At 38.8% G+C, this 115,343-nt stretch carries 108 protein-coding genes, 1 tRNA gene, 1 riboswitch and 4 other annotated features (2 of these 114 cut by a window edge); of the genes, 11 read left to right on the top strand and 98 right to left on the bottom strand.

What is annotated here, in order from left to right; genetic code table 11:
* The 8 genes from ysxE to hemA form a co-directional block, all read right to left on the bottom strand.
* Nucleotides 1-791: the 5' portion of a spore coat protein YsxE gene (gene ysxE / locus ACH6EI_RS01120; RefSeq protein ID WP_013085128.1), read on the bottom strand. It extends 259 nt beyond the left edge of the window; the window shows 791 of its 1,050 coding nt (coding positions 1-791); its start codon is at nucleotides 789-791; its stop codon lies off the left edge, out of view.
* 77 nt (nucleotides 792-868) lie between these two features.
* Nucleotides 869-2,008 (bottom strand): stage VI sporulation protein D, encoded by a 1,140-nt coding sequence (gene spoVID / locus ACH6EI_RS01115; RefSeq protein WP_028411727.1) that lies wholly within the window; start codon nucleotides 2,006-2,008, stop codon nucleotides 869-871.
* Nucleotides 2,009-2,155: 147 nt separating this feature from the next.
* Nucleotides 2,156-3,445, bottom strand: a complete 1,290-nt coding sequence (gene hemL, locus ACH6EI_RS01110) for a glutamate-1-semialdehyde 2,1-aminomutase (RefSeq protein WP_013059357.1) — start codon at nucleotides 3,443-3,445, stop codon at nucleotides 2,156-2,158.
* Between the two features lie 16 nt (nucleotides 3,446-3,461).
* Nucleotides 3,462-4,442 (bottom strand): porphobilinogen synthase, encoded by a 981-nt coding sequence (hemB, locus tag ACH6EI_RS01105; RefSeq protein ID WP_108674320.1) that lies wholly within the window; start codon nucleotides 4,440-4,442, stop codon nucleotides 3,462-3,464.
* 17 nt (nucleotides 4,443-4,459) lie between these two features.
* The gene (locus ACH6EI_RS01100) at nucleotides 4,460-5,233 is read right to left on the bottom strand and encodes a uroporphyrinogen-III synthase (protein WP_049166235.1); all 774 of its coding nucleotides are present in this window, start codon (nucleotides 5,231-5,233) and stop codon (nucleotides 4,460-4,462) included.
* Nucleotides 5,233-6,165, bottom strand: a complete 933-nt coding sequence (hemC, locus tag ACH6EI_RS01095) for a hydroxymethylbilane synthase (RefSeq protein ID WP_028411729.1) — start codon at nucleotides 6,163-6,165, stop codon at nucleotides 5,233-5,235. Before hemC ends, ACH6EI_RS01100 begins: the two co-directional genes overlap by 1 nt.
* A 13-nt stretch (nucleotides 6,166-6,178) precedes the next feature.
* Nucleotides 6,179-7,012: a cytochrome C assembly family protein gene (locus ACH6EI_RS01090; RefSeq protein WP_013059361.1), complete on the bottom strand. Its 834-nt coding sequence runs from the start codon at nucleotides 7,010-7,012 to the stop codon at nucleotides 6,179-6,181.
* Nucleotides 7,013-7,026: 14 nt separating this feature from the next.
* Complete coding sequence (gene hemA, locus ACH6EI_RS01085; RefSeq protein ID WP_033579644.1) at nucleotides 7,027-8,367, bottom strand: glutamyl-tRNA reductase; 1,341 nt, start codon at nucleotides 8,365-8,367, stop codon at nucleotides 7,027-7,029.
* Nucleotides 8,368-8,696: 329 nt separating this feature from the next.
* Here hemA and ACH6EI_RS01080 point away from each other — a divergent pair, with 329 nt between their 5' ends.
* The gene (locus tag ACH6EI_RS01080) at nucleotides 8,697-9,182 is read left to right on the top strand and encodes a LiaF transmembrane domain-containing protein (protein ID WP_013059363.1); all 486 of its coding nucleotides are present in this window, start codon (nucleotides 8,697-8,699) and stop codon (nucleotides 9,180-9,182) included.
* 93 nt (nucleotides 9,183-9,275) lie between these two features.
* On the opposite strand, the gene yihA is transcribed toward ACH6EI_RS01080, so the two are convergent.
* The 24 genes from yihA to ACH6EI_RS00960 all read right to left on the bottom strand — a co-directional run bounded on the left by yihA (nucleotide 9,276) and on the right by ACH6EI_RS00960 (nucleotide 36,914).
* On the bottom strand, nucleotides 9,276-9,863 hold the full coding sequence (gene yihA, locus ACH6EI_RS01075; RefSeq protein WP_013059364.1) for a ribosome biogenesis GTP-binding protein YihA/YsxC: 588 nt from the start codon (nucleotides 9,861-9,863) through the stop codon (nucleotides 9,276-9,278).
* Complete coding sequence (gene lon / locus ACH6EI_RS01070) at nucleotides 9,860-12,184, bottom strand: endopeptidase La (RefSeq protein WP_014458105.1); 2,325 nt, start codon at nucleotides 12,182-12,184, stop codon at nucleotides 9,860-9,862. Before lon ends, yihA begins: the two co-directional genes overlap by 4 nt.
* Before the next feature lie 260 nt (nucleotides 12,185-12,444).
* A complete protein-coding gene (lonB, locus tag ACH6EI_RS01065; RefSeq protein WP_028411731.1) occupies nucleotides 12,445-14,112 on the bottom strand; it encodes an ATP-dependent protease LonB in 1,668 nt (555 codons plus the stop codon).
* Between the two features lie 152 nt (nucleotides 14,113-14,264).
* On the bottom strand, nucleotides 14,265-15,530 hold the full coding sequence (clpX, locus tag ACH6EI_RS01060) for an ATP-dependent protease ATP-binding subunit ClpX (protein ID WP_013059367.1): 1,266 nt from the start codon (nucleotides 15,528-15,530) through the stop codon (nucleotides 14,265-14,267).
* A 384-nt stretch (nucleotides 15,531-15,914) separates the two neighbouring features.
* Nucleotides 15,915-17,201, bottom strand: a complete 1,287-nt coding sequence (tig, locus tag ACH6EI_RS01055) for a trigger factor (RefSeq protein WP_016765666.1) — start codon at nucleotides 17,199-17,201, stop codon at nucleotides 15,915-15,917.
* A 221-nt stretch (nucleotides 17,202-17,422) separates the two neighbouring features.
* Nucleotides 17,423-18,424: a tetratricopeptide repeat protein gene (locus tag ACH6EI_RS01050; RefSeq protein ID WP_099331312.1), complete on the bottom strand. Its 1,002-nt coding sequence runs from the start codon at nucleotides 18,422-18,424 to the stop codon at nucleotides 17,423-17,425.
* 101 nt (nucleotides 18,425-18,525) lie between these two features.
* Entirely contained in the window at nucleotides 18,526-19,116 is a 591-nt protein-coding gene (leuD, locus tag ACH6EI_RS01045; RefSeq protein WP_028411734.1) for a 3-isopropylmalate dehydratase small subunit, read from the bottom strand.
* Between the two features lie 14 nt (nucleotides 19,117-19,130).
* Nucleotides 19,131-20,546, bottom strand: a complete 1,416-nt coding sequence (gene leuC / locus ACH6EI_RS01040; protein WP_028411735.1) for a 3-isopropylmalate dehydratase large subunit — start codon at nucleotides 20,544-20,546, stop codon at nucleotides 19,131-19,133.
* A gap of 58 nt (nucleotides 20,547-20,604) precedes the next feature.
* Nucleotides 20,605-21,714, bottom strand: a complete 1,110-nt coding sequence (gene leuB / locus ACH6EI_RS01035; protein ID WP_028411736.1) for a 3-isopropylmalate dehydrogenase — start codon at nucleotides 21,712-21,714, stop codon at nucleotides 20,605-20,607.
* 19 nt (nucleotides 21,715-21,733) lie between these two features.
* On the bottom strand, nucleotides 21,734-23,269 hold the full coding sequence (locus ACH6EI_RS01030) for a 2-isopropylmalate synthase (RefSeq protein WP_013085140.1): 1,536 nt from the start codon (nucleotides 23,267-23,269) through the stop codon (nucleotides 21,734-21,736).
* On the bottom strand, nucleotides 23,256-24,281 hold the full coding sequence (ilvC, locus tag ACH6EI_RS01025) for a ketol-acid reductoisomerase (RefSeq protein WP_028411737.1): 1,026 nt from the start codon (nucleotides 24,279-24,281) through the stop codon (nucleotides 23,256-23,258). Before ilvC ends, ACH6EI_RS01030 begins: the two co-directional genes overlap by 14 nt.
* A 64-nt stretch (nucleotides 24,282-24,345) precedes the next feature.
* Nucleotides 24,346-24,858, bottom strand: coding sequence for an acetolactate synthase small subunit (gene ilvN / locus ACH6EI_RS01020; protein ID WP_013059375.1), 513 nt, complete (start codon nucleotides 24,856-24,858; stop codon nucleotides 24,346-24,348).
* Nucleotides 24,855-26,582, bottom strand: a complete 1,728-nt coding sequence (gene ilvB, locus ACH6EI_RS01015; RefSeq protein WP_205689536.1) for an acetolactate synthase large subunit — start codon at nucleotides 26,580-26,582, stop codon at nucleotides 24,855-24,857. Before ilvB ends, ilvN begins: the two co-directional genes overlap by 4 nt.
* A gap of 68 nt (nucleotides 26,583-26,650) precedes the next feature.
* Nucleotides 26,651-26,904 (bottom strand) — a binding site (T-box leader).
* Nucleotides 26,905-27,233: 329 nt separating this feature from the next.
* Nucleotides 27,234-27,307: transfer RNA gene (locus ACH6EI_RS01010), tRNA-Arg, on the bottom strand.
* Between the two features lie 125 nt (nucleotides 27,308-27,432).
* Complete coding sequence (locus ACH6EI_RS01005) at nucleotides 27,433-27,945, bottom strand: metallophosphoesterase (protein WP_028411739.1); 513 nt, start codon at nucleotides 27,943-27,945, stop codon at nucleotides 27,433-27,435.
* A gap of 15 nt (nucleotides 27,946-27,960) precedes the next feature.
* Complete coding sequence (locus tag ACH6EI_RS01000) at nucleotides 27,961-28,554, bottom strand: XTP/dITP diphosphatase (RefSeq protein ID WP_028411740.1); 594 nt, start codon at nucleotides 28,552-28,554, stop codon at nucleotides 27,961-27,963.
* Nucleotides 28,555-28,563: 9 nt separating this feature from the next.
* Complete coding sequence (gene rph / locus ACH6EI_RS00995; RefSeq protein ID WP_028411741.1) at nucleotides 28,564-29,310, bottom strand: ribonuclease PH; 747 nt, start codon at nucleotides 29,308-29,310, stop codon at nucleotides 28,564-28,566.
* A 134-nt stretch (nucleotides 29,311-29,444) separates the two neighbouring features.
* Nucleotides 29,445-30,530: a GerMN domain-containing protein gene (locus tag ACH6EI_RS00990; RefSeq protein ID WP_033579640.1), complete on the bottom strand. Its 1,086-nt coding sequence runs from the start codon at nucleotides 30,528-30,530 to the stop codon at nucleotides 29,445-29,447.
* 113 nt (nucleotides 30,531-30,643) lie between these two features.
* Entirely contained in the window at nucleotides 30,644-31,438 is a 795-nt protein-coding gene (racE, locus tag ACH6EI_RS00985) for a glutamate racemase (RefSeq protein WP_099331313.1), read from the bottom strand.
* 10 nt (nucleotides 31,439-31,448) lie between these two features.
* Entirely contained in the window at nucleotides 31,449-31,892 is a 444-nt protein-coding gene (locus tag ACH6EI_RS00980; protein WP_013059382.1) for a MarR family winged helix-turn-helix transcriptional regulator, read from the bottom strand.
* A gap of 186 nt (nucleotides 31,893-32,078) precedes the next feature.
* Nucleotides 32,079-32,693, bottom strand: a complete 615-nt coding sequence (locus ACH6EI_RS00975) for a PH domain-containing protein (protein WP_013059383.1) — start codon at nucleotides 32,691-32,693, stop codon at nucleotides 32,079-32,081.
* 113 nt (nucleotides 32,694-32,806) lie between these two features.
* A complete protein-coding gene (locus ACH6EI_RS00970; RefSeq protein WP_028411744.1) occupies nucleotides 32,807-33,805 on the bottom strand; it encodes an inorganic phosphate transporter in 999 nt (332 codons plus the stop codon).
* A gap of 15 nt (nucleotides 33,806-33,820) precedes the next feature.
* Entirely contained in the window at nucleotides 33,821-34,453 is a 633-nt protein-coding gene (locus ACH6EI_RS00965; RefSeq protein WP_029711160.1) for a DUF47 domain-containing protein, read from the bottom strand.
* Between the two features lie 442 nt (nucleotides 34,454-34,895).
* Complete coding sequence (locus ACH6EI_RS00960) at nucleotides 34,896-36,914, bottom strand: penicillin-binding transpeptidase domain-containing protein (RefSeq protein ID WP_108674322.1); 2,019 nt, start codon at nucleotides 36,912-36,914, stop codon at nucleotides 34,896-34,898.
* A gap of 238 nt (nucleotides 36,915-37,152) precedes the next feature.
* Here ACH6EI_RS00960 and ACH6EI_RS00955 point away from each other — a divergent pair, with 238 nt between their 5' ends.
* Nucleotides 37,153-37,359, top strand: a complete 207-nt coding sequence (locus ACH6EI_RS00955) for a hypothetical protein (RefSeq protein ID WP_013059387.1) — start codon at nucleotides 37,153-37,155, stop codon at nucleotides 37,357-37,359.
* 66 nt (nucleotides 37,360-37,425) lie between these two features.
* Here ACH6EI_RS00955 and ssuD read toward each other — a convergent pair whose 3' ends face one another.
* The 13 genes from ssuD to ACH6EI_RS00890 form a co-directional block, all read right to left on the bottom strand.
* Nucleotides 37,426-38,550: an FMNH2-dependent alkanesulfonate monooxygenase gene (gene ssuD, locus ACH6EI_RS00950; RefSeq protein WP_033579638.1), complete on the bottom strand. Its 1,125-nt coding sequence runs from the start codon at nucleotides 38,548-38,550 to the stop codon at nucleotides 37,426-37,428.
* Nucleotides 38,547-39,101 (bottom strand): NADPH-dependent FMN reductase, encoded by a 555-nt coding sequence (gene ssuE, locus ACH6EI_RS00945; RefSeq protein ID WP_028411747.1) that lies wholly within the window; start codon nucleotides 39,099-39,101, stop codon nucleotides 38,547-38,549. The genes ssuD and ssuE overlap by 4 nt, the downstream gene beginning before the upstream one ends.
* Nucleotides 39,102-39,170: 69 nt before the next feature.
* On the bottom strand, nucleotides 39,171-40,025 hold the full coding sequence (locus ACH6EI_RS00940) for an ABC transporter permease (protein ID WP_028411748.1): 855 nt from the start codon (nucleotides 40,023-40,025) through the stop codon (nucleotides 39,171-39,173).
* Nucleotides 40,026-40,035: 10 nt separating this feature from the next.
* On the bottom strand, nucleotides 40,036-41,022 hold the full coding sequence (locus tag ACH6EI_RS00935) for an aliphatic sulfonate ABC transporter substrate-binding protein (RefSeq protein WP_028411749.1): 987 nt from the start codon (nucleotides 41,020-41,022) through the stop codon (nucleotides 40,036-40,038).
* Nucleotides 41,023-41,055: 33 nt separating this feature from the next.
* Entirely contained in the window at nucleotides 41,056-41,853 is a 798-nt protein-coding gene (locus ACH6EI_RS00930; RefSeq protein ID WP_098626993.1) for an ABC transporter ATP-binding protein, read from the bottom strand.
* A 133-nt stretch (nucleotides 41,854-41,986) separates the two neighbouring features.
* Entirely contained in the window at nucleotides 41,987-43,201 is a 1,215-nt protein-coding gene (locus ACH6EI_RS00925) for a cation:proton antiporter (protein ID WP_028411751.1), read from the bottom strand.
* The gene (locus tag ACH6EI_RS00920; RefSeq protein ID WP_013085158.1) at nucleotides 43,202-43,702 is read right to left on the bottom strand and encodes a cation:proton antiporter regulatory subunit; all 501 of its coding nucleotides are present in this window, start codon (nucleotides 43,700-43,702) and stop codon (nucleotides 43,202-43,204) included.
* Nucleotides 43,703-43,850: 148 nt separating this feature from the next.
* The gene (locus ACH6EI_RS00915) at nucleotides 43,851-44,177 is read right to left on the bottom strand and encodes a hypothetical protein (protein ID WP_028411752.1); all 327 of its coding nucleotides are present in this window, start codon (nucleotides 44,175-44,177) and stop codon (nucleotides 43,851-43,853) included.
* A 203-nt stretch (nucleotides 44,178-44,380) separates the two neighbouring features.
* On the bottom strand, nucleotides 44,381-44,605 hold the full coding sequence (gerE, locus tag ACH6EI_RS00910; RefSeq protein ID WP_013059396.1) for a spore germination transcription factor GerE: 225 nt from the start codon (nucleotides 44,603-44,605) through the stop codon (nucleotides 44,381-44,383).
* A 174-nt stretch (nucleotides 44,606-44,779) separates the two neighbouring features.
* Entirely contained in the window at nucleotides 44,780-45,229 is a 450-nt protein-coding gene (locus tag ACH6EI_RS00905; RefSeq protein WP_028411753.1) for an acyl-CoA thioesterase, read from the bottom strand.
* Between the two features lie 63 nt (nucleotides 45,230-45,292).
* Nucleotides 45,293-46,066, bottom strand: coding sequence for a succinate dehydrogenase iron-sulfur subunit (gene sdhB, locus ACH6EI_RS00900; protein WP_013059398.1), 774 nt, complete (start codon nucleotides 46,064-46,066; stop codon nucleotides 45,293-45,295).
* 3 nt (nucleotides 46,067-46,069) lie between these two features.
* Complete coding sequence (sdhA, locus tag ACH6EI_RS00895; protein ID WP_013059399.1) at nucleotides 46,070-47,857, bottom strand: succinate dehydrogenase flavoprotein subunit; 1,788 nt, start codon at nucleotides 47,855-47,857, stop codon at nucleotides 46,070-46,072.
* Nucleotides 47,858-47,886: 29 nt separating this feature from the next.
* On the bottom strand, nucleotides 47,887-48,495 hold the full coding sequence (locus ACH6EI_RS00890) for a succinate dehydrogenase cytochrome b558 subunit (protein ID WP_028411754.1): 609 nt from the start codon (nucleotides 48,493-48,495) through the stop codon (nucleotides 47,887-47,889).
* Nucleotides 48,496-48,984: 489 nt separating this feature from the next.
* Here ACH6EI_RS00890 and ACH6EI_RS00885 point away from each other — a divergent pair, with 489 nt between their 5' ends.
* On the top strand, nucleotides 48,985-49,512 hold the full coding sequence (locus ACH6EI_RS00885) for a YslB family protein (protein WP_028411755.1): 528 nt from the start codon (nucleotides 48,985-48,987) through the stop codon (nucleotides 49,510-49,512).
* Between the two features lie 51 nt (nucleotides 49,513-49,563).
* Here the strand turns inward: ACH6EI_RS00885 and ACH6EI_RS00880 are convergent, their stop codons facing one another.
* The 8 genes from ACH6EI_RS00880 to ACH6EI_RS00845 form a co-directional block, all read right to left on the bottom strand.
* Nucleotides 49,564-50,796, bottom strand: a complete 1,233-nt coding sequence (locus tag ACH6EI_RS00880; protein ID WP_028411756.1) for an aspartate kinase — start codon at nucleotides 50,794-50,796, stop codon at nucleotides 49,564-49,566.
* Nucleotides 50,797-50,937: 141 nt separating this feature from the next.
* Nucleotides 50,938-51,115, bottom strand: a riboswitch (Lysine riboswitch).
* Between the two features lie 65 nt (nucleotides 51,116-51,180).
* Nucleotides 51,181-52,947: an excinuclease ABC subunit UvrC gene (uvrC, locus tag ACH6EI_RS00875; protein ID WP_028411757.1), complete on the bottom strand. Its 1,767-nt coding sequence runs from the start codon at nucleotides 52,945-52,947 to the stop codon at nucleotides 51,181-51,183.
* Between the two features lie 223 nt (nucleotides 52,948-53,170).
* On the bottom strand, nucleotides 53,171-53,485 hold the full coding sequence (trxA, locus tag ACH6EI_RS00870; protein WP_013059404.1) for a thioredoxin: 315 nt from the start codon (nucleotides 53,483-53,485) through the stop codon (nucleotides 53,171-53,173).
* A 408-nt stretch (nucleotides 53,486-53,893) separates the two neighbouring features.
* Entirely contained in the window at nucleotides 53,894-54,874 is a 981-nt protein-coding gene (locus ACH6EI_RS00865; RefSeq protein WP_033579632.1) for an electron transfer flavoprotein subunit alpha/FixB family protein, read from the bottom strand.
* Nucleotides 54,875-54,907: 33 nt separating this feature from the next.
* Nucleotides 54,908-55,681 carry an electron transfer flavoprotein subunit beta/FixA family protein gene (locus tag ACH6EI_RS00860; protein ID WP_016765685.1) on the bottom strand — a complete coding sequence of 258 codons (774 nt, stop codon included), beginning with the start codon at nucleotides 55,679-55,681 and terminating at the stop codon, nucleotides 54,908-54,910.
* Nucleotides 55,682-55,699: 18 nt separating this feature from the next.
* A complete protein-coding gene (locus ACH6EI_RS00855) occupies nucleotides 55,700-56,473 on the bottom strand; it encodes an enoyl-CoA hydratase (protein WP_028411759.1) in 774 nt (257 codons plus the stop codon).
* 79 nt (nucleotides 56,474-56,552) lie between these two features.
* Entirely contained in the window at nucleotides 56,553-57,137 is a 585-nt protein-coding gene (locus ACH6EI_RS00850) for a fatty acid metabolism transcriptional regulator FadR (RefSeq protein ID WP_013059408.1), read from the bottom strand.
* A 112-nt stretch (nucleotides 57,138-57,249) separates the two neighbouring features.
* Complete coding sequence (locus ACH6EI_RS00845; protein ID WP_098626995.1) at nucleotides 57,250-58,941, bottom strand: AMP-binding protein; 1,692 nt, start codon at nucleotides 58,939-58,941, stop codon at nucleotides 57,250-57,252.
* A 218-nt stretch (nucleotides 58,942-59,159) separates the two neighbouring features.
* On the opposite strand from ACH6EI_RS00845, the gene ACH6EI_RS00840 reads away from it, so the two are divergent.
* On the top strand, nucleotides 59,160-60,266 hold the full coding sequence (locus tag ACH6EI_RS00840) for a 5-methyltetrahydropteroyltriglutamate--homocysteine S-methyltransferase (protein ID WP_099000514.1): 1,107 nt from the start codon (nucleotides 59,160-59,162) through the stop codon (nucleotides 60,264-60,266).
* Between the two features lie 151 nt (nucleotides 60,267-60,417).
* On the opposite strand, the gene ACH6EI_RS00835 is transcribed toward ACH6EI_RS00840, so the two are convergent.
* The 5 genes from ACH6EI_RS00835 to zapA all read right to left on the bottom strand — a co-directional run bounded on the left by ACH6EI_RS00835 (nucleotide 60,418) and on the right by zapA (nucleotide 66,114).
* Nucleotides 60,418-60,825 carry a DUF350 domain-containing protein gene (locus ACH6EI_RS00835; protein ID WP_013059411.1) on the bottom strand — a complete coding sequence of 136 codons (408 nt, stop codon included), beginning with the start codon at nucleotides 60,823-60,825 and terminating at the stop codon, nucleotides 60,418-60,420.
* A gap of 181 nt (nucleotides 60,826-61,006) precedes the next feature.
* Entirely contained in the window at nucleotides 61,007-63,370 is a 2,364-nt protein-coding gene (locus tag ACH6EI_RS00830; protein ID WP_108674324.1) for an endonuclease MutS2, read from the bottom strand.
* Nucleotides 63,371-63,389: 19 nt separating this feature from the next.
* Entirely contained in the window at nucleotides 63,390-65,102 is a 1,713-nt protein-coding gene (gene polX / locus ACH6EI_RS00825) for a DNA polymerase/3'-5' exonuclease PolX (RefSeq protein ID WP_108674325.1), read from the bottom strand.
* 197 nt (nucleotides 65,103-65,299) lie between these two features.
* Nucleotides 65,300-65,857 carry a CvpA family protein gene (locus ACH6EI_RS00820; protein WP_014458067.1) on the bottom strand — a complete coding sequence of 186 codons (558 nt, stop codon included), beginning with the start codon at nucleotides 65,855-65,857 and terminating at the stop codon, nucleotides 65,300-65,302.
* Nucleotides 65,854-66,114 carry a cell division protein ZapA gene (gene zapA / locus ACH6EI_RS00815; RefSeq protein WP_013059415.1) on the bottom strand — a complete coding sequence of 87 codons (261 nt, stop codon included), beginning with the start codon at nucleotides 66,112-66,114 and terminating at the stop codon, nucleotides 65,854-65,856. Before zapA ends, ACH6EI_RS00820 begins: the two co-directional genes overlap by 4 nt.
* A gap of 143 nt (nucleotides 66,115-66,257) precedes the next feature.
* Here zapA and rnhC point away from each other — a divergent pair, with 143 nt between their 5' ends.
* Nucleotides 66,258-67,172 (top strand): ribonuclease HIII, encoded by a 915-nt coding sequence (gene rnhC, locus ACH6EI_RS00810; RefSeq protein ID WP_099331321.1) that lies wholly within the window; start codon nucleotides 66,258-66,260, stop codon nucleotides 67,170-67,172.
* A gap of 33 nt (nucleotides 67,173-67,205) precedes the next feature.
* Here rnhC and pheT read toward each other — a convergent pair whose 3' ends face one another.
* The 3 genes from pheT to ACH6EI_RS00795 form a co-directional block, all read right to left on the bottom strand.
* Nucleotides 67,206-69,620: a phenylalanine--tRNA ligase subunit beta gene (gene pheT, locus ACH6EI_RS00805; RefSeq protein ID WP_028411765.1), complete on the bottom strand. Its 2,415-nt coding sequence runs from the start codon at nucleotides 69,618-69,620 to the stop codon at nucleotides 67,206-67,208.
* A gap of 13 nt (nucleotides 69,621-69,633) precedes the next feature.
* The gene (gene pheS / locus ACH6EI_RS00800) at nucleotides 69,634-70,668 is read right to left on the bottom strand and encodes a phenylalanine--tRNA ligase subunit alpha (RefSeq protein ID WP_014458064.1); all 1,035 of its coding nucleotides are present in this window, start codon (nucleotides 70,666-70,668) and stop codon (nucleotides 69,634-69,636) included.
* A gap of 54 nt (nucleotides 70,669-70,722) precedes the next feature.
* Nucleotides 70,723-70,958, bottom strand: a binding site (T-box leader).
* Nucleotides 70,959-71,006: 48 nt separating this feature from the next.
* Nucleotides 71,007-71,771, bottom strand: coding sequence for a TrmH family RNA methyltransferase (locus ACH6EI_RS00795; protein ID WP_176551792.1), 765 nt, complete (start codon nucleotides 71,769-71,771; stop codon nucleotides 71,007-71,009).
* 140 nt (nucleotides 71,772-71,911) lie between these two features.
* Here ACH6EI_RS00795 and sspI point away from each other — a divergent pair, with 140 nt between their 5' ends.
* Nucleotides 71,912-72,118, top strand: coding sequence for a small acid-soluble spore protein SspI (sspI, locus tag ACH6EI_RS00790; protein ID WP_013059420.1), 207 nt, complete (start codon nucleotides 71,912-71,914; stop codon nucleotides 72,116-72,118).
* A gap of 56 nt (nucleotides 72,119-72,174) precedes the next feature.
* On the opposite strand, the gene ACH6EI_RS00785 is transcribed toward sspI, so the two are convergent.
* Together ACH6EI_RS00785 and ACH6EI_RS00780 are read right to left on the bottom strand one after the other, a co-directional pair.
* Nucleotides 72,175-73,260, bottom strand: coding sequence for a M42 family metallopeptidase (locus ACH6EI_RS00785; RefSeq protein WP_028411767.1), 1,086 nt, complete (start codon nucleotides 73,258-73,260; stop codon nucleotides 72,175-72,177).
* A 77-nt stretch (nucleotides 73,261-73,337) separates the two neighbouring features.
* Nucleotides 73,338-73,826 carry a dUTP diphosphatase gene (locus ACH6EI_RS00780; RefSeq protein WP_108674326.1) on the bottom strand — a complete coding sequence of 163 codons (489 nt, stop codon included), beginning with the start codon at nucleotides 73,824-73,826 and terminating at the stop codon, nucleotides 73,338-73,340.
* Between the two features lie 132 nt (nucleotides 73,827-73,958).
* Between ACH6EI_RS00780 and ACH6EI_RS00775 the strand changes: the two genes are divergently transcribed.
* Complete coding sequence (locus ACH6EI_RS00775) at nucleotides 73,959-74,336, top strand: hypothetical protein (protein WP_028411769.1); 378 nt, start codon at nucleotides 73,959-73,961, stop codon at nucleotides 74,334-74,336.
* Nucleotides 74,337-74,354: 18 nt separating this feature from the next.
* Here ACH6EI_RS00775 and ACH6EI_RS00770 read toward each other — a convergent pair whose 3' ends face one another.
* The 23 genes from ACH6EI_RS00770 to ACH6EI_RS00660 all read right to left on the bottom strand — a co-directional run bounded on the left by ACH6EI_RS00770 (nucleotide 74,355) and on the right by ACH6EI_RS00660 (nucleotide 97,859).
* Nucleotides 74,355-74,615: a DUF1294 domain-containing protein gene (locus ACH6EI_RS00770; protein ID WP_028411770.1), complete on the bottom strand. Its 261-nt coding sequence runs from the start codon at nucleotides 74,613-74,615 to the stop codon at nucleotides 74,355-74,357.
* Between the two features lie 60 nt (nucleotides 74,616-74,675).
* Nucleotides 74,676-75,035: a 50S ribosomal protein L20 gene (gene rplT / locus ACH6EI_RS00765; protein ID WP_013059425.1), complete on the bottom strand. Its 360-nt coding sequence runs from the start codon at nucleotides 75,033-75,035 to the stop codon at nucleotides 74,676-74,678.
* 39 nt (nucleotides 75,036-75,074) lie between these two features.
* Nucleotides 75,075-75,275 (bottom strand): 50S ribosomal protein L35, encoded by a 201-nt coding sequence (rpmI, locus tag ACH6EI_RS00760; protein WP_013059426.1) that lies wholly within the window; start codon nucleotides 75,273-75,275, stop codon nucleotides 75,075-75,077.
* 21 nt (nucleotides 75,276-75,296) lie between these two features.
* Nucleotides 75,297-75,800 carry a translation initiation factor IF-3 gene (gene infC, locus ACH6EI_RS00755; RefSeq protein WP_013059427.1) on the bottom strand — a complete coding sequence of 168 codons (504 nt, stop codon included), beginning with the start codon at nucleotides 75,798-75,800 and terminating at the stop codon, nucleotides 75,297-75,299.
* 69 nt (nucleotides 75,801-75,869) lie between these two features.
* Nucleotides 75,870-75,992 (bottom strand) — a sequence feature (ribosomal protein L20 leader region).
* A gap of 171 nt (nucleotides 75,993-76,163) precedes the next feature.
* Nucleotides 76,164-78,122: a threonine--tRNA ligase gene (gene thrS, locus ACH6EI_RS00750; protein WP_217915987.1), complete on the bottom strand. Its 1,959-nt coding sequence runs from the start codon at nucleotides 78,120-78,122 to the stop codon at nucleotides 76,164-76,166.
* A gap of 43 nt (nucleotides 78,123-78,165) precedes the next feature.
* Nucleotides 78,166-78,414 (bottom strand) — a binding site (T-box leader).
* Between the two features lie 60 nt (nucleotides 78,415-78,474).
* Nucleotides 78,475-79,335 (bottom strand): sporulation protein YtxC, encoded by an 861-nt coding sequence (gene ytxC / locus ACH6EI_RS00745; RefSeq protein ID WP_014458056.1) that lies wholly within the window; start codon nucleotides 79,333-79,335, stop codon nucleotides 78,475-78,477.
* Nucleotides 79,336-79,431: 96 nt separating this feature from the next.
* The gene (gene dnaI / locus ACH6EI_RS00740; RefSeq protein ID WP_014458055.1) at nucleotides 79,432-80,364 is read right to left on the bottom strand and encodes a primosomal protein DnaI; all 933 of its coding nucleotides are present in this window, start codon (nucleotides 80,362-80,364) and stop codon (nucleotides 79,432-79,434) included.
* Between the two features lie 32 nt (nucleotides 80,365-80,396).
* Nucleotides 80,397-81,824: a replication initiation and membrane attachment family protein gene (locus ACH6EI_RS00735; RefSeq protein WP_108674327.1), complete on the bottom strand. Its 1,428-nt coding sequence runs from the start codon at nucleotides 81,822-81,824 to the stop codon at nucleotides 80,397-80,399.
* A gap of 72 nt (nucleotides 81,825-81,896) precedes the next feature.
* Complete coding sequence (nrdR, locus tag ACH6EI_RS00730) at nucleotides 81,897-82,358, bottom strand: transcriptional regulator NrdR (protein ID WP_013059432.1); 462 nt, start codon at nucleotides 82,356-82,358, stop codon at nucleotides 81,897-81,899.
* A 243-nt stretch (nucleotides 82,359-82,601) separates the two neighbouring features.
* Nucleotides 82,602-82,988 carry a hypothetical protein gene (locus ACH6EI_RS00725; protein ID WP_028411774.1) on the bottom strand — a complete coding sequence of 129 codons (387 nt, stop codon included), beginning with the start codon at nucleotides 82,986-82,988 and terminating at the stop codon, nucleotides 82,602-82,604.
* Between the two features lie 93 nt (nucleotides 82,989-83,081).
* Nucleotides 83,082-83,462 carry an adenosylmethionine decarboxylase gene (speD, locus tag ACH6EI_RS00720; protein WP_013059434.1) on the bottom strand — a complete coding sequence of 127 codons (381 nt, stop codon included), beginning with the start codon at nucleotides 83,460-83,462 and terminating at the stop codon, nucleotides 83,082-83,084.
* Between the two features lie 423 nt (nucleotides 83,463-83,885).
* The gene (locus ACH6EI_RS00715) at nucleotides 83,886-84,917 is read right to left on the bottom strand and encodes a glyceraldehyde-3-phosphate dehydrogenase (RefSeq protein ID WP_013059435.1); all 1,032 of its coding nucleotides are present in this window, start codon (nucleotides 84,915-84,917) and stop codon (nucleotides 83,886-83,888) included.
* A 275-nt stretch (nucleotides 84,918-85,192) separates the two neighbouring features.
* The gene (coaE, locus tag ACH6EI_RS00710) at nucleotides 85,193-85,789 is read right to left on the bottom strand and encodes a dephospho-CoA kinase (RefSeq protein WP_098999237.1); all 597 of its coding nucleotides are present in this window, start codon (nucleotides 85,787-85,789) and stop codon (nucleotides 85,193-85,195) included.
* 23 nt (nucleotides 85,790-85,812) lie between these two features.
* Nucleotides 85,813-86,442, bottom strand: coding sequence for a sporulation membrane protein YtaF (gene ytaF / locus ACH6EI_RS00705; protein ID WP_033579623.1), 630 nt, complete (start codon nucleotides 86,440-86,442; stop codon nucleotides 85,813-85,815).
* Nucleotides 86,443-86,502: 60 nt separating this feature from the next.
* Nucleotides 86,503-87,336 (bottom strand): DNA-formamidopyrimidine glycosylase, encoded by an 834-nt coding sequence (gene mutM / locus ACH6EI_RS00700; RefSeq protein ID WP_098999238.1) that lies wholly within the window; start codon nucleotides 87,334-87,336, stop codon nucleotides 86,503-86,505.
* Between the two features lie 21 nt (nucleotides 87,337-87,357).
* Entirely contained in the window at nucleotides 87,358-89,985 is a 2,628-nt protein-coding gene (gene polA / locus ACH6EI_RS00695; RefSeq protein ID WP_108674328.1) for a DNA polymerase I, read from the bottom strand.
* A gap of 329 nt (nucleotides 89,986-90,314) precedes the next feature.
* Entirely contained in the window at nucleotides 90,315-92,087 is a 1,773-nt protein-coding gene (pnpS, locus tag ACH6EI_RS00690; protein WP_397376789.1) for a two-component system histidine kinase PnpS, read from the bottom strand.
* The gene (locus ACH6EI_RS00685; protein ID WP_013085192.1) at nucleotides 92,080-92,796 is read right to left on the bottom strand and encodes a response regulator transcription factor; all 717 of its coding nucleotides are present in this window, start codon (nucleotides 92,794-92,796) and stop codon (nucleotides 92,080-92,082) included. The genes pnpS and ACH6EI_RS00685 overlap by 8 nt, the downstream gene beginning before the upstream one ends.
* A gap of 178 nt (nucleotides 92,797-92,974) precedes the next feature.
* Entirely contained in the window at nucleotides 92,975-93,451 is a 477-nt protein-coding gene (locus ACH6EI_RS00680; protein WP_028411778.1) for a MaoC family dehydratase, read from the bottom strand.
* A gap of 133 nt (nucleotides 93,452-93,584) precedes the next feature.
* Nucleotides 93,585-94,523, bottom strand: a complete 939-nt coding sequence (gene mdh, locus ACH6EI_RS00675; RefSeq protein WP_013059443.1) for a malate dehydrogenase — start codon at nucleotides 94,521-94,523, stop codon at nucleotides 93,585-93,587.
* Nucleotides 94,524-94,551: 28 nt separating this feature from the next.
* On the bottom strand, nucleotides 94,552-95,844 hold the full coding sequence (gene icd, locus ACH6EI_RS00670) for an NADP-dependent isocitrate dehydrogenase (RefSeq protein WP_255255780.1): 1,293 nt from the start codon (nucleotides 95,842-95,844) through the stop codon (nucleotides 94,552-94,554).
* A 74-nt stretch (nucleotides 95,845-95,918) separates the two neighbouring features.
* Nucleotides 95,919-97,037: a citrate synthase gene (citZ, locus tag ACH6EI_RS00665; protein ID WP_028411779.1), complete on the bottom strand. Its 1,119-nt coding sequence runs from the start codon at nucleotides 97,035-97,037 to the stop codon at nucleotides 95,919-95,921.
* A gap of 360 nt (nucleotides 97,038-97,397) precedes the next feature.
* Nucleotides 97,398-97,859: a DUF441 domain-containing protein gene (locus ACH6EI_RS00660; protein WP_108674329.1), complete on the bottom strand. Its 462-nt coding sequence runs from the start codon at nucleotides 97,857-97,859 to the stop codon at nucleotides 97,398-97,400.
* A gap of 113 nt (nucleotides 97,860-97,972) precedes the next feature.
* Between ACH6EI_RS00660 and ytvI the strand changes: the two genes are divergently transcribed.
* The gene (ytvI, locus tag ACH6EI_RS00655; protein WP_098999239.1) at nucleotides 97,973-99,082 is read left to right on the top strand and encodes a sporulation integral membrane protein YtvI; all 1,110 of its coding nucleotides are present in this window, start codon (nucleotides 97,973-97,975) and stop codon (nucleotides 99,080-99,082) included.
* 92 nt (nucleotides 99,083-99,174) lie between these two features.
* On the opposite strand, the gene ACH6EI_RS00650 is transcribed toward ytvI, so the two are convergent.
* The 7 genes from ACH6EI_RS00650 to dnaE all read right to left on the bottom strand — a co-directional run bounded on the left by ACH6EI_RS00650 (nucleotide 99,175) and on the right by dnaE (nucleotide 109,432).
* A complete protein-coding gene (locus ACH6EI_RS00650; RefSeq protein ID WP_189643481.1) occupies nucleotides 99,175-99,567 on the bottom strand; it encodes an FxsA family protein in 393 nt (130 codons plus the stop codon).
* Between the two features lie 82 nt (nucleotides 99,568-99,649).
* Nucleotides 99,650-101,410 (bottom strand): pyruvate kinase, encoded by a 1,761-nt coding sequence (gene pyk, locus ACH6EI_RS00645; RefSeq protein ID WP_045291184.1) that lies wholly within the window; start codon nucleotides 101,408-101,410, stop codon nucleotides 99,650-99,652.
* A gap of 479 nt (nucleotides 101,411-101,889) precedes the next feature.
* Complete coding sequence (gene accA, locus ACH6EI_RS00640; RefSeq protein WP_098999240.1) at nucleotides 101,890-102,867, bottom strand: acetyl-CoA carboxylase carboxyl transferase subunit alpha; 978 nt, start codon at nucleotides 102,865-102,867, stop codon at nucleotides 101,890-101,892.
* Entirely contained in the window at nucleotides 102,861-103,742 is an 882-nt protein-coding gene (gene accD / locus ACH6EI_RS00635; protein ID WP_028411784.1) for an acetyl-CoA carboxylase, carboxyltransferase subunit beta, read from the bottom strand. The genes accA and accD overlap by 7 nt, the downstream gene beginning before the upstream one ends.
* 226 nt (nucleotides 103,743-103,968) lie before the next feature.
* Nucleotides 103,969-104,571 (bottom strand): FadR/GntR family transcriptional regulator, encoded by a 603-nt coding sequence (locus ACH6EI_RS00630; RefSeq protein ID WP_028411785.1) that lies wholly within the window; start codon nucleotides 104,569-104,571, stop codon nucleotides 103,969-103,971.
* 79 nt (nucleotides 104,572-104,650) lie between these two features.
* Nucleotides 104,651-105,880 (bottom strand): NADP-dependent malic enzyme, encoded by a 1,230-nt coding sequence (ystJ, locus tag ACH6EI_RS00625; protein ID WP_397376788.1) that lies wholly within the window; start codon nucleotides 105,878-105,880, stop codon nucleotides 104,651-104,653.
* Nucleotides 105,881-106,081: 201 nt separating this feature from the next.
* Nucleotides 106,082-109,432 (bottom strand): DNA polymerase III subunit alpha, encoded by a 3,351-nt coding sequence (gene dnaE / locus ACH6EI_RS00620; protein ID WP_108674331.1) that lies wholly within the window; start codon nucleotides 109,430-109,432, stop codon nucleotides 106,082-106,084.
* Between the two features lie 141 nt (nucleotides 109,433-109,573).
* Here dnaE and ytrH point away from each other — a divergent pair, with 141 nt between their 5' ends.
* Together ytrH and ytrI are read left to right on the top strand one after the other, a co-directional pair.
* A complete protein-coding gene (ytrH, locus tag ACH6EI_RS00615) occupies nucleotides 109,574-109,909 on the top strand; it encodes a sporulation membrane protein YtrH (protein WP_013059455.1) in 336 nt (111 codons plus the stop codon).
* On the top strand, nucleotides 109,906-110,424 hold the full coding sequence (gene ytrI / locus ACH6EI_RS00610) for a sporulation membrane protein YtrI (protein WP_014458035.1): 519 nt from the start codon (nucleotides 109,906-109,908) through the stop codon (nucleotides 110,422-110,424). The genes ytrH and ytrI overlap by 4 nt, the downstream gene beginning before the upstream one ends.
* 38 nt (nucleotides 110,425-110,462) lie before the next feature.
* Here ytrI and ACH6EI_RS00605 read toward each other — a convergent pair whose 3' ends face one another.
* Entirely contained in the window at nucleotides 110,463-111,401 is a 939-nt protein-coding gene (locus tag ACH6EI_RS00605) for a DHH family phosphoesterase (RefSeq protein WP_108674332.1), read from the bottom strand.
* Between the two features lie 251 nt (nucleotides 111,402-111,652).
* Here ACH6EI_RS00605 and ACH6EI_RS00600 point away from each other — a divergent pair, with 251 nt between their 5' ends.
* Nucleotides 111,653-111,949 carry a YtpI family protein gene (locus ACH6EI_RS00600; protein ID WP_028411789.1) on the top strand — a complete coding sequence of 99 codons (297 nt, stop codon included), beginning with the start codon at nucleotides 111,653-111,655 and terminating at the stop codon, nucleotides 111,947-111,949.
* 270 nt (nucleotides 111,950-112,219) lie between these two features.
* On the opposite strand, the gene ACH6EI_RS00595 is transcribed toward ACH6EI_RS00600, so the two are convergent.
* From ACH6EI_RS00595 to ald, 4 genes are all read right to left on the bottom strand, one after another.
* Complete coding sequence (locus ACH6EI_RS00595; RefSeq protein ID WP_028411790.1) at nucleotides 112,220-113,536, bottom strand: CBS domain-containing protein; 1,317 nt, start codon at nucleotides 113,534-113,536, stop codon at nucleotides 112,220-112,222.
* Between the two features lie 81 nt (nucleotides 113,537-113,617).
* A complete protein-coding gene (locus ACH6EI_RS00590) occupies nucleotides 113,618-113,854 on the bottom strand; it encodes a hypothetical protein (protein WP_028411791.1) in 237 nt (78 codons plus the stop codon).
* 232 nt (nucleotides 113,855-114,086) lie between these two features.
* A complete protein-coding gene (locus ACH6EI_RS00585) occupies nucleotides 114,087-114,764 on the bottom strand; it encodes a metal-dependent hydrolase (RefSeq protein ID WP_028411792.1) in 678 nt (225 codons plus the stop codon).
* Between the two features lie 113 nt (nucleotides 114,765-114,877).
* A protein-coding gene (ald, locus tag ACH6EI_RS00580; protein ID WP_014458028.1) for an alanine dehydrogenase crosses the window boundary here: on the bottom strand, nucleotides 114,878-115,343 show its 3' portion. It continues 656 nt past the right edge of the window; the window shows 466 of its 1,122 coding nt (coding positions 657-1,122); its start codon lies off the right edge, out of view; its stop codon occupies nucleotides 114,878-114,880.

The following is a 115,343-nucleotide window of genomic DNA, read 5'->3' as shown; positions in this document are numbered from 1 at the left end:
TACGTACTAAACCACTCATAGCTGTCATAGGTAGTTACTGGGTACGTGCGAAGAGTACGGAAATAAAATGAGACCAAATCATAAATCGGTGAAGCATCTTTTGCATGTTCAAAGTTAATAAAAAAACCATTTCCCCGTTCGTCATAGATAAAATGTTTAGCCGATAGCTTTCCATGAGACGTAACCAGCCGGATCTTTTCCTTTTCTTCCATTTCATCGTTCCACTGATCGAGCTTTCCAAAACCAAACTCAAGCGCTCTTGTCATTTCATAATAAAATGTACAGTAATGCAACTCAAACGGGGACATATACACTTTCTTCTCGCATTCTACTACGTACTGCTTCAGCTCTTCCTGACGTTTTTCCCACGTTTCTTTCATCGATGTATAATGATTTTCTATATCTTCTTTTTTTACTTCTACTTCCTGCGCCGAAGCACCGTGAAGCTTAGCAAGCTCTTGAAATAATTTATGATATCGAATATCACGCTCTTCGGTTGGGTTATTTGGGAGCCACGGCATTAAGTAATACGAGCCGCTTTCATCTGAAACAATGGGCTGAGAACGCTTCGTTTGATAAATAGGGACAAAGCCCATCCACCCTTTTTGATACACGTTCTGCAACTTTTGAATGAAGTTCTGATTTCGCTCTTGATGATTCGCCATTTCTTTAAGCGCAAATACGCCAGTTTTTGTATAGACTTTTTTTACTTTTCCGTAGTCTTCGATAAAGTCAACATCTAAGTCATATTCTTTTAACAATACTTTGTAGTCTGCTACTGTCCGCTGCATCTATATTCTCCTTCCTCGTAAAAAATAAAGAAAACAGTTAAGACATTATATGCGTCAAAACTGTTTTCTTTCCGACTTTAACGAACGGGAATATTTAAGATGCTTCCTTCTTCCAGCTCATATTCATCTCCTAAATTATTCACTCGTAAAATGTTTTGTACATTCGTATTATAGCGGTTTGCTATCGTATCAAGCGAATCTCCGTCTTGAACAATACAAAGCTTCCACGTTGAAAAAGCTTCTTCTTCCCGCGAAAAGAGCTTTGTTAAATAAAGGGCGTTTTCATTTCGGCCGCTTTCATTTTCTTCTTTCCGAAATTCAACAATAATCTTTTCCTTTTCTTGCTCAGCCTCTTGTTGAACGTCAGCATACGTATTTAATTCACTAGCTTGCGATTCTTCGAAGCTTTCTTGCTCTTGACGAAGCTGAAAGAGCTCAATCACGTTGTCTTCTCTTTCTTCCTCGATTGGTGCCTCTTTTTTCACTTCGACTTCAAATGGTTCATATGCTTCCTCTTCATATTCCACGACCGGCTCAGCACGAGATTCTTTTTTAAATACAGATGAAAAATAACTAGGAGGCTTTTCTGAATGATCTTCTTCAATAGCCTCTGCCTCTAAAAGTGCGGGAGCTTCACGATAGCTTACGTCAAACTCTTGCTCCTCTTGTTTCTCTTCTTCTTGAGCAAAGTTTTCAGTATATACCTCTTCAGCATCGTCTGCTTCTTCATAGGAGACGATGTGCTGTTCTTCCGCAAACTCTTCCTCTTCTTCTCGTTCTTGTTCTTCATGCTGTTCCCCGTACAATCCTGTGATGGACAAGTCAGCCATTAGCTGCAGCTGATTTGTGCCTGGTAATTCATAATCAAATAAATCAATAGATACATATACATCTTCAATACTTTGAATACGATTTTTAGGAATGGTAATATCAACAGGAAATTGATGTGATAATTCAGCCGTTCCGTCTTCACGGACAGAGATAGATTGCACTTGATTCTCATTTGTATATTCGCGTAACGAGTGCTCTCCCTCGTACGTTTCGTATTCACCTGTTAATTGTAATGCTCCTCGAATAGACACATATTGGTCATATTCTTGAATAGATACTTGAGGCTCTAAGGAGATAGACAAAAGTTGTGAGACTTCCTGTCCTTTTTGAAACCATACTGATTCTTCTACGGAAAAACGCAGACATGATAAATTATCCTGCGACAAATTGTTCTCCCCCTTCCAACACCCGCCAGGTAATAGCGCGGTCATTAAAGATGTATGAACAAATAAATTAAAATATGTCTTGAAAACTAAAAAAGCTTACGGAATCCTCCGTAAGCTTCTTTATAAAAGTTATTTCTATTTAGCTGTTTATCCACGCAACTTTGAAAAAGCTTTTTCAGCTGCTGCAATTGTATGTTCAATGTCTGCATCTGTATGAGAAGTTGATAAAAACATTCCTTCGAATTGAGAAGGAGGTAAAAACACGCCTTCATTAGCCATTTCACGATAGTAAGCTGCAAAATAATCTAAATTCGATGTTTTCGCTGTTTCGTAATTTATGACCTGTTCGTTTGTGAAGAAGAAACCGATCATTGAACCAGCTCGGTTTACGGTAAACGGCACATCATATTTTTCAGCTGCTGCCATCAATCCTTCTTCTAAGCGATCTGCTTTACGAATGAACTCATCGTAGGATTGAGGTGTCAGCTGTGTTAATGTCTCGTATCCAGCTGTCATCGCAAGCGGATTACCTGATAATGTACCTGCTTGATAAATCGGGCCGCTTGGTGCAACTCGCTCCATAATTTCAGCTTTACCACCGTAAGCACCTACTGGTAAACCACCACCGATTACTTTTCCTAAGCAAGTTAAGTCAGGCGTAATGTTGTAGTAGCCCTGTGCACAGTTGTACGCTACGCGGAACCCTGTCATTACTTCATCAAAAATGAGCAGTGAGCCATATTCTGATGTGATATCACGAAGCCCTTGTAAGAAACCGGGCTGAGGTGGTACCACACCCATATTTCCTGCTACCGGTTCAACGATTACTCCGGCAATGTCATCTCCGAATTCTTTAAAAGCATATTGTACGCTTTCTAAATCATTGTACGGCACTGTAATCGTGTTTTTAGCGATTCCTTCAGGCACTCCCGGGCTATCTGGTAGGCCTAACGTTGCAACGCCTGAGCCAGCTTTAATGAGAAGAGAGTCACCGTGTCCATGGTAACAGCCTTCAAATTTTAAAATTTTGTTGCGGCCCGTATAGCCACGCGCTAAACGCAGTGCGCTCATCGTTGCTTCCGTACCTGAACTCACCATACGGACGATTTCGATTGAAGGAACGCGCTCAATCACAACTTTAGCGAGCTCATTTTCAATTAATGTTGGTGCACCAAAGCTTGTACCAGATTCCGTTACTTTTTTTACTGCTTCAACTACTTGATCGTTGGAATGTCCGTGAATTAAAGGTCCCCATGATAAGACGTAGTCAATATATTTGTTGCCGTCAATATCGTAAATCGTAGCGCCTTTTCCTCGTTCCATAAAAATAGGATCCATATCTACTGATTTAAATGCACGAACAGGACTGTTTACTCCACCCGGCATTAGTTGCTGCGCTTCTAAAAAAGCTGCTTTTGACTTTTCATAACTTCTCATGTGTAAGCCTCCTTAATTACTTGTCAGATAACCAGCGTGCTGCGTCTTTAGCATGATACGTTACAATTAAATCCGCTCCTGCACGCTTCATGCTAATTAATTTTTCAAGAACAATCTCTTTTTCATTTACCCAGCCGTTTTGAGCTGCCGCTTTAATCATTGAATATTCACCGCTCACATTATAAGCCACTACAGGTAAATTAAACGTATTTTTCACATCGCGCATAATATCTAAATATGATAGAGCTGGTTTTACAATTAAGAAATCTGCTCCTTCTTCGACATCAGATTCCGCTTCTCGAAGTGCCTCTAAGCGATTAGCTGGGTCCATTTGATATGTTTTACGGTCTCCAAATTGAGGAGAAGAATGCGCTGCATCACGGAATGGTCCGTAAAAAGCAGATGCATATTTAACAGCATAAGACATCACCGGCACATCTTCAAATCCAGCTTCGTCTAGACCGTGGCGAATAGCTGCCACGAAACCGTCCATCATGTTTGAAGGCGCAATAATATCCGCTCCTGCTTTAGCTTGACTAACCGCTGTACGCGCTAATAAGTCAAGGCTAGGATCGTTTAAGATTTTTCCGTCTTCAATTACACCACAGTGGCCATGATCTGTGTATTGACACAAGCATGTATCTGCGATAACAACAAAATCTGGAAAATTTTCTTTAATTTGACGAATACCTTTTTGGACAATTCCGTGGTCATGGTATGCCTGTGAGCCGACCGCATCTTTTTCAGCGGGAACACCAAATACCATAGCTGACTTGATTCCTAAATCGACTAACTCTTGGATTTCATCATTCAAGTAGTCTAAAGAAATTTGGTCCACACCTGGCATTGATTTTACAGCATTTCTTTTTTGTTCACCTTCTACAATAAAAATAGGATATATAAAGTCTTCCGGATGTAAATGTGTTTCACGTACAAGCGCACGCATATTTACAGAATTACGAAGACGACGATGACGTGTAATTTGTAAATCTTTCATGTTAAAATCCTCCTTTATTATTCAAAACAACTAACCAACATATCTATCATACCATTTATTGTGTATGTGTTAGGAACAAGATGCTTAATTCCATATTCGCTCGCTGTCTGACTCGTAATAGGACCGATGCAAACAACTTTGGTTTCATTTATAAGCTCAAGCCAATTCGGAATATCTTTAACTGACTCGACAAAAAATCTCACTGTAGAAGAACTTGTAAAAGTAATGGCATCAATTCCTGTTTCTAAATGTTGCTTAACCAAGCGTTCAGAGCCTTGATTTCGAATGGTCTGATATACAACTAAATCCGTTACCTCACACTCTTTTAACCCATCTTTTAAAACAGAGCGGGCTAATTGTCCTCGTACAAGGAGAACTCGCTCGTGATGTAACACATTTGCTTTTAACGACTCAAGAAGTGATTCGGCAACGTATTCTTTTGGAACAAGTTGCACGTTAACATCGTATTTTTCCAGCAATTTTGCGGTTTTTTCTCCAACCGCAGCCACTTTTAATCTTTTTAAAGCACTCCGACTGATATTTAACTCTTTTAGCCATTCAAAGAAAAAAGAAATGCCGTTTTGACTTGTAAAAACAATCCAATCAAAACAGTCAATCGACAGCAGGACATCTTCCACTTCTTTTTCATTGTTAGAACGTGCAAACGTGAGGACTGGTAAGCTTAAAGGTATGCCTCCAAGCTTTTTAATCTGTGCTGCAAATGAATGAGCCTGCTTCGCTTCTCTTGTAATCAAAACTTTTTTCAAAAAAAGAGGAGCCTCATGACTCATTATTTGTCCAGCTCCTCTTTTACGCGGTCAATTAAAAGCTTAGCTCCTTGAGATGTTAAGCGACTAGCAGCTTCTGAACCGATAGCAACGGGGTCTTTTCCCGTAATGTGCTCTTTATAAATCGTTTTGCCATCAGGAGATGCGACTAGCGACGTTAGCTCAATATTTCCACCGTCTACTATACGCCCATATCCCGCAATCGGCACTTGGCATCCGCCTTCCATCTCTTTTAAAAATACGCGTTCAGCTCTAACAGCACGAGCCGTTTCATCATGATTTAGAGTTTGAAGAAGCGATAATAATTCATCGTCATTTTCTCGGCATTCGATAGCTAAAGCTCCTTGTCCTACAGCAGGAACACTTATTTCCGGCTCTAGGTACTGAGTGACCGTATCTCTCGACCAGCCCATACGAGATAGTCCTGCAGCGGCCAAGATAATCGCATCGTAATCTTCATTTTTTAATTTCTCTAGGCGTGTATCGATATTTCCTCGAATCCATTTAATTTCGATATCTGAACGCATAGATAGAAGCTGTGCCCCTCGACGCAAGCTGCTTGTCCCAATCACAGCACCGCTTGGCAGCTCCTCAAATCGCTCACCATTTTTTGAAATAAGCGCATCACGGTGATCTTCTCGTAAAGGAATACATCCAATCGTTAATCCTTCTGGCAAAACAGCCGGCATATCTTTCATACTATGAACGGCCATATCAATTTCTTTATCTAACATGGCTTGTTCAATTTCTTTTACAAAAAGACCTTTACCGCCTACTTTGGACAGCGTTACATTTAAAATTTTGTCCCCTTTTGTCACCATTTCTTTAATTTCAAACTCAAAAGGAAGACCTTGTTTTTTTAACTGTTCAATGACCCACTTGGTCTGTGTTAACGCAAGTTTGCTTCGACGAGAGCCGACAATAATTTTTCGCATGTTGTCCTCCTAATTACGAACCCCAAAAGTGAAAATTCGATAAACTGCCAAATAAAAAGAAATTAATAAGTAAGACTAAGAACAATCCAATATTCCACATCGCGATTGCCTTTCCTTGAATACCTCTACGCAGTCTAGCATACAAGTAAGCGCTGTATGCAACAAACATTAAAAATGAACCTAACACTTTTGTATCGTACCAATGAAAATCTACGTATTTAATATAAGCCCATATGATTCCTAAGATTAACGAAAGCAATAACAGCGGTACACCAATTAAAATTAATACATAGGACATGTAATCTAGCTTTGTTAAATCTTCAATTCTTAGCAAGCGCTTGCCCCATTTCTTCTTTTTCAATAAATTATACTGAACAAGATACAGTGCAGAAAAAACAAAAGAAACTGAAAAAGCGCCGTAAGATAAAATAGCCATGGTAATATGGATGATTAATAATTCTGACACAAGGCGCTCCGACTGGACAGCCGTGTATGTTTCAAGTGGAGCAAACGTATGAATAGCCATAATTAAGAAACCAATCACATTTGTAAAAAACACCATAAAATCAACGCGGAACAGGCGATTAATCACAAGTGAAAGAGTAATTAACACCCACGCGTAAAAATACAGCCCTTCAGAAACAGTAAGAATAGGAAACCTTCCCGTCTCAAACATTCGTAAAATTAAAAAGGCTGTTTGCAAAACCCATACAATAGAAAGTAACCAGAAGGCTATCGAGTTTGCCTTCCGGTTATTTTGTACAAAATCAATAAAATATAATAAAACGCTCACCGCGTATAAAATCACAATCAATTCATAGATTCTGGTTAATTCCATATCAACCATTATTCAATCCTCACTTAAGACTGATAAGCTACTGAATGAGACGTAATCGATGTATGAAGCTGCTCTTCTTTTTCTTTTTGCAAAGCAACTTCCTGTTCAATATTAAAAATCTTCATGAACAGCTCTAAAGACTCTTCAGCATGTTTCTCTCCAGCCAATTCTTTCGCGTGTAAAATTGGATCGCGAAGAAGTTGATTAATTATACTTTTTGTATGTTTATTTAACACTTTGCGCTCACGCTCAGATAAATCTGGGAGCTTACGATCAATGCTTTTCATCGTTTCAGCTTGAATGGTAAGTGCTTTTTGACGAAGTGCAGAAATAACAGGTACAACGCCTAATGTACCAAGCCAAGACTTGAAAGCAACAATTTCAGCTTCAAGCATAATTTCAATTTCATCCGCAGCTTTTTGACGCTCTTGCAAATTAGATTCTACAATCCCGTTTAAATCGTCGATATCGTATAAAAAGACCGTCTCTAGCTCATCTAGTTCTGGATCTAAGTCACGCGGAACGGCGATGTCTACCATAAACAATGGACGACCTTTACGCGTACGCTCTGCTTCACTCATCATTCGTTTCGTTACTACATAGTCATTAGCTCCTGTTGAACTAATTAAAATATCTGCTTCGCTTAAAGCATGTTGAAGATCAGCAAATGGTTTGGCTTCTCCAGAAAAACGGTTTGCTAGCTCCTGTGCCTTTTCAAATGTTCGATTCACTACCGTTACTTTTTTAGCTCCGCTGCCATATAAATTCTGCACGGCCAGCTGACCCATTTTTCCCGCACCAAGAATCAATACGTGTTTAGATGATAAGTCTCCAAAAATCTTTTTAGCAAGCTCTACGGCTGCGTAGCTGACAGAAACTGCATTCGCACCAATTTCTGTTTCATGATGAGCTTTTTTGGCTAATGTCACAGCTTGTTTAAACAGCTGATTAAAAACCGTTCCAATTGTTTCTTCTTCTTGAGCAAGCAAAAAGCTTGAACGCACTTGTCCAAGAATTTGTGTTTCACCAATCACCATTGAATCTAATCCACATGCTACTCGGTATAAGTGTTCGATGGCTCCATCATTTTCATAGATCGTTAAATAAGGCGAAAACTCTTCTTTATCTATTCCGAACCATTCAGCTAAAAATGCTTTTACATAATAACGGCCCGTGTGTAATTGATCAACAACAGCATAAATTTCCGTACGATTGCATGTTGAAACAATGATGTTCTCCAAAATGCTTTTTTGGCCGCTTAACGTTTTCATGGCAGATGCTAGTTCTTGCTCATTAAAACTAAGCTTTTCTCTTATTTCAACAGGGGCTGTTCGAAAGTTTAAGCCGACTGCTATAATATGCATTTGTACATACCCCCTATAATTGAAATGTGCTTATTTATCCGAATTTGACGGGCAGTAACCCCTAAATTTCCAAAGAGCTACAGTGAGATAACTGCCCGTAAAATCCGGCGTTCTTCATTCTACTATTCGTAAAAACCGGCGGACATTACACAGATGTAATCTTCGCCTTATTTCTAACTATTATAACATGTTCTATAAGTCATTCGAAAAAAAAATGTGAACAGTCTTTGAAAACATGTGTTAAGATATTAACTGTTATTCCGTAATAAATTGTATCAAAAAAGCAGCGTTTTATCACGTTTTCTGTTTTGAAACACCTGGAGGTTACTATGAAAAAGCAATCAATGTTTTTTGGTGTCTTACTAGTTGGATTTGGAATCTTTTTCTTACTGAATGAACTACATATGAGCATTGCAGCAAAGGTATACACGTGGCCTGTACTGTTAATTTTAATAGGAGCGGCACTGTTAACTGAGTCTGCTTTATCTCAAGATCATTCAAACTTGCTTGCAAGTTACATATTAATCACTTTAGGTATTCATTTCTATGTAAGTGAACAAATTCCCTTTTGGCCTACGAATATTAGCATGGTCGTTTTTATGGTGGCCATTAGCTTTTTACTCAGTGCTAGAAAAGCCAAATCGGGCTTTTTCCAAGGCGGCACCCTTTTAATTATTGCCATTTTAATGATGTTTTCAGACCGTCTTAAACTATTTTTGCCAAAAGTTGAAGACGGCGTAAATTATTTAACAACCTTCTGGCCTATTTTATTGTTACTAGTTGGGCTATATTTATTATTTTTCAAACGAAAGTAATCTATGTAAACAAGTTAAAAAAATGGAACGTTTGACTCACTTCCTGGTAGAGTGATGATAAACGTTCCATTTTTTTAGCTTCTATTCCTTTGTTTAGTGAGTCATGCGATACTGCAAAGATTTCCACGCTTTATCTTTTCCTTCACCTGTTTCAGATGAGAAATGAATTAATTCATCATTTGGATCTAAATCCAGCGTTTCTCTCACTACTTTTAAGTGCTTCTGCCATTTTCCTTTAGGAATTTTATCGGCTTTCGTCGCAATAACCATAACGGGAAGGTCATGGTGCTTCAAAAACTCATACATCATAACGTCATCCTTTGAAGGAGCATGGCGTAGATCAACAATCATTAACACAGCTTTAAGCTGCTCACGATTTGTTAAATACGTTTCAATCATTTTCCCCCATGCTTCACGCTCTTTTTTAGACACTTTTGCAAATCCGTAGCCAGGTACGTCTACAAAGTGAAGGATTTCATTAATTAAAAAGAAGTTAAGCGTTTGAGTTTTTCCAGGCTTAGACGACGTACGCGCTAAGCTTTTGCGATTGAGCATCTTATTAATAAAAGATGATTTTCCTACATTTGAACGGCCTGCTAACGCAAATTCTGGCAGGTTTTCTTTAGGATATTGTTCAGGGCGTACGGCACTGATAACAATATCGGCTTGAGTTACTTTCATTTTACCTCTCCTACTAGCGCATGTTCCAATACTTGGTCCACATGTGACACAAGAACGATGTCTAATTCCTCTTGTACACTGTCAGGGATATCTTCAATATCACGTTCATTATCGTGAGGGATTAATATTTTAGTTAATCCGGCACGGTGTGCACTAAGTGACTTTTCTTTTAAACCACCGATTGGTAATACGCGACCTCTTAGTGTAATTTCTCCTGTCATTCCTACTTCTCTACGCACTGGTTTACCCGTTAGTGCTGATACTAGAGCAGTGGCAATGGTAATTCCTGCAGAAGGTCCATCCTTTGGTACAGCTCCTTCTGGAACATGGATATGAATATCATGTTTTTCATAAAACTTCTCATCAATTCCTAGTTTCTCTGCATTTGAACGCACATAGCTAAATGCCGCCTGAGCTGATTCTTTCATCACGTCTCCAAGCTTTCCGGTTAGCACTAGTCTTCCTTTACCAGGGGATAAGCTTACTTCAATGGCCAGCGTGTCTCCTCCTACAGTTGTGTAAGCAAGACCTGTAGCAACGCCAACTTGATCTTCCGTCTCAGCCTGTCCGTAGCGGAACCTAGGCTTACCAAGGAATTCTTCAAGCGTTTTGGCCGTCACCACCACGCGCTTTTTCTCACCAGAGACTACGATACGAGCTGCTTTTCGACAAATGGAAGCAATTTCGCGTTCAAGGTTACGAACACCAGCTTCTCTCGTATATAAACGTATGATTGCTGTTAAGGCGTCATCGCGAATCTGCAAATTGCCCTTTTGCAATCCGTGATTTTCTAGCTGGCGCAGCAATAGGTGACGCTTCGCGATTTCAAGCTTTTCCAGCTCCGTGTAACCAGCAATTTGAATAATTTCCATTCGATCGCGCAGCGGCCCCGGAATCGTAGCTAAGTTATTAGCTGTAGCCACGAACATCACTTTTGATAAATCATACGTTTCTTCTATATAGTGATCGCTGAAATTATGATTTTGTTCAGGATCCAATACTTCTAACAAAGCAGAAGACGGGTCTCCTCGGAAATCATTTGACATTTTATCGATTTCATCAAGCAGAAATACAGGGTTAATCGTTCCTGCTTTTTTCATTCCTTGAATAATGCGTCCAGGCATAGCTCCCACGTACGTGCGACGATGACCGCGGATTTCTGACTCATCTCTCACACCGCCTAGAGATACTCGTACAAAATGACGATCTAGAGACGTAGCAATTGAGCGGGCTAGGGATGTTTTCCCTACGCCAGGAGGTCCTGCTAAACATAAAATAGGGCCTTTAAGAGATTTTGTCAACTGCTGCACGGCTAGATATTCTAATACGCGTTCCTTCACTTTTTCAAGGCCATAGTGCTCATCGTTCAGCACTTGTTCAGCATTATGAATATTGAGCGTATCTTCCGTTTCGTTTGTCCAAGGTAGCGCAATCAACCACTCGATATAATTTCGAATGACTGAGCTTTCAGCGGAGGTAGCAGGAATTTTTTCATAGCGATCCAATTCTTTAAACGCCACTTGTTTGACATGGTCCGTCATCCCACTTGCTTCAATTTTTTCGCGAAGCGTTGCTACTTCTCCTGTCTTTCCTTCTTTGTCTCCAAGCTCTTTTTGAATCGCCTTCATTTGCTCACGAAGATAATACTCTTTCTGAGTGCGTTCCATTGATTTCTTTACACGCTGTCCAATTTTTTTCTCCAGCTGCAAAACTTCTTGCTCGTCTTGAATATGAGAAATGATCGTATTTAATCTTTCTTTCACATCAGTTGTTTCTAAAATTTCTTGTTTAAGCTGAATTTTTATTGGTAAATGAGAGGCTACAATATCTGCTAATCTTCCTGGTTCTTCAATGTCACTTACGGTTGAAAGAGTTTCAACGGACACCTTTTTGGAAAGTTTTATGTATTGTTCGAAATAGTCTAAAAGCGTGCGCATCAGCGCTTTATCTTCTACATCAACCTGATGTTCTTCATTTTGCTTTTCCACGTGTACAACAAAATATTCTTCGCTGTCTTCAAATTCTGTAACGGTTACGCGATTTAGTCCTTCTACTAAGACGCGCATCGTTCCATTCGGCAGCTTTAGCATTTGTTTAATTTTTGCCAACGTACCGGTTCTATATAAATCCTCTTTTGTTGGTTCATCGATACCCATATCTTTTTGTGATACTAAACAAACTAAGTGATCATCCATCATTGCTTTTTCTAATGCTTGCACAGATTTGTCTCGCCCAACATCTAAATGAAGCACCATTGTCGGATAGACGATCAAACCTCGTAAAGGCAGTAGCGGCATTGTCAATTTTTCTTTTTCTGCCATGCAATGAACACCTCCAATGCTCGTCAATTAAAGTATGTAAAGTGTGAATTCTTTTAACAATTTTATCTCATTTGTATACACATTGTCTAACAATAGTAATTACTAATTGTATCATGAGAAAGAATTAAAAGGCAAAATATATCTTTTTAAGCTCTTTTCATAAAAAAACGCCTTTTTCGTTGGCTGTGTATAAAGGTTTTATACGCGAAAAAGGCGATGAATATTCATCTGACCATTAATTTTTAATTATCATGATAGAATTAGCTAGATTCTCTATTTGGAATAGCTGGATCTACCGACAAATGTGCAACATGCTCATGTACAGACAATAGTGCTTGTTCAAACACCTCTGTTAAATGATGGACAGGAATAATATCGATACCTTTTACCTTTTCTACCATTGCATTCATATTTTCTTTTGGCACAATCACCGTCTGAACGCCTGCTTGTTTTGCTGCCTTGATTTTTGGAATTACGCCGCCAATTGGCTTTACGTTGCCGTGCAGACCAATTTCTCCTGTCATTGCTACCGTGTGTTTGATTGGGACTTCATAAATTGCTGAGTAGATCCCTGTTGCCATAGCAATACCAGCAGAAGGTCCATCGATTGGCACACCTCCCGGAAAATTCACGTGGATATCATACTCATCGGCTGGCACATCCATTGAGCGAAGAACCGTTATGACATTTTCAATTGAGCTTTTAGCCATACTTTTACGACGAATAGACTTCCCTTGAGTCCCTATACTTTCCTCTTCAACGATACCCGTAATAATAATGTTCCCTTTCTCTTTTGCAGGAATCGCTTTGACCTCAATTTCTAAAAGTGCTCCAGAGTTGGGCCCGTACACGGCTAATCCATTAATAAGCCCCACTTTTTCCTCATCTGCAATTTTCGGATCGTGTCTTGGAGATAGTTGACTAGAATGAACAATCCATTCAATATCTTCATTTTTAATGTCCGTTCGTTCCTCTGATATCGCTAGTCCAGCCGCAATTTGCATCATATTAACCGTTTCACGTCCATTGCGTGCATATGTAGAAAACAGAGATAAACCTTCTTCTGATATATCCATTCTGACTTTATTTGCTGCTTTTTTTGCAACTGTAATAATTTCGTCGCGATCAAGCTCACGGAAAAATACCTCTACGCATCTGGAACGAATGGCAGGCGGAATTTCATTAGGCGTTCTAGTCGTCGCACCAATCAAGCGAAAGTCGGCTGGTAAACCATTTTGAAAAATATCGTGAATATGTGTTGGAATTTGTGTATTTTCTTCGCTGTAATAGGCGCTTTCCATAAACACTTTTCGATCTTCTAGAACCTTTAACAGCTTATTCATCTGAATAGGATGGAGTTCTCCAATTTCATCAATAAATAAAATTCCCCCGTGTGCATCTGTAACTGCTCCTTGTTTTGGCTGCGGAATTCCAGCTTGGCCCATAGCGCCTGCGCCTTGGTAAATGGGGTCATGCACTGATCCAATTAAAGGATCTGCAATGCCTCGCTCATCAAAACGCGCCGTAGTTGCATCTAACTCTACAAATACAGCTGCTTGTTTAAAAGGTGATTTTTTATTTTTCTTTGCTTCTTCTAACACTAAACGTGCTGCTGCTGTTTTTCCTACTCCAGGCGGCCCGTATACAATAACGTGCTGTGGATTAGGACCGCAAAGGGCAGCCTTTAGTGACCGAATTCCATCTTCTTGTCCGACAATATCGGAGAAGCTAGACGGCCTCACACGTTCGGCAAGCGGCTCAGTTAAAGAGATGGCTCTCATCTTCTGCAGTTGCTCCATTTCTTTCTTTGAATCCCGGTCAATTGAGACTTTTTGCGTACGCTGATTGCGTAATAAATTCCAAAAATATAAGCCAATGATGATACCAAAAAAGAGTTGGACCATTAAGGCAATATTCGTCCAGTTCATAGATAAACCTCCTGCGCAGTTTAGTAAGATAATTATCAGTTATTATCTCCCTGCAGCAGTAGGAATAAACAAGATTCTAGTAAAAAGTAAAATTTAGTTGTCCTTCATCAACAGAAAAAAGCCGGGTACTCAAATTGAGTACCCGGCTTTTTTTATGCTGATGTTTTGCTGCCTTCTTGAATAGTAGATCCGTCTTCTAATACGAACTTAGGAGCCGCTTGATCACGAACTGTTTCACCTGTGATAATACATTTTGTAATATCATCACGTGAAGGAAGATCAAACATTACATCTAACATAATACCTTCAATGATTGAACGTAGACCACGAGCACCTGTTTTACGCTCGATTGCTTTTTTAGAAATTTCTACTAAAGCCTCGTCTTCGAACTCAAGTTCAACGTCATCAAGTTCAAGCATTTTTTGATATTGTTTCACTAGTGCATTTTTCGGTTTTGTTAAAATCTCAACTAGCGCTTCTTCATCAAGAGGCACTAAGCTAGCAGTAACCGGTAAACGACCAATAAACTCTGGAATTAAACCAAATTTTAATAAATCTTCCGGTAATACTTTTGCTAGTAACTCTTTTTCTGTAAAGTCTTGTTGTTTTGTTTCTGAACCGAAACCAATTACTTTTTTACCTAGACGGCGCTTAATAATAGGTTCGATTCCGTCAAACGCACCACCGCAAATAAATAAGATATTTGTTGTATCAATTTGAATAAATTCTTGATGAGGGTGTTTGCGTCCACCTTGAGGAGGAACACTTGCTACAGTACCTTCTAAGATTTTAAGAAGAGCCTGCTGCACACCTTCACCTGATACATCACGTGTAATAGATGGGTTTTCAGACTTACGCGCTACTTTATCAATTTCATCGATGTAGATGATACCTTTTTCAGCTTTCTCCACATCGTAATCAGCTGATTGAATTAATTTTAATAAGATGTTTTCAACATCTTCTCCTACATAACCCGCTTCTGTTAGAGATGTTGCATCTGCAATCGCAAACGGTACGTTTAAAATACGAGCCAATGTTTGAGCTAGTAAAGTTTTACCGCTTCCTGTAGGTCCAATTAATGCAATATTACTTTTTGATAACTCAACGTCATCAATTTTACTGTTTGAATTGATTCGTTTGTAATGGTTGTATACTGCAACAGATAACGATTTTTTCGCATCCTCTTGACCAATTACATACTCATCTAAAATGTCACGAATTTCTTTTGGTTTTGGTACATCTTTAAATTCTACTTCTTCTTCTGTACCTAACTCTTCTTCTACGATTTCCGTGCAAAGTTCAATACATTCATCGCATATGTAAACACCTGGACCCGCAACTAACTTGCGTACTTGTTCTTGTGTTTTACCACAAAATGAGCATTTTAACTGCCCTTTTTCATCGTTAAATTTAAACATAATTTTCACCCCTTGTAGTATTTACTAAAGTGCTCGAAGCTGATTTCTATCCGCGCTATAGCCCAACAACATGAACAACTCATCTATTTGTAGGTAAATGCCCCTCTTTATCACATAGTAAAAGCGCTATGAAAAGATTTGTATTGCATTTTACCATACATTTTCTTGAATAGATACTAAAACGTTTTATGTATATGTTGTTGATGAGCATAACAGAATGAAGATCTGCTATTATATAGTGTCCTCTTATTGGGCCTATTTCATAACCACGGATTTCAAACAATGGGTTAAAGCTGCTTCTACGGTGTTGGTTATGATATAAAAAAACTATTGAAGTTTATAAAACAAGGCACGATCAAGTCGCGCCTTGTTTCTTACTTACTATTATGCAACAGCTTTGCTGTTTTCTACAAGAAATTCAACTGCTTTACGTACTTTCATGTCTTCTTTAATGCTATCAAGACTGCCAAGCACTTTCTTAATTTCTTCGACAGGCATGTTGTACATTCCTGCCATGTTTTCTAATTCTTTTTCTACTTCTTCTTCGCTTACTTCAAGATTTTCAGCTTTTGAAATAGCTTCTAGCGTTAAGTTGATTTTCACACGCTTTTCAGCATCCGGACGCATTTGGTCGCGAAGAGCTTTTTCATCTTGACCTGAGAATTGGAAGTAAAGTTCAAGGTTAAGACCTTGCATTTGTAAACGTTGTTCAAACTCTTGCATCATACGATCCATTTCAGTGTTGAACATTGCTTCTGGAATTTCTACTTCAGCATTTTCAGCAGCTTTTTCTACTAAAGTGTCGCGAAGAGCTGATTCTGCTTGGTTTTCTTTATCGCTTTGTAATTTTTCTTTTGTTTTTGCTTTTAACGCTTCTAAAGTTTCTACTTCTTCATCTACGTCTTTTGCAAACTCATCGTCTAAAGCTGGAAGCTCTTTAGATTTGATTTCGTGTAATTTCACTTTGAATTTAGCAGCTTTACCAGCTAGCTCTTCAGCGTGATACTCTTCAGGGAATGTTACTTCCACTTCTTTTTCAGCGCCTACTTCAAGACCAACTAGTTGCTCTTCAAAGCCAGGGATGAATGTGTTAGAACCGATTTCTAAAGAATAGTTTTCGCCTTTTCCGCCTTCAAATGCTTCGCCATCAACGAAACCTTCAAAGTCGATTACAGCTGTATCGCCTTCAGCTACTGTTCCTTCTTCTTTAACAACTAGTTCAGCGTGACGCTCTTGAAGTGTTTTTAATTCAGCTTCAACGTCTTCATCTGTTACAGTTGTATCTACTTTTTCTACTTCTAAGTTTTTGTATTCGCCTAATTTAACTTCAGGCTTAACAGTTACTTTAGCAGTGAAAACTAGAGGTTGTCCTTTTTCGATTGTTTCAACATCGATTTCTGGACGATCAACCGGCTCGATACCAGCTTCAACAATTGCATTGCTGTAAGCTTCAGGTAATAAGATGTCTAGTGCATCTTGGTATAAAGATTCTACGCCAAAACGTTTTTCGAAAAGTGGACGAGGCATTTTACCTTTACGGAACCCTGGTACGTTTACTTGTTTTACAACTTTTGTGAATGCTTTATCTAAGGCTTTATCAAACTCAGCAGCTTCAACTTCTACTGTTAAAACGCCTTGATTTCCTTCTTGTTTTTCCCATTTTGCAGACATGAATGTTTCCCTCCAAAATCATTTTAAGTAGTGATTTCTAAATTAGATAATGCAGATAGCCTATCAGTTCAAACCTCAATCATTATCTATTTAACTCCCTACTACTTTAAAGTAAGTAGGAATGTAATGTAAAGATGAAATTCTACTATACGTATTTAAGTGCATTTTACAACCATTATATTATAACATACAACAATGACGTTTCAACTAAACACCACATTTTATATAAAAGAAATTTCTTCAATTTCTTTTAGCTCTTTAATTGCCTTTCGTAATTCAGCTGCGGAGAAACTTCCGTCTTCCTCTGCTACAGCTGCATCTGACTCTTCTCCTTGCATCATCAGACTAACAGCATACACCGCTTCTGTCCAAAGTTTTACATTATCACCCGGTAAAAACGGAAATGTTATAAATAAATGACGCTGCCATATTTCAACGGCAACCTGCAGCAATGTAGGATTTTCATGCTCCAGCTTTTCCGTCAGCTGCGCTTCTACTTGCTCGGCAAACAAATACGGTGTTGTTCGTTGAAGCTGAAGCGCATTTACTTTTTTCGTCTCTCCAAACTTACTAATCATAAAATCAATGTCTACTTCTTCTTCCATGACTGTTTTTAAAGCGACTGTTTTTACGATAGGGTGAATAGCTTCAGATGAAAATAGCTGTTCCAGAAAGAAGCGCTGCTTTTCAATTCTCTTTGTTTTTAATGAATGAACCCATTCAAGCTGATCTTGAATATTGTCTAGAACTGTGAATGATTTAAACTGCTCTATCTGTTCTTCTTCTGTTTGTTCTTCTATGACTTGTTCTTGATTCATTCTATTTTTGCAGAACTCCAATAGCTGATAAAGCTGTTCAGCATGTTCAGAAGGGAGTTTGTGTTCTTGAATAACTGTTTGTAGAGTGACATATCCTTCATGATAATGACCAAGCTGAATTAACACCATGAGGTACATTTGCAAATTATGATAATAATCGCCAATATCTTCTTTCAGCATTTGCTCACATAATTCCTTAGCTATGCCTGCATCACCGAGCTCCACGTGACAAATAACAAGGCCAAGCAAAATTTCATGATGCTTATTATCAAGTTCGTAGGCCTGCTCAAATAAAGGAAGTGCTTCTTGAAATTGCTTGTGCTGCATATGTTCTGTAGCTTTTTCAACCAACCGTTCTTTTAATAGAGGAAAAGCTACAATTTTGTTTTGTTGTTCATTCGACATGTTTTCTCCCCACTTCGCGGTCCATTTGCTTTACAGTTTAGCAATTGAATTAACGGAACGCAAAAAAATCGAGCAAAATCATCATTTTGCTCGATTTTTGGTTAATATCTTACCGTTTTTGCTTCATAAGCAGAAATGTCGTCTTCAAAAGAAAGCGTATAGCCAATTTCATCATATCCGTTAACAAGCATATATTTCCAATGGCCATTGATCTCAAACGTACGTTCAAAACCTGCTTCATCGGTAATTTTTTGCTGATGAAGATCGATTGTACAGGCGTAAGAAGCACTTTGAGACTCTTTCATTAAATAGGAAACATCTTCTTTTGGTAAAACAATAGGTAAAATACCATTTTTTAGACAGTTTTGTTTAAAAATATCCGCAAATGACGGTGCGATAATGGCACGGAACCCATAGTCTAAAAGCGCCCATGGAGCGTGTTCACGTGACGAACCACACCCGAAGTTCTCGTCAGCTACAAGAATTGTTGCTCCTTGATTTTGAGGCTGATTTAGTTCAAACGTTTCATTTAACGTTTCATCTTCATTATATCGCCAATCAAAAAAGAGAAATTGGCCAAAGCCAGTACGCTCAATTCTTTTCAAAAATTGCTTTGGGATAATTTGATCAGTATCTACGTTTGCTCGGTCGAGACCTGCTACTTTTCCTGTATGGATTGTAAAAGCATTCATCTGTGTTCTCCTCCTTATCGCACCGCTTGTTCTTGTAGTTTGCGTACATCAACAAAATGTCCATATACCGCTGCCGCTGCTGCCATTACCGGGCTTACTAAATGCGTTCTGGCACCTTTTCCTTGACGTCCTTCAAAGTTTCGATTAGAAGTGGACGCACAGTGTTCGCCTTGTGGAACTAAGTCAGAGTTCATGCCTAGACACATGCTGCAGCCCGAGTCTCTCCATTCAAAGCCTGCTTCAATAAAAATAGCAGATAACCCTTCTTCTTCAGCCACTCGCTTTACTTTTTGAGAACCTGGTACAATCATCGCTCGCACATCTGGTGACACTTTCTTTCCTTTAATAAAGGCTGCCACGTCACGAAGATCAGACAAACGAGCATTTGTACATGAACCGATAAATACATGCTGAACTGGGATCTCTTCTATTGCCATGCCGGGCTGTAAGCCCATATACTCAAGTGCTCGTGACAAAGACTTTTTCTCAGCTTCTGTTGTACACTCTTCTAATGTAGGAACTTGCTTGCTAACATAAGAACTCATCGCCGGGTTTGTTCCCCATGTTACAACAGGCTCAATTGTATCTGCATCAATTTCTAGCGTTTCATCGTATGTTGCACCTTCATCTGTTGCTAAAGCTGCCCAAGCTTCCACTGCTTTTTCAAACTGTTCTCCTTTAGGAGCATACTGACGCCCTTTAATATAAGAGAAAGTAACATCATCTGGACTGATTAAACCAGCTTTTGCACCGGCTTCAATAGACATATTACAAATAGTCATGCGCTCTTCCATTGAAAGGTCGCGAATACATTCGCCCGTAAATTCTACGATTGAACCCGTTCCAAAATTCACGCCGAATTTTTGAATAATTGCTAACACAATGTCCTTAGCATAAACACCAGGCTGTTTTTTGCCATTTACTTTCACTTGTAGCGTTTTTGGTTTCGCTTGCCATAGCGTTTGCGTTGCTAAAACATGTTCTACCTCACTCGTTCCTATACCAAAAGCAAGCGCTCCAAATGCACCGTGAGTAGATGTATGGCTATCTCCGCACACAATGGTTTTTCCAGGCTGCGTCAATCCTAATTCCGGTCCAATGATATGCACAATTCCTTGCTCTTCGCTTGTTAAATCTAAAAGCTTCACACCAAACTCATGACAGTTTTCAGATAGTTTGTCTACTTGTTTCTTTGCAATCGGATCTTTAATATTAAAACGGTCAACCGTTGGAATATTGTGATCCATTGTAGCAAACGTTAAGTCCGGACGCTTCACTTGACGATTTGCCACGCGAAGACCTTCGAATGCTTGAGGAGACGTTACTTCATGAATAAGATGAAGATCGATATATAATAAGTCCGGCTTCCCCTCTTCTCGACGTACAACATGTTGTTCCCAAAGCTTATCAATAATTGTTTTTGGTTTCATACTGCTCCTCCTTTCTGATTATGAAAAACGTTTCTCACAAAACGTGAGAAACGCATGATTAACTGTAAGCTGTCATAATGCTTGAAATGGCAGAATCGTTGGCAATAACCGCAGTTATTGCATCCACCATTTTATCGGTACCTAAATAATGATTACCGTCTGCTAAGTCAGCTGTTCGATGACCTGCATGTAATACACTTTCAACCGCTTGTTCAATCACCGCTGCTTCTGTTTCTAATCCAAATGAATGTCTAAGCAACATTGCTGCAGATAAAATAGCAGCAATCGGATTAGCTTTGTTTTGTCCAGCAATGTCTGGTGCAGAACCGTGAACCGGTTCGTATAAAGATGGACCATCAACCGTTAAACTCGCAGATGGAAGCATCCCTAACGATCCTGTCAGCATAGAAGCCTCATCACTCAAAATATCACCAAACATATTTTCAGTTACCACTACATCAAAATATTTCGGATTACGAATTAACTGCATAGCAGCTGAATCTACAAGCATATGCTCAAGCTCTACATCCGGGTAGTCTTTTGCTACTTCTTCAGCTACTTCACGCCACACTCGACTAGACTCAAGCACATTCGCTTTATCAACCGACGTTACCTTTTTACGTCGATTTACAGCCGTTTCAAACGCTTGGCGAATAATCCTTTCTATTTCTGTACGCTTATAAAATAACGTGTCGACAACTGTCTCTTCATTTCCTTCTGTTCGACGCTCGCTAGGCTGACCAAAATATAAGCCCCCTGTTAGCTCACGAACGATAATGAAGTCAACACCTTCAATGTATTCTTTTTTCAAAGGAGAGGCATCTGCTAAGCTATCATAAAACGTCACTGGACGAAGGTTAGCATATAAATCCAATTCTTTTCGAATAGCTAGCAAACCTTTTTCTGGTCGCAAATGTGAAGGGTTACGATCCCATTTTGGCCCTCCAACGGATCCAAGTAAGACGGCATCCGCCTGCTTACAAATCTCAATTGTACTTTCTGGAAGAGGTGTGCCAGCCTCATCAATTGCAGCTCCGCCAATTAATCCATACGTAAACTCGAATTGATGATCAAAGCGCTCTCCAATTGCTTTTAAAACGGCAACAGCGCCTTTGGTTACTTCTGTTCCTACGCCGTCACCTGGTAATACAGCGACTTTTTTTGTCATGGTGGTCTCTCCCTTCAGTTCACATTACTTCTTGCTTTGTACGATGCTGCTGAATAGCGATTAATCGATTAATGGCATTTAAATAGGCTTTCGCTGACGATTCTAATACGTCAAATGCTACTCCGCGTCCGCTTGCTTCAGTTCCTTCGCTTTCAACCTTCACAAATACTTCAGCCAGTGCATCCGGACCGCCGTTAATAGACTGAATACGATAGTCTAATAGTTTGACATCTTGCTCAACACAGCGCTGCAGCGTATTATAGATAGCTTCCACGCTTCCAGATCCCGTAGCTGCTTCTTGAATCTCTTCGCCGTTTTCTTTGCGAAGCGTAATCGTAGCCGTAGGAATATTGTTCGTACCATACTGAACTTGCAGACTTTCAAGCTTATATTCACTGTCTTTGCTAACTTGCTTTTGAATGACTAATGCCAATAAATCATCGTCGGTAATGTCTTTTTTCTTATCTGCTAAGTCTTTAAACTTCTCAAAAAGCACGTTTGCTTCTGTATCTTCCAATGTGAACCCAAGCTCTACTAAGCGTGTACGGAACGCATGACGGCCTGAGTGTTTACCCAGCACAATCGGATTTTGTTTAACACCCACAAGTTCTGGGGAAATAATCTCATATGTTAACGGATTTTTTAAGACGCCATCTTGGTGAATACCTGATTCATGAGCAAAAGCATTTTTTCCGACAATTGCTTTATTTGGCGCAATATTCATTCCGGTAAGCTTACTGATAATGTCACTCGTACGCTTGATTTCGGGCAAGATCAAACCTGTGCTCGCTTGATAGAAGTCTTGACGGACATGAAGCGCAAGTGCTACTTCTTCAAGAGCAGCGTTACCGGCACGTTCTCCGATTCCGTTAATCGTTCCTTCAATTTGAGTAGCTCCTGCTTCAATAGCAGCCATTGAATTAGCAACAGCTAGCCCTAAGTCATCGTGGCAGTGAGCTGACAAATCGACCTTATGAATATTTGATACATGTTCTTTTAAGTAATTAAATACGGATTGATAGTCACCAGGCGTGATAAATCCTACCGTATCTGGAATATTAACGACTTTTGCACCAGCATCGATAACAGCTTCTACAATTCTAGCTAAAAACGGTAAATCTGTGCGACATGCATCTTCAGCAGACCATTGAACAACCGGGAATTTTTCACTTGCGTATTTCACCATTTCCACTGCTGTTTCAAGTACTTCATCAGGTGTTTTTTTCAATTTATGCTGCATATGAATTTCGGAAGTAGCGATAAAAACATGCAGTCTTGGTTCTGCACTTTCTTTTAACGCTTCCCATGCAATGTCAATATCTTTTGTAACAGACCTTGCAAGGCCTGTTACAGAAGAATTTTTGACAATAGACGCAATTTCTTTTACGGATTGAAAATCACCTTTTGAAGAAGCGGGAAATCCGGCTTCAATAATGTCGATACCTAATCGCTCTAACTGCTTAGCAATTTCAAGCTTTTCTTGTAGGTTCAAATTGACTCCAGGTGACTGTTCACCATCGCGTAGCGTCGTGTCAAATAGTTTAATTTTTTGCACTAGCGATCACCGCTTCTTTCTTTTGTTTTTTAACAAATGGCATCATTTCACGTAATTGAGCGCCAACTTTTTCAATTAAATGTTCGTTTTCACGGTTATTGATAGCTGTAAATTCTGGACGATTTGCTTGGTTTTCTAGGATCCAGCCTTTTGCAAATTTACCTGTTTGGATATCTTCAAGCACTTTTTTCATTTGTTCTTTTGAACGCTCATCTACAACGCGTGGTCCTGAAACGAAGTCACCCCATTGAGCTGTATCAGAGATTGAATAACGCATGCCTTCCATTCCACCTTCATACATAAGGTCAACAATTAATTTTAATTCGTGTAAACACTCAAAATATGCAACTTCCGGTTGGTAGCCAGCTTCTACAAGCGTTTCAAAACCAGCTTTAACTAATGAAGTTAAACCGCCGCAAAGTACTGCTTGCTCACCGAAAAGATCTGTTTCTGTTTCTTCTTTAAACGTTGTTTCTAATACACCCGCACGAGCTGAGCCAATTGCTTTAGCATAAGCTAATGCTACGTCTTTTGCTTCGCCAGTTACGTCTTGGAATACTGCGAATAACGCCGGTACGCCAGCTCCTTCTTCATATGTTCTTCTTACAAGGTGACCAGGACCTTTTGGAGCTACTAAGAATACGTCAACGAATTCAGGTGCTACGATTTGATTAAAGTGAATGTTAAAACCGTGAGCAAATACTAAAGATTTTCCTGGTTTTAATCCTGGAAGAATTTCTTCGTTATAAACTTTTGGCTGATGCTCATCTGGAAGTAATACCATTACTACTTCTGCTTGTTGAACTGCTTCTTTTACAGATAATACAGTGAAGCCGTCTTGTTCTGCTTGATCCCATGATTTACCTTTACGTAATCCTACTACCACGTTTACTCCGCTGTCGCGTAAGTTTTGTGCGTGAGCGTGACCTTGTGAACCATAACCTACGATTGCTACTGTTTTACCTTGTAATAATTGATCCTTTGCATCTCCGTTGTAATATACCTTTGTCATAATAAATCTCTCCTCTTAGTTTATATAGTTTTATATAGTTTACTTTTTTAGTAACTAGCTAGAATTAAATGATTGATGAAAGTTTGGCTGCTGCTTTTTGCGTACCGCGCGGAACAGCTACTGTCCCTGTGCGCGTTACTTCTTTTAATCCATAAGGCTGAAGTAAATCAATCATCGCTTCAATCTTGCTGGATTCACCTGTTACTTGAATAATTAAGCTGTCGCGGCTTACATCAATGATGGTTGCACGGAAAGGCTCAATTACTGCATAAAGTTCGTTACGGCTCGCAGGTGTAGATGCTACTTTCATTAAAGCAAGCTCTCTTGACACCACGGCTTGATCCGTAATATCTTGAACTTTCAACACGTCAATCTGCTTGTTTAACTGCTTAATCACTTGTTCAGCAGCATTGTCATGCTCTACGTTTACGACAAACGTCATGCGTGATACATCTTCAGATTCAGTGTGTCCTACCGAAATACTCTCAATATTGAAATTTCTTTTTGTAAATAACCCCGTTACGCGATTTAAAACGCCCGCACGGTTTAATACAGTTGCTGTAATGATTCGCTTCATGGTTTCACCCCTACCATTTCATGTAATCCTTTTCCAGGTGCAACCATTGGATATACGTTTTCTTTAGGTGCGACAAAGAAGTTTAGTAAAACAGGTCCATCTGTTTCCATTGCTTCTTTCAGAGCCGCATGCGCTTCTTCTTCAGTAGAAGCTTGTAAACCTTTGATATCATAGGCTTCTGCAAGCTTCATTAAATTAGGCTGATTCGGAATTAAAGAGTGCGAGTAGCGTTCTTCATAGAAGATTTCCTGCCACTGACGAACCATTCCAAGCGACTGATTGTTAAGCACAACCACTTTAACAGGTAAGTTTAATTCTCTAATAACCCCTAATTCTTGAAGCGTCATTTGAAATCCACCGTCACCAACGACTGCTACAACTGTTTTATCTTTATTTGCCAGCTGAGCGCCGATTGCAGAAGGTAATCCAAAGCCCATGGTGCCAAGGCCACCTGAAGTTACCCATCGATCTGGATTATTAAATGTGTAGTATTGAGCTACCCACATCTGATGTTGCCCAACGTCCGTTGTAACAACGGCATCTCCATTTGTATATTTGTGAAGCAACTCAACTACTTTTTGTGGTTTCAACACGTCCGCTGAGTTCTGATACCATAATGGATATTCTTGTTTCCACGCCGCTAATTTCTCATGCCATTTCGTATAATCTCCAACTTCTCCTTCTTGCAGAAGCAATTGCTTTAATACTTCTTTTGCATCTCCAACAATTGGAATCTTGGTTGGAACATTCTTTCCAATTTCCGCTGGGTCGATGTCAATGTGAGCAATTTTTGCATTTGGTGCAAAATGCTTTAAGTTACCTGTTACTCGGTCATCAAAGCGCGCCCCGATACTAATGAGAAGATCACTCTCATAAATTGCCATGTTTGCTGTGTACGTTCCGTGCATGCCAGCCATTCCTAAATGAAGCGGATGATCTGCAGGAAAACAACCTAACCCTAAAAGCGTATTAATAACCGGAATATTTTGACGCTCAGCATAATTTTTTAATTCTTCTGAACCTTTACTCAATAATACTCCCGCACCTGCTAGAATAACAGGTTTCTTTGCAGCTGCTACTGCGTCTGTTAACTTTTTAACCTGCAGCTGATTTGGAAAATAAGTTGGCTGATAGCCAGGTAAATCAATTTCTCCTTCATAATTAAATGTTCCATCACCCTGTGCCATATCTTTTGGAATGTCGATTAAGACTGGACCAGGTCTTCCTGTTGTCGCAATATGAAATGCCTCTTTGATGATTCTCGGCATGTCGCTGATATTGCGTACTTGATAGCTATGTTTTGTAATTGGCATTGTGATTCCTAATACATCTGCTTCTTGGAACGCGTCAGAACCAATTACACTTGAAGCTACTTGACCAGTAAAAACAACTAAAGGAAGTGAGTCAATCATCGCATCTGCCAAACCTGTTACGATATTTGTTGCACCAGGACCACTTGTTGCGATAACTACACCGGGTTTACCTGAAATTCTTGCGTACCCTTCTGCTGCGTGAATTCCACCTTGTTCGTGACGAGCAAGTACGTGAAACATTCCTGAACCGTATAGCTTATCGTAAATCGGTAAAACGGCTCCCCCTGGGTAACCGAAGATGACGTCAACGTTTTCTCTTCTTAGAGATTCAATCAACATGTCAGCTCCATTCATTTGTGCCCCAGCGCTTACAGGTTCTTTCGTTTGCATATTGGCTCCCACTTTTCTCATCCTTTCGTTTTCTAGATAAAAGAAAAAAGACTTCTCACCCCTAAATAGACCCTATCAAATGATATAGGTCAAGGGGCGAAAAGTCTTTTGTACTTTACGCGGTACCACCCTCGTTTGTAATCGTAATGATTACCTTATGAATGTATACTGTACATTCTTTTTGATAACGAGTGCTTTGGAAGTACACTCGGTCGCCCTTACTGAATTTCAGGGTGACACTCTGAGGTGAGTTCATTTTGACTTGGTAACGCCGGCTTCCAGCAACCCGACTCTCTGTTGATACCTAAACATCAAAACTACTTATCCTCTTCAACGTTTTAAAACGCTATATGCTTTTTGAACAATGCTTTACACATCATATTTTAAATTAATTACAATTAATTAAAATTTTTAGAAAACTTATATTTGAGGACTATCTTACGCCCATTTCTATGCATAGTCAACCACTTTTCAAGATTTTTTTAGACAATTTAGACTAAACAGAATATTTGAATGCGTTTTCATTATTGATGCAATAAGGGTTTATAGCCACTCAAAAAGTTTTTCTGAAACGTTCATTTGTACACACTGAATGAACAAACATTCACTTTTAAGATAAATAAAAAAATCCCGGCTTTTACTAAAAAGTAAAAGCCGGGATTTTTTTCTAGACGTCCCAGGAGAGATTCGAACTCCCGACCGACGGCTTAGAAGGCCGTTGCTCTATCCTGCTGAGCTACTGGGACATAATGTTAAACTGTATCAAAGACAATACTTATTATATTCAAATATAATTTAAAAGTCAACGTTTTTTTGAAATTTTATGAGAAGAGAGGTAAAAAACCTTCTCTTCTCCCTATATTTGGCTATATTATGCTGAAAGTGTACAGGTTAACTGCATGCTAGGAATATGTTTACCGCTTATATCGTAAAACTGCACGGTAGCTTCTGTACCATCCATTACTAGTATAGCATACGTACGTTCTTTTCTCATACGAGGAAGTAACATACTTCCTGGATTGATAAATAAAACTCCGTCCATGAGCTCAGCTCCCGCTATGTGAGAATGCCCAAAACAAACAACGTTTGCCCCCACTTCTCTCGCTTTGTAATGCAGATTCATCATAGACATTTTAACATTATATAAGTGACCGTGTGTAACCAGACACGTGGCTTCTCCAAGTGACTCTACTCGATCATTGACGTAAGATGCATCATAATCACAATTTCCTCGAACGCCTAAAAACGAAGACATTTCTTTGCTGTCTTGTGGCAGCTCAGAGTCACCACAATGAATCATCTTATCTACATCAGCATGTCTTTCTCTGATAGTGAGCAGTTCTTCTTGTAACCCGTGGCTATCGCTTACAATTAATAGTTTCACACGTCATCACTCCTTCTAAAATTGCGCATCAATTAGCGGTGCTAGTTTTTCTAACGCATTTGCTCGGTGACTAATTTGATTTTTTTGTTCTTTAGACAATTCTGCCATGGAGCAGTTCCATTTTTCTACAAAGAAAATAGGATCGTATCCAAAGCCGTTCTCGCCTCTTTTTTCTTCCAAGATGCGCCCTTCACACGTGCCTTCTACAAGCTCTGTTCTCTTTCCAGGCACTGCAATAGCAAGCGTACAATGAAAACGTGCCGTGCGCTTTTCAAACGGCACGTCATGTAATTTTTGAAGTACCTTCTCTATATTAGCATTATCATCTTTATTTTCACCAGCATAACGCGCGGAATAAACGCCTGGCTCTCCGTTTAAGGCATCAATAGCAAGCCCAGAATCATCGGCAATAACCGGCTTATTTAATGCTGATGAAATGGTTTCTGCCTTTAGCGTGGCGTTCTCTGCAAATGTAACGCCCGTTTCTTCCACGTCCTCAATTTCAGGAAAATCAAGAAGCGATGTTACTTTAAATCCCTTCGGTGAGAATAGTGTTTCAAAATCCTTTACTTTGCCTGCATTTTTAGTTGCAATAATGATTTCACGCACGTCAATCCCTTACCTTTCTTTAACCGGAATGTAAGCAGCCAGATGATCAAGAACTTTCTTTTGCTGTTCAATCAATTGATAAACACCCTTTTCCCCTAAATCCAGAAGATGGTTTAACTGTTCTCTCGAAAACGTCGATTCCTCTCCCGTTCCCTGTAATTCTACAAACTGTCCGCTTCCTGTCATCACAATATTCATGTCAACTTCCGCTGTCGAATCTTCTTCATAATTTAAATCTAAAATCGAATTTTCTCCATGGATACCTACTGAAGTCGCAGCTAAATAGTCACGAATAGGAATTTCTGTCAGCTTGTTCTCTTCAACCAGCTTTCCAAACGCTAAAACCATAGCCACAAATGCACCTGTAATCGATGCTGTTCTTGTTCCGCCATCTGCTTGAATAACATCACAATCAATCCAAATGGTCTTTTCTCCGACCTTTTCCAGGTCGACTACAGAACGAAGAGCTCGTCCGATCAGACGCTGAATTTCCATTGTTCGTCCTGTGACTTTACCTTTTGTTGATTCGCGTATATTTCTTTGTGCCGTAGCTCGAGGCAGCATAGAATATTCAGCTGTAATCCATCCTTTTCCTTGTCCACGCATAAAAGGAGGCACTCTGTCGTCTATGCTTGCTGTACAAATAACCTTTGTGTCTCCCACCGAGATTAATACAGATCCTTCTGGATGCTTTAAGTATGAAGTATGAAGAGATACAGGTCTCAATTCATTAAATTCCCTACCGTCCAAACGCATTAAGCATGTCCTCCTATTAATTCATTTATATGTAATAGCTTCTTCCATTTTAACTATAAAACAGCGGAAAGAGGTCGCTATTTCAGCAGACCTCTTTCTACTTAGTCCTTTACTAGTATAACAAAAATTTGTTTTTAAAAACTACCTGTGTTCACATTTTTAGGTCTTGAAACTGGCTCCGTTAGCTTTTTCCCTTTTTCATCTTTTAGCGTTTTTTTGCCATTCACCTTAATGGCAACGCTGTCTACGGCTTTTTGTTCCGTCAGCGATAACACCAAGGAGTCGAGAACATACTGAGAAATTTCCGTTCCTTTTAAATTTCCAAAGATGTTTTTATTAAAGTTCAGCGTTAACTGACCGTCCGCATACTTTGGAGCTGCTACGAGCTTTGCATCAGGATTAAAATCTGTCACTAAACCTGATGCAGGCGCAGGTCCTTCTACAAGCTCGTTCACAATTGCAGTGTACATATCTTTGTCATCAGAAGCAATTCGTTTTGTAACAGGAACATAGTAAGTTTGTTTGCCCTCTTGAGCTAAGTAATAGATCGTAACTGGCTTCGTTTGGGTTACGTCAACTACTCCAGTATTATCAAAGTTAATGCCATCTGCTCTGCTCAACCCTTTACTGATTGGTGTATGATTTACAGGCATCTCATCTTTATCATAGCCGTTAATGCGAATTTTAACTTTATTTACGCCTTCAAACTGCGTCAGCGTCCACGTTACGGCCTGCAGGATACGGAGTTCATCTTCTTTTTTATATTCAGCAAATTCAGGTGAAAAATCTGCTACCATCGTGCCGTCACTTTCCAGCTTTGTCCCTAAAACTCTTGTATCAGCAGGAAGAACCGCTCGGAAATTATTTGGCAATAAGTTTGTGACTGGTCCACCCTCTACTAAATATTCAAGAGACTGTTTAGCGACACCTTTTGATTTAGGAATTTCAAGCGTCTGGGGAACAACGTACCCGTTTTTATCAATCAAGTAAATTTCTCTTTTGGTAGGCGCAGATGTTTCTGCCGCTTTACTTTGTTTTTTATTAGCTTCCGTTACTTTTGCTTCAGTCGCTAATGATTTTTCATCTTTCACATAGGTGACATCCTTTGGCGGATCAATTTCCTTTGCTGCGTTATCCCCTCCGAAAAGTCCACAGCCGGATAACAACACAGATGTGGTCACCACGGCGGATATGAGAACAAATTTGGTCTTTTTGGACATTCCTTTCCCTCCTCAGACTGTTTGTACTACTATGTATACGAGCTTATTTGCATTTTAGACCAGCTCAAACAAGTTTTTGGCCACAAAAAAAACCGAGCTTAATATGCTCGGTTTTAAAGCTTGATATGCTCAACATTATATACAGGGTGCTCAAACCATTTAGATGCAATAGATTGAAACAGTTCTGTTGAGCCTGTTGTATAGAAGTAGTGTTCGGGCTCCATGCTTCTAGGAGCTAGTAAATTGCTATAAGAAAGAATGGCACTTACCTCTATTGCCGTTTCTTCACCAGAACTAATTAACTGAACTCGAGGCCCAATTGCTTCTTGAATAACTGGCTTTAATAACGGATAATGCGTACATCCTAAAATAAGGGTATCCATATCTGTATGATAAAAAGGTTTTAATGTTTCTTTTACAATTCGCTGCGCTTCCGGTCCTTCATAATTACCGCTCTCTACAAGAGGTACAAACAAAGGGCATGCTAAATTTTCCACTTCCACTCTCGTATGAAGAGCGCGGAGTGCATGTGTATAGGCTTGGCTTTTAACGGTTCCGTTTGTGCCGATTACGCCTATTTTATGATTTTTAGTTACTTTAAGCGCAGCTCGTGATCCTGGTTCAATGACGCCTATAACCGGAATATCGAGCTGTTCTTGAATTTCATCTAGTACAACTGCCGTAGCCGTGTTGCACGCAATAACAAGCATTTTAATATCTTTAGCTACTAAATAATTAGTCATCTCCCATGTGAAAGCTCGTACTTCTTCACTGGGACGAGGACCGTATGGGCAGCGGGCTGTATCTCCAATGTACATAATTTGTTCTTTCGGAAGCTGTCTCATAATTTCCTTTGCTACCGTTAATCCGCCCACACCTGAATCTATAACACCAATTGGTCTACTCAAAACAATCGCCTCATTTTTCTTTCATTTCATCATGTAATTTTCGTAACGTTACTCGTAAAACTTCTGTTTCACTAGGAGAGAAGTTTGCCAGTACGCCATTTAAATACGTTTGTCGCTTTTCAATTACTTCTTCGATAACACGTGCTCCTTCAGGAAGCAAATGAATACGCACTACGCGGCGGTCTTTCGGATCTTTGACCCGAACCACCAACTTATTTTTTTCCATACGATCTACTAAATCTGTCGTTGTACTACAAGCGAGAAAAATCCGATTTGATAAATCGCCAATCGTCATATCTCCACGTTCAAACAGCCACTGCAAAGCAATAAACTGAGGTGGCGTAATCGTATAGTCTTCTAAAATTTCTCTTCCTTTTTGCTTCACAATAGCTGCAATATGTCGAAGTGACTTTTCTAATTCTGCCACTGTATCCTCATTATTTTTTGCTGTCATACCGTAATCCTTTCCACCTATAAGTCTTATTTTCTATTATTTCTTTCAGTTAAACCCGTCTCTATTGTTTCTCTTTTCTATTTTATATTGTGCTCTTTTTTCGGTGATTTTTCAAGGTTAACATGAGGATTCTACAACGTTCAGCATTAAAAAACAGCTGCTCCATAAAAGGAGCAGCTGTTTCTATTAATTATTGATATACAGCTCGAAAACTGAGCTGAAATCTTTTGTTGTGTAGGCTGTTTTTTTATCTAATAACCAAGAAAACGCGGCTTCGTTAATTTCTTTAAATTCACCAGCAACACTTCCACTTGTATTTCTTGTACTGCTTAGCGTAGAAGAAGCTAGCTGAATGCTTTGTTTAGCAAAATCGAGCGCAATTTCATTTTCACGCGTTATTTCAGACATTTTAAACAGCGCTTTATATAAATCTTTTACCTCTTCTATATGCTTTTTGTGTACATCGATAGAAAAAGTTTCCGAGCCAATTTTAAATTTAATTTCCACATCTAAATCGACAGTTCCAGCCGTTTCTAGCATTACGTTTGAAATGTGATTTGTGCTGTAGTTATAGCGGCGAAGCATTCGCTTTTTACTTGTAGCACTTGTTCCATCAAGGTGAATGAGCGCTTTATTGGTAAAGCAATATTCATCTGACTTTGATTTGATTAGAAAATAAATTTTTTCTTGTTCTTCATGCATAACGTAATCGTCTGCATCTACCTTGTCATAATCAACTGGCTTAATAACAGAACCAATATCACTTAGCCCCAATACATCAGCAGCTACTTTTCCAAACATTTCTCCATCTCCCTTTTAAAAACGATTGTGTTATTTTCATGTTTTAAGTGTACTGTGCAAATGAGGGGATGTAAATAAAAAAAGGAGCTTCTTTAAAAGAAGCTCCCCATTTATTAAAAGAACAAATTTAAAATCATATAGATAAGTGCAGCTAATGAAGCTGAAATTGGCAATGTGATAACCCATGTAATCACCATGCGCTGTGCAGTTCCCCATTTTACACCTTTCACTCGGTGAGCAGAACCTACACCTAAGATAGAAGATGAAATAACATGAGTAGTACTGACAGGTAGATGAATAAACGTTGCTCCAAAGATAATGGCAGCACCCGTTAAGTCCGCAGCTACTCCATTAACAGGACGAATTTTCATAATTTTACCGCCAACGGTTTTAATGATTTTCCATCCACCAATTGACGTTCCAAGCCCCATTGCAACCGCACAAGCCAGCTGTACCCACCACTGAATCTCAGTACCGCTTTGCATATTGTTAGCAATAAGCGCTAGCGTAATGATACCCATTGCTTTTTGCGCATCATTCGTACCGTGTGTGTAAGATTGTAGAGCTGCAGTCAGGATTTGAACGCGGCGAAAACGCTTATTCGTTTTCGTCAAGTTATGGTTTTTAAACGTTAGCTTGATAATCGTATAGACAATATAACCTACTACAAAGGCTAGAACTGGTGAAATTAGAAGGGCTTCAATGATTTTGATGAAACCTTTGTAATTTAAAGCACCAAATCCAGCAGCTGCAATAGCTGCTCCTGCAATCGATCCAATAATTGCATGAGAAGAACTACTCGGGATACCGAAATACCATGTGATTAGGTTCCACGCGATAGCAGAAATTAATGCTGCTAAAATAACGACAGAACCATTTTGAAGCGTATAAGGATCAACGATATCCTTTGTAATCGTTTTGGCTACGCCCGTAAACGTCATAGCCCCGACAAAGTTCATGGTTGCGGCTAAAAGAATTGCATGTCGCGGTTTTAAAGCTTTGGTTGAAACAGAAGTCGCAATGGCATTAGCTGTATCGTGAAAGCCGTTGATAAAGTCAAAACCAAGTGCACCAACTACAATTAGAATGGTTAATATTAGCATTGAATCCATTATACTATAGCCCCGTTACGCATTCTTCATAATAACTGATTCTAAGTTGTTCGCAACCGTTTGACAATAATCCGCGATTTCTTCTAGCGTTTCATAAATTTCTTTATATTGAATAACTTTAATTGGATCTTTACATGTTGCAAATAATTGTTTTAGTGCACGACGATATAATGTATCACAATGTGACTCATACTCTTTAATTTTAATTGCATGCTCACTAATTTGAAGAAGCTTTTTCTCAGACAACAAATTAATAGTAATTAAAATTTCTTCAGCACAGCCTTGAATATTTTTAACAAATTCAGCTACATATTCATCAAATGTCGTAATTGAATGAATTTCCATTAAAGCAGCAAAGCTATCGATGCCATCAAGTACATCATCCATGCTCATCGCTAGCTGTAAAATATCTTCACGCTCAATTGGAGTAATAAATGCTTTGTTCAACTCAGTAATCACTGTATGCACGTATTTATCACCTTTTGATTCATACGCTTTTAAAACGTTGGCAAATTCCTTTAGGTCAGATACATTTTGAAGTTCAAAGCTGCCTAAAAACTCCGCTGAGTCCTTAATATTTTGGGCAATGTCCATTAACATTTCAGAAAACTTGTCTTTTTTTCTTTTGATCACGTTGCAATCCTCCATCCAATTTATCGAAACTTTACCACTCGTTTTTTCTCTCTATCTTTTTATATGTGTTCTAGTTTCTTTTTTCATTTAAAGTAATGGATAAAACCTAGCTGTTCATTACTATAACGAGAGAAACCACCTCTCTTGTGTATCAAAAAATTCTAAAAAAACAAACGTTTACCAGAGCAAAAGTCCCAAAATGTGGTTCTTTCACCTATAGGTTATGCGATTCATTTTTTTACGCCAAGTCAAAAATTACTCCTATTATTGTTAATTGTCAATAACTTTTCAAACACATTTTTTTAGGCTTCTTTACAATACATTAACAATAATACGTTGATTCCTTTTAAAATAAGGGTTTTCAGAGTTTGTATAAAATTGGGATTTACAAAAACTTAACATTACTCCCCTTGTGTAAATAATAAAAGCCAGCTCTTTTAGAACTGGCTTTTATTATTTACTTATTATATTGCTGAAATACATTTTTTACTTTCGGCACGACGTAATGACTTCCGCCTTTATCCTCTACCCCTTCAACCATCATTGAAACGAGTAAGTTTTTCTGTTTTGTGTCCACAGCTACAAACCATCCGTTTTCCTGCCCTTTTTCACCTTGAGTTTTCTTTAGCTCTGCTGTTCCCGTTTTTCCAGCCAAGGTTAACCCATCTATCTTTGCTGCATGACCCGTACCGTTTTTATCTTCAATGACATCAACTAAATCATTTTGAATTAATTGCGCCGTTTCTTTAGATATTACTTGTTTTTTCCATATTCCACTCTCATCACCGTTCATAAGAATAGGCTTTACTATATTTCCATCGTTTACAATCGATGTATACATCAATGCCAAGTGGAGAGGATTCACTTGCAGTTTCCCCTGGCCATAGCCAGAGTTTGCTAATACTCCCTCATCTTTAATATCTTGATCACCTGCAATTTTAGACGTTTCAAAAGGATAATTAACAGGCAATTTTTGATTAAACCCAAACTGTTTTAAACCACTGTTAAATTTGTCTAAACCTAGCTTCAAAGCAGTCTGCGCAAAATAAATATTATCAGATGTAACATAAGCATCACGTAAATTAACATTCGGTTTGCTGCCCACTCGTGTTACGTAGAAATTTCCCCAGCTTTTATCTTTCTGCCATTTCTTCCCGCTGATTGATATACTTTCATTTGGATTTAGCACGTCTTCATCAACCGCTAAAGCTCCGGTGACTAACTTAAATGTAGATCCCGGAGAATACGTTTTGGTAAAACGATTCATTAACGGCTTATTAGGATTCGTTGAAAGGGATTGATACGTATTAGCATCGATTCCAAAAGAAAAAGAATTCGGATCAAAAGCTGGCGTGCTTACAAGACCTAATATTTCTCCCGTTTTAGGTTGAAGAGCAGTAGCTACTCCTTTTTCATCTTTTAACTGTTCATAAAGGGATTTTTGAACATTCGTGTCTACCGTAACCTGAATGCTTTCCCCGTCTTTTGGATTCACTTTTGCAATTTCATTCTTTTTATTATCATCTTTATCTACAGTATAAATCGTGACGCCGTCTCGAGCACGAAGCTTATCTTCATACAAAGACTCTAAGCCAATCATTCCAGCTTTAGACTGAGCATTATAACCTTCATCTTTATGCTCTTTTAAATATTCCGCTGTGACAGGCGCAACGTATCCAACTAAATGAGCACACGCTTCTTCACAAGGATATACGCGCGCATTTACCTTTTTTTGTTGAATGCCTTCTACTTTTTTCAAAGAATTCTCTAAATTAGAGGCGTCTTTTTGACTAACTGTTTTAATAGGAACAAATTGATTCTCTTTCACCCAAGAAGCGCTCAGTGCTTGATTAATACTTTTTTCCGAAAGAGCAAGAGTCTTGCTTAATTGTCGTATCGCTTGCTCGCCGCCTTTAGAAAACTGCTGGGGAACAACTCCAACTTGAATCGCTTCTCCGTTTTGAGCTAAATATTTCCCTGAACGATCCATAATTTCTCCACGCACAGCTGACTGAGTAGCTACTCTTACTTGCTCTCCTTGCTCAAGTCCTTTAAAAATCATATTAGGCTTCCAATTAATATACCAATTCTCTGTATCCCCTTGTTTTTCTTGAACCACAGCAGCATTTTCTTTAAATGAGATTTCACCGGCTACAGAGTTCATGTTTACTTCAAAAGGTAAAACAGCTTTATGGTCTTTTATTTCTAAGTCTTCTATTTTACTTGCCTTCACTTTAAGCTTGTCCGCTTCAATTGCATCATAGATATTTTTATATCGATTTACAAAGTCTTTTTCTGAAATCGTCTTTTTAGCATCTTTAGACAAGTATCCATACATACCTTCAAAATCTTCTTTATTCCACATGGCTACATATTTATCAAATCGATTCTGTGCTTTCTGTTGATCATTTGAGCAACCGGCAGTTATGAGTAAGAGAATTGCCATAGTAAAAAATAGCCACCCAATTCGTCTCATGATGATTTTCCCCCTTTTTTCAATACCATTTCTATCATATAAAATTTTACATAAACTTTCCATCAGAAAGTTACACCCAGGAATTAATTGGTATTACAACCCACTTAATTTACATATCGACAAAAAAATCAATAGGTAAATAAGAAAAAAATTGAACATTTTGTGAATATTTTGTGTCTTTTTTGGAAAGTATTTGATATAATAAGTGTAAGAAGAAAAAGAATAGGAGGCGACTAAAATGAGAAGATTCTTACAGTTTTACTTTATGTTTAGTTCTCTGTTCTGTTTTGGAAGCGTTTTCGTCCTACTTATGTCTCAAGAATATTATTTTGCACCGTTATTCCTCACACTGGGCTGTTTAAATATTTTTCTCTTTAAAGTATATATTCAAGAAAGTCGAAAAGATAAACAAGCTGCACCTGAAAAACCAAAACCAACAATTTAACGGACTCGTCTCTCGGCTGAGATGAATGTAAAAGAAGAACCGGTGAAAAATTCACCGGTTCTTCTTTTACGAGGTTGAAGCTTTTGGAAACCTATCGTTTGCAATAATCTCACCGATGCTTTCACTCTTTCCTTCACCCTCATCAATATTTAAAAGCGGGAACAATAACTCTCCTACGTGATAAGCTTCTTCTAAATGCGGATAGCCTGATAAAATAAAAGATTCAATTCCTAAAGCTTCATATTCTTTTATTCGTTTCGCTATATTTTCAGCACTGCCTACCAGGGCAGTTCCTGCACCTCCCCGGACGAGCCCCACACCTGCCCATAAGTTAGGGCTAATCGTAAGTTCCTCTCGGGTTCCTCTATGAAGGCTCGCCATTCGCTGCTGCCCAACTGAGTCATACCTTGCAAAAGTACGCTGTGCAGCTTGAATTGTGTCGTCGTCCAAATGCTGAATTAATCGATCGGCTGCTTCCCAAGCTTCTTCTTCCGTTTCCCGTACAATAATATGCAAACGAATCCCAAACTTAACGGTTCTGCCTTCTGCTTCTGCTTGCTTTCTCACAGCCGTTATTTTTTCTCTTACTTGTTCAGGAGGCTCTCCCCACGTTAAATACACGTCAGAATGTTTTGCTGCAACTTTTTGTCCTGCGGGTGAAGATCCGCCAAAATAAATAGGTGGAGAAGGTTTTTGAACAGGTGGATACAACAGCTCACTGTTCTCTACATGAATATGTTTTCCTTCATAATTAACCGTATCTCCAGCCAATAACCCTTTCCACACATCTAAAAATTCATCCGCAGCTTCATAACGTTCATCATGTGATAAGAAAAGGCCGTCTCCGGCTAATTCTGCTGGATCTCCTCCTGCTACTACGTTAACTAGTAAACGACCGTTTGAAATTCGATCAAGAGTCGAAGTCATGCGCGCTGCCACGGAAGGAGCCATAATGCCCGGACGTACAGCTACTAAAAATTTCAAACGCTCTGTTTCAGGTATAAGTGAAGCAGCCAATAGCCACGGGTCTTCGCATGATTTCCCCGTTGGAATCAGAACTCCTTCAAATCCTAACCGGTCAGCTGCTTGAGCAACTTGCCGAAAATATGAATAGTCTGCTGAACGACCTCCTCGATTTGTCCCTAGATATCTTCCATCTCCATGGGAAGGAATAAACCATAACATTTTCATGATTCAACACTCCTTTTCGTTTGTTCTAGATGATATTCAAGCTCTTTTAATGAACGTTTAATTCTCGCTTCTGCTTCTTCCGCAATAAACTCAATTTCATTTTCTTTCGTATAGGCCACCTCAGAATCAACAATATAAACTCCATGAATAAGAGCAGTAGCTCCTAAAACGGATAATGTCGGCTTAAATACATAATCAAGAGCCAGTAGATGAGCAATGGTTCCCCCTGTAGCTATCGGCAGCACGGTTTTATTGTGCAAACCTTTTTCAGGTATTAAATCTAAAAATGTTTTTAAGATTCCTGTGTAGCTAGCTTTATAGATTGGGCTGACAATAATAACGGCATCAGCATCTGCCACTTTCTTTTGAGCTTCTTGAATCGCAGGGCTAGAAAAGTTAGCATATAGTAAGTCTTCAGCTGGTAGATCGCGGACATGCACGGTTTTTACTTCATGTTTTTCATTTTGCAGATATGCTGCAATATACTCACTTAAAGCAGCTGACCTTGATTGTTTTGAAGGGCTTCCCGTAATAATTGTAAACTGACTCATTATCATCTCTCCTTTTAACTTATAAAACTGATAGATTTACAAGGATTAATAAGTATATAAATCCTTCTTTTATTTTTCACCTGCGTAGCTGTCTCTCCATTTAAGAAGACGCTTTTCTAATACTCGGACAAATGAATCAGTTAATTTGCCTACAACAGCAAAAATGATAATTCCGACAAAAACTACATCTGTTTGAGAAAACTGCCTAGCATCCATAATCATATATCCTACACCTTCACTTGCTCCCATTAATTCAGCTACTACCAGTCCGAGCCATGCAATACCTAAAGACAATCGGACACCAAGTAAAATATTAGGAAGAGCGGCTGGTAAAATGAGTTTCGTGATTTGTTTCCATTTACTAAATTGCAGAACACGCGCAACATCAAATAATTTCGAATCAACGCCGCGAATGCCTAAATACGTATTAACATAGATTGGGAAAAACGCACCGTTTGCAATTAGCAATATCTTTGAAATTTCCCCAAAGCCAAACCATAAGATAAATAAAGGAGCCAAGGCAAGGTGAGGAACAGTTCTAAGCATTTGAATGGATGGATCCATATAGTGCTCCGTTTTCTTTGAGAAACCGACAATAACACCAAATAGTAAACCTAGACCAGCTCCAACGGCAAAACCTATGGCAGCACGTAAAATACTGATTTGAAGATTAGCTCCGAGTTCTCCCGATACGATGAGCTGTTTGAAAGAAAGTACAATATCAACAGGTGTAGGAAGAACGGTTTTAGATACATAGCCCGCAGAACCAATGATTTGCCACACGACGATAAGCAAAATTGGCACGACGAGAGAACGAAGGAAAATTCCCTGCTTATTTTTCGCTTCTTCCTTTCTTTTTTTCACTTGTTGCAAGTGAGCTGCTGAAGACTGGACATGTCCTGAAACCACGGATGTTTTACTCATTTTCATCACCTCATTTTTCTTTTAATGCTTTTTCAATAAATGAATTATCAACGACATCTCCTGTATCAATTTTCTTTTTAATAACGCCTAAAGATTGTTGAAAATCAGCTGTTCGCTGTTGTTCTGCAATAATTTCTTTAGAGGTTGGGCGATTATAGGCAGGATTATTTTTTAACACTTGTCTTACTACATCTTTATCTAGATTTTTTTGTTTTGCTAGAATATCCACAGATTCTTCAAAATGTTCGTTTTGCCATTCAAGTGCTTTTTGATAAACTTGTAAAAACTTAACGACTAACTCTGGATGATCTTTTGCAAAGCCTTCTCTTACAATAGTAAAGCCTGGTGAAGCAACCTTTAACGAATCGCCGTCTGCTAAAATACGAGCTTCATTTTTTAAGTTTTGCAGGGAGATAAACGGTTCCCAAATTGACCATGCATCCACTGACCCATTTTCAAATGCTGGCTGAGCTTCGTCTGGCTGAAGCTGAATAATCTTTACGTCACTTGGCTTCAACCCATTTTGATCAAGAGCTCTGTACAATAAGTTAAAACCGCTGCTGCCTTTCGCAACCGCAATCTTTTTACCTTTTAAATCTTTTACGCTTTTAATCTTGCTGTTTTTTCCTACTAAAATAGCATTTCCTTTTAATCCGTCGCTCGAATTAGCAATTTCTAAAAATGGAATATCTGCCCCTTGACCAGAAATAACCGGTGAGTTTCCAACTTGGCCGAAATCCAAGTGTCCAGATGCTAACCCTTCAAATTGCGGAGGACCGCTTTGAAACTCTGTCCATTTAACGTTTACACCTATTTTTTTAAATTCTTTTTCAAACCATTTTTGGTTTTGTGCCAGCATTAAAGGTCCTAGGCTTTGTTGAATGCCAATATTGATCGTAACGTTTTTCGAATCTTCGCCGCTCGCTTTTTCTTTCGTCCCGCACCCAGCCAATGCGAGAACAAGTACAATAGCTGCAGTTAAAAGTAGCTTTTTCATCTGTTCTGTCTCCTTCTCTGTCTGATTGAATCTTTAATGTTCTCCTGCTTCTTCAAATTCTTTCAGCACTTGCTGCCTTAGCTGCTGAAAAGGTAGTTCTGTCTTTTTTCGCGGATGACTAATTTCTACTGGAACAACCCGACTAATTTCTCCTGGTCTGGCACTCATAATCACAATTTTAGTTCCTAAGTAAATGGATTCATCTAAATCGTGGGTAACAAAAATCATGGTTGTTTTTTCTTTTTTCCATATGTCTAACAGCACATCTTGCAGATGAGTGCGAGTAAAAGCATCCAACGCACCAAACGGTTCATCTAACAATAAAACCTCGGGATTTCTTAAAAGAGCACGCGCAATCGCAACTCGTTGAGACATCCCCCCAGATAGTTCTCGAGGATAAGCTTTTTCAAATCCTTTCAGCCTGACAATATCAATTAGCTCATCTACGCGGCGCCGAACTTTCGAATCTTTCAGCGATAAGTCAGCCGCTATATTTTGCTCCACATTAAGCCACGGGAACAAGCGGTGTTCTTGAAAGATCATTCCTTGTTTAATGCTAGGTCCGGCTATGTGCTTCCCGTTGATTTCAATGCGCCCTTCATAATCTATATCAAGTCCAGCGATCATTTTAAGCAGCGTACTTTTTCCGCATCCGCTCGGACCAATAATGGTAATAAATTCACCTTTATTAATCGTAAGATTTACATTTCGCAATGCTTGAGTTACTTGTTCTCCTTTTTGAAATGAGCGGTTAACCGATTGAATCACGACACTCACAGCAATTCCTCCTCCTTGAATTTTTAAATCAAAAGCTATTTCACCTAAAAACATAAAAGCTCCTACCTAAAAAAGGTAGGAGCTTTCGGTTGACCGATCAGCCCGTTGCTATAGTTAACTGATTTGTTATTGGATTATTTTGAATTTTATCATATTAATCCGATTTGTCAACTGTGTTTTATATATTTTATCCATTAGATTCTTGAGGATTTGGTTTTTTCCATTTAAATATTGAGTTTAAAAATCCGTATATATGCTTAGACTCCTTCGTTAACAAAGGACCAATAATAGCTAAAATCAATACATAAAGCGCAGCGAATGGCTGAAGGATGGCCGATAATCCTCCTTCAATTCCGATGTTAGCCATAATGATTGAAAACTCACCTCGTGACATGATTGTTAATCCAATATTGGTAGAAGCCTTGTGTGACAGCCCGCTTTTTCTTCCTGAAATCATACCGGCTGTAAAGTTACCAATAATCGTAAGCGCAACTGCTCCAAGGGCAAGCCAGCCTGCATCCCAGAGCGTGAGAGGATCAATACTTAATCCGAAGCTGAAGAAAAAGATGGCTCCAAAGAAATCACGAAACGGTACGACAAGATGTTCAATCCGATCGCGATGTTCTGTTTCAGAAAATACAAGCCCAAGCAATAATGCTCCAATTGCTTCTGCCACGTGAATTGTTTCTGAGAAGCCTGCCACAAAAAACAATACCGCAAAAACGACGATTATAAAGATTTCATTCGATGAAATATTTAAAAGTTTATTTAGTAGAGGCGTAGCTTTTCGAGCAATGATAAAGAACAGCATCATATAGCCAAACGCAATTAAAATAGATGTTAAAGATCCAGCAAGCGATCCGTGGTCTCCAAGCACCAACCCTGAAACGACAGAAAGATAAACCGCTAAGAAAATATCTTCAAACATGATGATCCCTAATATCAATTCCGTTTCTGGATTTGCCGTTCGTTTTAAATCAACCAATACTTTTGCGACAATTGCGCTGGACGAAATCGTAATAATTCCAGCGATAATCAGCACTTCAAGAAGAGGATTTCCTGTCAGGTATCCATACAATAATCCTAAGGTAAAGTTAATTAAAATATAAATAGATCCTCCCACCGCGATGGACTTACCTGATTTAATTAACTTTCCAACTGAAAATTCTAACCCTAAATAAAAGAGTAAAAAGAGAACTCCAATTCTCCCCATAAATTCAATAATCTCTTGGCTTTCAATAAACTTTAAACTGAATGAGCCAAACTCAGGAGCATGGGGACCAACCGCCATGCCCAGCAGAATGAGGAATGGAATAATCGTAAATTTAAATTTATGTGCTAGTATAGCCGCTAAAGCGACTAGTAACAAAGCTGTCCCAACTTCAAATACTAAATGATCCAATTATGAACTACCTCCTTGTGAAAGCAATTCTTTAATGAGCGTTTTTAAATTTCCTCTTTCACCAGAGATGACAAGCGTATCTCCTTCTTCAATTAACGTATCTGGTCCTGGGGTGGATAATTTTTTTTGCGTGTTTTTAATGACAGCGATGATTGTGACATCATAGTTGCTGCGAACGTCAATTTCGCCAATTGTTTTACTGTGAGCTTTGGCCTGTTTTTCAACTTTGTACCATTCAATCACTAAGTCATTGAATGCCACTTCAATGGTTTCCATTGCTTTTGGCTTGTAAATCATGCCGCCTAAAATTGCAGCTAGCTGTCTTGATTCCGTATCTGTTAACGTAATGTCAAAAATGCTTTCTTCTAAATCTTTTTGATCGAAGTGGTAGATTTCGCGTCGTCCATCATCATGAATAATAACGACCACACGGTTTCCTCCGCTTGTCTCAATTTCAAATTTACGGCCGATTCCTGGTAATTCCGTTTCTTTAATCATCATTGAATGATCACTCCTATAAAGTTTTTAAGAAGAATATTAAATTTTCATTGCATTATTTGTATAGAAAATCCCCATGACAAATAAGCCTAAGAATAGTAGGTAATTTTAGGTTTGAAGAAAAGGCTGCTGAAATTTCAACCTTTTTTATTTAATTGAGGTAACTTGATTGAAAGATTTTTGGATAAAAAAGTGTTTTCTTGAGGAAAAAATACGCAATTTGATGCGTCGGAATGATGAGCTTGGTACTCACCCATACTAAAGCAAAAGTTACTATCACACTTTGTATTAGAGATCCTATTTGTTTGACGCTGTGCTTAGCTCCTGGAGACATGTGCACGATATCCGTGTAATGCTGTACCGAACTTTTTGTGACCTTTACTTTTTCAAAGTCATTATCAATAAATTTATCTGGCAAACTCGCAAAAGGCAAGCAGAATATCATGCATAATAATACCCCTAACCATACATTTTTCATCATCTCACCTCTCTTTCTTTTGAAGTAGTATCTCCTTACTTAAAAGTATACGTACTCTGAAATTCAATTTCAAGCAATAAGTTTCTTTTATAAAGATTTACCTTTTTTATAATATTTTCTTAATGATATTCTTTTTAGATACATATGCGATACTTAAAAAAATATACAAAAAGCTGGCTTTCTAAAAAGAAAGCCAGCTCATGTTATAGTTCAAGTTCTCCCATTCGAAGGAGTTCTACGACTGCTTGAGAACGCCCCTTGACTCCAAGCTTTTGCATCGCATTAGAAATATGATTTCGAACTGTTTTTTCGCTAATGAATAGTTCACTCGCGATTTCTTTTGTTGTTTTGTCCTGTACTAAAAGCTCGAATACTTCTCGTTCACGCTTTGTAAGTAGCGGTTTAGGTTGAAACTCTTTTTCTTTCAATGTAACCCTCCTTGCCTGATCCTGAGTTGAACTATCGGATGGGTGTAAATTTAGTCAACATATCTTATGTGCGGTATGCCTACGCGGTTACTAGTTTTAGAAAAAATATGCAAAAAACTCTTTTTTACCTTTGAAAAAGAAAAAAAGCCTGAAGAAAGAGCCTTCAAGCCATTTTTATATAGTCGATAAACACCTTTTCATCTCTTCATTCCAAGGCACGCTTTTTCCTGTTTCTTTAGAAATTTGCACCATTGTTCCTCTCCCCGTGAGTACAACCTCTCCTTGCTCATTTTGAATCATATAGTGTAAATCAACCGAAGAACGTCCGATTTTATGGGCCTTTACAAAAACAGCTAGCACGTTGCCAAAATACACTTGTTTGACATAGTCGCACTGCAAATCAGCCACCACCGGTATCGTTCCCTCATACTCACTCGTCCACTTTTGCATAAAGCCAATATGGTGAAAGAATTCCGTACGTATTTGTTCAAAATAAACAAAAGGAACCGTATTATTTAAGTGCCCAAACATATCTGTTTCCGAAAATCTTACCTTGATTTTCTGCTTAAACGAAAATGACTCTTTCCAGTGATCCATGTCTTCAATATACGAAATATTATTCATCTGTATTTCCTCCGTTCGTCATAGACAAAATAAAACCTCTCCACGTGGAGAGGTTTTGAGTGGTTATACTTGATCGCTACCAAAGAAACTTCTGAATGCTTGAATTGTTGTGTCGCGGTTCAAAGCTGCGATTGAAGTAGTCAATGGAATTCCTTTTGGACATGATTGAACGCAGTTTTGAGAGTTCCCGCAGTTCGCTAGCCCTCCATCACCCATAATCGTCTCTAAACGTTCTCCTTTATTTAACGCACCGGTTGGATGGGCATTAAACAAGCGAACTTGAGAAAGCGGTGCTGGACCGATGAAGTTTGACTTGTCGTTTACGTTTGGACAAGCTTCTAAGCAAACGCCGCATGTCATACACTTGGATAACTCATACGCCCACTGACGTTTCTTTTCAGGCATACGCGGTCCTGGTCCTAAATCGTATGTGCCATCGATCGGAACCCAGGCTTTTACTTTTTTCAGTGAATCAAACATACGGCTGCGGTCTACCTGCAAGTCACGAACAACAGGGAATGTTTTCATTGGCTGCAAGCGAATCGGCTGTTCTAGTTTATCAACAAGAGCTGTACATGACTGACGAGGTTTACCGTTGATAACCATTGAACAGGCTCCACATACTTCCTCTAAACAGTTCATTTCCCAGTTTATCGGAGCAACCTCTTTACCTGAAGCATCAACAGGGTTACGTCTGATTTCCATCAGTGCTGAAATAACGTTCATATTCGGACGATACGGAATTTCAAACTCCTGATTGTAAGGAGCAGATTCAGCTGAATCTTGACGTGTAATAATGAAGCGCACTGTCTTTTGGACTGTTTGTTGTTCACTCATTGATTAACGAACCCCCTCTTGTTGTTTTTTTGGTTTTTCATCTTTTTTCTTTGTGTAGTCGCGCTTACGCGGTTTGATTAACGATACGTCTACCTCTTCATAATGGAAAGAAGGAGCCGTTTTCTTATCAACGAAAGATGCCATTGTTGTTTTTAAGAATTCTTCATCGTTACGATCTGGGAAATCCGGCTTATAATGAGCACCGCGACTTTCGTTACGGTTGTAAGCTCCAAGCGTTACAACACGTGAAAGCTGGAGCATGTTTTGAAGCTGACGAGTAAATGTTGCCGCTTGATTACTCCATTTAGCCGTGTCATTAATGTTAATACGATCATAGCGTTCAATTAATTCTTGAATCTTTTCATCTGTTTTTAACAGTTTGTCATTGTATCGTACGACTGTCACGTTGTCAGTCATCCATTCCCCTAGCTCTTTATGAAGAACGTATGCATTTTCTGTACCTTGAAGATTCATGATATTGTTCCATTTCTCTTCTTCTTCTTTCACATGACGATCATATACGCTTGAAGAAATAGCATCTGCGCTCTTTTCTAAACCATTGATGTATTCAACGGCTTTAGGACCAGCAACCATACCGCCATAAATAGCTGACAATAATGAGTTTGCTCCTAAACGGTTCGCTCCGTGCTGCGAATAATCACACTCACCAGCTGCGAACAAGCCAGGGATATTTGTCATTTGATCGTAATCCACCCATAAACCGCCCATTGAATAGTGTACGGCTGGGAAAATCTTCATTGGTACTTTGCGCGGATCATCGCCCATGAATTTTTCATAGATTTCGATGATACCTCCAAGTTTAATGTCTAGCTCTTTTGGATCTTTATGTGAAAGGTCCAGATAAACCATGTTCTCTCCGTTAATTCCTAACTTCTGCGCTACGCAGACGTCAAAAATTTCACGAGTTGCAATATCACGAGGTACTAAGTTACCGTATGCCGGATATTTTTCTTCTAAGAAATACCAAGGTTTACCGTCTTTATATGTCCAAACGCGTCCGCCTTCTCCACGAGCAGATTCACTCATAAGACGAAGCTTATCATCTCCCGGGATAGCAGTTGGATGAATTTGAATAAACTCTCCGTTTGAATAGTATGCACCTTGCTGATACACGATAGATGCCGCTGAACCTGTATTAATAACTGAGTTCGTCGATTTTCCAAAGACAATACCAGGTCCACCTGTAGCCATAATAACCGCATCAGCTGGGAACGTTTTAATTTCCATTGATTTTAAATTCTGTGCAGAAATTCCGCGACAGCTGCGCTCATCATCAAGAACAGCACCTAAGAATTCCCATCCTTCGTACTTTGTCACAAGTCCGGCAACTTCATAGCGACGAACCTGCTCATCTAATGCGTACAATAACTGTTGACCCGTTGTTGCTCCAGCAAAAGCCGTACGGTGATGCTGCGTTCCGCCAAATCGTCTGAAGTCTAACAAACCCTCAGGAGTACGGTTAAACATAACACCCATACGGTCAAGTAAGTGAATAATACCAGGAGCTGCTTCACACATTGCTTTTACAGGTGGCTGGTTGGCTAAAAAGTCTCCGCCATACACTGTGTCATCAAAGTGTTCCCATGGTGAATCTCCTTCACCTTTCGTATTTACGGCTCCGTTGATTCCACCTTGCGCGCAAACTGAGTGAGATCTTTTTACCGGAACTAGTGAAAATAAATCTACTTGCTTGCCAGACTCAGCAATTTTTATTGTTGCCATCAAGCCAGCTAAACCGCCACCGACTACGATGATTTTTCCGTTACTCATCGGAACCCCACTCCTTCAAAACCTTAATTTTATGCAAATGCGAATAATGTACGAACACCTACGAATGTAAGTGCTAAGAAGATTGCTAATGTCACATAAGTTGAAATTCTTTGAGAACGTGGTGTTACAGTTAACCCCCAGCTAACTCCAAATGACCATAGACCGTTTGCAAAGTGGAAGATCGTAGATACAACACCAACTATGTAGAATGCAAACATTGCTGGGTTGCTTAAAATTCGTTCCATCATTTGAAAATCTACTTCTTTTCCAAGCGCAGCTTGTATTCTGGTTTCCCATACGTGCCATGTGATGAAGATAAGTGTGATTACACCTGAAACACGCTGAAGGATAAACATCCAGTTACGGAAAAATCCATAGTTGTTAACGTTTGTTTTAGCAGTGAATGCGATGTAAAGACCGTATATTGCGTGAAAAACGATTGGTAAGAAAATAATGAAAATTTCTAGAGCATAGCGGAAAGGTAAGCTCTCCATGAAGTGAGCTGCTTGATTAAATGATTCTTCTCCCTTTGTCGCGAAATGATTCACAACTAAATGCTGTGTTAAGAAAATCCCGATTGGTATTACTCCAAGTAGTGAATGGATTCTCCGATATTGAAACTCTCTGTTTGCCGCCATCTGCGTAGACCCCCCTTAGTTAAATGAACATAGTTTGTGAAGAACTTTCTTACTCCCACTAGACAAATAGATTAATCGTGAATACAGGAAATGAAAACCTTTGCATTTCCTAATAAAGTATGTGACAGGTTAATTTTACTCCCATCGATTAAGAGCGTCAAGGCAAGATGTTTAAATCTTCTATAAAATATAAATTTATAAAATTTTATATTTGTTAACGCTTACTACATTGATGTTAAAGATTTTTTCTTTCTATTATAATATCGCTTGCCACAGTTAAGTAAGCGTTTACTTTATACTTTTATTGTAAACAAGTTCACAAAACATTTACACAGGTAAAAGTACCCTTTTAAAAGTAATTTTATGGATTTTTTATCTTTACATCTAACTCTTTTTACCATAATAAAGATCCTCTTACATTTTATTAAAAAAATGCGTGAGAGGTTTTTTAGATTTGTATATAATAGTAGTAAAGAAAGAGGGGAAAGCATGAGCAATTTACAAACAGAATCACAGCAAGAACTTGAAGAGACGATGGAAACATTAGAACCTAATGCCGCAGCTGAAACAGAGAGAGCTCTTGATCACGTTCCATATTTTGGATACAGTCTTTTGCGTGACGTGTTGATTCCAGAGCTTCTTGGAGACGAAACGAATACCATCTCATACTGGGCAGGAAAACACCTTGCGCGTAAATATCCATTAAATACAATGGATGAAATCGTCGCTTTTTTTAAAGCAGCTTCCTGGGGAACACTGACGCTTGCCAAAAAAGATAAATATTCACTAGAGCTTGAGTTATCAGGTGATGTGGTCAGCAAAAGATTTCAGCAGGAAACTTGTTCATTTCATCTTGAGTCAGGATTTGTGGCTGAACAGATTCAGCGTCAAAACAACTGCCTAACAGAAGCCTACTTAACACCTAAAGAAAAGAACGGAAAAGTGCTGATTTCCGTGCAGTGGGACCGAAAAGATATCTTACCTACCGAAACCCGTGCGGAGCGTTATAAAAAGTAAGAAATACGTATATATAAAAGACGTGGAGATACCACGTCTTTTTTCTCTTCTTTATACTTGCACTGCCTGCTGCTCTTCTAATTCAAATGCTACGTGAAGCGTCTCAACAGCTTTTACCATATCAGCATGCGGTACAACTGTAGATACTTTAATTTCAGACGTGCTGACCATCTTCACTTCAATTTTCTCTCCTGCCAGCACTTCAAACATTTCGGCTGCAACACCTGGATTAGAAATCATGCCAGATCCCACAATCGATACTTTAGCCAGACCGCTTTCATGTTCAATACGCGTATACCCCAAAGTAGATTTATACTCTTTTAAGACGGCAAGAGCAGCTTCTACGTCTACAGTTTTAATAGAAAATGAGATAGAGAGGCGATTATTAGCCGTTACGTTTTGAATAATAATATCCACGTTTAACTGTTCTTTTGCTAATGCTGTAAAAATAGTAGAAAGAGTTTGTAACTCGTTGTTTAACCCTTCAATTGTCACCCGTGAAATATTATCTTCAAACGCAATTCCTCTTACGACTAAGTTTTGTTCCATTGAAACTTCCTCCTCAACAATCGTTCCATTCTCGTTTTCTAAGCTTGAACGCACTTCTAGCGGTACCTGATAATTTTTTGCAAACTCAACAGCGCGCGGATGCAGCACCCCTGCTCCTAAATTGGCTAATTCTAACATTTCGTCATATGAAATAGAATGAAGTTTACGAGCATCTTCTACGTAGCGCGGATCCGTCGTAAACACTCCTGTTACGTCTGTATAAATATCACATTTTGCAGCTTTTAGTGCCGCGGCAAGAGCTACTGCCGTCGTGTCAGAGCCGCCTCGACCTAATGTTGTAATGCTTCCATCTTCTGAACAGCCTTGGAATCCAGCTACTACTACGATTCGACCTCTATCTAATTGGCTTTGAATACGAGTCGTGTCAATGTGCTGGATTCGTGCATTGCTGTGAACTGCTTCTGTCTGGATACCAGCTTGCCAACCTGTTAGCGAAGTGGCTTCATGACCTTTGAATTGAAGAGCCATTGTTAACAGGGAAATCGTTACTTGTTCTCCAGTTGTAAGAAGCATATCCATTTCGCGTTTACTTGGACTGTCCGTAATATCACTTGCTAATTTCACCAGTGCATCTGTGGTTTTGCCCATTGCCGATACAACAACTACTACTTGGTTACCGCGCTCTGCTTCTTGAATAACACGGTTTGCTACATGTTGAATACGTTCAACAGAACCAACAGATGTTCCACCAAATTTTTGAACGATTAATGCCATAATTTTGTTCATTCCTTTTCAATAAATTTGCATATGCAGGATGATGAGAAGCTAAATTTTTTTACTCAGACAATAAAAAAAGCAATGAGATGAGCTCTCATTGCTTAACGAACGAAAATTATAAAACATAACCGTCCACTGCCGTGAGATAGCTCTCCAAGAATCTACATCTTGACAATCCTACGTTTATTCAACGCAGAACCAGCAATCATTACTATGAGGTAATGTTCACTTCGGCAAATTTCCCTTTCCGCATCGTTCATAAGGGCTCATACCCTTCCTGATGCGTACTGATTAAATTTGCACCTCTATCTTCACTTCATTTGATGAAGTGTCGTATGAAATTAGTTAATAGCTTATCAAATATTTTCTATTATTTCAAGACTATTTTTGCAATGTTTCATAAATTTTTTCAGCAATGTTCTGAGGAACACCTGAATTTCGAATATCTTCAATCGTTGCTTCTTTCAATTTTTTCACCGAACCAAAATGCTTTAACAAAGCTTTTTTACGCTTTTCTCCCACTCCCGGAATGTCGTCCAGAACTGACTGAAAAGCGGACTTAGAGCGCACTTGACGGTGGAAGGTAATCGCAAAGCGGTGAACTTCATCTTGAATTCGCTGAAGCAAATAAAATTCTTGACTATTGCGTTCAAGCGGTATGATTTGAGGAGGCTCACCAATCATCAGATTGGAGGTTCTGTGCTTATCATCTTTGACAAGACCTGCTGTAGGCACTAAAAGTCCCAATTCATTTTCGAGAACGTCCTGTACTGCAGCTAAATGCCCTTTGCCTCCATCTACAACAATTAAATCCGGAAGCGGAAGACCTTCTTTTAATGCTCTGGAATACCGTCTGCGAACGACTTCCCTCATGGAACTGTAATCATCTGGTCCCTTTACCGTCTTAATTTTATATTTGCGATATTCTTTCTTTTCCGGTTTCCCATCAACAAAAACAATCATCGCAGAAACTGGGTCTGTTCCTTGAATATTTGAGTTATCAAATGCTTCAATCCGATAAGGAGCGGCAATTCCAAGCTCTTCTCCTAACCGTTCAACTGCGCCAACTGTACGCTCTTCATCTCGTTCAATTAAATAGAATTTTTCACCGAGCGCAATTTTTGCATTTTTACACGCAAGTTCTACTAATTCTTTCTTTTTGCCTCGCTTTGGATGCTGAACCTCTACTTCTACTAACTTCTCAGCTAACTCTGCATCAATCGTTGCTGGAACCATCACTTCTTTTGGCTTAATATTTTTGGCATAAAACTGACCGATAAAAGTTAAGAAATCTTCTTCTGGCTCTTTATAAAAAGGAAACATAGAAACTTCTCGCTCAATTAATTTCCCTTGGCGAATAAAGAAAACTTGAACACACATCCAGCCTTTATCGTAAGAATAGCCAAACACATCTCGATTAACAAAATCATTAAACGTTACTTTTTGCTTTTCCATTGTCGCTTCGATATGAGCAATTTGATCTCGGTATTCTTTAGCCCGTTCAAAGTCAAGTTCTTCTGAAGCTTTTAACATTTTTTCAGTTAACTCTGTTTTGACATGCTCATATCCACCATTTAAAAACCGCGTGATATTTTCAATAATTTGTTTGTTTTGCTCTTCTTTTACCTCTTTTACGCAAGGAGCTAGACATTGCCCGATATGGTAATACAAACAAGGCCTATCTGGCATAGTGGAGCACTTTCTTAACGGATAAATGCGATCAAGAAGCCGCTTTGTTTCATTTGCTGCTTGAACATTAGGATAAGGACCGAAGTATTTCCCTTTATCTTTTTTTATTTTTCTTGTAATAACAAGTCGGGGCTGTTTTTCAGCTGTAATCTTAATAAACGGATAGCCCTTATCATCTTTAAGCATAATATTGTATTTTGGGTCATGCTTTTTAATTAAATTCATTTCTAAAATAAGCGCTTCTAAATTAGAAGATGTGACGATATATTCAAAGTCGACAATGTCGTTTACAAGTCGAAGCGTCTTTCCGTCATGAGATCCGGTAAAGTAGGAACGTACTCGATTTTTTAATACTTTTGCTTTTCCTACGTAAATGACCGTTCCATATTTATCTTTCATCAAGTAACAGCCGGGCTGATCCGGTAAAATAGCCAGCTTTTCTTTTAAATAATCGTTCATACTTTTCTCCTTCCTCTTCTCTTACTCTGTCCATCTATACAATCGCTTATGAAGCGTAACCTACATTCTTTCCTGTCTTAATACATGTACATAAGCTGGATTTATGGCGGTGTTCCTTACATCTAGTATAAAACAAACGAACGCATATTCGCTAAATAAAAGTATTCCCAAAAGAGAAAAAGTGGAGAAAAAGAAAAAAACCTAGCCTGAGCTAGGTTTTGACTTACGCGTGTTTATTAATTAATTCTGTTAATGCTTCTTTTGGTTGGAAACCAACTACTTGATCAACTTTCTCTCCATCTTTGAATAATACTAAAGTTGGGATACTCATAACACCAAATTTTCCAGCTGTTTCTTGATTTTCATCAACGTCTACTTTTACGATTTTAACTTTATCGTTAAGTTCGCCATCAATTTCTTCAAGAACTGGAGCAATCATTTTACAAGGGCCACACCATGGTGCCCAAAAGTCAACAAGCACTAGGCCTGATTTAATTTCATCTGTAAAGTTTTTATCTGTAGCATGTGCAATAGCCATTTTAATTCCTCCTAAATATATGCAATATCCAAATTCTACTCACAGTATATCACCTTCAAATAAGGTTTGCTAACTTTTTGCTTACATTTATACTGTTTATTCTCCGCTCTAGTTTGTACAATTTGCCTAAAAATATGCGTAGAAAATTTCGTTTCCCATGAGGCTGAGACCTGACTAAATGAATCCAAAGACGAACAAATAGTATACATGGGTTGAACCGCTTGCGACACCGCAGTTGATTTCCATGCAAGACTTCGCTTTTCTAGCAGGAGTCTTCGCCTTGCCCTCCAATCACCTGCTAGAAAGACCTACCCTGCGTTTACCCTAACAAAAAAACGAACCACTAATCAAAAATCTTGATCAACGGTTCGTTCTTCACTTCGTCTCAAATACTTTTGTCCGAGAATCTTACGCAGACTGTACTTTCAGCTTTTTAAATTCTTCCGTTAGCAGAGGCACTACTTCAAATAAATCTCCAACGATTCCGTAGTCAGCTACTTTAAAAATATTCGCTTCAGGATCTTTATTGATTGCAACAATAATTTTTGAATTTGACATACCTGCCAAATGCTGAATAGCACCTGAAATTCCGCAGGCAATGTATAAATCTGGTGTGACTACTTTGCCCGTCTGACCGATTTGAAGAGAATAGTCGCAGTAATCTGCATCGCACGCTCCGCGAGACGCTCCAACAGCTCCATTTAACACGTCCGCTAGTTCTTGGAGAGGTCCAAAACCTTCCGTGCTTTTTACACCTCGACCACCTGCAATCACGACTTTTGCTTCGGACAAATCAACCCCTTGCGTTGCTTTGCGTACGACTTCTTTTACAACAGTACGCAGGTTTTTGATTTCAACATTTAAATCCTCTACATCACCTGTACGCCCCTCATCTTTTGCAAGCGGTGAAATATTATTTGGACGAATCGTGACAAACGTAAAAGCATCGGTCATGATTTTCTTCTCAAATGCTTTACCAGAATAAATTGGGCGAGTGAAGACTACTTGATCCCCTCCCACTTCTACATCCGTCACATCCGAGATAAGTCCTTTGTCTAAGCGAGCTGCCAGTTTTGGCGCTAGATCTTTGCCAAGAGCCGTATGCCCAAATACGATAGCTTCAGGCTGTTCACTTTCAATGATGGCTAATAATGCCTGAGCGTAACCATCCGATGTGTAAGCAGCTAAATCTTCGTGCTCCGTCACAACAACTTTATCTGCTCCGTATGCAATAAGTTCTTCACTTAAAGATTTTACGTCCTTTCCTACTAACGCTGCAATAATTTCTCCCCCGTCAGCTACAGTAGACGCTGCGGAAATCGCTTCAAACGATACGTTTCGTAATCCCCCATCACGTGCTTCTCCAAGAACTAACACTTTGCGTCCCATTACAATACCCCCATTGTTTTGACTTTTGACTTATTAAATGACTTTTGCTTCCTTATGCAGTAAATTGACCAGCTCTGTTACTTGATCTTTTATATCTCCTTGTAATACGCGCCCCGCGTCTTTTTTCGGAGGTAAATAAATTTCAATTGTCTTTGTTTTTGCTTCTACATCATCTTCATCTAAATCTAAATCGTCTAATTCCACTTCAACCAACGGTTTCTTCTTCGCTTTCATAATCCCTGGAAGAGATGGATAGCGAGGCTCATTAAGTCCCTGCTGAGCTGTTACTAAAAGAGGAAGCGACGTTTCAATAACTTCCGAATCTCCTTCCACATCGCGTACAACCGTCACTTTTTCACCTTCAATATCCAGCTTTGTAATCGTTGTAATATAAGGGATTTCTAACTGTTCTGCTACGCGCGGTCCCACCTGGCCTGAACCTCCGTCAATCGCTACGTTTCCTGCTAAGATTAAATCAGGAGATTGCTCTTTTAAGTACTGTGCCAGCAGCCTAGAAGTCGTGTACTGATCGCCATCTTCTATGTCATCTTCCGTATTGATTAAAACCGCTTTATCTGCTCCCATAGCCAAAGCTGTTCGGAGTTCTTTTTCTGATTCTTCCCCTCCTACACTCACGACCGTAATCTCTCCGCCATGCTTTTCCTTTAGCTGAATAGCCTCTTCAACTGCATACTCATCGTAAGGATTAATAATAAATTCAGCTCCATCTTCAACAATTTGACCATTTTTTAGTGAAAGTTTCTCCTCTGTATCGAACGTTCTTTTTACTAACACATAAATATTCATTCAATTCCCCTCCTAAGCTTATTTTCCTAAAAATTTGGGCTGGCGCTTTTCAATAAAAGCGGCTACGCCTTCTTGAGCATCACGGCTTTTGAATACGCTTCCAAAAAATTGTGCTTCTTTTTTGATGCCGCTGTAATAAGCATCTGTTTTTACATGTTGAAGCAGCTGCAAAGTAGCTTTAACAGAGATTGGGCTTTTTTTGGCAATTTTTCTAGCAAGTAAAAATGTTTCATTGATAAGCTGACTTTCTTCAAAAGCTGCGTTTGCCAATCCTAACTCCACTGCCTCGCTGCCCGATATTGGATCACTTGTCAGCATCATCTCACAAGCCTTATGAACCCCTACATAACGAGGCAATCGCTGAGTTCCTCCAAACCCTGGTATAATTCCTAACTGAAGTTCAGGCAAGCCCAGCTTAGCATTTTCTGTTACCAAACGGATATGGCAGCTCATAGCAAGCTCTAATCCTCCGCCTAAAGCAGCTCCATGAATAGCTGCAATAACTGGTTTTGGGTAATTTTCAATATACTCAAAGAGCTCTTGGCCGTTAACAGCAAGTTTCTCGTAATCTTTTTCCTGCTGCAGTGATGTAAACTCTTTTATATCAGCTCCAGCACAAAAGAATTTCCCTTCGCCTTTAATGACGATAACCCTTGTCTCTTTGCTATCTTCTAAATGTTTTAAAACACTTGAAAGATCTTTTAATAAATCTTGAGACAAAGCGTTAGCAGGTTGTCTATTCAACGTAATGAAGCTTATTGCATCAACAGTTTCAACCTGGATAATCTCCATTTGTTTCCCCCACCCTTTCTTTCTATTTTCATTACCTTGCGCTTCTCCCCTCGCAAGGGAGCAGCAGGCTCACTTACGATTATGAGCCGCTGCAGCCGTTTAACAGCAGGGAATGGACTTTATCTACCGATTCTATTAGACCATATCGATGATCGTTCATTACCCATGTTGTGACAGTTTCATCAATCGTTCCAAAAATCATCTGTCGCGCAAGACGAATATCTATATTTTCAGAAAACTCACCCGTTTCGATTCCTGTCTGTAAAATAGAATCAATGAGAGTCAGATAATCTTTTAATACATCGTTAATTTTCAATCTTAAATCTTTGTTCGATTGACGCAGTTCAAGCTGTGTCACTGTAGCTAAATGATGATCCTCCGCTAGAAACGAAAAATGCTTGTCAATTAATACGTGAAGTTTTTCTGCCGCAGTTTCAATTCCCGCCAGTTCTTCATAAATTTTTTCTACAAACTGTCCCATCTTCTCTTGAAATAAGGAAATCAAGACATCTTCTTTGTTTTTAAAATATAAATATATCGTACCGTCTGCAACTCCAGCCTGCTTAGCAATTTTAGAAACCTGAGCATTGTGGTATCCGTTTTCTGCTATTACTACTACAGCTGCATCGATAATCTGCTTATACTTTGGCTTATTTCTTCTCAATCTTATACGCTCCTTTAAAATATGAATGATTATTCATTCATATCTTTATAATAAAGAAACCGCAAGTATCTGTCAATTATGTTTCAGCAAAAAAATCAAAGGCGACGATCGATTACGTCGCCTTTTTATGCTTTTCATTTTCTTCTTCAATCAGCGCTCGTCGCAGAATCTTCCCGACCGCTGTTTTTGGAAGCTCATTTCGAAATTCATAAAGGCGCGGAACTTTATAAGCAGCTAAATACTTTCTAGAAAACTCATTTAACTCTTCTTCAGTACATCTTACACCATTTTTTAATACAATGTAAGCCTTCACTGTTTCTCCTCTATATGGGTCAGGAACACCTACCACTACAGCTTCTTGAATTTTTTCATGCTCATATAATACTTCTTCAACTTCTCGAGGATAGATATTATATCCCCCGGCAATAATAATATCTTTCTTTCGATCTACTACATAAAAATAACCTTTATCATCCATATAGCCAACATCACCTGTTAGCAACCACCCGTCTCGCATAACAGCCTCCGTTTCTTCAGGCTGCTTCCAATATCCTTTCATGACCTGAGGACCTTTAACCGCAATTTCTCCTACTTCGCTTACAGCAGCTTCTTTACCTGTTTCAAACGAGAGAATTTTGGCATCTGTGTCTGGCCAAGGCACTCCAATGCTTCCTGGTATTCTCTCTTTCCAAAGAAAATTAGCATGAGTAACAGGAGAGGTTTCCGTCAATCCATATCCTTCCACTAGTTTACCTCCAGTGAGCTTTTCAAACTGCTCCTGCACTTCCACAGGAAGAGGAGCCGAACCGCTCATACATGAATCAATAGAAGATAGGTTGTATTTTGCTAAATCAGGATGGTTTAATAATGCGATGTAAATTGTCGGAGCACCTGGAAATAAAGTAGGCTGCTGCTTATGAATGGTTTTGAGCGTCGTTTTTGCATCAAATTTAGGCAGAAGCACCATCTCGTAGTTTTGCAAAACCGATAGAACCAGAACCGTTGTTAAACCATACACATGAAAAAACGGGATAATTCCAAGCACTTTTTCTTCTCCATGCTTGCAGCGGTATAACCAATGTGAACACATCGTTGCATTGGCTACCAAGTTTTTATGAGTAAGCATGACTCCTTTTGGAAAACCTGTTGTTCCCCCGGTGTATTGCAAAATCGCGATATCTTCGTCTGAAATTCCCTCAGCATTACATACTGCTGGAGAGGATTCACTTATAATGCGTTTAAATAAATGAGTAGTCTCCGTATGACTCACATCCACGCTTATCTTCTGCTGTTTGCGCTGAATAAATGGATAAATTATGTTTTTGGGAAATGGGAGATAGTCTTGAATAGAGGTGATGACTACGTGTTTTACACTTGTTAACGCTTTCATTTTTACTACACGCGGATATAGCAAATCGAGTGCAATAATCATGGTCGCTTCTGAATCATTCAGCTGATACTCTAACTCCCTTTCCGTATACAAAGGGTTTGTTTGAACGACTACTCCTCCGGCAAGAAGAACTGCATAAAAGGAAATGACAGCTTGAGGGCAATTTGGAAGCATAATGGCTACTCTATCCCCTTTTTTTAATCCCAGTTCAATAAGGTAAGATGACAGTTTCAAAGAATCTTGATGCAGTTGGGAAAACGTCATTTTTTTCCCTAGAAAATAGATTGCGTTTTTTTTAGGGGCTTTTTGAACTGCTTCTTCAAAAAGCTGTGCTAAATTTTTTTGCTCATAATGAAGCGTAGCAGATATTTCCTCTGGGTATTGAGAAAGCCATATCTTTTCGGTGGATTCCACACGTATCCTCTCCCTCAAAAAAATAAAAAATTAGAATTTTCTAATTAAAATTATAGTTCATTCTTTTTTTAGATGCAATCGTTATTGAATGTTCTCTTTCCTGTCTAATCACTCTTTCATCCTGCAGCGTAATAAATAAAAATTGGATTTATCCCTGTACATTATCCGAATTTTTTGTATATAATAAAAATTAGATTTTTTTTAAGGAGCTGTATGAATTGATAACAACATTGACTAAAGGACCGTTCAAAGCAGATCACGTTGGAAGCTTTTTGCGTCCTGAGCGTATCAAGCAAGCACGATTACAGGTAGAAAACGGGGAAATGACAAAGAAACAGCTTCGAGCAATTGAAGATGAAGAAATTAGTAAGCTCGTAGAAAAGCAAAAACAAATTGGATTAAAAGCCATAACAGACGGTGAGTTTCGCCGTGCGTGGTGGCACTTTGATTTTCTATCAGAACTTGTGGGCGTAGAACTTTACGAAGCAGAGTCGGGAATTCAGTTTCACGGGGTCCAAACAAAAGCTCACGGTATAAAAGTTACTGGAAAACTAGATTTTAATCACCACCCTATGATTGAAGATTATAAATTTCTTCATCAAGCGGCCGGAAAAGAACACGTGGCTAAGTTCACCATTCCAAGTCCCAATATGCTGTTTTTCAGAGGTCATATTGAAGAGTCTGCTTACTCGGATACGGATGTATTTTTTGCTGATTTAGTTAAAACATATCAAAAAGCCATTCAAGCATTTTATGATGCTGGATGCCGCTATTTACAGTTAGATGATACTGCGTGGGCGGTCTTTTTCTCAGAAAAAGGACAAGAACAAATCGCGTCAAAAGGATTTACGCCCCAAGAATTACTGAAACGTTTTACGGATGCGATCAATGAATCCATTGCGCATAAGCCAGATGATATGGTTATTACAATGCATATTTGCAGAGGGAATTTCCAGTCTACTTATACAGCAAGCGGCGGATATGAAAATGCGTCAAAAGCTATTTTCAGTCAGTTAAACGTAGATGGACTATTTTTAGAATTTGATGATGAACGCTCAGGAGGATTCCAACCTCTTCGACATGTAAAGCGAAATGACCTTCAGATTGTCCTTGGTCTTATCACATCAAAATTTGGAGATTTAGAAGATCCTGAAGCAGTGAAAAAACGAATTGCTGAAGCGGCAGAATTTGTTTCTCTTGATCAAATTTGTTTGAGTCCCCAGTGCGGATTTGCTTCTACAGAAGAAGGAAATTTACTAACTGAAGAACAGCAATGGGATAAAGTAAAGCACGTGATTTCAATTGCTGAAGATGTATGGAAGTAATCATTAAAAAAGCTGACCTGCTTTAAGGCCAGCTTTTTTGCTGTCATCACAATGTTAGGAAAAGCTATATAGATAAATAGATAAGACCAATAAGCATAAACACTCCGCATAAAATGAGTAAAATTTTCGCTAACTTCTCCATGACTCTCTCCTATCCTATCCCTGCTCCTATTACATAGGACATACCGATTGAAATAACAAGTGAAATAAACCCAACGGCTCTGTTATCTTGTTCAATTTCATCATCGATTCGAAATTTCGGCGTCAAAAATTCGAAAATAAAATAGCTGACTAGTAAAAGAACAAACCCATATATTCCCCATCCAAGCATTCTTAACAAATTGTCGTTGTGCTCAATCGAATAGCGAAAAATATTAGCTAATCCAAATATTTTCCCACCTGTTGCCATCGCAACAGCCATATTTCCTTTTTGAATCTCTTCCCAATTCTTATATTTAGTAACGAGCTCAAACACAACAAGAAAGACGACAATGCTCAAGACAACCACGCTGTAATAAGCGGCGGATTCAATATACGGGTCTTTCCAAAAATCCCTCATTTTTGCATCACTCCTAATTTATATTACACTCCACGTAATGAACTGACAGGTCTCTTTCCTTTACTTGCATCGTTCTTAAAAGAGATAGAAAACCCAACATAGTTCATGAGCCATGTCGGATTTTCCATCTTCATATATGCTTGTTCAGCGCATCCACTGACACCTTTATCTCAGCATTCTTTTACTTAAATTCCACAACCGTAACGCCAGAACCTCCTTCAGAAGCTTCTCCGAAACGAATATTTTTAACAGAACGATGATTTTTCAAATATTCCTGTACACCTTTACGAAGAGCTCCGGTTCCTTTACCGTGGATAATCGAAACGCGCGGATAGTTGGCTAACAAAGCATCATCAATATATTTTTCAACTCGAATCAGCGCATTTTCATAGCGCTCTCCTCTTAAATCCAGTTCTAGATTTACATGATAATCTTTTCCTTTTACCGTAGCAAGCGGCTTTGTTTCTACAGGTTTTGGGGAACTAATATATTCGAGATCTTTTTCTTTCACCTTCATTTTCATGATTCCCATTTGCACTTGCCATTCATTATTACTTACTCGTTCCACAAGCGTTCCTTTTTGTCCCCAGCTTAAGACTTTCACTTCATCTCCAGCTTGAAGAGTGCGCTCTTGTTTTTTCGGCACAGCCGGTTTCTTTTTACTTTTTTCAAGAGTTGGAACTGCATCTTCTAGACGCTTACGTGCTTCAATCAATTCATGCTCTTTTACAAGCGCATGATTTTTTTGACTCATTTTACGCAAATCGCTAATGATTTTCTCTGCTTCTTCAGATGCTGCTTGAACTGTGGCTTGAGCTTTTTCTTCAGCTTTTTCGTACAGCTTATCTCGTTTTTCATTAAACTCAATAATCTGACTCTGTAATTCTTTATGAAGCTTCTGAGCCTCTTTTCTTAGCTGTTCAGCTTCTTCTAGCTCATGTTCAGATTGACGGCGGCTATCTTCAAGAGAAGCGATCATATTTTCTACTTTATTTGTTTCTGAGCCAATATAGCCTTTGGCACGTTCAATTACTTCTGCACTTAAACCTAAACGTTTTGAAATTTCAAAAGCATTGCTTCGACCCGGTACACCAATCAGCAGCTTGTAAGTAGGGCTCAATGTTTCAATATCGAACTCTACGCTAGCATTGACCACTCCTTCACGGTTATAGCCGTACGCTTTTAATTCAGGATAGTGAGTAGTCGCAACTACGCGAGCGCCTCTTTCATATACTTGATCTAAAATCGAAATCGCAAGCGCTGCACCTTCTTGGGGATCTGTTCCGGCTCCCAATTCATCGAACAAGACCAGACTTTCATGATCTACTTTTTGTAAAATATCTACAATGTTGACCATATGAGATGAAAAGGTACTCAGACTTTGTTCAATGGACTGCTCATCTCCAATATCAGCAAATACGTGTTTAAACACAGCCATTTCCGATCCATCCAGCGCAGGAATCTGCAAACCTGCTTGAGCCATTAATGTGAATAACCCAAGTGTTTTTAACGTTACGGTTTTACCGCCGGTATTTGGTCCTGTAATAACGATAGACGTATATTGATCACCTAGCTCAATATCATTTGCAACGACATCTTCCTGTGCAATAAGAGGATGTTTTGCCTTCACTAACTTAATATAGCCTCGATCGTTCATTTTAGGTTTTGAAGCTTTTAGCTCATGGCTATAGCGCCCTTTAGCAAACATGAAGTCCAGCTCACCTAACAAATAAACGTTTTGACGGAGTTCATTTGCCACTTCCGCTACCTGAACGGTTAGAGCAATAAGAATACGCTCAATTTCTTGTTTTTCTTTTACTTTTACTTCTTGAAGCTCATTATTTAACGTCACAATCGCCTGTGGCTCAATAAATAACGTTGCTCCAGATGAAGACTGATCGTGCACAATGCCTCCATACGCACTGCGATATTCTTGCTTAACAGGAATAACGAAACGTTCGTTTCGAATGGTAACAATCGCATCTGACAACATTTTCTGAGCAGACGAGGAGCGAATAAGACTTTCTAGCTTTTCGCGAATACGAGACTCCGTCGAGCGAAGTTTTTGACGAATGCCTCTTAGCTGGTCGCTTGCACCGTCTAGTACTGTGCCATTCTCATCAATGCTCATTTTAATTGTTTGTTCTACCTCAGGAAGAGGCATTAGTTTTTCGATATGTTCAGTTATAATTGGAAGCTGTAAATCTTCGTCTTCTACTACTTGCTCGATAAATTGCTTGACTTGTCTTGCAGCATAAATAGTACTTGCTACATCAAGAAGTTCATTAGAGCTTAGCGTTCCTCCAATTTCAGCGCGCTTTACGCTAGGTCGAACGTCAAAGATGCCTCCTAGCGGTACGTTGCCACGCAATCGCAGCACGGTTGTAGCTTCATCTGTTGCTTCCTGCCATTTGACTACTTCTTCATACTGAGTCGAGGGAATCAAATTCGCTACTTTTTCTCGGCCTAAAGAAGAAGCTACTTTTTTCTGAAGCTGTTCCTTAACTTTATTAAACTCTAGTACATGGAAAATACGTGATTGCAAAACTGATTCCTCCTGTTGCTTATTTATGTCGATTTAAAAAGGCGGTTAATTCTTTGAGGCTATACGTATTTAATACCGTTTCTGGTTTAAGCCAGCCTTTAATTCCCGTAGATATTCCAATTTCCATATGCTCTAGCATGTCTAGATTGTGAGCATCTGTATTAATTGCAATTTTAACTCCTGCCTCTTGTGCTTTTTTTATGTGCTCAGCGGCTAAATCTAAACGGTTTGGATTCGCGTTTAGTTCAAGAGCCGTTTTTGTTTCCTTAGCTAATTCAATTAGCATATCAATATCTACATCATATCCGTTGCGGCGACCAATCAAACGACCGGTCGGATGAGCGATTAAATCTACATGAACATTATTTAACGCTTGCTTTAAACGATTCATAATTTCTTCGCGTGATTGTGAAAAACTAGAGTGAATGGACGCAATAACAAAATCTAGCTCAGCTAGCATTTCATCATCATAATCAAGTGTTGCATCGGGCAAAATATCCATTTCAATTCCTGCTAGTATTGTAAAATCATCGAACTGTGCGTTTAAACGATTAATTTCTTCACGCTGTTTGCGAATGCGTTCAGGCGTTAGACCGTTAGCTACTTTTAAATACTGAGAGTGGTCTGTAATCGCCATGTATTCATAGCCTCGCGCGCGACATGCTTCCGCCATTTCTTCAATTGAATACGCCCCGTCGCTCCACGTGGAGTGCATATGCAAATCACCTTTTACCGCACCGTAGGTCACAAGTGTTTGAGGTTTTATAAATGCATCTACTTCCGTTCCATCTTCACGAAGTTCCGGCGGAATAAAAGACAGCCCAAAATGTTCATAGAATGCTTGTTCAGACTCAAATGTCATAACTTCGCCTGTCTCCGCATTTTCAACGCCATACTCGCTAATTTTTTCACCGCGTTCTTTTGCTAATTGACGCATGCGCACATTATGATCTTTTGATCCTGTAAAATGATGAAGCGTCGTGGCAAACGCTTTATCTTCTACAAGACGAAAATCCACGGACACATCGTACTCATAGGCTAACGTTACCGATACTTTTGTATCTCCATTTGCAATGACATCCTTCACATTTGGCAGCGATACTAGCTGTTCACGGACAGCATGAGGCTCAGCTGTTGAAATAATAAAATCAAGATCTTTTACAGTTTCTCTCATGCGGCGAATGCTCCCTGCTTGAGAAAAACGCTCAATGCTATGCATATGTTTAAGGGCTTCTAAAATTTCTTCTGCTATTGGAAGCATAAAAGCAAGAGGCAAACGATCAGGACGTTTCCCAAACTCCTCAATAGCAGCGATAATTTTCTCTTCCGTCTTTTTACCAAAACCGCTTAGTCCCTGCACTCGATTTTCCATACAGGCCTGATGCAGTGATTCCATGTCTTTAATATCTAGCTCTTTATATAATTTAGCGATTTTTTTACCTCCAAGCCCCGGCAGCTTAAGCAGAGGAATAAGTCCTTCAGGAACTTCTTGCTTTAGTTCTTCTAGTACGCTTGACTCATTTGTTTCCATATACTCTGTAATAACTGCAGCCGTTCCTTTACCAATCCCTTGGAGCTTGGTAAAATCCTCAATCTCTGTCAGCGTTCTCTCGTCCATTTCTAGCGCTGCAGCTGCTTTTCGAAAAGCAGAAATTTTAAAAGGGTTATCTCCTTTTAATTCCATATATGTAGCAATTGTTTCTAACAATTTAATAATATCCTTTTTATTCATATCTTTTCACCAGCCTATTATCATAATAACGAAACTTTCAAAACATGATGAGTGACATATGTACTCTCTCAAATTTTTATCTAGACATACTTTTATCTCCGTGAAAACCGCAGAACAGACTGCGATAAAAAAAGAGGGTATCTCAAAAGTATTATGACACTTTCGACACACCCTCTCAACAAGCTATTGTAATTTCATTACATTACACCATACTGAGTCCACAAATCTTGAATGGCAGACGATAAGTATGGAGTATTTTGTACGATATTGATTGCAATTGAAGACTGTTGAATTGGCGTTTGAATTTCACTTACAGGAATCACGGCTCCAATGTATAACAAAATAAAAACGATGATATACACTTCAACGAATCCAAGTGCACCTCCGCCCCATTTATTTAACTGGCGCAGAATTGGCAGTTCGGTTAAAGCCGTTAAAACAGAGCCTGCAAGGCGAAGTACAATGTGAGTAGCAAAAAATAAAATCGCAAATGCAATCATTCGATAAAAAGCGTCTTCTATCGTTCCAGAATCAAATACAAACGATGCGACACTTTGCTGCTGAATATTGTCTGGAAACGGAATCAACAAGCGAAGTCGGCTTGCCAAATCTCCACTAAACATATAAGCGACGATAAACGAAACCGCAAAACTGACAATATGAATGAGCTGCAAAATAAATCCTCTTTTAAGACCTGTTACAAAGCCTAAAAGAAGCAATATAATTAAAATGATATTAAGCATTGACTCAGTCATTCCTCTTTTCCATAAAGTTTTTGTTCAAGTCTCTCATAGTCTTCTTTCAGTTTTATATATTCGTGTACAGCATTCACAGCTGTTAATACTGCTAATTTATTGATATCTAAAGAAGGGTTTTTAGTACTGATTTCACGCATTTTTTCATCCACTATAGAGGCGACAAGTCGAATATGGCTTGTACTTTCGCTACCGACGATGCTGTACTGCTGACCAAAGATGTCAACTGTCGCACGTGTTTTATCTTGTCTTGACACGAGAAAATCCTCCGTTCCACGAAAAATCCTAATCCCTATCATACCACGAAGAAGACTTCAATGGAAACATATCTATATTTAAGCTATCATAAGGGATAGTGCTTATAAAGTAAACTAAAATACCCCGAAAGGAGTGAAGCATTATGTCACATGCTGTTATTAAGGTATCAGCTGATCAGATAGCTAAAATGAAGCTTCATTACACATCCTATTTGCAGCCTAAATTGCCGCAGGGAAGTATTTTTTCGGCTAAAACTCCCGGCTGTTCTATCACTGCATACCGCTCTGGAAAAGTACTTTTTCAAGGAAAAGAAGCTGAAACAGAAGCAGCTAAGTGGGGAGGTCCTTTAGATGCTTCTAAAAAGGCTCCCGTCTCACATCTCCCATCAAACTTCAGTTCACTATCGGTCATTGGTTCTGATGAAGTAGGAACGGGAGATTATTTTGGTCCCATGACCGTAGTTGCTGCCTATGTTCAAAAAGAGCAGCTTCCTTTGTTAAAAGAATTAGGAGTACGAGATTCAAAAGAGTTAACGGATGCTAAAATCATTGAAATTGCCAAGCAGCTTGTTTCGTTTATTCCTTACAGTTTGCTTGTCTTACATAACGAAAAGTATAATGCATTTCAAGAAAAAGGCATGTCACAAGGTAAAATGAAAGCTCTGTTGCACAACAAAGCTTTATCCAACGTGTTAAAAAAATTGGATTCTGAAAAACCTGATGCGATTTTAATTGACCAGTTTGTTGAAAAAAACACCTATTATAAACACATCGTAAAGGAAAAAGAGATTATCAAAGAAAATGTCTTTTTCAGTACAAAAGGAGAAAGCGTTCATTTATCTGTAGCCGCTGCTTCCATTATTGCCAGATACGCATTTTTAAAACAAATGGATTTACTAACGGAAAAGACGGGGATGGTCATTCCTCGCGGAGCTGGAGCACAAGTTGATATCGCCGCTGCTAAAATTATTAAAAAACATGGCGTCAATGCGCTGAACTCTTTAGCTAAAATCCATTTTGCTAATACAGAAAAAGCTTTAAAATTAGCTAAAAAATAAGAGATGTGGAAATCCACATCTCTTTTTTTATTCTTATGAACGAAGCGTTGCACCAAATTCTTTTTCAACAGCTTCTAAAACTGCACCATGTGCTTTTGCTACTTCTTCATCTGTTAATGTACGTTCAGGATCTAAGTAACGTAAAGAGAAAGCTACAGATTTCTTGCCTTCTTCCATACGCTCGCCTTCATATAGATCAAATACTGTCACGTCTTTTAAAAGTTCTCCGCCCGTCGTATAGATGACGCGCTGAACTTCTCCTGCAAGAACGTTTTTATCTACAACAAGTGCAATATCACGTGTAATAGATGGGAATCTTGGAATAGCTGAATAACGAACTTCTTCGACATCTGCAGCTAATAGCTCTTGAAGGTGTAATTCAAACACGTATGTTTCACGAAGGCCATACTGTTTCTGAGCAACAGGATGAACTTGACCCACGTATCCAATTTCTTTTTCATCTAACCATACAGCCGCTGTACGTCCAGGGTGCATACCGTCTTTTTTAACGGGAGCATATGAGATTCGTTTCTCTAAACCAAGCTGTGCAAATAACCCTTCTAGTACACCTTTAATCACATAGAAATCAACGACTTTCTTTTCACCTTGCCAGCCGTGAGCATGCCATAGACCCGTGATTGCACCAGCTACGCGCTCCTGCTCATCCGGTAATTCCCCTTCACCTTTAGATAAGAACACTGAGCCTGTTTCGTATAGCGCAATAGAATCCGATTGACGAGCATTATTGTGCTTCACTGCTTCAAGTAAATGAGGCACTAAGCTTTGACGAAGGATACTGCGATCTTCACTCATCGGCATTGCTAAACCAATCGTACTTGTTGCATTGAGTGCAAACTGAGTAGCTTTTTCAGCGCTCGTTAACGAATAGGTTGTTGTTTGCGCTAGCCCTGCTCCCTCTAAGAAACGGCGAACTTTACGGCGTCCAAGCTGATACTCTGTTAATTTTCCTGGAGTTGCCACTGTTACAGGAAGCGTTGTAGGAAGGTTGTCATAGCCATACATGCGCGCTACTTCCTCCACGATATCTTCTTCAATTGTAATATCGCCTCGACGAGTCGGTACCGTTACAACGATGGTTTCATCTTCGACTTTGCTTTCAAATTGAAGACGGTTCATAATATCTTGTACTTCTTCCATCGATAGTTCTGTACCAAGCACATTGTTAATACGTCCAAGTGACACAGCTACAACAGCAGGTTCCACAGTTAGTGTATCTACTTCTACAGTACCGCTTACCACTTCACCTGAAGCGTATTCAGCCATTAATTCTGCTGCGCGGTCAGCAGCTACACGCGTACGGTTAGGATCAATTCCTTTTTCAAAACGAGCACTTGCCTCACTGCGAAGACCGTGGTCTTTGGAAGCTTGACGAACTGTTAAACCTTTGAAGTAAGCTGATTCAATAAGAACATTTACCGTATCGTCTTTTACTTCAGAGTTTGCTCCCCCCATTACACCTGCAAGAGCTACCGGTTCACTGCCGTTTGTAATAACAAGCTGATTGCCTTTTAATACGCGCTCTTGATCGTCAAGCGTTACAAACTTCTCGCCTTCTGACGCGTGACGTACAACAATTTCTTTTGAACCAAGACGATCATAGTCAAAAGCATGCAGCGGCTGGCCGTATTCAAGCAAAATATAGTTGGTAATATCAACAACGTTGTTATGAGGTCGAATACCAGCTGCCATTAAACGCGTTTGCATCCATAATGGTGACGGAGCAATTTTTACGTTTTTCACAACGCGCGCTACGTAAAGGGGATTGTCTTCTTTTGCCTCTACTTTAACGGAAATATAATCAGCTGCTTGCTCATCAGACGTTTGCACGTTTACTGACGGATACTTCACTTCACGACGTAAAATAGCAGCCACCTCATGTGCTACACCTAACATACTTAAGCAGTCTGAACGGTTTGGTGTTAGCCCTAGTTCTAATACTTCATCGTTTAAGTTTAATGCATCTAGCGCATCCGCTCCTACTTCAGCATCACTTGGGAAGACGAAGATGCCTTCTTGATAATCTTTTGCCACAAGCTTGCTTTCAATGCCAAGCTCTTGAAGAGAACAAATCATACCGTTCGATTCTTCACCGCGAAGCTTAGCACGCTTGATTTTAAAGTTACCTGGAAGTACAGCTCCCACTTTTGCAACCGCTACTTTTTGACCTTGTGCCACGTTAGGTGCTCCGCACACGATTTGAACGATTTCTCCTCCGCCAAGATCTACTTGACAGCGGCTTAATTTATCCGCATTTGGATGCTGTTCACGTTCTACAACGTGACCAATTACCACTCCGCTGATGCCTTTATTTAAGTTTTCTACACCTTCAACTTCAATTCCACTTTTTGTGATTTTATCAGCTAACTCTTCTGCCGTTACGCCTGATAAGTCAACATACTCTTGTAACCAACGATAAGATACAAACATCGTAGTCCCTCCTTTATACTTGTTTAAATTGATCTAAGAAACGAACATCATTTGTATAGAAATGACGAATATCATCCACGCCGTGTTTTAACATAGCAATACGCTCTACACCGATTCCAAAAGCAAAACCACGATATTTAGTTGAATCGTATCCAGCCATTTCAAGAACATTTGGATGAACCATACCGGCTCCTAAAATTTCAATCCAGCCTGTTTGTTTACATACATTACAGCCTTTACCTCCACATTTTGCACACGATACGTCTACTTCTACAGACGGCTCAGTGAATGGGAAGAAACTTGGACGAAGACGAATTTCACGGTCTGCACCGAACATCTTTTTCACAAATACTTCAAGCGTGCCTTTTAAATCGCTCATACGAATGTTTTCGTCTACTACAAGACCTTCAATTTGCATAAATTGATGTGAGTGCGTAGCATCATCGTCATCGCGGCGGTACACTTTACCTGGGCAAATAATTTTAACAGGTCCTTTGCCTTCATTCTTGTTCATAACACGAGCTTGAACAGTTGATGTATGCGTACGAAGAAGCGTTTCTTCCGTAATATAGAACGTATCTTGCATATCACGTGCTGGGTGACCTTTTGGCAAGTTCAGCGCTTCGAAATTATAGTAGTCCTGCTCTACTTCTGGTCCTTCTGCTACTTCATAGCCCATTCCTAAGAATAAATCTTCTACTTCTTCAACCACGCTTGTGAGCGGGTGATGCGTACCTGCTTTAACCGGGCGTCCCGGCAGCGTTACGTCAATTGTTTCTGAAGCAAGTTTACGCTCTACCTCGGCTGCTTCTAACGCCGTTTGTTTTTCTTCAATTTTAGATGCAATCGCTTCACGTACTTCATTTGCAAGTGCTCCCATTACAGGGCGCTCTTCAGCTGAAAGTTTTCCCATACCGCGAAGTACTTCTGTGATAGGGCCTTTCTTTCCTAAATAAGCTACGCGTACGTCGTTTAATTCTTTTAAAGCACTTGCTGCTTCGACTTTTGCAATTGCTTCTTGTTGAAGTTCTTGTAAACGTTCTTTCATCACTTATTCCTCCTTTTAACGTAAAAAATGACAAATAAAAAAACCTCCTCCCAAAAAAGGGACGAGGATTAGTCGCGTTACCACCCTTGTTAACTATATACACAGACGTATACAGTTCACTTCATTCAAGTTAACGGAATCTCCGGAACACCTTTACATCTATGTAAGATGGTCTAAGTGTCAACTCAAGAGGTGAATTCACTTATTACATTTATAAAAATGCTTTCAGTCATGGCATTTTCTCCCTGCATAAACGGACATAAGCTACTGCTCTCTTTCATCGTTTTTTACATATGTAACTATTGTATTATTATAGTGAAAACACGTTCTCGATGCAACTACATTCCGCGTAAATAATAAAGTAAGATTCCAGAAGCGATGGCAACATTTAACGACTCGCTCTTTCCATAGATGGGAATGTACAGATTTTGATCCGTTTGTTCCAACACTTTCTCGCTTACGCCGTTTCCTTCATTTCCCACAATCAGCGCAAATTCGTTTGAAGGTTTTACGTGTGTGTAGACCTTTCCATTTTGTAACGACGTGCCGTAAACTGCTATTCCTCTTTCTTTTAACAGTGAAATTGTTTCGAGCAAATCGCCTTTTACAATTGGAAGGTGAAAAATAGCTCCTTGCGTTGAACGAACGACTTTTGGGTTGTACACATCCACGCTGCCCTCTCCAATGATAATAGCCCCCACTCCCGCAGCATCAGCGGTTCGGATAATGGTGCCTAGGTTACCTGGATCTTGCACCGCATCTAAAAGCAATACTTTCTGTGCTGTATGAATAATTTCCGCATGCTTTGTTTGAAAACACACGGCAATAATTCCTTGAGGTGTTTCTGTGTCAGATAATAACTTACTAATTGCTTCGTTTACAACGATTATTTCGATACCGTCTATATCCCACTGTGCGGGCACTTCGGTCGATTCGCGTATAATTAGTTCCTTTACGCAATCCTTATTTTTGATAGCCTCTTCGACTAAATGAAAGCCTTCTACCATAAAAAGGCCCTGCTTATCACGGTCTTTTTTATTATGCAGTTTTTTCCACGCTTTTACCTGCGGATTTTTAACTGAATCAATTTGTTTCACAAACATAACTCCTTTATCTATACAAAAATAAATAGTTCGATTACATTTTGTTCAATAATCATTAGATAAGTTTCACTTTATTGTACATAGAAATCGCAAAGAAAACAAAAACTATTGGTAACTTTACGATAGCTGAGGTGAAAATGATGGATCTTAATTTACGAAATGCTGTTATTGCAAACGTTTCAGGAAACTCAAAAGAAGAGCTTGAGGCTACAATTTCTGACGCTATTCAAAGCGGTGAAGAAAAAATGCTCCCTGGACTTGGTGTTTTATTTGAAGTGCTTTGGGAAAAGTCTCCGGAATCAGAAAAAGAAGAAATTCTGACAACGCTTGAAAACGGTTTAAAATAAATAACCTTTTCCTATGTACAACAAAAAGCTCATTCTCCTAGGAGAATGAGCTTTTTTTAATTATACGTAATGGCGTTAACCGTATCTCGGTCTAAGCGCTTAATGACTTCCGCAATTAATTTAACTGCGTTTTCATAATCATCACGATGAAGCATTGCTGCATGAGAATGGATATAACGAGTTGCAATTGTAATCGAAAGTGCTGGCACCCCGTTAGCTGAAATATGGATAGAACCCGAGTCCGTACCGCCTCCAGCAATTGCATCAAATTGATACGGAATATTTAATTCATCTGCCACATCTACCACTGTATCTCGAAGTCCTTTATGAGAGACCATGGAAGCATCATATAAAATGATTTGCGGACCCTGCCCCATTTTAGAAGAGGCTTCTTTATCAGAAACACCAGGTGTATCTCCAGCGATACCGACATCAACAGCAAATGCAATATCCGGTTCAATAAAGTTAGCAGATGTTTTTGCACCTCGGAGTCCAACTTCTTCTTGCACCGTTCCTACACCATACACAACATTTTCATGTTTTTCATTTTTTAAAGCTTTTAATACATCGATAGCGATTGCACAACCAATACGGTTATCCCAGGCTTTCGCTAGCAGCATCTTTTCATTGTTCATAACCGTAAATTCGAAATAAGGTACAACCTGATCACCAGGTTTTACTCCCCACTCCGCTACTTCTTCTCTGCTAGAAGCACCAATATCGATGAACATATCTTTAATGTCAACTGGCTTTTTGCGAACTTCTGGAGGCAAGATATGAGGTGGCTTTGAGCCAATAATCCCCGTTACCTCTCCTTTAGATGTCACGATGGTTACGCGTTGAGCAAGCATAACTTGAGACCACCATCCGCCTACCGTTTGAAAACGAATAAAGCCGCGTTCATCAATTTGAGTCACCATAAAACCAACTTCATCCAAGTGACCGGCTACCATAATTTTAGGCCCTTGTTCGTTGCCTACTTTTTTTGCAATCAAACTGCCTAGCCCATCCGTCGTTACTTCATCTGCATAAGGTGCAATATATTTCTTCATAACCTCACGCGGTTCACGCTCATTTCCAGGAATTCCTTTTGCATCTGTTAGTGCTTTAAGCATCGTCAATGTTTCATCTAACTTTGTCATATGGATTACCCCTTTCATATGTATACCTCTATTATAGCTAAAAAGAGGTTGAAGTAAAATTTCCCATCCCTTTATTTCTAGTATCCTTGTTCTTGGCGTTTAAAATTCACTTCATTTTTTGACATGTACGCCTCTTCAATATGTTCAGCAGAAAAACCAAACATATCGCCAAGCTTCATGTAAGATGCAAACATGTTCACATAGTTTTCTTTTGACAGGTCCTGCTCGAAAGCAGAAACTTGTGCAAATAACTGTAAAAATTGTGTTGTTTTTGAATCAGCTGCTTTTACTTTTGGCAGCTCAGTTAAATCATCGTATCCTTTTTCAATACCTAAAGAAAGAATGAAATGTACGCCGTCCACAAATTCTTCTAAAATAACAGCATCTTCAGCCGGAGGTTTAACGCTCCAAAATTTGAAGCAGCGCGTTTCGTTTGCCAGCTCTCCCATTTCAACAAGCAGAGCTAAAAGTTTTCTTGGAACCAAGTCTTCCTTATGAAGCTGATGCTTGTCCTCTATATGCTGATCCAGCTGGCGCTGCATGGTAAATAGCTGTTGTAAATTCAATGTAATCACTCCTGTAATTATGTATATCTTCTTCTTTTTAAACCAATAAAGAAATTATATCAAAAATCGTGAAACTTTTTAGAGACTGAAACGTAAAGTAAGAAAACTGTGCCTTGTAAAGGAGGGAGCGTTATGTTTGTTATTGTTATCGTTCGCGTGTTCATTTTCGCGCTTGTTGCTTACACACTATTAAAGCTGGTTCAGCATTTTCGCAGTCCAAAGCGGAAGCTTGTAGCAGCTCAGGAACATCAGCAATTTTTTGTCGTTGACGAAAAAACGAATATCCGCAAAAATTTTCTACTAACGTATAAAGGTATTTTATTTGAAGGAGAAAAATACAGCAATCCCAATGAACCAGAGTCTTTGTCGATTACAATGGTGTTAACAGATCCATCTCGATTGCATGAACTGCAAAAACAAGATTTCAAGCTGCTGGAAAATCACGTACACAACATGTATCCAAATGCTCCTATTCGCTGGAAAAGCCCCGTTCGAGAATTTTTACACTGAGCACAAAATCATTTGTGCTCAGCTGATAACAAAAAAGAAAAGTAAATCAAGAGCGGCAAGAATAGGAAAACCTACTGTAAACGATGTGTGCTTCGTTTTATGACGATAGCAATACATACCAATCAGTCCTCCAATGGCTCCTCCGATAGCAGCTACCGTCCACAGTGTGCTTTCGGCAATTCTCCACTCATGTCTTTTCGCTTTTTGTTTATCTCTATACATCATTCCTATCCCTATTATATTAATAACAATAAAATAGGTAAGCAGCAGTTCATTCATGATATGTCCTCCGATAGCAAAAAAGCCTCATCATCTAAAGATGACGAGACTTTATATTCATTACTTATCTAAGCCTTTTTTAGCAGCAGTTGCTAATTCAGCAAATGCTTTTTCATCAGCTACAGCTAAGTCAGCAAGCATTTTGCGGTTAACTTCAATACCTGCTAATTTTAAACCGTGCATTAAACGGCTGTAAGAAAGACCGTTCATACGAGCAGCTGCATTAATACGTGTGATCCATAATTTACGGAAGTCACGTTTTTTCTGACGACGGTCACGATAAGCATACATGTGAGATTTCATAACTTGCTGATTAGCAACTTTATATAATCTATGCTTCGAACCGAAGAAACCTTTAGCTAATTTTAAAACTTTTTTACGACGTTTGCGTGTTACTGTACCGCCTTTTACGCGTGGCATAATTGTTTACCTCCTGTATTGTTTCTATCTCAACCCAAATTACTTAATGTTATCTAATAAGTGACGGATACGTTTGAAGTCACCTTTGCTTACTAAAGAACCTTTACGTAATTTACGCTTTTGTTTTGTAGATTTGTTAGCGAATAAATGGCTTGTGTAAGCACGAGCACGTTTTAATTTACCGCTTCCAGTCTTTTTGAAACGCTTTGCAGCGCCACGATGTGTTTTCATTTTTGGCATGGGGTGTTCCTCCTCGTTCTATTACTTTTCGTTTTTAGGTGCCAAGACTAAGAACATGCTGCGGCCTTCCATTTTAGGAGCCGATTCAACTGAACTTACATCTTCGCAAGCTTGTGAAAAACGTTCAAGTACTTTTTGGCCAATCCCTTTATGAGTAATGGCACGACCTTTAAAGCGAATAGACGCTTTCACTTTGTCACCTTTTTCAAGGAACTTGCGTGCGTTACGAAGTTTAGTGTTAAAATCATGTTCATCAATTGTTGGACTTAAACGAACTTCTTTTAAGTTTACAACTTTTTGGTTTTTACGAGCTTCTCTTTCTTTACGTTGTTGCTCATAGCGGAATTTACCGTAGTCCATAATACGACATACCGGCGGTTTCGCATTTGCAGCAACCATTACTAAGTCAAGATTTACTCGTGAAGCAATTTCTAATGCTTCATTTTTTGATTTAATTCCTAATTGTTCACCATTTTGATCAATTAGACGAACTTCGCGAGCTCGAATGCCCTCGTTTACCATCATGTCCTTGCTAATAAGTAGCCACCTCCAAGGTTTAATGAGCGAATACGCTTGCTTAGACCGATTATTAACTCACACAAAAAAGTGTGAGTACATACTGCACCCACACTTCTATCGTTTTAATTAAGATACGATGTACCTGCTAACTGCTTTATGCGTCACTCAGGTGAGAAGCGGGTGCTTCTTCTTCTGTATAAACAAGTATTCAATTACTTAAGCTATTATAGTATCAACAAAGACAAAAGTCAATGATTTCGTTCTTTTTTCACAACAAAAATTATTGTATCAAAGGAAAACCATTTATGCAACAGTTTTTTATAAATGTTAGATAAAAAAGCAGAGAATTTCAATTCTCTGCTTTTTTCATTAACGAGATGCTTCTGCTTTTACATTTTGTAAAAAGGCTTGGAAATCCACTGTTTCTGAATTCTGCTCACCATATTTACGTACGTTTACTGCTTTATCTTCTACTTCTTTATCCCCTACAACAAGCATGTAAGGAATTTTTTGCATTTGAGCCTCACGAATTTTATAGCCAATTTTCTCATCGCGAGAATCAAGTTCCACACGAATACCCGCAAGCTGAAGCTGTTCTTGCACTTCTTTTGCATACTCAAGATGAACCGTAGGTGATACTGGAATCACCTGAACTTGTACAGGTGCTAACCACGTTGGGAAAGCTCCTTTGTATTCTTCGATTAAGAAAGCGACAAAACGTTCCATTGTTGACACCACGCCGCGGTGAATAACAACAGGTCGATGCTGTTTTCCGTCTTCCCCTACATACGTTAAATCAAAGCGTTCAGGAAGTAAGAAATCCAATTGAACCGTAGATAGCGTCTCTTCTTTACCAAGAGCTGTTTTAACTTGAACATCTAGTTTTGGACCGTAGAATGCCGCTTCGCCTTCAGCTTCATAATAATCGAGGTCAAGCTCATCCATTGCATCTTTTAACATGCTTTGTGCTTTTTCCCACATTGCATCATCATCGAAGTATTTTTCTGTATCTTCAGGATCACGATAAGATAGACGGAATGAATAATTTTCAAATCCAAAATCTTTATAAACCGCTTCAACTAAGCGAACCACACGAATAAATTCTTCTTTGATTTGATCCGGACGTACAAAGATATGTGCATCATTTAACGTCATGCCTCGAACGCGCTGAAGTCCTGATAATGCTCCTGACATTTCGTAGCGGTGCATTGTTCCAAGTTCAGCAATACGGATTGGAAGCTCACGATAGCTGTGAATACCTTGTTTGTACACCATCATGTGATGAGGACAGTTCATTGGACGAAGAACCAGGTCTTCGTTATCCATTTCCATTGCAGGGAACATGTCATCTTGATAGTGCTCCCAGTGACCAGACGTTTTGTAAAGTTCTACACTTCCAAGCACCGGCGTGTAAACGTGCTGATAACCAAGGCTTACTTCTTTATCTACGATATAACGCTCGATAATACGGCGGATCGTCGCACCTTTTGGAAGCCATAAAGGAAGACCTTGTCCTACTTTTTGAGAATTTGTAAATAAGTTTAACTCTTTACCAAGTTTACGGTGGTCACGTTCTTTTGCTTCTTCAAGAAGACGAAGATGCTCGTCTAAATCTGCTTTTGTAAAGAATGCTGTACCGTAAATACGCTGCAGCATTTGATTGTCGCTGTCTCCGCGCCAATAAGCACCTGCTACGCTTAATAGTTTAAACTCTTTAATTTTGCCTGTTGACGGCACGTGCACACCTCGGCAAAGATCAAAGAATTCGCCTTGTTGGTAAATCGTCACCTTTTCACCTGCTGGAATCGCATCAATCAATTCAAGCTTTAGTTCATCGCCAACTTCTTTAAAAAGTTGAATGGCTTCTTCACGAGAAACTTCTTTTCGTTCAATTTCAATATTTGAATTAACGATTTTTTTCATTTCTTTTTCAATTCTACCTAAATCTTCAGGAGTAATTGATTCTTCCATATCGATGTCATAGTAAAACCCATTTTCGATAACCGGGCCTACACCTAGCTGTACTTTTACATCTTTGTATAAACGTTTGATTGCTTGAGCCATTAAATGCGCTGTACTATGGCGCATAATTTCAAGCGCTTCAGGAGCATCTTGCGTAATGATTTCAAGACTGCCATCTTGTTCGATTGGCGTACGTAAATCCAGCAGCTCGCCGTTTACTTTGCCTGCTAATGCTTTTTTCTTTAATCCCGGGCTAATAGAAGCCGCAATATCTTCTGTTGATGATCCTTTTGGATACTCTTTAACAGCTCCATCAGGAAATGTCATTTTGATTACTTCTGACACAACTTTCCACTCCTTTAACATAACTAATAAACTTTTTGTAAAAACAAAAAACTCGTCCCTTATAAAAAGGGACGAGTTGTGTATACACGCGGTACCACCCTTGTTTCCTCTTCGTATCTTGGATAACCCAAAGAACCCGAAGCGGCTCGAGGTTTTATAACGGAAATTCCGTCAGTAATTACTAGAGGCTCTGCTCGTTTACTACTGAAGTTTAGAGGTGGTAAGGATATATTCCGTGTTAGGAGATTTTCAGCCTGGATCTCCCTCTCTACAAACCGTAAATATACACTCATGTCCTCATCATAACTTGTAACATATAGCTGTTTTTCAATATGCATTTATTATATTCATTTTCAAAATAGAAATCAACCTTTCACGTTATATTTTGCTTTTGATCAAACGGAAATTCATTTTTTTCGTATAACATCACTTTTTCTTGAAAGATATTTTGAATGGTGTAAACAAAATCATGGTCATGCTCGTCGCTATACAGATGAATACCAGCTGGAGATAAACTTAGCAAAGGCGCGATAATAGTCGAGTCTATGTATAATGATTCTTGTTTAGATAAAAAGGCCTCTGCTAGAGCTGCACATTCACGTTCAGGAACATATCTACGGTTGTGGTCGTACAATACAAACTTGTTTTTATTCAAGTGCATCACGTACACATCACCGGTAGATGACTGTCTTTCGTTAGCCGCTTGACGCAGCTGATGAATAAGAATTTGATAGTCTTGTTCAAGCTTATATTCATCAATCGCCAGCTCAGCATAATAGCGCAGCCGATCTTGATATTCTTTTAAACGGAATTGGAGAAAAGACTCAAAGGTGAATGTTACATTATGAATGAAGAAGTCTTGAAGCGCCTGGCGGATAAGCAATTCTCTTGGAAGAGAAAATATTTTTTGCGGAATTTCGTCTCTCTCTCCTTCCATAATCCCCCCCATAATTTGAAGCAGCAAATCTTGCTCTTCCTCTTCCGAATAAAAAAATTGTTCTTTTAATATGTTTACCATCATCTTTTTTTCTTTCTTTTTTAAAATCACGTGCGTTAATACAGGTATCACCATGTCTTGTAAAATGGCCTCTCGATTGTATGTCTCATCAATAACTAAAAGCTGATTATTCACCAGCTTCAAGCACTGTGAACCATATGATAAAGCGCTTTGCTTCGCGCATAAAGACTCATATACAACGACTGCGTCTTCTACATATTTAAAGAATATTTTCATTCCTCATAGCCCCCCTTTGGACACGCTTTATTAATGTATATGGGGCAACACGCAAAAAAATGAGCAAGTCGTTACAAGAAATGTAAAACGACCTGCTCATCTATTTCGTTTATTCTCTCCATTCATTTCAACAGGAATGGCTAGAGACTTAATTCGTTCCATGACACGAGCGGCTTTGAGCTCTTCCTGCTCGCCTCTTTGGGTATAAGTCAAATGATGTTGAAGCTCTTTAAAATTTAAATTCGAGCTGAAAAATGTCGGCAAATTTTCGAGCATGCGGAATTGTAAAATGGTTCCGAGCACATCGTCTCGCATCCAGCTCGTTACGGATTCTGCTCCGAGATCATCAAGCATAAGAACCGGTACTTTTTTGACATACTCTATTTTCTCATTAAAGCTTTGATCTTGAAACGAACCTTTTAACTCACGCAAAAACTCCGGAACATACAGAATGGTAGATTTCACTTTCTTTTCGGCTAACGCATTGGCAATTGCTCCAAGAAAATACGTTTTTCCCACACCAAACGAACCGTGTAAATATAAAGCTTTCATTTTCTTGTTTGGCTCATATTCTCGCACAAAATCTCTTACTAGTTTAATCGCTTCAAATCTTCCCTGCTCAATTTCAATATCAGACATTGTTGCCTGTAAAATTTCTTTCGGCACGTACATACACTGAATAAAAGATTCTTGTTCTTTTCGCTCATCTTCTTGTACTTTTCTAGGACAGCGTTCATATTGCAAATCAATATTACGGCCTTTTACAACCAGCTGAGGGTGGTATCCTTTCACCATGTTGACACAGCTTTGCAGAGAAGGACACTTGTCACAGCATTTGCTTTGGTCGATAAATTCATGCATCTTCATCAGGCCTCGGTCGACCATTTGCTCATCTAACTCACGGCGATGCTCTTGCAAAAATGTTTTAACTTCAGGATTAGACAGGATACTGTTTCTTAATGCTTCTAAGCGTGCTTTAAAATCTTTTTTGTTCACTAACTGATTTAGTGAATCATTGATAGGCTTCATCTTTTTCACCTCATCTCTATCATACCTGCTTTTTATTCTTTATGCTTTTGTTTTAGCTCTTGATCTAACTGCTTGAGCTCTTCTTGTAGCTTTCGTTTTTCTTCTTCAAATCCGTCCACTTCTTTTGAAGGCTGCTTTTTCTCTTCTTTTTCTTCATCGCTCAGCCACTCTGGCACCATTTCTTTACGCACAATTTTTCGTCCGGCCGTTTTTTTATTTTGCTTTGCTTCGGTCCAGTTTTGATATTCTTTCTGTTCATTTTTAGCTAAATTCATGGCATCTTGAACAGTTTGTACCTTTTTGCGCGCCCAGTGTCCAGCAATTTTCTCTACATAGCTCTTAGATAATTTCATATCGGATCTTAGCATAACATAGTAAATTAGAACATTTACTACCCCTGGTGAAAGCTTTTGATTAAACATCACTTCTTCAATCATTTGCAAATCTGCTTTTGAAGGCTCTGCTCCCCCGGAAAACTCGATCAAAAGCTGTCGAGGAGAAGTCACTTCAAGCTGTTGAATGAGCTGCTCTTCTTTCGTCTGCGGCTGCTTTTCCTGCATAGTGCGAAGCATAGGCGGCTGAATTTGTTCGCTTAGATTTGGAAGTGCTTCTCCATTTTCAAATTGGTAAAAGGACTGTGCTGCTTTTCTAAGCAATTCAATATCAACTTGATCGTTCTCATTTAGCGAATCGAGCACCACATTTTTCATTTGAAGAGGATCGATACCATATAAAAAAGCTAGCTTTTCAATTGCTTGTTTTACTTTAGATGTAATGGACCTTTTCGAAATCATTGAATCTGTTAGGCCTGCTAAAAATAAATCAAAATCAAAGGAATCCGGGCTCATCTCAATAGAAGCACGGTTTGAAGAATCCATAAAGTCCGTCTGAGCATCAGGAGAAAATACATCCTTGCTTTCAGACTGAAAACTTGGAGCCAGCTCCGTTGCTTTAACTGATTTAAATACATCGTTAAATGAATGCGTCACATCTTTGAACGATTGGTCATCCACGAGTGAATCCGAAAAATAATTTTTTACTTTTTGAAAGATGGATTTTCCTAGTCGGTTATATAAATATACATTTAACACACCATCGTTAAAGAACTGATGGGGCGTAAGAGGAGGAATGAGCTCATAAATGAACACACGAACATCATCTTCTTCCTTAATATATGTTTTTAACAAACCAATGCCTTCTAATTTTAACCGCTCATGGTAAATAGCTTTCAAATTAATTTGCATCATCGACATTAGATGATGATGTGTAGACTCTTTTCCCCATAAACGATCTTGTTCCAGCTCGCTCCATAGCGTCATATACAAACCAAAACACGTCGTGCCCACCAGCGGCTGATAGAGCATGGTTAAAATCCTTCGGTCGTATTCCTGCAGTATGCCGTTCGAACGAACAACATAACGATCGACCGGTATCATTTCTTTCCAATGTTGTTCTTTCATGTCGTTCCCTACCTACTTTTAAAGTAATAGAAATGACAAAAAAAGAGCCTAAAGAATACTTCAATAGCTCTTTTACAGTCGTTCCTTCTTAATTAAATCTTTTAATTCATCAATAAATACATTGATGTCTTTAAATTGTCGGTATACAGAAGCAAATCGAACATAAGAGACTTCATCGATAGCAGCTAATCGCTCCATCACCATTTCTCCTACCACATCTGACTGCACCTCTGATGTACCCTGACTGCGCAGCTCTGTTTCAATATCGTGTACGGTATCTTCCAGTTGTTTTAAGCTTACTTGGCGTTTTTCACACGCCTTAATTAACCCTCGAAGGATTTTGTCTTTGCTGAACTCTTCTCTCGCTCCATCTTTTTTTACAACAATTAACGGAAGTTCTTCTACTTTCTCAAAAGTTGTAAAACGATAGTGACACTCTTCGCATTCACGTCTTCTACGAATAGAGCGGCCTTCTTCTACAGGGCGCGAGTCCAGCACTCTCGTTCCATTGTAATGACAGGATGGGCACTTCATATTCTCAGCTCCAATAATAAACCTTGTTTTTCTTTTTATTTTCTCTCATATAAGTTAATTTTCATCTATGTTAGCCGGCTATTCGCCATTTATTATGATTGTCATCATCATTTCCTTTATCAAACACGATGCTATATTAAAGGATTTACTTTATTCCATCTTATAGAAAACAAGGCTTGAATACAAGTAAAGGAAAAGGAATTTCCCCATTTTATTTCCTGAAATTCAAAAATGATAAGGAACTTACGAAGAAAGAGGAATAAGTTTTTGATCAAAGCTCTTATAAAGCGTACGTACAAGTTCTTTGCTAAAACCAAAATCAACTGGCACCACTTTTGACTCTGTTGTAGCAGAAAAATCGATAGCGGTTTCAAGAGGACGTACGCTAATAATGGTAATCACAACAAAAGCTTTTCTTCCTTTTACAACGTTTAAGCTAATTTCTCCTCGCTCTTCATACGCAGCAAGTATCTCTATCCCTTGCATATGCTTCAACATTTCATGAACTTGCTTAAATGCATTCCCAGCCGTTGTTTTGTAATAATGCGTTTTTAGAGTCGGATCTGAATGACGATCGCTTGTTTCTACATGATTAGAAAATAAAGATTTAACTACTTGTACTACCCCCATGTTGTTATCCCCTTTGTTTTTGCATATTAAAAATTTATATACTAAAAAGAGGTGTGTAATACACCTCTTAACTTACGTAATCAATCGACACTATTAAAGTGCATTCGCTTTAGTTTGTTTTACCTGAACAGGACCCATTCCACGTGGTAATTCAATTGTTTCACGTGTCTGTGCACTTAGAGCATCTGCAATATAATCTGCTGCGATTGTAGGATCTAAATGACCACAAGTATAAACATCGATACTTGCATAACCATGCTCTGGGAAGCTGTGAATCGTTAAATGTGATTCTGAAATAATAACAACGCCACTTACACCTTGAGGTGCAAATTTATGGAACGCTACTTCGCGAACTTCCGCACCAGATTTTAAAGCTGCATCAACAAACGTTTTTTCAATATAATCAATATCATTTAACTTATCGAAATCGCATCCCCATAATTCTGAGATGACATGACGACCCATTGTTTCCATAATGATATTTCCCCCTTTAACAATTTTTAATCGTTAAACATGAAGTTCTTTCGCCATATAGCATGTTAACTACCACGGGGGAAAGTTAGTCCAAAGAGGTCCTAACCCTTTAAGTAGCCACATCACCGAAAGGTACACAAGAAGTTCACGAAACATAGTATACTTTGTTTACATTTATTTTGCAATACGTGTTTTGATTTTATTAAAGATTGTTCCGGCAGATAGACCTATACAAATTACCCCTGTGTTCTCGTGAGACAGTGTGTAAAAGCTGCTAAACGACTATTCATTTTTTATTAAAATTGAGGAAAAGAAACACTCCTTTGCATGATTATCTTATTGCTTTTCCCTATTCTTTTGAATAAAAACAAAAAAAACAGGGCGATAGCTCCCTGTTTTTTTAAAAAGCAATCTATAGCTTTCTTAGCTTACTCTTATCTTTGATCCATTACGCATTTCTGCAGCAATATATCTTACCAAATCGACTACGCGCTGAGAGTAGCCCCACTCGTTATCGTACCAAGCTAACACTTTAATTTTATGATCTTCCATTACGATAGTCGATAGTCCATCTACAATCGCTGAATGAGGATTTGTATTAAAGTCAATTGATACGAGTGGTTCCATTGTTAAATTTAAAATATTCTTTAATGGTCCTTCAGCAGCTTTAATGAACGCTAGATTAACATCTTCCATCGTCACAGGTTTCCTTACATCCACAACTAAATCGACAAGCGATACGTTCGGCGTAGGAACGCGCAGCGCCATTCCATGAAGCTTTCCTTTTAAATGAGGAAGAACTAATGAAAGCGCCTTGGCTGCTCCAGTTGTTGTAGGAATAATTGATTGAGCACACGCACGGGCTCTTCGCAAGTCTTTATGCGGGTTATCAATATTCTTTTGATCATTTGTATATGCGTGAACGGTCGTCATTAAACCGTTTTCAATTGTGAACGCTTCGTCTAACACCTTGACAACTGGAGCTAGACAATTTGTCGTACAAGAGGCATTAGAGATAATGTTATGCTGATTCACATCAAACTCTCGTTCGTTTACGCCCATCACAATAGTAATATCTTCTTGTTTACCCGGTGCCGTTAAGACAACTTTTTTCGCACCTGCTTCAATATGTAACTGCGCTTTTTCTCTTGAATTAAATTTCCCTGTTGCTTCAACGACTAAATCAATCCCAAGCTCTTTCCAAGGCAAATTCAGCGGATCGCGTGAATTTAATAGCTGGATTCTTTTACCGTTAACAATTAGCGCATCATCATCACATTTAACATCTCCATTAAATGGTCCGTGTATAGAGTCATATTTGATTAAATGTGCTAATGTTTCTGCTGGATAAGATGCATTTATGGCAATAATATCTAAATTCTCCTCTATAATCGCTGTGCGAAAAACCATTCTTCCTATTCTCCCAAAACCATTAATGGCAATACGTGCTTTCATGGCTATACCCCTCTCTATATGTGTTATACTATTTAACTTTTTATATTGAATAGTATAACATAAATATTTAAAAAGTGAATAATATTAATTTTTTTTAATAAATTATTTTAATTGAGTTTTACTATATGTATATAGCGAGAACAGATATTTAACACATTCTTTTTTAGAAGCTCGTAAATATTCTCAATAAAAAAATCCGAACGAGCTTGATTCTACCTCAAGAATCAAGCTCGTTCGGATTTCCCTTCAGCTAACATACGTTTATCCAAGCCTCTTTAATCTAGCCATAGGGCTAATATACTTAAAAGCTGTTGTTTTGTTTCCTCTACAGGTCCGTTGTTATTGATCACCGCATCGGCTAAGGCTACTTTCTGAATCAAAGGCAGCTGTGCGTGGATACGTGCATAGGCATCTTTCGTCGAGAGATCATTACGAGATTTTAACCTTTCTAGCTGCACAGGCTCATCGACATATACAACCACTACTTTGTCGACTAAATGCGTCAAATCACTTTCAAACAGCAGCGGAATATCTAATACCACAGCATCGTATCCTTCCTCGATATACCTTTCCTTTTGAGAAAGCATTTCTTTTCTTACCGCAGGGTGTACAATTGCATTCAACTTTTTACGTTCTTCCTCTTGAGAAAACACAATTTCCCCTAAAGCCGCTCGATTGATCTCCGCATTTTCGTGAAGAATGGCACGGCCGAACGTCTCTACAATTTGGTTATATGCTTCTTTTCCTGGTTCGACGACTTCTTTTGCAATGTGGTCAGCATCGATTACTGGAATATTAATATCTCTCAGCATTCCGGTTACCGTACTTTTTCCACTAGCAATTCCGCCCGTTAATCCAATTACAATTGACATTGGCCTCTCCTTTATCGCTTTATTTAAAATCTAAAAATACCTAAAATAATAAGCAGAACTCCCGGTAAAAAGGAAAACATTTTCATCCATGATAAACGTGAAAAAACTTTGCCAAACTGTATGCCAGCACTTAAAAAAAGTGAACTCATAAGAGCTACAGCAATTGCTAAAGCATACGGCGAATAACCTAATAAAGCTGCTCCAAACCCTGCTCCAAATGCATCAAGAGATAATGCAATTCCAAGTATAAATGCTTCAATCCCAGTGATGGAACCTGAATTATCTAAATCTGCTGCCGTTGGTTTTTTCAATACGTTAATGACTAAGCCAATTGACTTAATTTCAATTTTCACTAATGTTTTTTCTTCTTTCACTCGAGATGAATCTGCCGGACAAAAAAACTGGTATAAAATCCACATTCCAAGTAGAACAAGAATACCTCCGCCTACTTTATTTAGTACATCCACTGAAAATAGATGCGTAAGTACCTTTCCTAAAAACATAGAAAACATTAAAGAAAATGCTGAGCAACATGAAATAATAAAAATGGATTTCAGCGGGATTTTCACCTTTCGAAGTCCGTATGTCAGGCCAACGCTAAAGCTGTCAAGACTTACGGCAAAAGCAAGAATAAGTAAAGAAAATGTTATCATGATGAGAGGACTCCTTTCCTTTCTGTCTATACGTAGTATATGAAAGGAGCCCATCCATTGTTATTTTTTAGCCGGCTGACAATTTGGGCAGATATGTGTTCCTCTACCGCCTACAACAAATTTTTCAATTGGGGTACCGCAAATTTTACAGGATTCGCCTTTTCTTCCGTACACGTAAAGCTGCTGCTGAAACATGCCTATTTGCCCCTGTGTGTTTACATACGTACGAATTGTGCTGCCCCCTTGTTTCACCGCTTCTTGAAGGGTCGCTACAATTTCTTCGTACAATTTTTCATACTCTTCGTCTGTTAATTGGCTGGCCACTCGTTCAGGGTGAATCCCTGCGCGAAATAGTGCTTCATCTACATAAATATTCCCTAGCCCAACCACGACATTTTGATCGAGTAAAACCGGCTTGATTTTTCGAGAGGTTTTGCCGATTCGCATTTTTAACTGACTTGGATTAAATGTTTCGGCAAACGGTTCAGGTCCAAGGCCAATAAGAGGAGGAAACAGATCTTCCTCTCCCTTTTTAAATAAGTGCATGGTACCAAATTTCCTTACATCCCGGTATCGTAATTCTGTTCCGTCGGTGAAGTGAAAAAAGACGTGTACATGCTTATCTGGTTCGTCTGCATTTTCATGGAGAGCATATTTTCCTTCCATACGCAGATGAGAAACCATCGTATAATCATCGAGTACAATTTTCAAAAACTTACCTCTGCGTTCAACATCTCGAATGGTTTGTCCAACAAGCGCGTCACAAAACTGCTCAACTTGCTCAGGACGTTTGATAATATTAGGCCATTTAACGGTTACACGCTCAATGGTCTTACCACTGGCTAATTCAATCAACGTACGTCTGACGGTCTCAACTTCTGGTAATTCTGGCACGTTTGTCACATCCTTTTTCCACTACTTTGCTTCGTACCAAGTCTTTCCGTAAGAATAATCTACTTTCAACGGAACTTCTAGCTCTAAAGCATGCTCCATTACTTCTGGTACGATTTTCTCTAAAATTTTAATTTCTTCTTCTGGGGCTTCAAAAATCAGCTCATCGTGTACTTGAAGCAGCAGCTTAGCCTGAAGATTTTCATCTTTTAAGCGCTTATCCATTTCGATCATTGCTTTTTTAATAATGTCAGCTGCTGTCCCTTGAATAGGCGTATTCATAGCTGTACGCTCAGCAAAGCTGCGGAGGTTAAAGTTTCGGCTCGTGATTTCAGGCAAGTAACGGCGGCGGTGCAAGAGCGTTGTTACGTATCCCTTTTCTTTTGCATCGCGCACAATCGTATCCATATACTCCTGTACACCCGGGAAGCTTTTTAAATAGCGTTCAATAAAAGTAGCCGCTGCTTTTCTTGTAATTCCTAAACTTTGCGATAAACCGTAATCACTGATGCCATAGACGATTCCAAAATTAACTGCTTTAGCCTGACGGCGCATATTCGACGTTACTTCTTCTCTTTCGACGTGGAACACATCCATCGCTGTTTTCGTATGAATATCTAAGTCATGCTTAAACGCATCAATTAGCTTTTCATCATTTGCAATATGAGCCAGTACGCGCAGCTCAATTTGTGAATAATCCGCCGCAAATATTAACCAATCAGGCTGTGAAGGCACGAACGCACCTCTTATTTTTTTACCTTCTTCAAGACGAATCGGGATGTTTTGCAAGTTAGGATCTACTGAGCTTAACCTTCCCGTTTGAGTTAACGTTTGATTAAAGCGGGTATGAACTTTTCCATCGCTTTCATGAATAACCTTTTTTAACCCTTCGATATACGTAGACTGTAATTTTCCTAGCTGACGGTATTGTAAAATCTCTGGGATAATATCATGGGCGCTAGCTAATTGCTCTAATACATCAGCTGATGTGGAATAGCCTGTTTTTGTTTTCTTTATGACTGGAAGCTGCATTTTTTCAAAAAGAACAACTCCTAGCTGCTTTGGTGAATTAATATTGAATTCTTGTCCAGCGTATTCGTAGATTTTCGCTTCAATTTTTTCAAGCTGTTCTCGAAGATCTTCGCCCATTTCATCCAAACGCGCCCGATCAATTTTCACCCCTTGATATTCCATATCGGAAAGGACAATGGCAAGAGGCATTTCAAGCTTTTCAAACAGCTCAAACTGTTCATTTTCAACCAATTCTTTTTCCAACACTTCTTTTAAATAAGCTACGGCGGCTGCTTTTCTTATAACATGCTCAGCTAGCTGAGCAGCTTCCGCAATGCTTCGCTTAGCTCCTTTTCCATACACCGCTTCATCTGATTGCACTTGATGATATCCTTTTAATTTTGCAATTGTCGCTAGGTCATCATTTGCTTCAGCGGGATTTAAGATGTAAGAAGCAATCATTACATCATGTTCAATTCCTTTAATTTCATGCCCCGCCCATTTTAACGATACAATCGTACGTTTTCCATTAAATACCGTCTTTTTTACATCTTCATCTTCTAGCCATGCTGTAAACTTGGAAGATGAAAGAGCTGTGTCTTTATCAATAAAATAGTGGCCGTTTTTGTTGCTGATTCCAAAACCGAGCAGCTGATTGTGATGATAGTTTTCTTCATAACCTTCTACGATCAGAGCTGCTTCGCTTGTTAACATATCATCGTGAACTTCCTGCACTATTTCAAACGTCAGTTCTTCAAAATCTGCTTCCTCTTCTGCTGATTCACCAAATTTAGCAAGCAGAGAATTAAACCCAAGCTCTTTAAATAAAGAGATGACCTTTGAAGATTCAAACCCGTCATATTTCGCATCTTCTACAGATACTTCAAGAGGCGCTTCGCAATAAATAGTTGCAAGCTTTTTACTCATGATGGCTGATTCACGATTATCTTCTAGCTTTTCTTTTAATTTTTTACCGCTGACTTGATCGATAGATTGCAATACATTTTCAACGGTTTCAAACTCTTTTAATAACTTTAAGGCTGTTTTTTCTCCAACTCCGGGCACGCCTGGAATATTATCTGAGCTGTCTCCCATAAGACCCTTCATATCAATGATTTGCGCAGCCGTGATTCCATATTTTTCATCAATGGCTGCAGGCGTATAGGAATCCACATCCGTAATTCCTTTTCTCGTAATATCTACGGTTACATGCTCTGACACAAGCTGAAGTAAATCTTTATCACCGGAAATGACTTTCACGGCCATTCCTTTTTGTTCTGCTTGTTTTGAAAGTGTACCGATAATATCATCTGCTTCGTACTCAGGCAGTTCATAGCGCTTAATTCCATATGCATCTAATAACTCACGAATAAAGGGAAACTGCTCTGAAAGTTCAGGAGGCGTCTTTTGTCTGCCTCCTTTATATTCTGTAAATGTTTTGTGACGAAACGTTGTTTTCCCTGCATCAAAAGCCACCAGTAAATGCGTTGGCTTCTCTTCCTCTAAAATACGTGTCAGCATTGTAGTAAAGCCGTATATGGCATTTGTATGTATTCCTTTATCATTGTTTAAAAGCGGCAAAGCAAAAAATGCACGGTAGGCAATACTATTCCCGTCAATTAATACTAGTTTTTGTGTCATTCATGTTCCTCCATTTCGCTCTCTTCTTATCTTACCTTTATTTTAGCAAACAATAAGCTTTAAGGACAAAAAGTACTCTTGAATTCAACGTTTTATTTTCATGTGGTGATAAGATCTATACATCATAAAATAAAAAACACCGCCTAGTTATTTTAGGCGGTGTAGCATGTGAATGGATAGAAATTGTCAAAAAGAATCGGCGAAAATAGCACGGTTAAAGCTATTTTCGCCTTACATATTGGCTCCTTGGATGAAGGGGTTTCCATGAAAAATTGTATCAATTAATTATTAAGCTACATTAAATAAATTGTAAAAGGAACGTAAACATTTTACATCTGCGGCAAATACTTGTGCAGCTTCACCGAAAAAGTTGTCCCTTTATTGACTTCACTTTTCACTTCAATTTCCCCTTTATGAGCTTCAACAAGATGTTTAACAATTGCTAATCCAAGACCTGTTCCTCCGGAATTGCGGCTTCTTGCTTTATCTACTCTGTAAAAACGCTCAAAAATACGTGAAATTTCATCAGAATCAATACCGATACCTGTATCTTGAACATGAACCGTAATCGTTTCTTCTTCCTCTTCAAGCGAAACGTGAACGGTTCCTCCAGGCATTGTATACATGAGCGCATTGCCAATTAAGTTAACGAACACTTGCATAAGGCGCTGACTGTCACCATCAATCCACGCTTCTTCAGGAAGCGTATCTAACGTTAGAGTGATTTCTTTTTCATTCGCTCGGTTCGATAGCACTGTTATGACCTCATAGAGAAGGGTATTCAAATCTACTGAATGAATGCTTAGTTTAAAACCTTGCTGTTCAACTTTAGATAAATCCAAAAGATCTTGAATCAGGCTCTCCATGCGCTGGCTTTCCGTTAGAATAATAGATAGAAACTGCTCTCGCAGCTTTGGATCTTCCATGGCACCGTCTAACAATGTCTCACTAAACCCTTTAATGGACGTAATAGGCGTTTTTAGTTCATGAGACACATTCGCTACAAAGTCACGGCGCACTTGTTCTAGTTTTTTCAGCTCGGTAATATCATGGAAAACAAGCACAATGCCTTTCCATTCATCGTTTAAGCCAATAATCGGCGCTCCGTAAACATCAAAATATCTTCGTTCAATATTTAAAGGCAAAACGACTTGTTTTCGAACCTTTACTTCGGTCATAAATATTTTTTCCACAAGTTTAATGATTTCTTTGTGCTCAAATACCTCATAATACAAGTGATAAAGGAAATCGTCCGGATGTATATGAAACTGCTCTTTATAAGCTCGATTCACTAAGTTTATATAGCCTCGACTATCGATAAGAAGCATACCGCTTCCCATATTTTCAATTAGGGTGCGCAGCCTGTCCTGCTGCATTTCTTGATTAGTGATAGACTCTTGCAGATTACGAGCAAGTGCGTTAATAGACTGACTCAGCATCCCTGTTTCATCTACATAATCTTCATATGTACGAGCTTTATAATTCCCTTTTGCAAGTTCCATAGCCACCTTGGTTGCCGATTCAATAGGACGGGTATAGCGCCCCATAATCTTTACACCTAAGAGTAAAATCACAATCAAAGCTAGACCTAAGCTTCCAATAAGAAGCCCCCAGATTTGCTGATTTACTTGTTTTAATGAATCAAACGATGTACTCAAAACAACAAATCCCTCTTGCTTACCTTCTATAATAAGCGGGATACCATAGTAATATAAGTCGTAATCTTCTTTAATTTGATCAAAGCTTTTTTTGCTGTTTAACTGCTTTTTTAATACTTGTTGGATTACAATACTTTTTTCGATTCTTTGCTGCTTGCTACCTGGATTTGAGTCAACTAATATTTTTCCATCTTTTTGAACGACAGTCGTTCGTACACTTAGCGAATGACTGATTTGATAAACTTTAGATTTTAAAGCAGGACTTGTGATGCCTTCTTCACTAATGTACATTTCCACAAGCTTTGCTTCTTTTTCCATTCGCTCTTGAAACGTTTGAAAATAAAAGTTTTTAAACAACTGCCCCAGCAGCAGGCCAAGACCTACTAATACAATAATAATAAGTACTAATAGAGCCAAAAGTAGCCTTGAACGAAATTTATTCATCTACCTTTGGTTCCTCCAGCTTATATCCTAATCCTCTAATCGTTTTTATATAAACCGGTTTTCGCGTATTATGTTCAATTTTCTCACGCAGATGGCTGATGTGCACATCTACAATTCGCGTATCTCCGGCAAAATCATAATTCCACACTGCACTCAGCAGCTGATCACGAGTTAATACCCGTCCTTTGTATTTTGCCAAATATAATAATAACTCGAATTCTTTCGGAGTAAGCTCAAGCTGCTCTTGATTAAAGTAGGCCTCATAATGATCTGGAAGAATTTTTAAATCACCAATCATGATACGTTCGCCATCTTCCTCCTGTTCATTTTCCTGAGCAATAATTTGTGTTCTGCGTAAAATGGCTTTTACACGGGCTACTACTTCTCGAGGACTAAATGGTTTCGTCATGTAGTCATCTGCGCCAAGTTCTAGCCCTAATACCTTGTCAAACTCATCGTCTTTTGCAGTTAACATTAAAATAGGCGTCATCACTTTTTGCTGACGAAGCTTTTTACAAACTTCAATTCCATCCATTTTAGGAAGCATCAAGTCTAACACAATTAAATCAGGTTTTCCTTCTAATGCCTTGTTGTATCCTTCTTCCCCGTCTTCAGCTGTTTCTACTGTAAAGCCAGCTTGTTGTAAATTATATTGTAATAATGTTGAAATTGATTGTTCATCATCTACGACTAATAATTTCTTACTCATATTAACGATATAAGCCTCCATCTAGTTAAATTAAACCGCAGCTTCACCCAAATGATATTATTTTCTATTTATCTTCTCTTATCATACAATGTTTTAGCCTCGTTCTCCAATACATTTCAACATTTTCAGAAAATATGGCTAAAGAGCTTCTTCTATATTTATCAATACTTAGGGCGTTTTAAAAATTTTCAAAGTCATGTGTCTCTACTGATGGAAGTCTAAGCGGCGGATACACAAGAAACCGAGCCGTTACTACTTTCTCTTTTTGTTCATTGACCGCTTCTACTTCAATCGTAACAGTTTTAGAAGAAACATCTACCTCTGTGACTTCAAATAAAAATTCAATCGTACTATAATGATGAATTTTTTTGGGAAAGGCAACCGTATGTTCTGCAACATGGCTTCCAGGTCCGGGCAAGTACTTTGAAATGGCTGCTGTCATAATACCGGTAATCATAATGCTTGGCACAATAGGTTTCTTAAAAGGTGTCTGAGATGCATAATCATGCTGAATGTATAAAGGGTTAGAATCATTTGTCAGCCCTAAGTACAATAAGATATCTTTATCTTCAATTCGTTCAGTTAGCGTTAATTTTTCTCCAACTTTTATATCTTCAATACTTCGACCTATTTTTTGTTTTTTACCTAATACCATCATCATTCCACCTTTTGTATAAAGTAATAGTTTTTCTTTATATACAAGAAAAATTCGAGGTTTCCCTCGAATTTTCCTTGTGACTATTGTTTGAATATCTATAAAAACCTATACTCAAACCTACTTTATTGTATTAAGCTAATACACCCATGACAGTTTTGACTGATTTTGCTGATTGATCTAACGCAGCTTTTTCAGAATCAGTAAGTTCTAATTCAATTACTTGCTCAATTCCTGCAGCTCCTAATACGGTCGGAACACCTAAGTAGATGCCGTTATAACCATATTCACCCTCTAGGTAAGCAATCGCTGGTAAAATACGACGCTGATCTTTTAAGATCGCTTCTGTCATTTCCACTAAAGAAGCAGCAGGAGCGTAGTACGCACTTCCGTTGCCTAATAAGTTAACGATCTCGCCGCCGCCTTTGCGTGTTCTTTCAACAATTGCTTCAAGACGCGCTTTTGGAATAAGCGTTTCAAGAGGAATACCGCCAGCATATGAGTAGCGTACAAGAGGTACCATATCGTCGCCATGTCCACCAAGTACAAAACCTGTGATATCTTTCACTGAAATGTTTAACTCCTGCGCTACGAACGTACGGAAACGTGCAGAATCTAATACGCCTGATTGACCGATTACGCGGTTTTTAGGAAAACCAGATTCTTTAAATACTGTGTACGTCATAGCATCTACCGGGTTTGTTAACACGATAATGTGACAGTTTGGCGAGTATTTAACAACTTCTTGAGTAACAGACTTCATAATTTTTTGGTTCGTTGTGACTAAATCATCGCGACTCATACCTGGCTTACGCGCGATACCAGCTGTAATAATGACAATGTCAGAATCAGCTGTGTCTTCGTAGTTGGCTGTTCCTGTAATGTTAGCGTCAAAGCCTTGTACAGGACTTGCTTCTAACATATCCAGCGCTTTACCTTTAGCTGGATTTTCTAATTGCGGAATATCAACTAATACAACATCAGCTAATTCTTTTTGACCAATTAAAAAAGCAGTTGTAGCTCCCGTAAAGCCCGCTCCGATAACAGATACTTTTTTACGCATATTTGCCATTATAATTCCTCCCCTAAATGAATAGCTATTAAACTGTTACTTGTTTTCCTAGATTGCTAATTAATTCATCAGCAAACTCTGAACACTTCACTTCTGTTGCGCCGTCCATTAAACGTGCGAAATCATATGTTACTACTTTTGAAGCAATTGTTTTTTCCATTGATTTCATGATTAAATCCGCTGCTTCATTCCAGCCAAGGTGTTCAAGCATTAACACACCTGATAATAATACAGAAGATGGGTTTACTTTATCTAAACCAGCATATTTAGGTGCTGTACCGTGAGTTGCTTCAAAGATAGCATGTCCAGTTTCATAGTTGATGTTTGCTCCTGGAGCAATTCCGATACCGCCAACTTGTGCTGCTAATGCATCTGAAATGTAATCTCCATTTAAGTTCATTGTTGCTACTACATCAAATTCACGTGGACGAGTTAAAATTTGTTGTAAGAAGATATCTGCAATAGAATCTTTTACAATAATTTTTCCTGCTGCTTCCGCTTCTGCTTGAGCTTTGTTTGCAGCTTGTGCACCTTCTTTTTCAACGATGCGGTCATATTGAGCCCAAGTAAATACTTTATCGCCGAATTCTTTTTCAGCTAGCTCATAGCCCCAATTTTTAAATGCGCCTTCTGTATATTTCATAATGTTACCTTTGTGTACAAGCGTAACAGACTTGCGGCCCTGTTCAATCGCATAGTTGATTGCTGCACGCACAAGACGCTCCGTTCCTTCAGAAGAAATAGGCTTAATACCTAATCCAGAAGTTTCAGGGAAACGGATTTTATTTACGCCTAATTCCGTTTGTAGGAATGAAACAAGTTTTTGTACTTCTTCAGAACCCTTCGCATATTCAATACCAGCATAAATATCTTCAGTATTTTCACGGAAGATAACCATATCTGTATCTTCTGGGCGCTTAATTGGAGAAGGTACGCCGTCAAAGTAGCGAACAGGACGTAAGCATGTGAATAAGTCTAATTCTTGACGCAATGCCACGTTTAGAGAACGAATTCCACCGCCTACTGGTGTCGTTAATGGTCCTTTGATTGCAATTATGTATTCGCGAATTGCATCTAACGTTTCTTCCGGTAACCATTCGCCAGTTTGATTAAATGCTTTTTCACCTGCTAATACTTCTTTCCAAACGATTTCTTTTTCACCATTGTATGCTTTTGCAACTGCTGCTTCTAATACGCGGGAAGCTGCTGCCCAGATATCCGGACCAATTCCGTCACCTTCGATAAATGGAATAATTGGGTTATTTGGTACGTTTAAAACGCCGTTTGCTACAGAAATTTGTTCACCTTTTGTCATGAGAATGACCTCCTTAAAAAATTGTCTACTTTCACTTATGGAAAAGTGCTCAACGAACGTGAGCACCTTCGTCACATTGTTTAGCTGCGCTCTTCAAGCGGAATGTACGTTTGTTTTCCAGGACCGATATAATCAGCTCTTGGACGAATCAAACGATTGTTTGAATACTGCTCTAAAATGTGAGCAATCCATCCTGATACGCGGCTTACGGCAAAAATCGGAGTAAATAAATCGTGATCAATACCTAAGCTGTGGTATACAGAAGCTGAATAGAAATCAACGTTTGGCGGAAGCTTTTTCTCGCCTGTTACGATTTTCTCAATTTTCACTGACATATCGTATAGCGTTGTATCTCCTGCTTGTTTTGTAAGTTTTTCAGACATTTCTTTCAAGTGCTTGGCACGAGGATCACCCTGCTGATACACACGATGTCCAAATCCCATAATCTTTTCTTTCTTCGCGAGCTTTTCGCGAATGTAAGGTTCTGCGTTTTCAACTGTTTGAATGTCAGACAACATTTTCATAACAGCTTCATTCGCTCCCCCGTGAAGAGGACCCTTTAACGCTCCAATAGCGGCTGTAATTCCTGAATAAATATCAGATAATGTTGCCACACAGACACGAGCTGTAAAAGTTGAAGCATTTAGCTCATGGTCAGCGTGTAAGACAAGTGCCTTATCAAATGCCTCTACTTGGATATCAGTTGGCTCTTCGCCGGTTAACATATATAAAAAGTTAGCGGCAATGCTATAGTTTTCGTTTGGTTCAATTGGCTCTAATCCGTTACGGACTCTTGAAAAAGCCGTTACCACCGTTGGTAATTGTGCTTGCAAACGAACAGCTTTGCGATAATTTGCTTCTTCATCCATTAAATCAGCTTCAGGATCGTACAACCCCAATAGTGATACGACTGTTCTTAAAGCTGCCATTGGATGAACATCTTGAATTGGATAAGTTTTGAAATGATCTAAGACTTCTTGGGGTAATTTAGCGTTTTCTGCTAGTAATCTAGAAAACACAGATAATTCTTCTTTGTTAGGTAATTTTCCGTGCCATAGTAAATACACCACTTCTTCAAATGTTGCATAATTCGCTAAATCATCAATATTGTAGCCTTGATATGTTAAAGTGTCATCAATAATTGAACTTACTGCTGACGTTGTAGCGACTACCCCTTCTAGACCTCGAGTTGCTGTCATAAATCTCCACTCCTTTACAGAAAAAATTCCCCATACCTTTCTGTGTAAAACGTGAAAAACAAAATTGAGCCTCTGCTCAACTAGACATTAAATGATATACGAAGCGCCTCTTTTGAATATATATCTTGGAAGAACATTCCTTCACCCCACGTAAAGAAAATGCTTACATTTCCATTTGTTTCAATAACACACAAAATCAAAACATCTGCATGTGTCATTGCTTTGTTACAGCCCTATAGGTAAAACATACAATTGTATGTAAAAAGATGCGGCCTCAAAATATATTATAAACAATTATCTGACTTTTGTGAATCAAAAGAGAGAAGAAATTTTAAAAAAATTATTATTATACAAAAATTTCTACGAAAAAAGTTCAGTTAATTTCATAAATAAATAAGCGATTCCAGCACCGATTAACGGACCTACTGCTACCCCTTGAAACAGCGCCACAGCAAGAATTGTGCCAAAAACTAAAGCGGTCGTAATATGCGGATCATCTTCCAAGAGTGTAAGTCCATATTTGGCAATAATTGCTACAGCAATTCCGGCTCCTAGAGCAACCCAAGCATAAGAAGATTTCACAGCTTCTCCTAATTGTTTGAACCCTATGTCTCCTGTTGCAATTGGCACAAGAACGGCAATTGTAATAACCGTTACTCCAATATTAATTCCTTTTGATTGTAGAAACGGAAAAACCTTACCGTCTAACCCGATTAATTTTAAAATAAGTAAAAATGCAACTGCAATGATTAATGATTGATTTTTAGCCACTAATCCAATTACGAGTAAAACAGCTAAAAACAGCATGGGTTGTGAGAACATTTTACTCATCCTTTCTTTTTTTATTGTGATAAATCTAAAGCGTATTACGTAAATATTTTATGAGTAGCTTTTTCTTTTGTTGACTATCGTTTACAAGGAGGCCTCTATTTATTGTGTACAAGCTTCATTTACATCGACTATTTCGCTTAGCTTGTGTGTTGGTAATTATTGCAGCATCTATATTTCTTAGTTATTATGTCTCTTCTCTCATATATCCATTTATTATCGCCTGCTGCATCGCTTTTTTCATAAATCCTATGGTTAATCTATTTGAATTGAAGCTGCGTTTACCACGCTACTTAGCTGTTTTACTATCAATGGTTCTTATCTTCTCTCTTTTGGCCGGACTTATTACGTTACTTATCACAGAAATCATTGCAGGAAGTACGTATTTAGCGAAAGTTGTTCCCACAAATTTCAAAGAAGTGGTCATATTTATTGAAAATATTGCTACAGAACAAATACTTCCGTTTTATGAACGCATTACTTCTATGTTTAATAACTTAAATACCGGTCAGCAAGCAACTATTTTATCGAACATTAAAGGCGTAGGCAACCATATCGCTCAAACGGTGGGTGATTTTTTGCAAAATGTATTGCAAAGCATCCCAGTACTTTTATCCGTATTGCCTAATGCAGCTACTGTGATTATTTTTTCATTACTGGCTACTTTTTTTATTAGTAAAGATTGGTACAAGCTGATGACTAAAAGCAGCGTGTTTATTCCTAAAAAAGTAAGGGAAAATGGACAGACAGTTGTTGTGGAGCTTAAAAATGCACTGTTTGGTTTTATTAAAGCTCAGCTTACGCTTATTTCGATTACCACAATCATCGTTCTTTTTGGTTTACTTGTTCTTAAGGTTGATTATGCTATTACAGTCGCTTTATTAATCGGCTTAGTAGATATTCTTCCTTACCTCGGAACAGGACTGGTTTTTGTTCCTTGGATGATTTATGCGTTTGCAACAGATAATGTGTCATTTGCTGTAGGACTTTCGGTACTATATGCTGTAGTACTTGTGCAGCGACAAATTATGGAGCCCAAGATTCTGTCATCGAGCATTGGTCTTGACCCTCTTGCTACATTAATTGCTTTATTTGTAGGATATCAATTGATTGGATTTTTTGGATTAATAGTTGGCCCTGTTATTCTTGTTATTCTAAAAACACTTCATACAACGGGAGTTTTTAAAGAAACGTGGCAGTTTATTATAGGAAAATGAAGAAAGAGAGTCAGACACAATAAAAAAATCCGAACGGTTTATCGTTCGGATTTTCCTTGCACTAAAGTACTTTTGTTCCAGCCTCTTTCTAGTTAACGTATAATCGTCATTCGATTATGCCCTTGAAAAAATCTTCTTAACCACGTTAAAAGAAAAGGCTTGACGATTTTGCGTGTAAACGGCAGCAAAAAGATAAAGCCTACAACATCTGTCAAGAAGCCTGGAAACAGTAGAAACAAACCGCCAAATAGTACACACATACCATCAAGGATTTCACCGCTTGGAACATGTCCTTGGCTCATCTGACGCTGTGCTTTTTGAAAAAGAGATGTTCCTTGTTTTTTCGCTAGAAACGCACCAATAAAACTGGTAGCAATAATCAGTAAAAATGTTGACATTACACCAATGAGATAACTTGAATAAATCAAAATCATTACCTCAACAGCAGGTACAATAAGAAGGAGCGGAAGAAGCTTCCTCACCATCATCACCTCTTCGCTTATTGAATTGCCTAAACAAAAAGAGAAGGATTTCCCCTTCTCTTTTTTTCAATCATCTACGTGTTTCTTACAGTACGCTTGCGTGTCCGTTGTATACAACACCACGTGAAGCATCAACTGTAATATCTTGATCTTCTGAGAATACGCTTGTTGCGTTTTCTACACCTACAATGACAGGAATGCTTAAGTTTAATCCTACTACAGCTGCATGGCTTGTTAGACCGCCTTCTTCCGTAATAAGAGCCCCTGCTTTTTCGATTGCACTGATCATATCGCGATCTGTGCTGTTTGTAACAAGGATAGCACCTTCAGTCATTTTTGCATTTGCTTCTTCAGCAGTTTTAGCAATAACTACTTTACCAACTGCTGCTTTACGACCAATTCCTTGTCCTTTAGCCAGAACGTCACCTACAACTTGAACTTTCATTAAGTTCGTTGCACCTGATTCTCCAACTGGAACACCAGCTGTAATAACCACTAAGTCGCCGTGTGCTACAACGCCTGTTTTTACTGCGTCATTTACAGCGTGATCTAACATATCGTCAATTGTACTTACGCGCTCACCAACAACTGGTGTAACACCCCATACTAGAGAAAGACGACGTGCAACAGAATCGTTTGCTGCAACAGCTACGATTGGAGATTGCGGACGATATTTAGAAACGATTTTCGCTGTATAACCACTTTCTGTTGGCGCTACGATTGCACTAGCGTTTAAGTTAAGCGCTGTGTGTACAACAGATTGTCCGATTGCATCTGTAATAGATGGGCCAACTTGCTTGCTGCGCTGTTGTAAAATCTCAGAGTAGTTTAGAGCTTGCTCAGCACGAGAAGCGATTGAATGCATTGTTTGTACAGCTTCAACTGGGTAAGAACCCGCAGCTGTTTCACCAGATAACATAATTGCATCTGTACCATCAAAAATAGCATTGGCAACGTCACTTGCTTCCGCACGAGTCGGGCGCGGGTTGCGTTGCATTGAATCAAGCATTTGTGTAGCTGTAATAACTGGTTTGCCAAGTGCATTACATTGTTTGATTAGATCTTTTTGTACTAATGGTACTTCTTCAGCAGGAATTTCTACTCCTAAGTCACCACGAGCAACCATTAAGCCGTCTGAAACTTCAAGGATTTCTTTGATGTTATCTACGCCTTCTTGGTTTTCGATTTTTGAGATGATTTGAATGTGAGCTGCATTGTGTTTTTCTAGTAGTTCACGAATTTCTAATACATCAGATGCACGACGCACAAAAGAAGCAGCGATAAAATCAATGCCTTGTTCGATACCAAATACAATATCGTTTGCATCTTTTTCAGTGATACCAGGAAGGTTTACACTTACGTTTGGCACGTTTACACCTTTTTTATTTTTTAATGTACCAGGGTTAAGTACTTTCGTTTTGATTTCACCATCAGTTTTATTGACATCTAGTACTTCAAGACCGATTAAACCGTCATCTAAAAGGATTTTTGATCCTACGTGTACGTCATCAATTAGACCTGGATATGTAATTGAGAATTTTTCAGTTGTTCCCACTACTTCTGTCATAGAAACAATGATTTCAGCGCCTTCTTCTAACTCAATTGCACCATTTTCCATTGTGTTTGTACGAATTTCAGGTCCTTTTGTATCAAGTAAGATACCTACTGTTTTACCTGTTTGTTTCGCAGCTTCACGAATGTTAACGATACGTGCACCATGCTCTTCAAAGTCACCGTGAGAGAAGTTTAGGCGACAAACGTTTAAGCCTGAGTTAATTAGTTCAACTAATTTTTCTACACTTTCACTCGCTGGTCCAATAGTACATACAATTTTAGTTTTACGCATTCAAATTTCCTCCTATATATTTACTATTTACTCTTTAGGTAGAGCAAACAGCTATTTCCTTTACTAACCTTTTACAAGCAGGCTGTGAACAAATATTTTGTTGCCTTAACCTGTTCACCTTGCTTTACGTGTAACTTATGAAATACCTACATAGCGCTGAATCAAATAGCAAACAAATACACAGCACTTTAACGATGAATTTCTTCATCGTTTGCTTCTTGTTTTACTATTCCCTGCAATTCATACAGCAATACTTGCTGCCTGATTTGTCTTATATATCTCACGTTTTAGAGAAAAGACAAACGCTCGCACAGCTGCTAATAACCATAGGAATTTTTTTAAAAACACTCTTTTTCTACTTTTACTTAAAGGTTTTTGCTGTCTATAAAATACCACGAAGAACTTGTAAACACAATAGAGAAGGGCTATACAAACCGCACAAAAACGCGCACCCTTATTTTTCAAGAGTGCACGTTTCTTTATTTTATAGTAATGGCATCGTTTTCAGCTGCAAATTGTCCGATTTTTTTGTATTTTAAATAACGCTCCTCCACTAGCTCTTCTTTTGATAAATTCATCAGTTCTTTTAATGACTTCTTAATAATGCTTTCCATGTATCCAGCTTGTGCATCGATATCTCGATGAGCTCCGCCTTTTACCTCTGAAACCATTTCATCTACAATACCCAGTTCTTTCAAATCTGGTGCTGTAATCTTCATCGTTTCAGCAGCTTTTTTCGCAAGAGAAGAATCTTTCCAAAGAATGGCAGCCGCTCCTTCTGGAGAAATAACTGAATACGTCGAGTTCTCAAGCATATGAAGGTGATTTCCTAAACCTAATGCCAAGGCTCCTCCGCTTCCTCCTTCTCCAATGACAATACAAATAACAGGTACAGTTAAGCCAGCCATTTCGAAAAGATTTTTCGCAATAGCTTCGCTTTGTCCGCGTTCTTCTGCAGCTTTTCCTGGATAAGCTCCTTTTGTATCAATAAAGCAAATAATTGGGCGGTTAAATTTCTCCGCTTGCTTCATTAGACGCAGTGCTTTACGGTAGCCTTCAGGATGAGGCATACCAAAATTACGACGAATATTTTCTTTCGTATCTTTACCTCTCTGATGTCCAATCACGGTAACAGGCACGCCATTAAACTTGGCAATTCCTCCTACGATTGCTTCATCATCTCCATAAAAGCGATCGCCATGACACTCTAAAAAGTTTGTAAACAAGCGAGTAATATAATCGAGTGTTGTAGGACGCTCAGGATGACGAGCAATTTGAACACGGTTCCACGGGCTTAGATGATTGTAAATATCGTTTTCTACTTTTTCTAAGCGCTTTTCCAACTTATCAATTTCGCTAGATAAATCCACTTCTGTATTTTTAGCAAACTCTTTCAGTTCTGCAATCTTGTTTCGTAACTCAACAATTGGACGTTCAAACTCTAATTCACTTACCACTCGATGTCACCTCCTGCTACGTGTATATCTAAAATAGTTGTTAACGTGTCTTTTAAATCGTGACGGTCAATAACTCCATCTAATTGACCATGCTTCAACAGAAATTCAGACGTCTGAAAATCTTCTGGAAGCTCTTCTCTAATTGTTTGTTCAATAATACGTCTTCCAGCAAAGCCAATTAACGCGCCCGGCTCGGCTAAATTATAATCGCCTAGCGAAGCAAAGCTTGCTGACACTCCTCCCGTAGTAGGATGTGTCATGATCGAAATGATTAAGCCGCCTTCGTCACTGAACATTTTAAGGGCTGCGCTAGTTTTAGCCATTTGCATCAAGCTCAGAACACCTTCTTGCATACGTGCACCGCCTGAAGCTGTAAAAATAAGGAATGGGACATGCATTTCCTTTGCTTTTTCAATGGCGCGAGTAATTTTCTCACCTACTACAGAACCCATGCTTCCCATACGGAAATGTGAATCCATAACAGCAACCACTACTTTAATTCCTTCAATATCTCCTTCACCCGTAACAATCGCTTCACTTAAATTAGTTTTCTCACGATCTTTTTCGAGCTTTTCAAGATAATCAGGGAACCCAAGAGGATTTTCTGACGTCATATCTTTGTCGTATTCAACAAACGTACCGCTGTCAATCAAGCTTTCAATACGCTCTGGTGCTGTCATTTGATGATGATATCCACAGTTTAAGCATACTTTTAAGTTTTTATTTAACTCTTTTGTATACATGATTTTCTTACACTTTTTACACTTGGTCATAATCCCTTCAGGTACATCTTGTCTCATATGCTCAGAAGGAATCGTAGCATATTTTCGTTTTTTTGGAGTTTTTGTGTTTTTTGTAAATAAATCTCGTAACAAGGTGTAACCTCCTTTTGGTTCTTTTCTTTAACATAAGAACCTTTCTTCTTCCTCTTCTTCTACTTTACACGTTATGAAAGCCCGTCTCAAACGCAAAAATAAGCGACATATAAGAAAAAATTGGATGAATTATTCGCTTCACTTTATTAGTTGCTATTTACTTTACTAGATGACGGTTTGATTTTGTGTAGAAAGATGGCATGTCTCTTTCGACAAATTCCTTCTTTCACACTTGTTTGTAGCACTGATGGTGAAGATTTAATACAGCTGCTTCATCTTTTTTAACTAGCGCCTCTACTAATTCATTTATAAGAGTGTCGCTTGGCGCTGAGTTTTGTTGAAAGGTTTGAGAAAAACGGCAAATAATCAGCCAAATTCGGTGCAATAGCCGATTAGGCTGCAAAGAAAACAAATAGTCAAACAAGTTCTTTAAGCGATCGTCATTCTGCTTTTGAATTACTTTTGAAACATTGATTTTGTTCTGTTCCGCTAAAACAGAAAACAAACAGCTTTTTTCCAGAATATATCTCGTCTGAATTAAGTCTGACTTTGTTTTGCCGTCTTGTATTAAAAAAGTAGCTAATAAATCAATAAATTGATGATCTCCCACTTCTTTAATAAACGTACCTTCACCTCTTCTAGTTTCAATCAATCCAATTAGCTCTAACGCTCTGAGCGCTTCTCGAACGGAAGAACGTCCTGCGCCTAACCGTTCAGAAAGCTCTCGTTCTGACGGGATTTTATCACCCGTAGTTAAACGATCATCTTCCATTAGCTGGCGAATTTGTTTTAGAATTTCTACATATACTTTTGAACGTTCATTCTTCAAGTTTATTACCACTCACTTTACATTACTTTAACAGGCATGCTTGAAGCATCATGCCTGTCAAAGAACAGTTGATGTAACCTTATTCAATAATCGCTAAACGGCGTGTATTTTCAGTTACGGCTTCTGGCTTTACTTTTATTCGGGCAACGCCTGTTTCCATAGCTGCTTTTGCAACAGCTGCGGCTACTGCCGGAGCCACTCGTGCATCAAATGGCCCTGGAATCACATAGTCTGTATTCAAGTCCTTTTCCGTAATTAAATTAGCAATGGCCTCAACTGCAGCCATTTTCATTTTTTCATTAATATGAGTAGCACGCACATCCAGTGCACCTCGGAATATCCCCGGAAACGCTAAGACATTGTTCACTTGATTAGGAAAATCTGAACGTCCGGTGCCGATTACTTTCGCGCCAGCTTTTTTAGCTTCTTCTGGCATAATTTCAGGCACTGGATTTGCCATTGCAAAAATGATTGGGTCTGGATTCATCTTTCCAATCATTTCCGATGTGAGTGCTCCTTCAACCGAAACTCCAATAAATACATCAGCTTCTTCTAACGCATCGGCTAACGTACCTTCTACTTTGCTTCGATTTGTATAGGCTGCAACTTCATCTTTTATACGGTTCATGCCGTGAGGACGCTTGTCATAAATCGTTCCTTTGGAATCACACATAATAATATCGCGCACTCCATAGCTGTATAATAATTTAATAATAGCAATGCCAGCAGCTCCTGCTCCATTCGCTACTACTTTGATTTGTGACATTTTTCTTCCTGTCAGCTTCAGGGCATTAAGAAGACCCGCTACCGTAACAATAGCCGTCCCATGCTGATCATCATGAAAAACCGGGATATTTGTTTCCTTTTTCAACCGCTCTTCAATTTCAAAACAGTTAGGAGCCGCAATATCTTCTAAATTAACGCCTCCAAAAGTTGGTTCTAGCAATTTAACAGTTTCTATAATTTTGTCCACATCTGTCGTGTTTAAACAAATTGGGAATGCATCTACGCCGGCAAAACTTTTAAAAAGGACAGCTTTCCCTTCCATTACTGGCAGAGCAGCTTCAGGGCCTATATTGCCCAAGCCCAATACGGCAGTGCCATCAGATACAACAGCTACCATATTTCCTTTCATCGTATATTCATATACATTGTTTACATCATCATATATTTCTTTGCAAGGTTCTGCTACACCAGGGGAATAAGCAAGGCTTAAATCCTCTGCGTTTCGAACAGGAATTTTGGACTTTGATTCTAGTTTACCTTTGTTAATGCGGTGCATATGCAATGCTTCTTCACGTAAAGACAATGAATTTCACTCCCAATAAACAAAATGATAACAAATACTGCGCCTGAACCATGTTCTTTCCCACACTCATATGATGTTATAAATCCAATTGCATTTCATTTCAAGAAAAACGCATCTAATTCGTATATTTTATAAAAAAACGGTGGTCAGACCACTTTTTTAACTATTTTACCATATAACATCACATGAAATCTGTAAAGACTATATCTTCTTGAACACAACGTGCTTCTCTCCAAGCATTGCTTTTAACGTTTTGATCAACTCATCGCTTCGTTCAACAGAATAGTGAACAGGAAGCTTGACCAATTGGCGTTCTGCCTCATAATAAATTTTCACGGGGATTTTCCCTCTATGAGACTGAAAATGCTGATAAATAGTATGAAGCAGCTTTTCCGTACCTTGCTTTGTTTCTATACGTAAGTACAATTCTTCTGACGGTAATTTTTGAACCGCTTTGCTAGCAGCTTCAGCACGTTGACAAACAATTTGCTGCTGCCCATTTCTTTCATCTATCTTTCCGTGTATCAGTAAAACCTTACCTTGTTCAAACAGCAGACGATTCTGCTCAAATACGCGGGGAAACGCAACAACTTCTCCTTCTCCACTTTCATCCGTAATGCGCAAAAAGGCCATTTGCTCTCCTTTTTTCGTGCGAATGACGCGAATTTCCAACACAAATACTAAAAGAGAGACCGCTTTTCCTGAAGCGTGTTCTTTCATATCGTGAAGAGAAACAACAGAATAAAAGGAATTCAGTGCTTCATACTGAGAAGCAGGGTGGCTTGATAAATAAAAACCTAGCATATCTTTTTCATACTGAAGCCGATCTTCTATTTTCAGTTCCTCTTTTTCCATATATTTAGGCTTTAACGAAAATTCAGCTCCAAATCCAAAGTCATCATCAGGGAGGACCAAGCTTGCATGTTCAAATGCTACATCAATGGTTGCTAATAAAGTTGCTCGATTTTCTCCAAATTCATCAAAGCCTCCGGACAAAATCAAAGCTTCAAGCGCTTTTTTATTCACGGCTTTTGGTGAAACACGTGCACAAAAATCAAATAAGTCTTCAAATCTTTTTTTCTTTCTCTCTTCTGTTATTTCCTGCATAGCTGCCGCACCAATATGTTTAATCGCTGCAAGGCTATATCTTATTCTTTCACCTTCTACATTAAACGAATACATGCTCTTGTTAATAGAAGGTGGGAGAACTTGTATTTTTTTTCTTTTGAGTTCATTAATATATTGAGCAATTTTCCCTTCGTTTCCAATAACGCTCGTTAACAACGCTGAAAAGAACTGTAGCGGATAATGTGTTTTTAAATAAGCTAACTGATAGGCCACCATACTGTAAGCAACGGCATGGCTCCGGTTGAAGCCATAATCAGCAAAGCGCACAATAAGGTCATATACTCGATTAGCAACGGATAGGTCATATCCTTTCTTCTCGCTTCCTTGAACAAAATGTGCTCGTTCACGATCAAGCACGGATCGTTCTTTTTTACTAACTGCTCTTCTCAATAAATCTGCTTCTCCAAGAGAAAAACCGGCCATCTTTGAAGCAATCTGCATAATTTGCTCCTGATACACGATAACGCCATGGGTGGATTGTAAAATGCCTTGAAGCGTGGGATGGTCATATATGACGCTCTCCACTCCGTGCTTGCGCTTAATATAGGTTGGAATATTTTCCATCGGACCGGGTCTATACAGCGCGTTAACTGCTACAATATCTTCTAGCTCTGTAGGTTTTAATTGCTGAAGAACCCTTCTCATTCCATCTGACTCTAGCTGAAAAATCCCCGTCGTATCTCCTTTGCTCAGCAGTTCAAAAGTTTTCTGATCGTTAAATGGAATACGAGACAGTGACAGTTTTTGGTTCATATCCCGCTCAATTTTCTTTAAAATGTGATCTAAAATGGTTAAGTTACGCAAACCTAAAAAGTCCATTTTCAAAAGCCCAACGTCTTGCAGAGCTTCCATTGGATATTGAGTCAGATATACATCATCATGTCCTTCTTGTACAGCTATAGATTGCGTCAGCGGCTTCTCACTGATCACAACGCCTGCTGCGTGTGTGGAAGTATGCCTTGGCAGTCCTTCTATCTTCATGGCAATGTTATACCATTGCTTTCTGGCTTCATTTTCTGCTAAATAAGTTTGAAGAACTCTTGAATCACGAAGAGCGCTTTTTAACGTTGTACCTGGTTTAGTTGGAATCGCTTTAGACATTTTATTTAACGCCTCTTGATCAAATCCCATCACTCTTCCTACATCACGTACGGCTGCTTTAGCCGCTAATGTTCCAAATGTAATAATTTGAGCTACATGCAGCGCTCCATATTTTTGAGCCACATACTGAATGACTTGATCCCGTTTATTATCAGGAAAATCGATATCAATATCAGGCATCGAAATACGTTCAGGATTTAAAAAGCGCTCAAAGAGAAGCTGATGCTGAATTGGATCAACATTTGTAATTCGTAAGGCGTATGAAACTAGTGAGCCCGCCGCTGAGCCACGACCTGGACCTGTTAAAATACCATGTTCATGAGCATAATTCATAAAATCCCACACGATAAGGAAGTAATCGCTAAAGCGCATACTTTCAATAATGTTCAGCTCATAATCTAAGCGTTTCTGGTATTGTTCCGTGATCACTTGAACTCTTTCTTGCAGTCCTTTCTCGCAAAGAGTGCGTAAGTAGGTTGATGATGTAACTGACGGAGGAACAGGGTATTTTGGAATAGACATGACGCCTAGAGAAATTTTAAGCTCGCATCGTCTTGCGATTTTTATACTTTCTTCTATTAAAAAATGCTGATCATGAAAGAGAACTTCCATTTCATGAGGTGATTTAAAATAGTACTCGCTGCTTTCTTCTTGCACCTGTTCACCGCTATGTAATTTCTCTCCGTCTCGAATAGCCGCTAAGCAATCATATGCGTCCCGATCTTCTTTTTTTAAATATTTCACTTGATTCGTTGCTACGAGCGGGACATTTTCTTCAGCAGCAAGCTCCGTTAACTGCTGGTTTATCAAAGCTTCATCCTGTCCGTGGCGCTGTATAGATATATACAAAGACTGAGAATATACTTTTTTAAAGAATTGAAGCACTCGCTTTGCATCTTGAAGTTTGTTTTCTGCTAGCAGAGTTTCTACTTCTCCCCTTACGCCAGGTGTAATAGCAATCAACCCGCTGCTATAATGCTGGAGCCATTTTTTCTTTACACCGTGTTTTTCCTTTGTTTGAACTAAGCTGCTTAGTTTTAATAGATTTTCATAGCCTTTATCATTTTCTGCTAGCAAAACTAAAGGATACGCTTGCTCGCTTTCTTCATGTTCCAAAATTGATAGTGTAAGCCCAATAATCGGCTTAATCCCCGCTTTCACGCAGGCTTTATAAAAAGGAATGACTCCGTACATTACATTTTCATCGGTCAAAGCAATCGCTTCATAGTTCATTTTTTTAGCTGTTTCTACAAGTTCATGAATACGAACGGAACTGCTTAGTAAGCTATAAGAACTTTGAAGCTGTAAGTGAACAAAAGGCACAGGACTTCCCACCTTTCTTTAATTCTTTATTCTCATTATAAATTTTGTTGCGGGCGTAGACAAATTACATAACTCTGAACGTTTGTCCATATATATGTAGGAAGCATGAGTTATCAATAAAATAGTAAAGGAGGACGCGTCATGACAAAAGAGCCTTTTATGTCTCTTTTCATTTGGAGTTACTTTACTTCATTAGGTATTATTTTAGGCGGTTCATTAATCGGAGCATTTGCGGGGTTCTTAATTGGAAAATCTCCCCTGTACGTTATGCATACCCTCAGCAATAGCTTAAAAATCTGGGCAATTGTCGGAGCCATCGGAGGAACATTTGATACGTTTTACAGCTTTGAGCGAGGACTCTTTGAAGGAGCGACAAAAGATGTATTCAAACAAATTCTTTTAATTCTATCCGCTATGGGAGGAGCTCAGACCGGAGCTCTGATCATCAAGTGGTTAACGCAGGAGCATTTTGTATGAGAGTACCCAGCGAGCGAATGTTCAAGCGCTCCGACTGGCAGCGTTTTTTTGCCGGTATTGTCATTGGAGCAATTGTCAGCTGGGGAGTGTTTTTAACAATTTACGGCGTTTCAAGAGATAGAGAGCTAGAGGAGATTCGAATTGCTAATGATAAGCTAAAAAAAGCAAATTTGCAAATTAGCGCATGGCAAGAAGATGTAAAAGCATTAAACAAGGAAATGAAGCAGCATTTGATTATTCAAAATGTGAAAGTAAAATTAGTGAACGGCCATCGTTATAAAGTAAACTCTGTGGTGGAATACAATATTCAAAAAAGCGTCGACGAAGAAGCGCAGCACTTAATTGCCCAAGATATTGAAAGTGCGTATCGAAGCAGGGATATCTTAAAAAAAGCAATTGAAAACAAAAAATACGAATTCGATAAAACGATTTATGAAGTTGAAGTTCATCAAATTTATTTTTATACAACGCTTTCGATTGAAGTTCGAATTAAAAAGATGGAAAAAGTACTATAAAAAGCCGCTGATTTAAAATCAACGGCTTATTTTACAGATTACTCCTGACTGCAGAGCTCTTCTAAATCAAGTAGTAAAGGCTCTACTTCTTCCCATGAGTCAATGGAAGCGCCGGACGCAAGAGGATGGCCTCCTCCGTTGTATTTTCTAGCAATTGTATTAATCACAAGCTCTTTTGAACGCAGGCGGACCCGAATCTGATTTTCTTCTTCTACAAAAAATACCCACGTTTTCACTCCATCAATTTGTCCTAACGAGCCGACTAGCTGAGAGGCATCAGCAGGTGTCACATCATATTTGCGAAGAATTTCATTCGGAATTTTCATGTGAGCAACTCCCGCTGGAGACATCGTGAAGTTTTGCAGCACATATCCATGTAAGTGAGCGACGCTTTCTTTTGTTTTGTATAGCTGATCATATACATCCTTAAAATTGAAGCCATATTGAATCAATTCACTTGCATAGCAAAACGTTTTCGGCTTTGTATTTGGAAATAAAAATCGGCCCGTATCACCGACAATACCAGTGAAAATTAACTTTGCTCCTTCATCATTAAGAGCTAACCCCTTTTCTTTTCCTTCCAAGTAAAATTCATAAATCATTTCACTTGTTGAAGAAGCAGACGTCTCAACCCAAAGTAAATTACCGTAAGGAGTTTGATTCGGATGGTGATCGATTTTAATGATCATTTTTCCACTTGCGTAGCGCTGATCTGATACACGCGCTTCATTCGCCGTATCACAAACGATGACAAGCGCATCTTCATAGGTGTCATCGGCGATATCATCCATACGGTATAAAAATTTTAACGACTCCGCTTCTTCTCCCGTTACGTATACCTTCTTCTCCGGAAAAGATGTTTTTAACAATTCCGCTAATCCGCACTGAGATCCGTATGCATCTGGATCTGGACGAATGTGCCTGTGAATAATGATGGTGTCAAACTGCTTAATAGCTTCTAATATTTGTGCTTTCATTTTCTCTCTCCTGTCAATACTGTTCTTGTTTTATGTACGTACCACATGCACTTATATTTCCACAGCGCTGTATCCATAATCTTTATTAAATCATATCTCTTCTCCTTTTTAAAAGAAGAATCAATCAATAGTAGAATTTTCTGTTATTGACCTGTAAAATAATAGATACTACTGTAAACACTTTCAACACTACGCATTACTAGCATCTAGAAACATTACGGCTAGAAATACACCGGACTGGAGGGGCGTCTGTGCCATTTTTTATGATTTTAATCGTTGTGTCCTTTGTTTTCTACATGTATTTAAAAGTAAAATACGTACGTTCAAAACGCCCAATGGAACGAAAGTGGATTTCCGCTAAATCGAGTATTTGTCTTGGCTCTTTTGTATTATTTTTTGGGATCAATCAATGGTTTATTTACGAAACAAACCTTTCGCTTATCATCGGGATATTATTTGTATTATTCGGTTCAGGTAGCATAATAGCAGGTGTCAAAGCTTATAAGTACTATCAGCCTTATGCAATAAAAGAAGCAGATCAAATGTAAAAGAGGCTGAGGCATAACGAGAGGAATCCAATCTAAAGACGAACAAATGGGAGACATGAGCTGAACCGCTTGAGACACCGCCGTTGATTTCCGTGCAAGACTTCGCTTTCCGCGGGAGTCTTCGTCTTGCCCTCCAATCAACGGCTAGAAGAATCTAAACAGGTGAAACCTACGTTTACCCTAACAAAAAAAACGAACCACTCATCAACATGGTTGATAAATGGTTCGTTTTTCACTTCGTCTAACATACTTTTGTCCCAGCTTCTTTTTTTATACTCTGTCCAATAACTGAGCCATCATCATCGCTTTTCCTACTACAACTCCGGCGTTGTAGACTTCTACATCTAATTTAGCAAACTTCCGACCAAGTTCTAATAGCTTAGGGCGAATTTCAATTACACTTTCAATTTGAACCGGTTTAATAAAATAAACGGTAATGTTTTCAATAACCAAATCACCTTTTTTATATAAGCGCAGAACACGATTGGCAGCTTCCGTCACAATAGTAGTAAAAACTCCGTATGAAATAGTTCCCATATAATTTGTCATTTGTGGCGTTACTTCACAGCGATAGACAGGTGCTTCCTTTGTCTCTTGTACGTCCATAAATTGATTCGTTACAATGTCATCAATGGTTTCTCCTACCTGTGGTTGACGCTGAATCATTTGCAGCGCTTTTAAGACATCTTGACGGCTGATAATGCCTTCTAGTCGGTGGTAATCGTCCACTACAGGCAGCACTTCAATCCCTTCCCATACCATCATATGAGCGGAAGAAGCGACCGATGTTTTCCCGTGAACGGTCATCGGATTTTTCGTCATCACTTTTTCAATCGAAGTGGAAAGATCATATCCAATAACATCTTTTGAGGTAACCATACCATGAACTTTCATATGCTGATCTACTACAGGAAAACGACTGTGGTGCGTTTGATCGTTACATTCGTGCCATTTTTCAATCGTATCGGTTAACTGCAAGCTAACCGCTTCAGAGACGGGTGTTAAAATATCCTCTACAAGCACAATTTCTTTTTTTATCAACTGATCATAGATAGCCCGATTAATCATCGTTGCAACTGTAAATGTATCATAGCTCGTTGAAATAATAGGAAGCTTAAGATCATCCGCAAGCTTCTTAACCCATTCTTCCGTATCAAAGCCGCCCGTAATTAAAACGGCTGCGCCTGCTTCAAGGGCTAATTCATGAGCGTTTACTCGATTCCCTACGATAAGAAGGTTTCCGGCCTCGGTATACCTCATCATAGCATCAAGCTTCATCGCTCCAATAACAAACTTATTTAACGTTTTATGCAAACCTTCACGTCCGCCCAGCACTTGTCCATCTACAATGTTTACTACTTCGGCAAACGTGAGCTTTTCAATGTTTTCTTTCTTCTTTCGTTCAATTCGAATAGTCCCTACTCGTTCAATCGTTGAAACATATCCTTTATTTTCCGCGTCTTTTATTGCTCGGTACGCCGTGCCTTCACTGACAGTCAGTTCTTTGGCAATTTGGCGCACTGAAATTTTTTCACCAATTGGAAGCGAATCGATATACTGTAAAATTTGCTCATGTTTTGTCGCCACGTGTACTTCACCCTTCTAAAACGTTTTTACGTTTCATATGTCTTTTCTTTTATTATACGGGGGAAGTGAAATGGATTCAATCTAACCTCTTTGACGCAAAGGCTTTCTCGCACTATTTTTTTGAATACCTGCCTTTTTACGGCGCGGTGCATAAAGTAGTGATGACAAATTGCCTCCGGCTACAAAAAGAGCAAAGGTAAGCCAGCTTATACTAAAAATCCCTTGCAAATTCGAAGTTGTTAACACTAAGTGCGGCATTGCATAGTAAAGCATCACTCCGCATAGTAAAAGCGATAAAATAACTCGATTTTTTTCCATAACTCTCCCTCCTTATTATTACTATCGTATGCGGGAAAGTAAAAAAAGCAGAACGTTTCTTTGCAAATAAAAAGAGATTAAGACATAACTGCATCGATTCAATCTAAAGATGAACAAATGTGAAACCTACGTTCACCTTAACAATAAAAAAAGAACGAGTGATCGATATTATCGATTACTCGTTCTTTTTTAACTTTAACTGAAATCGTTTTGTCCCATCCTCTATTTATGATTAAAGTTCCAATCCTTCTCCGACTTTTAATACTTTTCCTTCAATACCGGATAAAGACTCAACAAATTGATGAGGATCTTGCTTAATTACAGGAAATGTATTGTAGTGAATTGGCACAACAAGCTTTGCCTGCACCCATTCCGCTGCGATAGCCGCATCTTCAGGTCCCATTGTAAAGTTATCTCCAATTGGAAGAAATGCTACGTCAGGCTCATGGCGACCAATTAACTTTAAATCAGAAAATAAAGCCGTATCTCCAGCATGATAAATTGTCTTTCCTTCAATCGTTAAAAGCAAGCCAGCTGGCATTCCTGTATAAATAATTTTCTCATTATTTTCTGTATAACTTGAACCGTGGAAAGCTTGGGTCAATTTCACCGTACCAAAATCAAATGTATAGGCTCCACCTATGCTCATTGGATGTACGTTTAAGCCTTGCCAGCTAAGATATGTAGCTAATTCTGCTACTGCCACAACAAGTGCACCGCTGCGCTTAGCAATTTCCACCGTGTCGCCTACATGATCATTATGGCCATGAGTCAGTAAAATCACATCTGCTTTTACATCTTCAGCATTTAAATCTGTTAATTCATTTCCAGTGATAAACGGGTCAATTAAAATTGTTTTTCCTTTTGTTTCAATTTTAACAACAGAATGTCCATGATAAGAAACGTGCATCATATATTCTCTCCTTTTACACTAACCTTTTCTATATTCTACCCGTCTGTTTTGGTTACAAAACAAGTGAATACGCGGCTATCATATCACAAACTGCGCAAAAACATGCCTTATTATGCTTGCTCTAATAAAGTTGTTGCATCAGCGTAAGTTAGACCGTGTGCATCTGCCACAGCCGCGTAAGTGACAAACCCATTTAGGGTGTTGATGCCTTGAAGAAGAGAAGGGTTTTTTAAGCACGCTTTTTTATACCCCTGATTTGCTATTTGCAAAGCATAAGGCACCGTTACGTTGGTCAGCGCTAAGGTCGACGTGCGGGGAACAGCTCCTGGCATATTAGCAACAGCATAATGCAAGACTTCATGCTTCGAATAAGTCGGGTTATCGTGAGTGGTAATGCGATCAGTTGTTTCAAAAATTCCCCCTTGATCAATAGCAATATCAACTACAACGGACCCTTTTGACATTGTTTGAACCATTTCCTCGGTGACAAGCTTTGGCGCTTTAGCTCCGGGTATGAGAACCGCGCCTATCACTAAATCTGACTCTTTTACAGATTGTGCGATATTGTAGTGATTT

Origin of the sequence: Priestia sp. JSM ZJ58 (genome assembly GCF_044383985.1) — a bacterium.
Taxonomy (GTDB): domain Bacteria; phylum Bacillota; class Bacilli; order Bacillales; family Bacillaceae_H; genus Priestia; species Priestia zanthoxyli.
Note: the sequence above shows the minus strand (reverse complement) of the source record. Positions and strands in the feature narration are given on the sequence as shown.

What these genes read in the sequence shown, in the direction of transcription:
- ACH6EI_RS00680 (WP_028411778.1), bottom strand. Translation starts at nt 93,451, where the DNA reads ATGGTATTAGGTAAAAAACAAAAAATAGGTCGAAGTATTGAAGATATA.
- ACH6EI_RS00685 (WP_013085192.1), bottom strand. Translation starts at nt 92,796, where the DNA reads ATGAGTAAGAAATTATTAGTCGTAGATGATGAACAATCAATTTCAACA.
- pyk (WP_045291184.1), bottom strand. Translation starts at nt 101,410, where the DNA reads ATGCGTAAAACTAAAATTGTATGTACTATTGGACCAGCGAGTGAAAGT.
- ACH6EI_RS00660 (WP_108674329.1), bottom strand. Translation starts at nt 97,859, where the DNA reads ATGTTCTCACAACCCATGCTGTTTTTAGCTGTTTTACTCGTAATTGGA.
- ACH6EI_RS01050 (WP_099331312.1), bottom strand. Translation starts at nt 18,424, where the DNA reads ATGTCGAATGAACAACAAAACAAAATTGTAGCTTTTCCTCTATTAAAA.
- ACH6EI_RS01090 (WP_013059361.1), bottom strand. Translation starts at nt 7,012, where the DNA reads ATGGTTGATATGGAATTAACCAGAATCTATGAATTGATTGTGATTTTA.
- ACH6EI_RS00820 (WP_014458067.1), bottom strand. Translation starts at nt 65,857, where the DNA reads ATGACTGAGTCAATGCTTAATATCATTTTAATTATATTGCTTCTTTTA.
- ilvN (WP_013059375.1), bottom strand. Translation starts at nt 24,858, where the DNA reads ATGAAGCGAATCATTACAGCAACTGTATTAAACCGTGCGGGCGTTTTA.
- coaE (WP_098999237.1), bottom strand. Translation starts at nt 85,789, where the DNA reads ATGTCAATTGTAATTGGATTAACGGGCGGAATTGCTAGTGGAAAAAGT.
- ACH6EI_RS00770 (WP_028411770.1), bottom strand. Translation starts at nt 74,615, where the DNA reads ATGAATGAACTGCTGCTTACCTATTTTATTGTTATTAATATAATAGGG.
- ACH6EI_RS00855 (WP_028411759.1), bottom strand. Translation starts at nt 56,473, where the DNA reads ATGGAGATTATCCAGGTTGAAACTGTTGATGCAATAAGCTTCATTACG.
- mdh (WP_013059443.1), bottom strand. Translation starts at nt 94,523, where the DNA reads ATGGCAAATATGCGTAAAAAAGTATCTGTTATCGGAGCGGGCTTTACG.
- polA (WP_108674328.1), bottom strand. Translation starts at nt 89,985, where the DNA reads ATGACACAAAAACTAGTATTAATTGACGGGAATAGTATTGCCTACCGT.
- sspI (WP_013059420.1), top strand. Translation starts at nt 71,912, where the DNA reads ATGGATCTTAATTTACGAAATGCTGTTATTGCAAACGTTTCAGGAAAC.
- ACH6EI_RS00725 (WP_028411774.1), bottom strand. Translation starts at nt 82,988, where the DNA reads ATGGGGGTAGTACAAGTAGTTAAATCTTTATTTTCTAATCATGTAGAA.
- leuB (WP_028411736.1), bottom strand. Translation starts at nt 21,714, where the DNA reads ATGACAAAAAAAGTCGCTGTATTACCAGGTGACGGCGTAGGAACAGAA.
- ACH6EI_RS00920 (WP_013085158.1), bottom strand. Translation starts at nt 43,702, where the DNA reads ATGATGATTAAAGAAACGGAATTACCAGGAATCGGCCGTAAATTTGAA.
- ACH6EI_RS00860 (WP_016765685.1), bottom strand. Translation starts at nt 55,681, where the DNA reads ATGAATATTTATGTGTTAGTAAAAAGAACGTTCGATACAGAGGAGAAA.
- pnpS (WP_397376789.1), bottom strand. Translation starts at nt 92,087, where the DNA reads ATGAATAAATTTCGTTCAAGGCTACTTTTGGCTCTATTAGTACTTATT.
- yihA (WP_013059364.1), bottom strand. Translation starts at nt 9,863, where the DNA reads ATGAAAGTAACTCAAGCCGATATTGTTATCAGTGCCGTACGCCCTGAA.
- ACH6EI_RS00835 (WP_013059411.1), bottom strand. Translation starts at nt 60,825, where the DNA reads ATGAGGGATTTTTGGAAAGACCCGTATATTGAATCCGCCGCTTATTAC.
- ilvC (WP_028411737.1), bottom strand. Translation starts at nt 24,281, where the DNA reads ATGACAAAGGTATATTACAACGGAGATGCAAAGGATCAATTATTACAA.
- hemL (WP_013059357.1), bottom strand. Translation starts at nt 3,445, where the DNA reads ATGAGAAGTTATGAAAAGTCAAAAGCAGCTTTTTTAGAAGCGCAGCAA.
- speD (WP_013059434.1), bottom strand. Translation starts at nt 83,462, where the DNA reads ATGGAAACAATGGGTCGTCATGTCATCTCAGAATTATGGGGATGCGAT.
- sdhB (WP_013059398.1), bottom strand. Translation starts at nt 46,066, where the DNA reads ATGAGTGAACAACAAACAGTCCAAAAGACAGTGCGCTTCATTATTACA.
- hemA (WP_033579644.1), bottom strand. Translation starts at nt 8,367, where the DNA reads ATGCATATTATAGCAGTCGGCTTAAACTTTCGAACAGCCCCTGTTGAA.
- ACH6EI_RS00890 (WP_028411754.1), bottom strand. Translation starts at nt 48,495, where the DNA reads ATGGCGGCAAACAGAGAGTTTCAATATCGGAGAATCCATTCACTACTT.
- ACH6EI_RS00990 (WP_033579640.1), bottom strand. Translation starts at nt 30,530, where the DNA reads ATGTCCAAAAAGACCAAATTTGTTCTCATATCCGCCGTGGTGACCACA.
- ytrH (WP_013059455.1), top strand. Translation starts at nt 109,574, where the DNA reads ATGACAAAAGAGCCTTTTATGTCTCTTTTCATTTGGAGTTACTTTACT.
- ytxC (WP_014458056.1), bottom strand. Translation starts at nt 79,335, where the DNA reads ATGAAAATATTCTTTAAATATGTAGAAGACGCAGTCGTTGTATATGAG.
- rplT (WP_013059425.1), bottom strand. Translation starts at nt 75,035, where the DNA reads ATGCCACGCGTAAAAGGCGGTACAGTAACACGCAAACGTCGTAAAAAA.
- ACH6EI_RS00955 (WP_013059387.1), top strand. Translation starts at nt 37,153, where the DNA reads ATGAGAAGATTCTTACAGTTTTACTTTATGTTTAGTTCTCTGTTCTGT.
- pheS (WP_014458064.1), bottom strand. Translation starts at nt 70,668, where the DNA reads ATGAAAGAACGTTTACAAGAACTTCAACAAGAAGCAATTGCAAAAGTC.
- ACH6EI_RS00980 (WP_013059382.1), bottom strand. Translation starts at nt 31,892, where the DNA reads ATGACAGCAAAAAATAATGAGGATACAGTGGCAGAATTAGAAAAGTCA.
- ssuE (WP_028411747.1), bottom strand. Translation starts at nt 39,101, where the DNA reads ATGAGTCAGTTTACAATTATTACGGGAAGCCCTTCAAAACAATCAAGG.
- clpX (WP_013059367.1), bottom strand. Translation starts at nt 15,530, where the DNA reads ATGTTTAAATTTAACGATGAAAAAGGGCAGTTAAAATGCTCATTTTGT.
- ACH6EI_RS00935 (WP_028411749.1), bottom strand. Translation starts at nt 41,022, where the DNA reads ATGAAAAAGCTACTTTTAACTGCAGCTATTGTACTTGTTCTCGCATTG.
- ACH6EI_RS00880 (WP_028411756.1), bottom strand. Translation starts at nt 50,796, where the DNA reads ATGGCATTAATCGTTCAAAAATTTGGTGGAACATCTGTTGGTTCTGTT.
- ACH6EI_RS00915 (WP_028411752.1), bottom strand. Translation starts at nt 44,177, where the DNA reads ATGAAAAATGTATGGTTAGGGGTATTATTATGCATGATATTCTGCTTG.
- rph (WP_028411741.1), bottom strand. Translation starts at nt 29,310, where the DNA reads ATGCGTTTGGACGGTAGGGAATTTAATGAATTGAGACCTGTATCTCTT.
- citZ (WP_028411779.1), bottom strand. Translation starts at nt 97,037, where the DNA reads ATGACAGCAACTCGAGGTCTAGAAGGGGTAGTCGCTACAACGTCAGCA.
- ACH6EI_RS00960 (WP_108674322.1), bottom strand. Translation starts at nt 36,914, where the DNA reads ATGAGACGAATTGGGTGGCTATTTTTTACTATGGCAATTCTCTTACTC.
- ACH6EI_RS00650 (WP_189643481.1), bottom strand. Translation starts at nt 99,567, where the DNA reads ATGGTGAGGAAGCTTCTTCCGCTCCTTCTTATTGTACCTGCTGTTGAG.
- lon (WP_014458105.1), bottom strand. Translation starts at nt 12,184, where the DNA reads ATGGCAGAAAAAGAAAAATTGACAATGCCGCTACTGCCTTTACGAGGT.
- ACH6EI_RS00605 (WP_108674332.1), bottom strand. Translation starts at nt 111,401, where the DNA reads ATGAAAGCACAAATATTAGAAGCTATTAAGCAGTTTGACACCATCATT.
- ACH6EI_RS00930 (WP_098626993.1), bottom strand. Translation starts at nt 41,853, where the DNA reads ATGTTTTTAGGTGAAATAGCTTTTGATTTAAAAATTCAAGGAGGAGGA.
- ACH6EI_RS00885 (WP_028411755.1), top strand. Translation starts at nt 48,985, where the DNA reads ATGAGCAATTTACAAACAGAATCACAGCAAGAACTTGAAGAGACGATG.
- polX (WP_108674325.1), bottom strand. Translation starts at nt 65,102, where the DNA reads ATGAATAAAAAGGATATTATTAAATTGTTAGAAACAATTGCTACATAT.
- ssuD (WP_033579638.1), bottom strand. Translation starts at nt 38,550, where the DNA reads ATGAAAATGTTATGGTTTATTCCTTCCCATGGAGATGGAAGATATCTA.
- ACH6EI_RS00975 (WP_013059383.1), bottom strand. Translation starts at nt 32,693, where the DNA reads ATGTTTGGAAAAGTAGCTGCTGATGTATTGGGGCTAAGTGATATTGGT.
- ACH6EI_RS00965 (WP_029711160.1), bottom strand. Translation starts at nt 34,453, where the DNA reads ATGGAGGATTGCAACGTGATCAAAAGAAAAAAAGACAAGTTTTCTGAA.
- nrdR (WP_013059432.1), bottom strand. Translation starts at nt 82,358, where the DNA reads ATGAAGTGCCCATCCTGTCATTACAATGGAACGAGAGTGCTGGACTCG.
- thrS (WP_217915987.1), bottom strand. Translation starts at nt 78,122, where the DNA reads ATGTTAAAGGAGTGGAAAGTTGTGTCAGAAGTAATCAAAATGACATTT.
- leuD (WP_028411734.1), bottom strand. Translation starts at nt 19,116, where the DNA reads ATGAATGCTTTTACAATCCATACAGGAAAAGTAGCAGGTCTCGACCGA.
- ACH6EI_RS00775 (WP_028411769.1), top strand. Translation starts at nt 73,959, where the DNA reads ATGTTTGTTATTGTTATCGTTCGCGTGTTCATTTTCGCGCTTGTTGCT.
- ACH6EI_RS00785 (WP_028411767.1), bottom strand. Translation starts at nt 73,260, where the DNA reads ATGACAAAGTTAGATGAAACATTGACGATGCTTAAAGCACTAACAGAT.
- ytaF (WP_033579623.1), bottom strand. Translation starts at nt 86,442, where the DNA reads ATGATAACATTTTCTTTACTTATTCTTGCTTTTGCCGTAAGTCTTGAC.
- hemB (WP_108674320.1), bottom strand. Translation starts at nt 4,442, where the DNA reads ATGAAAGATTTACAAATTACACGTCATCGTCGTCTTCGTAATTCTGTA.
- ACH6EI_RS00970 (WP_028411744.1), bottom strand. Translation starts at nt 33,805, where the DNA reads ATGGATTCAATGCTAATATTAACCATTCTAATTGTAGTTGGTGCACTT.
- sdhA (WP_013059399.1), bottom strand. Translation starts at nt 47,857, where the DNA reads ATGAGTAACGGAAAAATCATCGTAGTCGGTGGCGGTTTAGCTGGCTTG.
- ACH6EI_RS00795 (WP_176551792.1), bottom strand. Translation starts at nt 71,771, where the DNA reads ATGTTTGTGAAACAAATTGATTCAGTTAAAAATCCGCAGGTAAAAGCG.
- trxA (WP_013059404.1), bottom strand. Translation starts at nt 53,485, where the DNA reads ATGGCTATTGCACATGCTACAGATAAAAACTTTACAGATGAAATTAAA.
- ACH6EI_RS01100 (WP_049166235.1), bottom strand. Translation starts at nt 5,233, where the DNA reads ATGAGTCATGAGGCTCCTCTTTTTTTGAAAAAAGTTTTGATTACAAGA.
- lonB (WP_028411731.1), bottom strand. Translation starts at nt 14,112, where the DNA reads ATGAACTGGACGAATATTGCCTTAATGGTCCAACTCTTTTTTGGTATC.
- pheT (WP_028411765.1), bottom strand. Translation starts at nt 69,620, where the DNA reads ATGTTTGTATCTTATCGTTGGTTACAAGAGTATGTTGACTTATCAGGC.
- infC (WP_013059427.1), bottom strand. Translation starts at nt 75,800, where the DNA reads ATGATGGTAAACGAGGGCATTCGAGCTCGCGAAGTTCGTCTAATTGAT.
- leuC (WP_028411735.1), bottom strand. Translation starts at nt 20,546, where the DNA reads ATGAAACCAAAAACAATTATTGATAAGCTTTGGGAACAACATGTTGTA.
- hemC (WP_028411729.1), bottom strand. Translation starts at nt 6,165, where the DNA reads ATGCGAAAAATTATTGTCGGCTCTCGTCGAAGCAAACTTGCGTTAACA.
- ACH6EI_RS00715 (WP_013059435.1), bottom strand. Translation starts at nt 84,917, where the DNA reads ATGAAAGCACGTATTGCCATTAATGGTTTTGGGAGAATAGGAAGAATG.
- tig (WP_016765666.1), bottom strand. Translation starts at nt 17,201, where the DNA reads ATGTCTGCAAAATGGGAAAAACAAGAAGGAAATCAAGGCGTTTTAACA.
- ACH6EI_RS00590 (WP_028411791.1), bottom strand. Translation starts at nt 113,854, where the DNA reads ATGGAAAAAAATCGAGTTATTTTATCGCTTTTACTATGCGGAGTGATG.
- ytrI (WP_014458035.1), top strand. Translation starts at nt 109,906, where the DNA reads ATGAGAGTACCCAGCGAGCGAATGTTCAAGCGCTCCGACTGGCAGCGT.
- ACH6EI_RS01080 (WP_013059363.1), top strand. Translation starts at nt 8,697, where the DNA reads ATGAAAAAGCAATCAATGTTTTTTGGTGTCTTACTAGTTGGATTTGGA.
- uvrC (WP_028411757.1), bottom strand. Translation starts at nt 52,947, where the DNA reads ATGAACGATTATTTAAAAGAAAAGCTGGCTATTTTACCGGATCAGCCC.
- ACH6EI_RS00865 (WP_033579632.1), bottom strand. Translation starts at nt 54,874, where the DNA reads ATGGGACGCAAAGTGTTAGTTCTTGGAGAAGCACGTGATGGGGGATTA.
- ACH6EI_RS00940 (WP_028411748.1), bottom strand. Translation starts at nt 40,025, where the DNA reads ATGAGTAAAACATCCGTGGTTTCAGGACATGTCCAGTCTTCAGCAGCT.
- ilvB (WP_205689536.1), bottom strand. Translation starts at nt 26,582, where the DNA reads ATGAGAAAAGTGGGAGCCAATATGCAAACGAAAGAACCTGTAAGCGCT.
- ACH6EI_RS00585 (WP_028411792.1), bottom strand. Translation starts at nt 114,764, where the DNA reads ATGCACGTTTCTTATCATGGACATTCTGTTGTTAAAATTGAAACAAAA.
- rnhC (WP_099331321.1), top strand. Translation starts at nt 66,258, where the DNA reads ATGTCACATGCTGTTATTAAGGTATCAGCTGATCAGATAGCTAAAATG.
- ACH6EI_RS00735 (WP_108674327.1), bottom strand. Translation starts at nt 81,824, where the DNA reads ATGAAAGAACAACATTGGAAAGAAATGATACCGGTCGATCGTTATGTT.
- rpmI (WP_013059426.1), bottom strand. Translation starts at nt 75,275, where the DNA reads ATGCCAAAAATGAAAACACATCGTGGCGCTGCAAAGCGTTTCAAAAAG.
- dnaI (WP_014458055.1), bottom strand. Translation starts at nt 80,364, where the DNA reads ATGAAGCCTATCAATGATTCACTAAATCAGTTAGTGAACAAAAAAGAT.
- ACH6EI_RS00905 (WP_028411753.1), bottom strand. Translation starts at nt 45,229, where the DNA reads ATGAATAATATTTCGTATATTGAAGACATGGATCACTGGAAAGAGTCA.